Raw genomic sequence first — 109696 nt, 5'->3', positions numbered from 1 at the left:
CGCATCAGCCTGATTGATCTGGTGCCGGATGGCAGCACTTGGGACGAGGTTGCCCTTTTGGCGCGGGCGGTTGAGGCGGCGGGGGCGACCATCCTGAACACGGGGATCGGCTGGCACGAGGCAAGGGTGCCGACGATTGCGACTTCAGTGCCGCGCGCGGCCTTTGCCCATCTGACCGGGCGGCTGCGGGGGGAGGTGTCGATCCCAGTTATCACATCAAACCGGATCAATACGCCGGAGGTGGCGGAGAAACTCTTGGCCGATGGCATGGCCGATATGGTCAGCATGGCGCGGCCCTTTCTGGCGGATGCCGAATTCGTGGCCAAGGCTGCGACCGGGCGGGCCGATGAGATCGCGCCTTGCATCGCCTGCAATCAGGCCTGTCTGGACCATACGTTCAGCGGCAAGCTGACGAGTTGCCTTGTGAACCCGCGCGCCTGCCATGAGGTGGAACTGACCTATGACCATGCTGCGGTTCCCAAAGCAGTGGCCGTGGTCGGGGCGGGGCCTGCGGGCCTGATGGCGGCGGCGGTGGCGGCAGAGCGGGGGCATCGCGTCACGCTGTTTGATCGGGCGGACCGGATCGGGGGACAGTTGAACCTGGCCAAGCAGGTGCCGGGGAAGGAAGAGTTCCACGGCCTTGTCCGCTGGTTCGCGGCGCGGATCGCGCGGGCGGGGGTGGAGTTGCGGCTGGGCGCCGAGGTGGCGGTCGAAGACCTTCGCGTGTTCGACGAGGTGGTGGTGGCGACGGGCGTGACCCCGCGCGATCCGGGGATCGAAGGGCAGGACCGTGCGCTGGGCTATATCGATGTGCTGAACGGTGCGCCGGTGGGGCGGCGGGTGGCCGTGGTGGGCGCAGGCGGCATCGGGTTCGATGTGGCTGAATATCTGGTGCATCGGGGGGTATCGCCCACGCTGGACCCGGCGCTGTGGCGGCGGGAATGGGGGGTGGGCGATCCGGCCGAGGTGCGCGGCGGGCTGGTCGCGGCCCAGCCGGAACCCCCTGCGCGCGAGGTGTGGCTGTTGCAGCGCAAGGCCGAGAAGCCGGGGCGCGGATTGGGCAAGACGACGGGCTGGATTCACCGCGCGGCCTTGGCGGCGAAAGGGGTGAAGATGATCGGCGGGGTGAGCTATCGCCGGATCACGGATGCGGGGCTGGTGGTGCTGCGCGATGGGGCGGAAGAGGTGATCGAGGTCGATTCGGTGGTTCTTTGTGCCGGGCAGGAACCGGCGCGCGGGCTGGCCGATGCCTTGGCGGCGGCGGGGATTGCGGCGCATGTCATCGGGGGGGCGGATGTGGCCGCCGAATTGGATGCAAAGCGGGCGATTGACCAAGGCGCAAGGCTGGCGGCGCGGCTTTAAGGGGCGGGCGCGCGGGGGTTTTATGTTTCCTTGCCTTCAACGATCCCTATGAAAACCCCGGATCGGCCCCGTCCGCGCCCCGATCCTGCCTGAATTCGCGGTCAATCCTCTGTCACACGACCTCATAGCTTGCCAGAGGACAACAATGGACCGACTTACGGAGATGGAAGCCTTTGCCACTGTGGTGGATCAGGGCGGATTTACCGATGCGGCCAAGAAAATGGGGATTTCGAAATCCGCCGTGTCAAAACATGTGTCGGCTCTGGAGGCGCGCTTGGGGGCCCGCCTTTTGAACCGGACGACGCGCCGGGTGTCGCCCACTGAAATTGGCCTTGCCTATTACGATCGCGCGCGCCGTGTCCTGAACGATGCGGGCGAGGCGGATGCCCTTGTCACATCCATGCAATCGGCCCCGTCGGGCCTGCTGCGCATCAGCGTTGCCACGGATTTCGGGGTGAACCTGCTGTCGCCGATCCTTGGGGATTTCCTGCTGGAATATCCCGAGATCACGGTGAACATGGTTTTGAACAATCGCTATGTCGAGCTGATCAGCGAAGGCTTTGACATGGCGATCCGGGTGGGGGAGTTGGAGGATTCCTCGCTTCGCGCCCGCAAACTGACCGAGACGACGAAGCGGATGATCGCCTCGCCATCTTATTTCCAGCGCTATGGGCGGCCGTTGAAGATCGACGATCTGAACGACCACAAGCTGTTGCATTATTCGAATCAAGCCAATGGCAATGTGTGGAAGATCACCGCGCCATCGGGGGAAAAGCGTCAGGTGCGGTCGGTTGGCTGGCTGACGGTGAATGATGGGCAGTCGCTGTTGAATGCTGCGATTTCGGGGCTGGGCATCGCTTATCTGCCGTCCTTCCTTTATGCCGATGCGATGCGGCAGGGGCTGGTGGAAGAGGCCATTCCGGGCCTTCCGACCGAAACGCTGGGTATCTATGCGGTATATCCGCCGGGGCGGTTCACGCAGCCCAAGGTGCGGGCCTTCATCGATTTTCTGGCCAAGCAGTTGATCGACAAGGGACCCGACAACTGGTGATGCAATCGCCGGCCTCCCACTGGGCGGGGGGCCGATACTCCTGGGGGAGTTCAGCGGGTCGAGGTCAGGATGACTTCGACCCGTCTGTTTTGCGCGCGGCCTTCGGGCGTTGCGTTGGTGGCGCGGGGTTCGGCGGGGCCTGCCCCGCGCGTGGCAAGGCGTGCGGAATCGGTGCCAAGCGCGACCAGTGCGGTGCGGGTGGCATCGGCGCGCGCGAGCGACAGGGCGATATTGGCGTCAGCAGGACCGGAGGCATCGGTATGGCCGACGAGTTCCACCGATGCGGTGGGGTTGGCGGCCAGCCATTCGGCAAGCGCCTGAAGCGAGGGGTAATCGCCTGCGGTCAGCGTCGCTTTGCCAGAGGGGAAGATCAGGTCATCCAGTGCAAAGGGCTGGCCTGCGGTAAGCGCGGCAACCATGGGTGAGGGTGGTTCAGCTGCGATTTGGGTGGTGGGCGTCTGTGCCGCATCGGGCGCGATGGACGGGTCGAAGGGTGATTTCGTCGACACGGTCAGGTCTGGCGATCCCAGCGGGGCGGGGCCAATGGTCGTCAACTGCACAAAGCCCGTATCGGCAGAGCGGCTAACCATCAGGGTCAGCCAATCGTCCCCCTGCGGGCCATCGCGATGGGCGGCGAGAAAGCGGAAATCGCCAAGGTCCACATGCATCTGGGGTTCGGGAAGGATATCGGTGCCATAGCGGAAATCGAAGCCGCCACAGGCGGTGGTTTCGCATTCGAAGACTGTTTCGAACCCCGCAGTGGCGATCTGATCGCGCAAAGGCGCAAGGATTTGCAGCGTGGTCAGACCCGGTGCCGCGATCTTCCATGCGGTTTGGTCGAAAACGCCTTCGGTGGCGGTCGCGGGGATGGCCCCGCCTTGCCATGGTCCGACGGGCACGCTGTAGGAGGTGAGCGCCTCACGCCGTTCGCCAGAGGCGGTGGCGGGGGCCGGGAATTGCAGATCAAGGGCCTGCACCATGCCGGGAAGGGGCAGCAGCGCCAGCAGCAGGGCGGGCAAGGCGACACGGCGGCAAAGCCGTGACGAGTGGTGCGGGCGCGGTGGACTCAACTGCTCGGCCTTCTGCGGGGGCTTATCGCCTTCGATAGTGATACTGTCCCACAGCGGCGAAATTCAGGGAAGCATAGAGCGCGCGGGCGGCGGCGTTCCGCTCAGTCACCAGAAGGGCGAGGGTGGTGGCGCCATGATCCCGTGCCCAAAGGGCGGCGGCCCGCAAGATATTGTGTGCGCAACCTTTTCGGCGCTGATCAGGGGCAACCTCTAATGCGTGAAGCATTGCAATATTCCGATGGATTGCCGTGAAGGCAATGCCAGCGGCGCGGTCACCGGTGCGGCCAAGGATGGCGGTTTTCGGGCCTTGCACACGGTTCATGACCGCAAGGCGATCGGGACCGATTCCCCCTTCAGCCCAGAGCTGAGCCGCCACGGCGAGGGGGGGCCAATGCGGAAAGCTGGTCAGGAATTCGGGGGGCGGATCGGCGAGCGCGGCGGTGGGGGCGGCATAGGCGACGACGGGGTCGTGATAGGCATAGCCGCGGGCGGCGAGGGCCGCGTCAAGGGCCGCATCTTGCGGGTAAAGAACGAAGAGGGGGGATTGCCCAAGAGCGGCCATCGCGGTTTCGGCCTGCGGGATATCGTCCGGCGTCCAGTCGCCTGCCGCAGAGGCGGCAGAGACGCGCTGGCCCCCGCCTTGTCCTTCGCGGATCAGCCACGGGCCATGGCGATGAATGGCGGCGGGTGGCCATGTCGCCTCGGCCACCTCTGCGAGAAGGTCGGGCGTCATGGGAAAAGCGCGCAAAGGCGGGTCATGGCAGCGTCGATGCGGGCGGGATCGGTGCCACGGATGACAAGGTTGGTGCCGTAGACGCCGTTGGTGTTGAAGGGATAGCTGCCCATCGTCAGATCGGGGAATTCGGCGGCGAGTGCCGCGAAGTCGCCCGCAATTTCGCCTTCCCCACGATTGACGCGGTGGGATTGCGACAAAAGCGGCGCGCCGCCCGTCAGGGTAGGCAGGATGCCCGCGAGCATCGCCTCGAAGATCGAAGGCACGCCCGCCATGACATGGACATTGCCAAGCGTGAAGCCGGGGGCGGTGGAGATCGGATTGTCGATCAGGGTTGCGCCATCGGGAATGCGGGCCATGCGCTGGCGGGCCTCGTTGAAGGGCAGACCGGCACGGTCATAATGCGCCTGAAGGAGGGCCATGGCATCGGCGCGGTGGGTGATGGGCGTGGCGAAGGCGGCGGCGATGGCCTCGGCGGTGATGTCATCATGGGTGGGGCCGATGCCGCCGGAGGTGAAAAGATGGTCGTGCCGCGCGCGCAGATCGTTGACGGCGGCGATGATAGCCTCGTGATCGTCGGCCACCACGCGCGCCTCCATCAGGCGGATGCCATGTTCGGTCAGGCGTTGGGCGAGGTGATGCATGTTCGAATCACGGGTGCGGCCCGAGAGGATTTCATCGCCGATCACCAGCATGGCTGCGGTGGGATTGGGCATGTCGCTGCTCCGTTCATCATGGGTGGGTGGGGTATAGGGCGCAGGAGGGCCGTTTCAAAGGGGGCAGGTCTGGCCTTTGCGGACGGCATTGACTATCTAGGCGGTCATGCAAAAGGAAGTTCGGCAAGTGGACGAGACGCGCGGGCGCATCACGAAGGACGGTATCCGCATCTATGAGGATGCGGATTTCGCAGGCATGGCCGAGGCGGGCCGCGTGGCGGCCGAGATATTGGATATGGTCGGCCCTTTGGTCGTGCCGGGGGCGACGACCGGAGAGATCGATGCCTTCATCACCGAAGAGGTGACGCGGCGCGGCGTGGTTTCGGCGACGATCGGCTATAAGGGCTATCGTCATGCCTCCTGCATCAGCGTGAACCATGTGGTCTGCCATGGCATTCCGGGGGCGAAGATTCCGGGGCGCAGCAGCGATGTGTTGCAGGCGCAGGACATTTTAAACGTGGATGTCACCGTGGTGGTGGATGGCTGGTTCGGCGATTCGAGCCGGATGTATGTGGCGGGGACGGCAAAGCCCTTTGCCCAGCGCCTGATCAATGTCACGTATGAGGCGCTGATGCGCGGGATTGCGGCGGTCAAGCCGGGGAATACCTTTGGCGATATCGGCCATGCGATCCAGTCCTATGTCGAGGCGCAGCGGATGAGCGTGGTGCGTGATTTCTGTGGCCATGGGCTGGGCCGCGTGTTCCACGCGCCGCCCAATGTGCTGCATTACGGACGGGCGGGCAGCGGGCCTGTGCTGGAAGAAGGGATGTTCTTCACCATCGAACCGATGGTGAATCTGGGGCGGCCCGAGACGAAGGTTCTGGCCGATGATTGGACTGCGATCACGCGGGATAAATCGTTGTCGGCGCAGTTCGAGCATTCGGTTGGCGTGACGGCCACGGGCTGTCAGATCTTTACCGCCTCGCCTGCGGGGAAGTTCCATCCAACGCAGTAAGGCAGTTTGTGACGCACAAACTGCGCCGGAATTTGACGCAAATTCCGGGACCGGGCCGTGGGGCGGATTTCTGCGTGCAGAAATCGTTGCGAAGTCTGCGTCAGACTTCGCCCTCGACGGTTGCATCCGTCCCGGGGGCGTGAAAGCTTTGCCCTGACAATGCGAGGTGAGCGATGAAGACCGTATCGGAAAGCCGGGCCTTCGGGGGTGTGCAGGGGGTCTATACCCACCCGTCGGGCATCTGCGATTGCGACATGACCTTTGGGCTGTTCTTGCCCGAACAGGCCGAAGATGGGCCTGTGCCGTTGTTGTGGTTCCTGTCGGGGCTGACCTGCACGCATGAGAATGCGATGGTGAAGGCGGGGGCGCAGCGTTGGGCTGCCGAGGCGGGGATTGCGCTGGTTTTCCCCGATACTTCGCCGCGCGGGGACGGGGTGCCGAACGATCCGGCCTATGACCTTGGGCAGGGGGCGGGGTTCTATGTGAACGCGTCGGAAGAGCCATGGGCGCAGCATTTTCAGATGTGGGATTACATCACGGATGAATTGCCGAATGTGCTGTTTTCCGCCTTCCCCTTGGCCGAGGCGGCGCAGGCGATCACGGGCCATTCGATGGGCGGGCATGGCGCCCTGACCATCGCGATGAGCTTTCCGGGGCGGTTCCGGTCGGTTTCGGCTTTTGCGCCGATTGCCAATCCAGTGGCAAGCGATTGGGGGCGCAAGCAGTTCACCGCCTATCTGGGCGCGGATGAGACGGCATGGGCGGGCTATGACGCGACGCTGATGATGCGGCGCTATGGGTTTGATGGGCCGATGCTGATTGATCAGGGGACGGCGGATCAGTTTCTTGATCTGCTGAAGCCCGAGGCCCTTGCCGAGGCGATGGCGGCCCGGCGGCAGGGCGGCGCGTTCCGCATGCAGAAGGGGTATGACCACAGCTATTTCTTCGTGTCGACCTTCATGGAAGAGCATGTTGCCTTCCATGCGCAGGCCTTGCTGGGCTAGGGCGTGGCGCGGCTGTTTGTCGATGCCGATGCCTGCCCCGTGAAGGAGGAATGCGAGCGCGTGGCGGTGCGGCATCGGGTGCGGATGATCGTGGTTTCCAATGGCGGGATCAGGCCGAGTGCCAATCCCTTGGTGGAAAGCGTTTTCGTGGCATCGGGGCCGGATGAGGCGGATAAGTGGATCGCGGATCAGGCCGGGGCGGGCGATGTGGTGGTGACGGGGGATATTCCCTTGGCGGCGCGCGTGATCGCGGGCGGCGCGGTGGTGGTGAAGCATAACGGCGAAGTGCTGACTGATCGCAATATCGGCAATGTCCTGGCCACGCGCGATCTGATGGCCGATCTGCGCAGCGCGGACCCGTTCCGTCAGGGTGGCGGGCGGCCCTTTTCCAAAGCGGACAGATCGCGCTTCCTTGAGGCACTGGAACGGGTGATGCGGGCGGCTGTCGCGGGCGGGTGACATTCGTCATGCCCATGTCGCGGCGGGAACAGATTTCGCGGGGCGGCGGGCGTTTCCTGCCGCCATCATGACCGATATTTCAAGCCGGGCCACGTTGACCGGCATCCTTCTGGCGATTGGCGGCAGCGCGATGCTGTCGGTCAATGACGTGGCGATCAAGTTCCTGTCGGGCGATTATGCGCTGCATCAGGTGATCCTGATCCGGGCGGGGATCGGGATGATCTTTCTGCTGGGATTGATGCATTTTTCCGGCACGGGGTTTCGGCAGATTCTGACGCGGCGCGGCAAGGACCATCTGATCCGGGTCGGGTTCGTCATGGTGTCGAATGTGACCTATTTTCTTGGTCTGGCAGCGCTACCTTTGGCGGATGCGGTGGCCATCGCCTTTGTGTCGCCCCTGCTGGTGACCGTCCTTTCGGTGATCGTGCTGGGTGAGGCGGTGGGGCCAAGGCGATGGGCGGCGGTGGCCGTGGGGATGCTGGGTGTTCTGGTCATGTTGCGACCGGGGGCGGGGGTGATTCAGCCTGCGGCGATCCTCGTTCTGATATCGGCCTTCTGCTATGCCTCCAGCCATATGATGACGCGGCGGATGAAGGATACGGAAAGCGCGATGACGCTGTCCTTCTATGTGCAATGTGGGTTCATTGTAGTGTCCACCTCTATGGGGCTGGTGGTGGGGGATGGGCATCTGGCCGGGTCTTCGGATGCGTCGCTGGCGTTTTTGTTCCGCACTTGGGTCTGGCCGCCTATGCAGGATTGGCCTTGGTTTTTGGCCACGGGACTGTCGGTGGCGATTGGCGGGCTGATGGTGAGCCAAGCCTATCGGATGCTGGAGGCGGCGCTGGTGGCGCCCTTTGAATATGCCGCGATGCCATTGGCGATTTTCTGGGGGGTGGTGATCTTTGGCACCTATCCTGACCTTACGGCGGCCTTCGGCATTGCGCTGATCTGCGGGGCGGGCCTTTATACGCTTTGGCGCGAGACGGTGCGGCGCAAGAAGGATGTGACGGGTGATCCCAGAAGCGGTGGTCTTTGATATCGGCAATGTGCTCTTGGAGTGGCAGCCGGAGCGGTTTTACGACAGCGTGATCGGAGAGGCGCGGCGCAGGCGGCTGTTCGCCGAAGTCGATCTGGTGGGGATGAATGAGGGCGTCGATCTGGGTGCCCCTTTCGCCGCATCTGTCGAGGGGTTGGCCGAGGCACATCCCGATTGGGCCCCGGAAATCCGGATGTGGCGGGAGCGGTGGTTTGACATTGCGCATCCGCCGATTGATGGGTCGATCCATGTGATGCGGGCCTTGAAGGCGAAGGGCATCCCTGTGCTGGCGCTGACGAATTTCGGGCGTGAGACGTTCGATGCGGCGGTGGAACGTTTGCCCTTTTTGGCGGAATTTGACAGGGCATGGGTCAGCGGGCGGATGGGGGTGATGAAGCCCGATCCGGCGATCTATGCCGCCTTGGAGGCGGAAAGCGGGGTTGCGCCGGGGCGGCTGATCTTTACCGATGACCGGGCAGAGAATATTGCTGCTGCGGCGGCGCGGGGCTGGCAGACCCATCTTTTCGAGGGCTGGGAAGGTTGGGCGATGCGCTTGGTCGCGGTGGGGCTGCTGAACAAGGCGGAGGCGGGGCTGTGACACTGAATTTCGTGCCGTTTGAGGCGGAGCGGGTGCTGACATGGCAAGGGCTGCTTCAGGCCTTTGAAGCGGGGCATCGTTTGCCCAAGCCCGATATCAAGGACCTGTTCGTCTATCGCGGTGGGGACACGGTCCTTGATCGGGCGACATGGATCGATGGTTTGGGGGCATTGGTCAAGGTGGCGACGGTGGTGCCGGGGAATGCGGCGCGGGGCAAACCCACGGTGAATGGTGCGGTCACGTTGTTTGACGATGTGACGGGGGAATTGACGGGGCTGGTGGATTTCCACCTTGTCACCAAATGGAAGACGGCAGGCGATAGCCTGCTGGCGGCGAGCCGTCTGGCGCGGAAGGATGCGCGGCGGTTCCTGCTGGTGGGGGCGGGGAAGGTGGCGCAGTCGATGGTGGAAGCCTATTCGGCCCTTTTCCCGCAGGCGGAATTCACGGTCTGGAGCCGGACGCGCGCCAGTGCCGAGGCGATGGGCCTGCCTGTGGCGGATGATCTTGAGGCGGCGGTGAAAGCGGCGGATGTGATTTGCACAGCGACGATGGCGACCGCGCCCCTGATCAAGGGCGAATGGTTGCAGCCCGGCCAGCATCTGGATTTGATCGGGGCCTATAAGCCGGGAATGCGCGAAGTGGATGATGCGGCGATGGCGCGGGCGCGGGTTTTCGTCGATGCACGGGCCACGACGCTGCACCATATCGGCGAATTGATCGACCCTTTGAAATCCGGCGCGATCACCGAGGCCGATGTTTTGGCGGATTACTATGACCCCCCGGCCGCCTATGTCCGACAGTCTGCACAGGACATCACTATCGCCAAGAATGGGGGTGGCGCGCATCTTGACTTGATGACGGCTGTCTACATCCAGAAGGCTTGGGCCGCTGCTTAGGGTGGGGATGTGGAATAAAGCTTGCCCTAATGGTGCCGTCCTATCGAAATGACCGGACAACCCAGGGATGTGCCGATGACCGAACGTTTCCGCCGCGAGCTTGTGGCACTGGTGCCAAAGCTGCGCCGGTTTGCCTATGCTTTGACAGGCAATCGGCAGGACGGCGATGACCTTGTGCAGGCGGCCTGCGAAAGGGCGTTGCGCAATTTGGTGCATTATCGCGCGGGAACCCGGATGGACAGCTGGATGTATCGGATCATCCAGCGGCTTTGGGCCGAAGATCACCGTCGCGCGCGGCGGTTCGATGATGCGGACCCGGTGGGTCTGGGCGATGAAGAGCGGGATGCAAGCCTGCCGGAGGATCGGATGCGTCAGGCCCGCACGCGGGCGGCAATAGCCGATCTGCCCGACGTGCAGCGCGCGGTGGTGGCGCTGGTGGTGATCGAGGGCCTCAGCTATCGCGAGGCGGCAGATGTGCTTGATTTGCCGGTTGGCGCGGTGATGAGCCGTCTGTCGCATGCGCGCGAGGTGCTTTTGCCGCGTCTGTGCCTTTTGTCGGGCAGGCGTCCATGACGACGGTGATGGACAAGGAAGAACTGGCCGCCTTTGTGGATGGCGAGTTGTCGCCGGACGAGGCCGCGGCTGTTGTGCTCCATCTGGCGGAACATTCCGGTGATCAGGCCCATGTGGATGATCTTTTCGCGATGAATGCCGCGCTGGCCGATGCCTTTGGTGCCCCCGTGAGCGAGCGGGTGCCAGATGCCATTCTGGCGACGATCGACGGTGCGGTGGCGCGGGCGGCGATCCTGCCCTTTCAGTTGCGTCCAGTGGGGGTGGTGGCGGGGCTTGCCATGGCGGCGGCGCTTTCGGCGGCGGTTTTTCTGTTGCGGCATGATGACGGGCCAACGCTGGCCCTTGGCCCGGTGGTGGGTGGATCGGCTTTGGCCGAGGCGCTGGACCTGATGCCGTCGGGTGTGGCCACGGTTCTGCCGGATGGGCGCGAGATGAGGGTGCAGGCCAGTTTCGTGGTCAGGGGCGGCCATTGCCGCGAGGTAGAGGTCATCGATGATCGGCTAGGGCAGATCGAGCTTGCGCTGGTCTGTCTGGAAACGGCGGCGCGGGGCGATGCGGCCGGCTGGCAGGTGGAGGTGGTGCTTCAGGAAGTGCTTGATCCGGGGGTGGCGGCGGATGAGGTGATGACCGGAGGCGCGGCAGATGTGGGGCTTGGCCCCTTCCTGCGCGCGCGGGGCGCGGGGGGCGCGCTGACGCCCGAGGAAGAAGCGTCAGCCATTGCCACGATTTGGGGTCGGTGAGCGGGTATCCTAGGACACGCGGTTGCCCCGGACCCAGACGCCGCGCAGGGCGGCGGCGGGGCCGATGCGGGTGACGCGGATCACATCGGCCCGCGCGCCGATGGCAAGGCGGCCCCGGTCTGGCAGGCCGGCCGCATCGGCGGGGGCGGCGGTCACGGTGGCCACGCCGCGCGCCATATCACCCCAGAGATCGCCCAGTTGCAGCGCCCCTGTCAGCAGCGACGAGGGCACGTAATCCGACGATAGGATGTCGAGAAGCCCGTCTTCGGCCAAGGCCTGCGCCGCGACATTGCCGGAATGGCTGCCGCCGCGGATCAGGTTGGGTGCACCCATCATGATGGCGATGCCGTGGGTGCGGCAGGCTTGCGCTGCCTCAACCGTGGTAGGGAACTCGGCGAAATGTGCGCCATGGGTGGCCGAGCGGGCAACATGGCCAGGATCGGTATCGTCATGGCTGGCCAGCACGGCGCCATAGCGACGGGCGGCCTCTACTGCGGCGGCTTCGTGTTCGGCACCAAGGCGGGCGGAGAGGGATTTCTGGGTGGCGACGTGGATTTCGAATTCGGCTTCGGAAATGCCATGCTTGCCGCAGACATATTTGCGCAATTGCGTCAGGTCGCGGAATTGGCGCTGGCCGGGAGTATGGTCCATCAGGCTGACGATGCCGATCCGGTCATCGGGGCCGAACTTGGCCAATTCCTCGGTCAAGGTTTCGGAGCAGACTTCGGCCCGCAGATGCAAGAAATGGCTGATGCGCAAGGCGTGGCCTGCGCGAAGGTCGAGGATTTCATCGGCCAAGGCACGGGCATATTCGCCGTAATTGGCCTTGGCGTTCGATACCACGGAACCGACGCGCAGCGCATCGAAGACGGTGGTGATGCCGACGGAGGCAAGTTCGGCATCATGCGCAAGGATCGCGGCGGCATGGGGCCAATCGACCTTGGGGCGAGGTTCGATATGGCGTTCTAGGTTGTCGGTATGCAGTTCGATAAGGCCCGGCATCACCAGATCGCCGCCGCAGTCGATCGCGCCTTTCGGGATGCCTTGGCCTTCGCTGATATCGGTGATGATGCCATCCGACAGGCGGATCGTGCCGGAAATCACCCTATCGGGCAGGACAAGCGTGGCATTGGAAAGCAGCGTTTCGTCGGTCATGGTGCGGAAGGGTCCTGTGGTGCGGATTTGGGTCCGGTGGCGTGCCGTGACATGGCTGCGTCACACCTGTGTGACAAAGCGGGGCTAGGCAGGCGGGCATGGATCAAATGAAGCGATACGCCGTCTATTACGCGCCCCCTGAGGGCGATTTCGCCAGCCGTGCGGCGGGTTGGCTTGGCTGGGATGCGGTGCGGGGCGAGATGGTGTCTGGCCCCAAGCCGGAAGGTTTGCCAGATGGTCTTGGCGACATCACCGCCGATCCCCGGAAATACGGCTTTCACGGTACGATCCGCGCGCCATTCCGGCCTGCGGATGGGCTGGACCGACGGGCGGTAGAGGAGGCGGTGGCGGCGCTGGCGGCACGGCTGGCCCCCGTTACCTGCGATGGGTTGGTGCTGGAGAATCTGCAAGGTTTCCTTGCCCTGACGCCCGCAGGGTGCGAGGCGGCGCTGCTGGAACTGGGGGCGGCGGTGGTGGAGGGGACGGATCATCTGCGCGCGCCTCTGACCGAGGCCGAGATCGCGCGGCGCCGGCCTGAACGGCTTTCGCCCCGGCAGCGGGAATTGCTGGCGCGTTGGGGATATCCTTACGTGATGGAGGAGTTCCGGTTCCACCTGACGCTGACCGATCGGCTGGCGGCTGAGGTGGCGGGTCCGGTGGCGGCGGCCTTGGCCGCGTATTTCGCGCCTGTGCTGCCGCGTCCCTTCGAGATCGCAGAGCTGTGCCTGTTCGGCGAAGATGCGGCGGGACGGTTCCATCTGCTGTCGCGTCACGCCTTGACCGGTTGAAGCGCGGCAAGGAAGCGCGCCGCGCCCTGTTCCACGGGGCCATCGTTCAGCACGTCGATCACGTGCAGATTGGCGGGCAGGTCGAAGCTGGGTCTTTGCAGACGGGCGGCGATATCGTCGCGGCTTTCGCGGCCACGGGCGAGCAGGCGGTCCATCAGTACCGACGAGGGGGCCGTGACGCGGATCACGATCAGATCGGGGAAGAGATGCGCCGCAGGCTCTAGTGCGGCGCGGGAGCCGTTGAAGAGGACGTCGCAGCCCGTGTTGCGCTGGTTGATCTGGGCGGCAGGCAGGCCATAGCGCAGGCCATGCGCGCGCCAGTCTAGCGCGAAATCGCCGTTTGCCTTGCGGGTGGCGAAGTCAGCCTCGGTCACGCCATCGAAATCTTCGCCGCCCAATTCGGAGGGGCGTGTGATAACACGGCGAACGATCACGAGATCGGGCCGTGCAGCACGGGCGGCGGCAATCAGCGTGTCCTTGCCCGCGCCCGAGGGGCCGACGACGGCGAAGAGGCGACCTTTGGTCATGCGGCGGCCCCGTTGGCCTTGGGCGTGAAGCTGCCCACATCAACGAAGCGGTCGCAGACCTGCGCCCGTGCGCCTTCGTCGTGGAAGATACCAAGAATGGCGGCACCACGGGCCTTTGCCTCTTGGATCAGCGAAAGAACGACGGCGCGGTTGGCGGCATCAAGGCTGGCGGTGGGTTCGTCAAGGAGGAGGGCAGGGTAGGGATGGGCGAAGCCGCGGGCGATGTTGACGCGCTGCTGTTCACCGCCCGAAAAGGTGGTGGGTGAGAGGGACCAGAGCCGTTCGGGGATATTGAGGCGGGCCAGAAGGTCTGCGGCGCGGGCGCGGGCCTCGGCCAAGGGGGTCCCAAGGACGAGCAGGGGTTCGGCCACCACATCCAGCGTGGGCACGCGCGGGACGACGCGAAGGAACTGGCTGACATAGCCCAATGTGGCGCGGCGCAGCGCAATGATCTGGCGCGGTTCGGCCTGAACCACGTCCAGATCGCCCACCAGGATGCTGCCCGATGCGGCAAGGTAATTGCCCCAGATCATCCGCATCAGTGTGGATTTGCCTGCCCCTGATGCGCCGATGAGGCCGACGCATTCACCGGGGTTCACGGTAAGGTCGGCCCCGCGCATGACGGGCAGGACCGCACCGCCCTGATTGTGAAGGGTGAAGTTCTTGGACAGTTGCGAGACACGGATCATGGGGTGGGTCATGGGATCAGACCTGCAGAACAGAGGAAACGAGAAGCTGGGTATAGGCGTGTTGCGGGTCGTCAAGCACCTGATCGGTCAGGCCCTGTTCCACCACGCGCCCCGATTTCATGACCATCAACCGGTCCGCCAGAAGGCGCACCACGGCAAGGTCATGGGTCACGATGATGGCGGAAAGCCCCATTTCGCGCACCAGACCGCGCAGCAGGTCAAGCAGCCTTGCCTGCACGCTGACATCCAAGCCCCCGGTCGGTTCATCCATGAAGACGAGGCGCGGCCCGGTGACAAGATTGCGCGCAATTTGCAGTCGCTGCTGCATTCCGCCCGAAAAGGCTGTGGGGCGGTCGTCGATGCGTTCGGCGGCAATTTCGACCCGGCCCAGCCAATCGGTCGCACGGGCGCGGATGTCGCCGTAATTGCGGGCACCCACGGCCATCAGCCGTTCACCCACATTGCCGCCGGCAGTCACGCCCATGCGTAGACCGTCACGGGGGTTCTGGTGGACGAAGGCCCAGTCGCTGCGCGCAAGGCGGCGGCGGTCGGCCTCGGCCATTTGCAGGACGTCGCGGGGGCCTTGGTCTGTGGCGAAGATCACCTCGCCCTGATCGGGGCGCAGATGGCCTGCAAGGCAGGAGAGGAGGGTGGACTTGCCCGATCCGCTTTCGCCGACGATGCCCAGCACCTCACCCGGCCAGAGGGTGAAGGAAATGTCGGCGCAGCCGATGCGGGGGCCGTAGCGTTTGGTCAGATTGCGGACGGTGAGGAGGGGGCTGATGGTGTTGACGGGTTGCATCAGGGTCATTCGGCGGCCTCGGTCGCAAGGGGGGAGCCAAGTCGGCCCGCATGGCCCGCCGCGCGGCGGCTGCGGCAATGGTCGGTGTCTGAGCAGACATACATGCGGCTGCCCCGGTCATCTGTGATGACCTCGTCAAGATAGCTGTCTGAAGCACCGCAAAGATCGCAGTCATGCGGGGCTTTTGAGGCTTCGAAAGGGTGGTCTTCGAAATCGAGGCTGACGACATGGGTATAGGGGGGCAACGCATAGATGCGCTGTTCCCGTCCCGCGCCGAAAAGTTGCAGGGCGGGGCTATCGGAAAGTTTCGGGTTGTCGAATTTCGGGATGGGCGACGGGTCCATCACATAGCGCCCCTCGACCTTGACCGGATAGGCATAGGCCGTGGCGATATGGCCGTGGCGGGCGATGTCTTCGTAGAGTTTGACATGCATGAGGCCGTATTCTTCAAGCTCGTGCATTTTGCGCGTCTCCGTCTCACGCGGTTCAAGGAAACGGAGGGGTTCGGGGATCGGCACCTGATAGACGAGGATCTGGTCCTCGGTGAGCGGGTGTTCGGGAATGCGGTGACGGGTCTGGATGACGGTCGCCTCGACCGTGGACTCGGTCGTGGCGATGCCTGCGGTGCGCTGGAAGAATTTGCGGATGGAGACGGCATTGGTCGTGTCATCGGCGCCTTGGTCGATGACCTTTAGGCAGTCTTCGGGCGTCAGGCAGGCGGCGGTGACCTGAACGCCACCGGTGCCCCAGCCATAGGGCATGGGCATCTCGCGGCTGGCAAAGGGGACCTGATAGCCGGGCACGGCGACACCTTTCAGGATGGCGCGGCGGATCATGCGTTTGGTCTGTTCGTCGAGATAGGCGAAGTTATAGGCGCGGTCGGTCATTCGGTGACCCTTTGGGAGAGGTGGCGGAGGAAGAGGGGCAAGGCTGCGCCGGTGAGGTCGGAGGCAGCGGGTCGCAGGATGGTGTAGCCGAGACGTTTAAGGGCGCCGGGTGGCGGGTGGTCCTGCCCTATTCCGGCTGTTTCGGGCTGGATGCAGATGGCGATGCGATGGGCGGGGATGACGAAATCGGCGATCCAAGGCCCGATTGGGGCCTTGCGGCGGATGGACAGGCCATGGAAACGGTGGTTGCGCAAGGCGGCCCAAAGCGCGCGCTCGGGTGCCGTGAGGTCGGCGCGCTGCGCGCGGGCATGAAGGCGCTGAGAGTTCGAGCGATAGGCCGGTATTCTGAAAACCCCCTCCCTAACCCTCCCCCATCCTAGGGGAGGGAAAACAGAAAAAGAGCTTAGCGGTGGGCTTCCTAAGAAAACGTGAAGCGTCCCGCGATTGAGATCCGGCTGTTGCCGCTCCGCCGGAAACGAACGTCGTGACGAGGTGGACCCTGGCTTGAGGAAAAGCCGTGTCAGCGCAAGACGGTCATCCGACCCCGTCATTCCGCCGCCTCCCGCTGCGCCAAGACCTCGGCACGCAGCTTGCGGATAAGTTCCAACTCGCTCTGGAAATCCACGTAATGCGGCAGCTTGATATGTTCCAAAAAGCCCGTCGCCTGCACGTTATCGGCATGCATCAGAACGAATTCCTCATCCTGAGCGGGAGCACCGGTGAAGTCTTCGCCCAACTCCTTCCAGCGCAGGGCGCGATCAACAAGACTCATCGCGATGGATTTGCGTTCGTTCTGGCCGAAGGTCAGGCCATAGCCGCGGGTGAATTGCGGGGGTTCGGTCTTCGATCCCTTGAACTGGTTGACGGTTTCGCATTCCGTCACCTCCACCTCGCCGATGCAGATGGCGAAACCGAGTTCGGGTATATCCATCTCGACCGCGACCATACCGATCCGCAATTCGCCCACGAAGGCATGGGTGCGGCCATAGCCGCGCTGCGTAGAATAGGCGAGTGACAGGATGAACCCCTCATCTCCTCGCGTGATCGCCTGAAGGCGCGTTGCGCGCGAGGCGGGCAGTTCCATCGGTTCGCGTGTCAGGTCGGACGGCGCTGTGTCGTCGGGACGGGCCGCCTCGATCAGCCCATCCTGACCCAGGAAGGTCGTGATGTGAGGAACGGCGCCGGGCTTTGCCGGGACCAGCGGGGCAGTTGGAGCCTCGCCATTCGCCATCAGGGTGAAGTCGAGCAGGCGGTGGGTATAGTCGAAGGTGGGGCCAAGGATCTGGCCCCCCGGCGCGTCTTTGAAGGTGGCGCTGATGCGCCGGGTGACGGCCATCTGCGCGGTGTCCACTGGTTTCGCATAGCCAAGGCGGGGCAGGGTGGTGCGATAGGCGCGGATCAGGAAGACCGCCTCGATCAGATCACCGCGGGCCTGCTTGATCGCCAGCGCGGCGAGGTCGGGGTCATAGAGCGAGCCTTCGGCCATGACGCGGTTGACGGCAAGGCGAAGCTGCTCGCGGATCTGGTCGGTGCCAATCTCGGCCACCTCGGGGTCGCCGCGGCGTTCTTCGGCAAGGAAGGCATGGGCATTGTCGATGGCGCGTTCGCCACCCTTGACGGCGACATACATCAGGCATCCCCTACGATGGTGGATCGGGGCAAGCCGGCGATCAGGTCGCCAGCGGTGAGAAAAGTGTCAAATCCAAGGGGGAAGAGCGCACGATTGGCCCGGAAGGCTGCGGTTTCGGGCAGGGAGAGGCGCACGCTGCCTTTTATACCGGGGCCGGAGAGGCGCGGGCCATCATGGCTGAGCGCGTCGCATTCTACGATCAGGGTGCAGGCGCGGTCTGGATAGTCCGGCTGGCCGATGGCGAAGCGTGTGACGGGGTCAAGTGCGGCCCAGGTGCCGAGGGCGAAGGTCGCCTCCTCTGCCGCTGCGAAAGGCGCGCCGCAGTGGAAGGTGATCCAGTCACGCAAGGTTGGCGTGTCATGCGACGGGGCGAGGAAGACAGAGGTCGTTCGGTCAAGCAGCGTTAGGAGAAGCGTGCCCGCCGCGACAGAAAGCGGCGCGGGCGGTTGCGCACCAGTCAGCGGCACGATGGTGCCGGGGCGCGACAGCGCCGTGAGGCAGGCACGGAAGGCGCGGGCGGCATCTGTCGCCGGATCGGCAAGGCCACCGGACAGGGTATCGGGGGCAATCATGCATCTTCTCCGCGAACGAGAGTGAAGAATTCCACCTTGGTGGCGGCGGCCTTGGCGGCACGGGTCTGCCGAGCCTCTGCCTCTGCCTGAGTCAGAGGGGCGAGGATGGTGTTTTGCAGATCCTTCCCCGCATCCGTTTGCAGCAGCGCATCAAGCGCGGCGGCGCGCAGGGCATGCGCCCTATCGCGGCTCTGCACATAACCATGCCCCACCGTCCCGCAGCGCAGGCGGATTGAGCAGCGCGTCACCGTCATCTCGCCCAGATTGAAGGGGGAACCGGTTGCCCCTGCCCGGCCACGCAGCATCACGGCACCGATTTCGGGGGCGCGCAAAAGATGGTGGTCGGGCAGGGGGTCGGGCATCAGCGCGGCCAGATGTGCGGGTCTGGACCGGGCGAGCAGGCCAAGCCATTCGGGGCGGGCCATGTAAGAAGGGGCTGGGCTAGACATCTGGCGGGACTTGTCCATGATCCTATACAACTATACAAATTACATACATCAACCAAAGAGTCGGCACCACGACGCTTTGGTGAAACTTGTGTAACAGGAGGGGTGGATGGCCCGTTCGGCGCTTTGGCGCGAGATCGCGGTGGCCTTGGAGGCAGAGATCGGGCGGGGCCACTTTCCGCCCGGCGGGCGGCTGCCGACGGAGGCAGAGCTTTCGGCGCGGTTCGGGGTAAATCGGCATACGGTGCGCCATGCTCTGGCCGATATGGCGGCGCGCGGTTTGGTGCATGCGCGGCGTGGGGCAGGGGTCTTTGTCACCGGGCGGGCAGCGGATTATCCGCTGGGGCGGCGGGTGCGGTTCCATCAGGCGGTGACGGCGGCGGGGATGACGCCATCGCGCAAACTGACACGGATCGAAACACGCCGCTCGGATGCCGAAGAGGCCGCGCCCCTGCAGATTGCCCCCGGCGACGCGGTGCATGTGATCGAGGGTGTGTCGATGGCCGATGGCCAGCCCATTGCCTTGTTCCGGTCGGTGTTTCCAGCAGCACCCCTGCCCGATCTGCCCCGTGTCATCGAAGAGACGGGGTCGATCACGGCGGCGCTGGCGGCCTGTGGCGTAGCGGATTACACGCGCGACAGCACGCGCATCACGGCCAAGGCGGCCAAGCCTGTGCAGGCACTTGCCCTGCAGATCCGCGAAGGGGCGCCGGTGCTGCGCAGCGTGGCGGTGAATGTCGATGGCACGGGGCGGCCTGTGGAATACGGCATCACATGGTTTGCCGGGGATCGTGTGACATTGACCGTAGAAGGACGGTGACCTGTCACACCGCCGTTGCAGGCCGAGGTTATCCACAGCCAATTGCAACCCGAAGGTGTTCCCCATGCCGTCCTTCCTGCCTGCGCTTTCCTTGACCGGTGCCGATGTCCTGACGGATCGCGGATTTGCGGACCGTCCGGTGGGCGTGGCCTTGGGTCAGGTCGTCGACGGGGCGGGCCTGCCTGAGGTGGACCTGCGCGGCTACTGGCTTTTGCCGGGAATCGTGGACCTTCATGGCGACGGGTTTGAACGGCAGGTCTTTCCGCGCCCGACGGCATCCTTTCCCCTGACCGTCGCCTTGGCCGCGACCGAGCGGGAGGCGGCTGCGAATGGCGTAACGACGGCCTTCCTTGCCCAAAGCTGGAGCTGGGAAGGCGGCTTTCGTGGACCGGACCATGCTGAGGCCCTGATGGAGGCGGTGCTGCACCACCGCGAGACGGCGGTGGTTGATCTGCGGGTGCAAATCCGGGCCGAGACGCATCTGGTGGAACAGGCATCGCGCCTGATTGCGGCGGTGGAACGGTTTCGTGTGGGCTATGTGATCTTCAATGATCATCTGGAGGAAGGGTTCCAGATGCATCGGTCCAATCCCGATGGTTTTGCCCATTGGGCACGCAAGGCTGGGCTGACGGAAGTGCAGCTTCTGACCCGGATGGAGGCGGCGCGGGCGCGGGCGCGGGATGTGCCGCGCGCCTTGTGCATGCTGGCTGCGGCCTTTGATCGGCTTGGCGTGACCTATGGTAGCCATGATGATCCCGATGCCGAAACGCGCGAGGTTTACCGCATGATCGGGGCGAAGGTGGCAGAGTTCCCCACCGCGCGCAGGGCGGCGGCGGCGGCGCGGGCGGCGGGTGACCCTGTGGTGATGGGCGCGCCGAATGTGGTGCGCGGCGGATCGCAGGCGGGCAATATCGCAGCGGTGGACCTGATCCGCGAAGGGCTGTGCGATGCGCTGGTATCGGATTACCATATTCCGGCGCTGCCATTGGCGGTTTGGGCCCTTGTCGATCAGGGCATCCTGCCTTTGGCTTCCGCGTGGCGGCTGGTATCAAGCGGGCCTGCGCGCATCCTTGGCCTTGCCGATCGGGGCGAGGTGGTGGCTGGGTTGCGGGCCGATCTGGTGGCCGTGAACAAGGATACGCGGGCCATCGAGATGGTGCTGGCGGGTGGGCGCGTTGCGCATCTGTCGGGCGATGCGGCGGCGCGGTTTGCCAGCGCGGCGCAGGTGACGCGGATGGCGGCGGAATAGATCAGCCGCCGTAGCGTTCCAGAAACTCTTCGGCCCTCAGGCTTCGGAAATCTGCCAAGGCTCCACGCAGGCGGGCGTGATCCCAATCCCACCATGCCAGCGCAAGCAGGCGGTCGATGATCTGCGGGGTAAAGCGGCTGCGGATCGGGGCGGCCGGGACGCCTGCCACGATGGCGAAGGGGGCCACGTCACGGGTGACGACAGCGCCAGAGGCGATGATGGCCCCGATGCCAACCGCCACCTCGGGTTTGATAATGGCACCGTGGCCGATCCAGCAATCCGCGCCCAAAGTGGTGCGCCGTGCGGCGCGAGCGGCGAAGAAGGTGGGGTCATCTTCGACATCGTCCCAGTAATAGCTGGAACGGTAGAGGAAATGATGCTGCGCGGCATGGGTGAAGGGGTGATCCGTCGGCCCGATGCGCGTCAGCGCGGCGATGTTGGAAAAGCGGCCGACGGTGGTGTTGGCGATGTCGGCCAACCGGTCGCAATAGGCGTAATCCTCGAAGGTCGTGTTTTGCAGGCGCGACCCTTGTCCGATTTCAACATAGGCGCCGAAGGTGCAGTTCACGGCCTGCACATCGGGATGCAGGAATGGCGTATCGGGGGATAGTTTCGGCATCGCGGTCATTCGCCCTTGATGAGCTTGCGCCGCAGCCAGCCTGAGAAGCTGTCCATCGCCATGACCATCAGGACGATGAGGACCATGTAATAGGCGACCTCTTCCCAATCTTTCTGGGTGATGATGGCCTGCGTCAGCAGCAGACCGATGCCGCCACCAACGATGGCCCCGATGATGGTGGCGCTGCGGGTGTTGGATTCGAGGTAATAGAGAACCTGCGCAAGAATCACGGGCATCAGTTGCGGGATGACGCCAAAGCGCGCGCGCTGCGTTGCGTTCGCGCCGGTGGAGCGGATGCCTTCGACCTGTTTTTCATCGATATTTTCCAATGCCTCGGAGAAGGTCTTACCGAAGCTGCCCGCATCGGTGATGGCGATGGCGATGGCCCCGGTCATCGGCCCCGGCCCAAAGGCGCGCGAGAGGATGATCGTCCAGATCAGACCATCGACACCGCGGACGAAATCGAAGACGCGCCGGATGGTGCCGCGAAAAATGCCCAGTGGCATGAAGTTGCGGGCCGCGATGAAAGACAGGGGCAGGGCCACGATTGCGGCGGCAAAGGTGCCGAGAAAGGCCATCAGCATCGTCTCGAAGATCGCCCAGGCCACATCGCCATGCCGCCACATGCGGTTGGTCCAGAATTCGCCGATCATGTAGCCGATATTCGTGCGGTTCTCGTCGACCCGCTCACCCACCGTGGCAAGCGAGACGAGTTCGACAAAGGATTTGCCGTAGAAGGGGCTGTCGAGGGTGAAGAAGAATAGCTCCCATCCCGGTTCATATTTGAAGGTCTCCACCTTGGACCGGGAAAAGCTGAAGCGTCCGGCATCGGTGGTGACGCCGATGCGGTTCTGCGCCACGCTGATCCAATCGGGGATGGGTTCCGGCGCGGTCATCACCGGACGCCCCCCTTCGGAACGGATGTCGATCGTGCCATAGCCCGGCACGACATAGCGCGCGCCCGCATCGTCATAGGTGACGACATGGCCATTGCCGAGGTCGATGGTGGTGACGCCATCGGCCATGGTCACCCAATCAGGCATCATGCCTTGGGGATAGGTGCCTTTGCCTTCGCCTTCGATGGCGATGGTGACATCGCCTGAACGGTTGTCGCGCGTGACATGGGTCTTGTGCGACCAGAAGTCCGACAGAAGGATCGCCGCATTATCAAAACGCGCGCGCTGCGCGAGGCTGGCGATATCGAAGCTGATGGCCGCATAGATCAGATAGGCGATGATCGCGGCAGGGATGGCCAGCGCGATACGCCGCTTGCGGCGCATGTTCCGCAGGATGGACGGGGCAAGCGTCGGATCGGTCATGGTCATCGTCATGGGTCAGTGCCCCTTTACCAGCTTGTGGCGGAAGTGGTCGGAGATCTGGTCGATCACGACGATGGTGATGAACAGCAGCAGGAAGATTGCCACCACCTCGTCATAGCGGCCCTGCCCCCATTGCATCGCGATTTTCAGGTCGCTGCCGATGCCGCCTTCGCCCACGAAGCCAAGGATGGCGCTGGCGCGGATGTTGATTTCAAAGCGCAAAAGGGCATAGGAGAGCCAGTTCGGCGCGACCTGCGGGATGACGCCCAGCCACATGCGCTGCGACCATGTCGCGCCGACGGAGGCAAGGCCCTCGATGGGTTTTGTGTCCGCGTTTTCAGCGACTTCAGAGAAGAGCTTGCCCAATGCGCCGCCCGTATGCAGGGCGATGGCGATGACGGCGGGGACGGGGCCGCCGCCGAGGATGTAGATCAGGACAAGCGCGATGACGATTTCGGGGATGGCGCGCAGGCCATCCATCATGCGGCGGAAAACCGGGATCAGTCGAGGCCAACGGGCAAGGCCGCGCGTGGCCAGAAGCGACAGGAACATGGCCGCGAGCGCACCCATAAGCGTGGCAACGGCGGCGATGTTGATCGTCTCGATCAGCGACGGGAAATGTTCCCATGCGTAGCCCGCGATATTGGAGCGGTTCGCCCAGGCCTCGGAAAGGACCTCGGCGGGGAAGTCGATCACCTGCGGCAGGCCGGACCAGAAATCGCCCGCATTGCGTTCCTCGGCCAGCATCCAGCCTGAGGCCATGAGAGCGATGAAGAATACCAGAAGGATACCGCCATACATGCGTTTGCGGCGGACCATTTCTAGGTAACTGGTTGAAGATACGGAAAGATCGGGGCGTTTCCCCGGTTCCGGCCCGAATGCGATATCGACCATGAGACCCCCAAAAAAGGACCGGGCCGCCCGATGGGCAGCCCGGTTTTGCGGTGGGAAGGATTACATGCCTTCCTGAAGCTTGCGCGCGGCCAGCACGCCTTCATAGGCGGACAGATCGACCGGGACGAAGTCCTTGGCATCGCCCGCGGCGACGTTGTAGGCGCATTCCGGATCGGTTTCCCACAGGTCGGCGGTCAGGGTGGTGACCTTGTCCTTCACCTCTTGCGGCAGAGCGGAGCGGATGACCATCGGGCCTTCGGGGATCAGCTTCGAGCGCCAGATTTCGACAAGGTTGTTCATATCGACAAGGCCCGCATCGGCGGCGCGGCGGAAGGCGCCGGAATTGTAGCCGTCTTCCCAGTTGCCCAGACCATCAGCCCAGGACACGGCGGCATCGAAGTCGCCGTTATGGACGCCAACGATGGATTGTTCGTGGCCGCCCGACATCTTCACTTCGGAGAAATACTGCTCCAACGGGCCATAGGTTGCGATCAGTTCCGCGCCGGGCACCAGATAGCCGGAGGTGGAGTTCGGGTCGGCGAAGGCAAAGACCTTGCCCTTGGCGTCTTCGATCGAGGTGATGCCCGAGTCGGCACGGGCGAAACCGATGGAGTAGTAGCCAGTGGAGCCGTCGATGTTCTGCTTGGTCAGCTTCAGTTCCACGGCATTCGGGTCGGTCAGGTGGATCTTGGCAAAGGCCGAGGCGCCGAGCCAGGCGTAGTCGATCGTGCCGCCGAGCAGGCCCTGGATCACGCCGTCGTAATCGGCGGGAGCGAAGAGCTTGACCGGGACGCCTAGCGTCTCTTCGATTTTGGCGCGGAAGCATTCCTGATTGGTCAGGCGGTCCTGGGCGTTTTCGCCGCCAAGAATGCCGATGTTGAATTCGGTGATGTCCTGCGCCTGGGCGGCGCCGGCGAGGGTGGTGGTGGCTGCAAGGATGGCAAGCAGGTGCTTCATCGGAACACTCCGTTGAGGAAGCCCCGAAACCCGGGGCGGTTGGAAATCAGTTCAGCATTGCAAGGGCATAGGCGTCGTCGCCCTTGCGCCCGAGCCCGTCGATCGAGGTCGAGGTGGCGGATTCGTTGAAGCTTGCATCCGCGCCGTAGATGTCGCGCGCGACGCCGGTGGTGAGTTGGTCGGGGGTGCCGTCGAAAACCACGCGGCCGTCACGCATGCCGATCACCCGGTCGCAGTAGCGGCGGGCGGTGTCGAGGGTGTGGAGGTTGGCGATGATGAGACGACGGTCTTCGTCGTGGATGCGGCGGAGGGTGTCCATCACCAGCTGGGCATTCATCGGGTCGAGGCTGGCAATGGGTTCATCTGCAAGGATAATTTTCGGATCCTGCATCAGGGCGCGGGCGATGGCGACGCGCTGCTGCTGACCGCCGGACAGGGCCTCGGCCCGTTTGGCGGCCTGTTCGGCGATGCCGAGGCGGTCGAGGATGGCGAGCGCTTTCAGCGTGTCGTCATCGGGCCAGAAGCCGAACATGGTGGAAAGCGTGCCCCGCCGTGCCAGCGTGCCATGCAGGACGTTCGAAACGACATCGGCGCGCGGGACGAGGTTGAACTGTTGGAAGATCATCGCGCATTGGCCCTGCCAGTCGCGCATGGATTTTCCCTGCAAGGACAGGATGTTGCGGCCTTCGAAAAGAAGCTCTCCGGAGGTGGCGTCGGTCAGGCGGTTCATCATCCGGAGGAAGGTGGATTTCCCCGCGCCGGACCGCCCGATGATGCCGATGAAGGCGGGTTTCTCGACGCGGAAACTGACATGGTCGACGGCGGCCTTCTGGCCGAAGAGGCGGGTCACCTGGCGGGCTTCGAGCAGCATCTGTCAGTCCCCTTGTCGCTGGTTGGGGCGGGGATAGCGGGGTGAGGTGACGGAATGGCTGCAGTTTCATGAAAGTTTTCCAACAGAGCGGAAAAGCCATGCGGGCGCTGGGTTTACGGGGCGCGGGGGGCGAAATCCTTTGTGCCCTGTTTTGTGCCGGGTTCTGTGCAGCATTCTGTGGCCACGCGCGCCGGGGTTCCGGATCGTTAAGGTTAACGCGCGTTAAGGGTCGAATCGGGGGGCAGGGCTGTTCGGGATGGTGGCGCGGATGTGGTGCGCGGTGACCTTGGGTCTACTTGGGGCGGGAACGCGCAGCGGAAGCGGGATGGCTGTGGTCGAGACTGTCGGGGGATGGGCCGGATGGCCCATCCTACGGCTTTGCGACCGATCTGGACCGTGGCGCGAGGGAGGTGAGTATTTGGACCAAGGTGAATGGGGGGCAGGGTGAAAGCCCTTGGACCGCAGGATCGGTCTGATGCTGCGGCCCTATTGCGCGCGGGATCGGGTGGCGCCGGGGGCGGCCTACCAGCGGATATGGGCGGGCCAGTGGAAGACCTCATCCGGGTCGGGGAGCGCGGAGCCTGCGAGGGCCATGGTGCGCTGACGCAGCGTGGCGGCGATGGCGCTGCGGTCGAGGGGGGCGAGTTCCTCGGCTGTGATGGGGTTGCCCACACGAACATCGACGGGGCGGCCCATCCGGCGGCGGGTTTCAAAGAAGATCAGCGCGACGCGCAGCGCATAGCTGGAATGGCTGGCGATCTGGAAGAGGCGCGAATTCTGCCCGGGGAAATGCAAGGGCAGGGTGGTGACGCCGGGTTGGGTGGCGAGGCGGCCGACGAAGGGGTGCCATGAGCTGTCGACGGCATGTCCCTTTACGGGGCGGTTCGCCGTGGCGATGCCGCCTGCGGGGAAAATCGCCACGACCTTGCCCGCCGCGAGAAGCGCCGTGGCGCGGCGGCGGGTTTCGCTGGTGAGGCGGCGGGCTTCGGGCGTGCCTGCGAAATCGACGGGAAGAAGGTGGGGGTCCACCTCGGGCACGCGGCAGAGGAGGCTGTTGGTCAGGATATGGACATTGCCGCGCAACTCCATCCCCAGACGGCCCAAGGCGAGGCCGTCAACGATGCCGAAGGGATGGTTGGCGATGAGGAGCAGCCCGCCTTCGCGCGGGAGGGCGTCAAGGTTTTCGGCCCCTGCGATGCGGGGGCGGATGTCGAGGAGGCGGAGCGCGGCCTCGAACACCGATTCACCGGGGCGTTTGCCATGCGCGGCCCAATCGGCATAGAGCCGTTGCAGGCGGGCGCGGCCCGTGGCGCGTTCGAAGGCGCGGATCAGCGTGCGGCGCAGAAGCGGCTGGTCGGGATGGGAATAGGTAAAGGCGACGGTCTGCGGGGCGGGGGCGTCTTCGGGCAGGAAGTCGGTATACATGGCCGGGCCTTTCCTTGAGCGGGGGTCTAGACGGCGGGTTCGGGATGCGGTTGGCGGGCGGTTGGCAGGGCGGAATAGCCCGCGCGGCCCGCGACCCAAGTACGCAAGGGGGCGGGGGGGCCGCCTTCGGGCCAGTCGATCAGGAGAAGGTCGGCGCGCAGGCCCGGCGCGATGCGGCCCCTGTCGGTCAGGCCCATGGCAAGGGCGGGATTGGCGGCGACCAGTTGCCAGAGGGCGGGGAGGGGGGCGATGTTGTCGGCATGCAGCCGGACCATCGCGCCCAGCATGGCGGGATAGTAGTAATCGGAAGCGAGGATGTCGCAGAGACCACGGGCGATCATCTCGGCCGCGCTGGGGCTGCCCAAGTGGCTGCCGCCGCGCATGGCGTTTGGGGCGCCAAGGACGATGGCATCGCCTGCGGCGCGGGCGGCGTGGAAGACGCGGTCATGCATCGGGAATTCGGCCACGCGCGCACCCAAGGCGCGGTAATGGTCGCGGGTTTCGACCTGCGTGTCGTCATGCGAGAGCATGGGCACGCCCGCGCGGCGGGCCATGGCGGCGATGCGGTTGATATCGGCCGGGACGGCCGGGCGGCGGGACCAGATGCGAGTGATGAGGTCCACGAATTCGGCGGGTGACATATGGGCGCGTTTCGCGCGGTCGGAGAGTTTCGCGGCGAAGGCAGGGCTGGCGAGATCGGTCACCGGATAATCGGGGACATGGTCGAAGGGGCGGTCGTGGATGGGGATGGAAGGGTGGAGGAGGGCGCTTGTCGTATGATCGTTGAAGGCGAGCGCGGGGCGGTCTGCGCCTTGCAGGACATGGGCGATGAGGGGTTCCGCCTCGGGGCAGAAGGTTTCCCAGCGCAGTTGGATGCGGTTGTCGGCGGTGAGGCGGGAGCGCAGGTCTTCGAGTGCGCGGACGATGCGCCAGCCTGTATCGACGGAGCGCAGGCCCGGTTCCCATGAGAGGGTGAGGGCGTGGTAGGCGGTCGCGATGCCGTTGGCCGCAAGTTGGCGGTCGGTTTCCAGAAGCGCCGCAGGGATCGGGACGGCGACGCCGGGGCGGGGCATGACCTGCCGTTCGAAAGCATCGCCGTGGATATCGACAAAGGCAGGGGCGAGGAGGAGGCCGCGGGCCTTGATCACCGTCGCGCCATCGCGGGCGACGTCGATGCCGGTGATCCGGCCATCTTCGATGCGGACGGAGCCGGTGACGATGCGGTCATCGAGAAGGAGGCTTGCGCCTTCGATATATTCGGCGGTCATTTCAGGCGTTCCGCAAGAAGGTGCCAGTGCCACGAGCCGGGCTTTTCATGGGGCCGGTCGAAGAGGGTGACCACTTCGAAGCCCCAGAGGAGGGACAGGAGTTCGGGGGCGGTGCAGAAGTAATGGGGGTGGACCTTGTCGCCGGGGCCTTCGAAGACCCATGTGTTGCGGCTGATCTCGCGCCCCTTGGCCTTGGCTTGTTCGACGGGCAGGCGGCGGGCCGACAGCATGGTGGCCATGAAACTGCCGCCGGGGCGGGTGACGCGGGCGACTTCGGCCATGGTGCGGCGGACGATGGTTTCGTCGCCGTGGTAGATGACATTCCAGGCGAGGACGTGGTCGAAGGTGGCGTCTGGGAAGGGCAGGTCGGTCATCGGCCCGTGATGGGTGGCGATGGTCAGGCCTTCGGCGAAGGCGGCGGCGGCGATGGCGGCGGTGGCGGCCTCGGCCGCGTCAAGCGCGGTGACGTGGTGGCCGGCGCGGGCAAAGGCCAGCGCATGGCGGCCGATTCCGGCACCAAGGTCGAGGATGCGGGAGCCGGGGGGCAGGGAGGCGGCGTGTTCGGTGACCCAAGGTTCGGCCTGCGCCCAAGGCGAGGTGCCGTCGGCCTTTTGCCATTCGCGGTTCCAGTAGAGATGGGCGGTGTCGGTGGTCATGTCGTTCATATCAATTTCCTGCGAATCCAGCCGGAGCCCTGTTCGACTGCGATCACGAGGGCCAAAAGGAGGAGGATGATCGCGAGGGCTTCGTCGTAGTTGAAAAGGTCGAAGGCCACCTTGAGGTCGACCCCGATGCCGCCTGCGCCGACAAGGCCGAGTGCTGCCGATCCACGCACGGCCTTTTCCAGCGCGAAGAGCGAGGTGGCGGTGAAGGAGGGCAGGCAGGCGGGAAAGACGGAAGAGACGATGATCCCCATGCGCGAGGCGCCGATGGCGCGGAGCGCGTCTTGTGGGCCGGGGTCGGTTTCCTCCATCGCTTCGGCGAAGAAGCGGCCTGCGAAGCCGATCTTGTCGATCATGATCGCCATGACGCCTGCCGCAGGCCCCAGCCCCACGATGATGATGAAGACGATGGCCCAGACGAGATCGGGCACCGTGCGGAAAAGCGCGATGAGGGAGCGCGCGACGAAGCGCACCACGGGGTGGGGCGAGAGGCGATCGGTGGCGAGGATGGCGAAGGGGATGGCGAAGAGAAGGCCCAGCGCACAGCCCGCGACCGCCATTTGCAGCGTTTCGAGCAGTTTCCATCCGATCGGCACGATGCGCGTGAAATCGGGCGGGAACATCTGCATCAGAAGGCCCGAGGGTGCGAAAAGGCGGGCGATGCCATTGCCCAAGGCCTGCGCCGAGGGGGCGGTGGCGGCGAGGGAGGACAGCACCAGCGCCAGCACCAGAAGGAGGCCCAGATATTCGGCAAGGCTACGGTGTTGGAAACGGGGCGGGGCGGGAAGGGCGGTCATGCGTGATCCCCGTGATCGAAGAAGCGGCGCAGGCCTTCGGCATCGGCCCGGGCCGTGGGCAGATCGAGCGCGATGCGCCCCGCTTGCAGGCCAAGGATGCGGTCGGAGAAGGCCAAGGTGTGTTCAAGGCGGTGCGAGATCACCAGAAGCGACAGGCCGTCGGCGCGCACGAGGTTGAGGAGGAGGGACATCACCTCTTCCCCCGTCTGGGGGTCGAGGCTGGCATCAGGTTCATCGGCAAGGATGAAGGCGGGGCGCTGCATCAGCATGCGCGCGATGGCGATGCGTTGCTGCTGGCCACCGGAGAGGCTGTCGACGCGGGCAGAGGCGCGGTCGGCAAGGCCTACGCGGGCGAGGCAGGCCATCGCCTCGGCGCGCACATCGGCGGGGGCGAGGGATTGGAACCATGCGCGGGGGCCGGACAGGCGGGATTGCACGCCGTGGATCACGTTCGACAGCGCCGAAAGGCGCGGCACGAGGTTGTGCTTTTGCCAGACGATGCCCACTTGGGCGCGAAAGCGGCGCAAGGCGGCGGGGGACAGGGCGCGGATGTCCTGGCCCAGCATCTCGATCCGGCCTTGGCTGGGTTCGGTCAGGCGGATGAGGCATTTCAGAAGGGTGGATTTGCCCGATCCATTGGCCCCGATCAGGGCGGTGGATTGGCCGGGGGCCAGCGCGAAATCGAGGCCCTGAAGGATGGGGCGGCCATCGGCATAGGCCTTGGTCAGGCCGGAGACGCGAAGAACCGGCCCCACTTCTGTGGAGCCGGTGGCCGTGCGGGCCGGAAGGAGGGGTGCGTTCATCGGCCCGTGTGTCCTGTGCCGATCACTGGCCGACGAATTCGGCGAATTCGGTGACGCCGACGTTCTGATACATCAGGCGGACCACATCGTAATCGGCATCCGTGACCGTCGCGTTGAAGGAGCCGCCGATGTATTTGGCGTTCTCTTCCGTCGCGGTGACGGCGGCGAGCATGTCGGCACCCTTTTCGGCAAAGGTCTTGCGGACGGTTTCCACGACTTCAGGCGCGACATCGGGCGAGGCGAGCAGCACATCATCGGGAAGCTGTTCGCCCTTCACGAGGATGCGGAACTTCTGATCCGGGAACTTGGACGTGACCGAGTCGATATGGGTGCGGTTCATGCCGATGGCGGCGATTTCGCCTTTGATCATCGCCTCGACCGCGACATTGCGGTTCAGGAAGACGGGTTCATAGTCGGTGGCATAGGTCAGGCCCGCATCAGAGAGCAGGGTGACGGGGCCAAGATGCTGGGACGTGGAGCCGATCTCGCCGAAGGATATCTTGGCGCCCTTCAGATCATCGGGCGTCTGGATGGCCGAGCCATCGAGGACGACGACGGAGGACCAGTAATCCGGGCGGACCCAGGTCACGACGGGCTGGGCGTCGAGGCGGGCGTTGAAGACCACATATTCGGCGGGGCCGGTGAGGACGAAGTCGACCTGACCCGCAGCCATCGCCTCGACCGCGACAGTGCGGCCGGAGACGGGGAAGAACTCGACCGTGAGGCCGGAGGCTGCTTCGAACGCCTCTTTGAAGGGGCCCATTTCGCGCTGGACCGCTTCCATCCCGTCGATATCGGTGAAGGCGAAGCGGATGGTTTCGGCGGCGACGGTCGGGGTGGCGGCAAGAATGCTTGCGGCGATCAGGCCCGGCGCGATCAGGGTCTTGGCGAGGAAGGACGTCATGGCGGTATCCCGTTCATGGTGGATGACGGGGTTCCGCATAACAGGGCGGTGTGACGCCCCGGCAAAGGCCGGGTGACGCAGGCGCGACGGTTCGGTGACGATTGGGTGACGGTAGGGGGTGTTTTACGAATGACCGTGCGGGAATTTGTCAGGCGGGGGTGAAGGGCGCGCGATCCAGATGGACGGCTTCGCCCGTCATCGCGCTTTGCTGGGCGGCCATGCCGATGGCCGCAGCCCACCAGCCATCTTCGAACCCCACCTCGGCGGTCTGTTCGCCGGCGACCATGCGTTGAAAGCCGCGATGTTGGTAGAAGGTGGAACCGTTGTGATCCCCTGCGGCAAGGAGGGCTGGATCGACAGGGATATCCAGTTCCACCGGACCGGCGGGCTGGCGCGGGCTGAGGATGACTTTGGGCACCGGGGCCGCGCCCAGATGGGCGGGCCAGAAACGGCCGGGGCCGGGGACGAGGCATTCGATCTTGCCCATGGGGCCGGTGGCGGAAATCTCTTCCTGATAGCGGCTGCCTTCGGCGAACATGCAGAGTTCGAGCATCGCGCGCAGCCCGGAGGCGAAGTCGACGATGACATAGGCATGATCCCAGATGTCGGAGCGCTGGCCATCATAGACCTCGTCCAGATGGTTGACGGCCTGCCCGCCGCTGGCCATGACGCGGACCGGATTGCAGCCTGCGACAAGGCGCATCAGATCGAAGAAGTGGCAGCATTTTTCGACCAGCGTGCCGCCGGAATTGCGGTTGAAGCGGTTCCAGTCGCCCACCTTGCGCAGGAAGGGGAAGCGGTGTTCGCGGATCGTCAGCATGCGGACGCCCCCGGTGGCGGCGGCGGCCTGTTGCAGGAAGTGGGCGACGGGGGGCATGTAGCGGTATTCCATCGCCACCCAGATCGGCGCGGGATAGGCTGCGCGCAGGCGCGCAAGGCGCGGCGCATCGGCGGGATCGGTGAAAAGCGGCTTTTCGCAGAGGATTGGCAGGGGGCGGATGGCGGCAATCTGTTCCAGCTGGCCCAAATGCATATGGTTGGGGCTGGCGATCAGAAGGGCGTTCACCTCCGGGTTGGCCAGAACCTCGGCCACGCTGCCCACCATTTGCGCGTCTGGCACGAGCGTGGCGGCGGCGGCGCGCATGTCAGGGTCGGGTTCGAAGATGGCGGCGACGGAGGCCCCGTCCAAAAGGGCGATGTTGCGCAGGTGTTCCTGCCCCATCATTCCGCAACCGATGATCCCGTAACGCAGCATGGGTGTTTTCCTATCTGAGGCGCGCGACATAGCGCATGGTGTCGGGGTCGTACCAGGTGAGCGAGGCTTCGACCGAGCGGCCGTCCTGCGCCCAGCTGACCCGCGTGATGAGGGGAAGCGGAGTGCCGGGGGCATGGGGAAAGTCGGGCGGGGCCCAATCGGGGAGGGGGCCTTGGCCGATGCTGTCTTCGGCGCGGGCGATCCAGATGCCCAGACGCTGACGGTAGAAGAGGTAGAGGGATTCAAGCAGGTCGGCCGGGGCGATGCGGTCCACCTCGGCGGCGTCGAGCCAAATCTCCTCGACCGCGGCGACGGTGCCGGAGAGGAAGCGGAGGCGGCGGATGCGGTGACCTTCGGCGTGGCGGCCAAAGGGCGGCAGGGCAGGGGATTTCGGCACGCGGTCCACGGAAAGGACGCGGGCGGTGGGAAGGCCGCCGCCTTCGATCCGCTCTAGCCGGAAGAGCGCATAGACCGAGGCCGCATCGGCCCGCGCGCGGATATAGTTGCCCGATCCTTGCACGCGTTCCAGCAGCCCCTTTTCCGTCAGGGATTTAAGTGCTTGCCGGAGCGTGCCAACCGCGATGCCAAGAGACGCCGCCATATCGCGTTCGGGGGGAAGCCTTTCGCCGTCGATCAGGCGGCCCGAGGCGATATCGCGGATCAGGAGTTCGGCGATCTGCTGATAAAGCGGCAGCGATCCGGGGTGGGCCATCACGTCGCATCCAGAATTGATACATGATTGATCTACATCAAAGCGGATGCTACGCAAGAGGAAAGCACGAAAGCGGAGTCACAGAATCATGTCCGTCGTTCCGATCACCTCGCCCGATCTGGATGCGTGTGAGGTCAGCTGGTTCGGGGCCCTGTGTTCGGATGATTACCAGTTCCTTGGTGTGCCGGATGGCGATCTGCGGTCAAGCTGGGCGCATTGTTCGGACATCGTGAAACGGGCCGAGGGGCATGGGTTCCGCAATATCCTGTGCCCGTCCTCTTATCAGGTGGGGCAAGATACGCTGTCTTTCGTGGCGGGCTGTGCACCGATCACGGAGCGGATCAATTTCCTCGCGGCCATCCGTTGTGGCGAGATGCAGCCCGTGATGCTGGCGCGGACGGTGGCGACGCTGGATCACATGTTGCAGGGACGGCTGACGTTGAACGTCATCTCGTCGGATTTTCCGGGCGAGGTGGCCGACAGCGCCTATCGCTATCGTCGCAGCCATGAGGTGGTGGAGATTCTGCGTCAGGCATGGACGCAGGACCATATCGAATATCATGGTGATATTTATCATATCTCCAAGATCACGTCGGACCCGGCGCGGCCGTATCAGCAGAATGGCGGGCCGCTTTTGTATTTCGGGGGCTATTCGCCCGATGCGTTGGAACTGTGCGGGGCGCAATGCGACGTCTATCTGATGTGGCCGGAGACGAAAGAGATGCTGGCCAAGCGGATGCAGGATGTGCATGCGCATGCCGAGCGGCATGGCCGGACGCTGGATTACGGGCTGCGGGTGCATATGATCGTGCGGGATACCGAGGCCGAGGCACGGGATTATGCCGATTACATCGTGTCCAAGCTGGATGACGAATATGGCAAGCTGATCCGCGACCGGGCGCATGATTCCATCAGCCTTGGCGTGGCGCATCAGGCGCGGGCGCGCGAATTGGCCGATCAGTTCGGCTATGTGGAGCCACATCTGTGGACGGGGATCGGGCGCGCGCGGTCGGGCTGTGGCGCGGCGCTGGTGGGATCGGTCGATCAGGTTTGTTCGAAGATCGAGGAATATCGGGCCATGGGGATACGGGCCTTCATTTTTTCGGGCTATCCGCATCTGGATGAATGCGATCATTTTGGGACCAAGGTGATGCCGGAGTTGAAGACCTGTTCGCTGCCCCATGCCTATGGAAGGGTGCCTGCAACGACCCCGGCAACCCCCCTTGGAAATGGAGTGCGTCGGTGATGAGCATGGAGCGGGTTACGCTGGGACCGATCACGATGTCGCGGCTGGTCTATGGCATGTGGCGGCTGGGTGATGATGCCGACACAAGCGCCGCCCATGTGCAGGCGAAGGTGGAGGCCTGTCTGGCGCAGGGCATCACCACGATGGATCAGGCCGATATCTATGGCGGCTACGCTGCCGAGGCCTTGCTGGGGGCTGCGCTGCGGGCGGCCCCCGGATTGCGCGACCGGATCGAGATCGTGACGAAATGCGATATCGTGGCCCCGGTTGGGCGGCATGCGGCGGCGCGGGTGAAGTATTACGATACCTCGGCGGCGCATATCACCGCATCGGTGGAAACCAGCCTGCGCGAGATGGCGACGGATCGGATTGACCTGTTGCTGATCCATCGCCCCGATCCATTGATGGACCATCACGAGACGGGCCGCGCGCTGGATGCGTTGGTGGCAGGGGGCAAGGTGCGGGCGGTCGGGGTTTCAAACTTTCGCCCATGGGATACGCGGCTGCTGCAATCGGCCATGTCGACCCCTTTGGTGACGAACCAGATCGAGTTGTCGCTGACCTGCCGGGACGCCTTTACCAATGGCGATCTGGCCTTTCTGCAAGAGCGGGGGATCGCGCCGATGGCGTGGAGCCCGCTTGGCGGCGGGCGGCTGAGGGCCGAGGCGCGGGATGGGCTGGCCGCGCGGCTGGATGCGATTGGGGCCGAGGCGGGCACGGATTGGACGGCGGTGGCGGTGGCGTGGCTGCTGCATCATCCGGCGCGGATCATTCCGGTTCTGGGGACCAACACCCTGTCGCGGATTGCGGCGATTTCGGATGCGTTGCGGGTGCCGATGGACCGCCAGACGTGGTTCGAGCTGCTGACGCTGGCGCAAGGGCATGAGGTGGCCTGATGGCGGATGGCGGCATGCAGGGCGAGGCGATCGTGCCGGATGCGGGGCAAGCGCGGCAGTACCGCGATGCGCTGGGCCGTTTTGCCACGGGGGTGACGCTGGTCACCGTCGCGGGGCCGGCGGGGCCGATGGGGTTTGTCGCCAACAGCTTTGCGAGCCTGTCGCTGGACCCGCCCTTGGTGCTGTGGTCGCTGGCGCGGGCGTCGCGGCGGTTTGCGGCCTTTGCCGGGGCGCGGCATTATGCGATCCATGTGCTCGGGCAGGATCAGGCGGGCTTTCCGGCGCGGTTCGGGCGCGAGGGCGTGGGGTTCGACGGGCTGGACTGGCGGGCGAATGCCGAGGGCGTTCCGGTTCTGGACGGCACGCTGGCGCGGTTTGAATGCGCGCAGGACGCCACGCATGAAGGCGGGGATCATCTGATCATCGTGGGCAGGGTCCTGCGATTGACCCTTGAGGAGGGGGAGCCGCTGGTTTTCGCGAAAGGCAGGTTCGGACGGTTTGACGGTTGACCCTGCGCAAGCGGGGATGAGGGGAGGAGACGTGGCGGCATTATTGGCCATCTGCAACGGCCTAAGCAGGTTGAACGCTGCTGTGTTGACGCTTGGCCGCTGGCTGGGCGCTGCTTTCCTTGGCGTGATGGTCATTGCCATTCTGGTGCAGGTCTTCTTCCGCTATGTCCTTGATAATGCGCTGCCTTGGCCAGAAGAGTTGGCGCGGTTTCTGATGCTGTGGGCCACGGGGTTGATGATCGGGACGGCCTATCGCAGGGGGGGCTTTGTTTCCATCGACATGCTGTCACGGTTGCTGCCTCGGGGGATCGCCGCTTTGCTTGGGTTGATCCTGACGGGCGTTGCGATGGTGGTTCTTTTGAAGGCGGCGGCGATTGGCTGGGCCGAGGTGACGGGCTTTGGCGGGCGGGCGGAAATGGATACGCTGCGGGTGCCGGTCAGCCTTGGCTTCGATGTTTGGATGAAGCTGCCGAAGTCCACGATGATGGCGTCTTTGCTGGTCGGCATCTGGCTGCTGATCGCTGTCAATCTGGAGCTTTTGCTGCGGCAAATCCTTTCCTTGGCGGGCCGCGGTGACGCATTGCTGCCCATTGCCGACGCGGTCAGTCTGGGGGCGGAGTGATGCTGAGCCTGTTCCTGCCGCTTTTCCTTGTTCTGTTGCTGATTGGCCTGCCGGTCTTTTTCGGGCTGATCTTCGCGCCTGCGGTGCTGCTGTGGATGAACGGGCAGGAGCGCGACATCGTCCTTTTGTACCGCAATGTCTATAACGGGATGGACAGCTTTCCGTTGATGGCGATCCCGTTCTTCATGATCGCGGGCGAGGTGATGAACCGGTCCAACATCACCCTTCGGCTGGTCGAGTTCAGTCAGGCGATGATGGGCCATTTGCGCGGCGGGTTGGCGCATGTGAATGTGCTGTCCTCGATGCTGTTTGCGGGGCTGTCGGGGTCTGCGGTGGCGGATGTATCGGCGCTTGGGTCGATGCTGATCCCCGCGATGGAACGGCAGGGCTATACCCGACGCTTTGCCGCCGCGATCACCGCCGCATCGTCGATCATCGGGCCGATCATCCCGCCTTCGGGCATCATGATCATCTACGCCTATGTCATGGGCGAGAGTGTGGCCGCGCTGTTCTTGGCGGGGATTGTTCCGGGCATCCTCATCGGCGGCGGTCTGATGCTGTGCATCCATTTCTTGGCCGACAGATACGACCTGCCTGCACGGACGCAGAAGGCCAGTTGGGGAACGCGTGGCAAGGCCAGCCTGAACGCCATTTGGCCGTTACTGACGCCCGTCATCATTCTGGGGGGCATTCTGGGCGGGATTTTCACCCCGACCGAGGCCGCGGCTGTGGCGGTGGGCTATTCCGTTCTGATCGGTCTGTTCGTGCTGCGGACGCTAAAGCTTTCCGACCTGTCCGGCATTCTGATCCGGGCGGGCCTGACCTCGGCCGTTGTGCTGTTGTTGGTGGGGGCGGCGATGGCCTTCAAGACGGTTGCGGCGCTTGCCCATACACCGGAAATCCTTGCCGGTTTCATCCTGTCGCTGTCGGACAATCCGCTGATCCTGCTGTTCCTGATCAACATCCTGCTGTTCATCGTGGGGATGTTTCTGGACGCAGGTCCCGCCATCATCATCCTCGGGCCGATCCTGGGGCCGATCTTCACCGCACTGGGTGTTGATTCCGTGCATTTCGCCATCATCATGGCGGTCAACCTGACGGTTGGCCTGTTGACGCCGCCGATGGGGCTTGTGCTGTTCGTCACCTCTGTTGTGTCGGGGCTGAGGGTCGAGACCGTTGCCAAAGCGACCCTGCCATTTCTGGCGGTGGAGGTTCTGGTGATCTTCCTGATCACCTACTTCCCCGCAATCTGCCTGACGATCCCGCGCTTTTTCGGGTTCGTGAACTAACCTTGAGACGAGTTAAAAAGGGAGGAAACCATGCTCAAGAACACCCTTCGGTCCGTGGCGCTTGCCGCGCTTTTGGCCGGAACGGCCGGGGCCGCGCTGGCGCAGGACATCATGCTGCGCGCCACCGCCAATTCCAACGAACAGGACGAGGATTACGACGGTCTGGTCGTGTTCAAGAACTATGTCGAGAACGCCTCGAATGGCGCGATCGGGGTGGAGATCTTCATGGGCACCCAACTGTGCGCCAAGGGGGATGAATGCCTTGCCGGGGTCGCGGATGGCACGATCGACATCTACATCTCGACCAGTGGCGGGGCGGCGGGGCTGTTCCCCTATATTCAGGTGCTGGACCTGCCCTATCTGATGAGCGATGACCGCGTGGCCGAAGAGGTGCTGACGCGCACCGATTTCACGGCAAAGCTGCGGGCGATGGCCTTGGCGGATTCGGACGACAAGATCCGGCTGATGACCATCGGCAATACGGGCGGCTGGCGGAACTATGCCAACACCCAGCGTCGCGTGGCGGCACCGGGCGATCTGGCGGGTCTGAAGATGCGCACCGTTCCTGCGGACCTGCCGCAGACGTTGGCCACCACGCTTGGGGCATCGCCGACGCCGATTCCGTGGCCGGAACTGTTCACCTCGCTTCAGACCGGGGTGGTGGAAGGTACGGCGAACGGGATCACCGACATCATGTCGATGAAGTTCACCGATGCGGGGATCAAATACCTGACGCTGGACGGGCACAGCTATATGGGCGCCTTCTGGTGGATGGGGAATGATCGGTTCAAGTCGCTGACCCCGGAGCAGCAGCAGATCGTTGTGGATGGCTTTGCCGCGCTGCAACAGGCGACCTTTGCCAGCCCGAAGCGCAAGGAAATTCAGGCCTATGCCGATTTCCGCGCGGCAGGGGGTGAGATCTATGTGCCCACCGCCGAGGAAAAGGCGGCCTTCAAGGCAGCTGTGAACCCGGTTTTTGACTGGTTCAAAGCCAATGTGAAGGGCGGGCCGGAGGTTCTGGACGCCTTCACGGCGGCGGTGACGAGCGCGGAAGCCTCGGTCAGCGCGGCACGGGCGGGCGACCTGAACTAAGGCTGCTGGCGTAGATGATGGGGTGCAGGGGGGCGATGGCCTGCCTGCACCTTTTTTATTGGGATTTCGGGTGATCCAAGGGCAGGCCAAGCGTGACGGAGGAAGACCGCTCACGCGCCTGTGCGGATTGTAGGGTTTTCGGGAAATTGGTCGGAGCGAGAGGATTCGAACCTCCGACCCCCTGCTCCCGAAGCAGGTGCGCTACCAGACTGCGCTACGCTCCGACCGTGTGGGGGTGGGTTACAGCCCCCTTGCGGCATTTGCAAGGGGTGGGCGCGTCAATCCTGCCTTTCGGGAATGCCCATGCGGCGCATCATGACACTGACGCGCGGCATGGTGGCGGTTTCGGCGCGGCTGCGGGTGGAAAGGACGGGGCGGTTGCCAGAGACCGAGGGCGTGCCTTCGCGCAGGACGATGTAGATGCCGGAGGCGATGATGATGGCGGAGCCGATGGCGGTGAAGCGGTTGATCGATTCGTCGAAGAGAAGCGTGCCGTACAGGGCGGCCCAGAGGATTTGGGAATATTGCATGGGCGCGACGATGACGGCGGGCGCGGTGCGATAGGCCTTGATCACGAGAAGGCCCGCGAGGAAGGAAAAGAGCGCGATGATCCCCATGAGGCCGAGATCGGTGATCTGCATCGGTTCATAGACAAACGGGAGTGCCGCACCCATCGCCAGCACGTTGCCGAGCATCGGGTAAAGCATGAGGACGGCGGAGCGTTCCTCTTTGCCGATCTTGCGCACGATGACGGAGCCGAGCGAGGCCGAGACGGCGGCGGCCAGCGCCGCGAGATGGCCAAGTTCAAGGTCGGCCTGACCGGGGCGGAGCACGACGAGAACGCCGATCAGCCCGACGACCACCGCCGCGCCGCGATGGATGCCGACGCGTTCGCCCAGCATCGGAATGGCCAGAACGGTGATGAGCAGCGGCATGGAAAAGAAGATTGCGTAGCACTGGGCGAGCGGGAGGGTGGAGAAGGCGTAAAAGGCGAGCACCCCGCTGATGACGGCACAGACGGCGCGCAGCAGGCTCCACCATGGATGGCGGGGGACGAGGTTTTCGTCGCGCCGGTCGCCCATCAGCATGACGGAGAGAAGGGGGAAGGACAGAAGGCCGGAGAAGAAGATGATCTGAACGGCCGAGAAGCTGCTGCCGAGATATTTCACCACGACGTCATGGGTGGCGTAGATGCCAAAGGCCGCCAGCGACAGCGCGGCGCCCTTGAGGTTGGAGTGCGAGCTGGTCATCGGGGGCCTTTGGTCCGGCGCGGAGTGATCCTGTTCCGGTCATGGACCGGGACGCGCGCGGGCGCAAGGTGCGGTTGTGGCCTTGGGGTAAGGATGGGCGCATTGGCCCATCCTACAGGCCCGACGGTATGCGGTAGGATGGGCTGTTCTGCCCATCCTCCGGATCAGAGCGAGGCGTCCAGCGCGGCGAGGATCGCGTCGCCCATCTGGCTGGTCGAGACGGGGGTGCCGCCTTCGGGGCCCATCAGATCGGCGGTGCGGACGCCATCGGCGAGCACCTTTTCAACCGCGGCCTCCACGCGCTTTGCCTCATCCCCCAGATCAAAGCTGTAGCGCAGCGCCATGGCGAAGGAGAGGATGCAGGCGATGGGGTTGGCCTTGCCTTGGCCCGCGATATCGGGGGCCGACCCGTGGACGGGTTCGTAAAGCGCCTTGGGGCGGCCATTGGCCATCGGCGCGCCGAGGCTGGCCGAGGGCAGCATGCCGAGCGAGCCAGTCAGCATCGCGGCGGCATCCGACAGAAGGTCGCCAAAAAGGTTATCCGTGACGATCACGTCAAACTGCTTGGGCCAGCGGCACAGCTGCATGGCGCCGGCATCGGCATACATGTGCGACAGTTGCACGTCGGGATATTCGCGGTCATGCACCTCTTGCACCACCTGACGCCAGAGGATGCCGGATTCCATGACATTGGCCTTCTCCATCGAGCAGACCTTGTTGTTGCGGCGGCGGGCGAGTTCGAAGGCCGAGCGCGCGACGCGGGCGATTTCGGATTCCGTGTAGCGCTGGGTGTTGATGCCGACGCGTTCATTGCCTTCGGTGAAGATGCCGCGGGGTTCGCCGAAATAGACACCGGAGGTGAGTTCGCGGACGATGACGATGTCGAGGCCAGCCACCACCTCTTTCTTCAGCGAAGAGAAATCGGCCAGCGCGTCAAAGCATTGGGCGGGGCGGAGGTTGGAATAAAGGTCCATCTCCTTGCGCAGGCGCAGAAGGCCGCGTTCGGGTTTCACCGAGAAGTCGAGATTGTCATATTGCGGGCCGCCGACGGCACCGAGGAGGACGGCGTCCACTTCCTGCGCCTTGGCCATGGTGTCATCGTGCAGGGGGGTGCCGTGCTTGTCATAGGCGCAGCCGCCGACGAGGTCTTCAGACACGTCGAAGGTAATGCCGCGTTTCGTGCCGAACCAGCCGATGATCTTTTTCACCTCGGCCATGACTTCGGGGCCGATTCCATCGCCGGCGAGGATGAGAAGGGAGGGGTTGGCCACGGTGGCGCTCCTGCTTTTGGGGTGTTGGGCGTGGCCTAGCGGGTCGTCGGGGGCTGGTCAAGGCGGCAAAGGATTGGGGGCTGCGGGTGGCGTGATGTCGACCCAGACAGGGTAGTGGCGCGAGGCGGTGGCGAGGGTTCCGGCGAAGGGATCACCTGCGGGCGGCCAGAGGACGCCCGAAGCGGTGACCGCCAGATCGCGCGAGGGCAGGATGTAGTCGAGCCTGAGGCCGCCGAGACGGGGGTAGAAGACGGTATCAAGGTCGGGGTCGCCTTTCTGGGTGGGTTCCGTCCGGCCATGGCTGCCACGGGGGGCGGGGTCTTGCAGCATCGGATGGGCGAGCAGGGCGGCCAGCGCTGCGGGGCGGCCATCGCCATCGGCCGGGTCGAGATTGGCATCGCCGATCAGGAGGAAGGGTTGTGTCGGGGGCGGGGTGGGCAGGGTGCCATCAAGGAGGTGCAGCCAGAAGGCCGCCTCATCATGGTTGCGTCGGCCATTGCGGTCTTCGGGGCCGTCGAAGACGGGCGGGGTGGCGTGCCATATGAGCAGCGTGAGGGGCAGGCCATCGGGCAGGGCGACGGGCAGTTCAAGGTGGCTATGGGAGGACAGGCGCTGGATCGCGGCGAGGGCGGGGGTGATGGGCGGCATCAGGTGGCCCGGCAGATCGCGCCAGAGGTAGGTGGAATGATCGGTGGCGCGATCTGTCATCAGGGGCAGGCGCGACAGGATGGCGGTGCCGCCTGCGCCGGGAAAGCGGCCCCAGCCTTGCGCATCGGCGGGATCATGGGTGGTGCCGTTGCCGTCAACATCATGGCCTGTGGGTTGGCCGCTATTGGGGCGGGGGGCATGCAGATGGGGGTAGGGAAGCCCAGCTTCGGCCAGACGTTGCGCGAAGGCGGTGAGGGCCAGAAGATTGGGATCGTAATCCACTCCGGTCAGCACAAGGATATCGGCATCGAGCCGGATCAGCACCGCGACAGCGGCGGCGATGGCGGGGTCTTTCCCACGGGAGATATCCTGCAACAGAAGGCCGGGGCCGGGCCGTTCCAGCCCGATATTCCATGTTGCGATGCGGAGGGTTTCGGCCTGCGCCTGAACGGCGGCAAGGCAGGCGGCGAGGATCAGGCCAGCTGCGCGCCTGCTTCGGCCAGCGCCGAATTGGCGCGGCGTTTTTCGCGGATCATCTGGGCCAGCCGAAGCATGGCGATGCCGCGCATGAACAGGCTGGCGGGGAAGAAGGCCCATGCTGCCGTGATCCAGATCAAGGTATGTGGTGCCGTCACCACTGCCGGGTCGAGCCCGCCCATGGTGAGATGCGCCACGGCTGGCAACAGGAATGGCAGGAGAAACCCTAAGGAAATGTTAATGCGCGCGTCACGTTCGAGGCGGGCCACGATGTCGGAGACGCTGGTCGGGTCGAAGGTGGGCAGATTGACCCAGACGTTGAAGGTGCGACCTGGGCGCGGCCAAGTGCGGCGCATCAGGAAAGAAAAGACGAAAAGCGCAAGCAGCGTCGTCAGATAGGCGGTGCCTGCGGCGGTGCGAAGGGCGGCAATTTCGGTCGCCGATGCTGTGTCTGCCAAAGCCTCGGTCGCCAGACGAACGGGGCTGTAGGGGAAATCCATCGCCTGCCCGATCAGCATGCCCACCGCCGTGATAAGGTCGGTCAAAGTGGACGGCAGATCGCGCCCGCGTTCGATCAGGGTCAGCGCAAAGACCGTGACGGCAAGCAGGGCAAAACGGGTGCGATTGAACGGCGGCGCATCCCGGAATTCGACAAGACCGGGGGCATCGGCATTGTATTCAACATAGGTTAGGGCCGCCGCAAAAAGCGCGACAAGCGCCACCGTCTGCTGCGCATCGACCGAAAGGCCGGGGACAAGCATGGAAGGCGCAAGCACAAGTGCCGCAACGATGAACGCGCGAAAAATCGCCCCTGTGACCCGTGACGCCACTACCCTGTTTCCTTCCCGTCGTTGGACCACGGGTTTGCCCCGCATGACCGTTTCGACGATTTCCCGCACATTATGGCGGACTGCCTCAATCTTGCCCAATTTGTGCCAACTTTCGAAAACTCTGACAACACACCTTCAGAGGTATGGGTGGGATTTCGGGCCATTTCGCGGGCAAGGTGTCGCGCAATTGCATCAAGACGCGGGCAAGAAAAAGGCCGCCCCGTGGGGCGGCCCTAGATGTTGTGGGTAACAGAGTGTTGGCCGCTAATCAGGCCCAGGGGCGCAGGGTCGCTGCTTTTTGTTCAAAGCTGTCGATTGCGGCGGCTTTTTCCAGCGTCAGGCCGATGTCATCCAGCCCGTTCAAGAGGCAGTGCTTGCGGAAGGGGTCGACCTCGAAAGAAAAGGTCTGGCCATCCGAGGTGGTGACTGTCTGCGCCTCAAGGTCGATGGTGACACGGGCATTGGCGCCTTTTTTCGCATCGGCCATCAGCACATCCACCTGATCCTGCGGCAGGACGATGGGCAGGATGCCGTTCTTGAAGCAGTTGTTGAAGAAGATGTCGGCAAAGCTGGTGGAGATCACGCAGCGGATGCCGAAGTCGAGCAGCGCCCAAGGGGCGTGTTCGCGCGACGAGCCGCAGCCGAAGTTATCGCCCGCGACAAGGATTTCGGCCTTGCGATAGGCGGGCTGGTTCAGGACGAAATCGGGGATTTCTTGCCCGTCCTGCGTATAGCGCATCTCATCGAACAGGTTCTTGCCAAGGCCCGAACGTTGGATCGTCTTCAGGAACTGTTTCGGGATGATCATATCGGTGTCGATATTGACCAGCGGCATGGGCGCCGCGATGCCGGTGAGGGTGGTGAATTTGTCCATCGGTCTATTCCTTACACCTGTTCCGACATCATCTCGCGCACATCGGTCAGGTGACCGGTGATCGCGGCGGCAGCGGCCATGGCGGGCGACAGGAGATGCGTGCGTCCACCGCGGCCTTGGCGGCCTTCGAAGTTGCGGTTGGAGGTGGCGGCGCAGCGTTCGCCGGGGCTGAGCTGGTCGGGGTTCATGGCAAGGCACATGGAGCAGCCCGCCAGACGCCATTCAAAGCCCGCATCGATGAAGATTTGGGCCAGACCTTCCTCTTCGGCCTGCGCGCGCACAAGGCCCGATCCGGGGACGACCATGGCGCGTTTGACCTTGATCTTCTTGCCCTTCAGGATCGCAGCGGCGGCGCGGAGATCTTCGATCCGGCCATTGGTGCAAGAGCCGATGAAGACCGTGTCGATGGCGATATCGGTCAGCTTCATGCCCGGCGTCAGGCCCATATAATCGAGCGAGCGCTTCGCCGCATCGACCTTGCCGCCGGTGAAGTCTTCGGGGGACGGCACGGTGCCGGTGATGGGCAGCACGTCTTCGGGCGAGGTGCCCCAGGTGACGACGGGGGCGATATCTTCGCCCTTGATCGTCACGACCTTGTCGAAATGCGCGCCTTCATCGGTGAAGAGGGTCTTCCAATAGGCAAGCGCTGCCTCCCATTTCGCGCCTTTCGGGGCGTGGGGGCGGCCCATCACATAGGCGAAGGTTTTCTCATCCGGTGCGATGAGGCCGGCGCGAGCGCCGCCTTCGATGGCCATGTTGCAGACCGTCATGCGGCCTTCCATCGACAGTTCGCGGATGGCTTGGCCGCAATATTCGATGACGTAGCCGGTGCCGCCCGCCGTACCGGTTGCGCCGATGACGGACAGGGTGATGTCCTTGGCGGTGACGCCGGGACGCAGGCTGCCGGTGATTTCCACCTTCATGTTCTTGGATTTCTTCTGGATCAACGTTTGCGTCGCCAGAACATGTTCCACTTCGGAGGTGCCGATGCCGTGGGCGAGTGCACCAAAGGCGCCATGCGTTGCCGTATGCGAGTCACCGCAGACGACAGTCATGCCCGGCAGCGTCCAGCCCTGTTCGGGGCCGACGATGTGGACGATGCCTTGGCGGATGTCGGACACCGGATAGTAGTTGATGCCGAAATCCTTGGCGTTCTTATCCAACGCCTCAACCTGAATCCGGCTTTCTTCGTTGTCGATATGCGTGTCGCGGCCCGCGGTCGTGGGGACGTTGTGGTCCGGCACGGCGATGGTCTTTTCCGGGGCGCGGACTTTGCGGCCCGTCATGCGCAGGCCTTCGAAGGCCTGCGGCGAGGTCACCTCATGCACGAGGTGGCGGTCGATATACAGAAGGCAGGTGCCGTCTTCGGCCTGATGGACGACGTGATCATCCCAGATCTTGTCATAGAGGGTGCGCGGAGCGGTCATGGCTCATCTCTTTCGGATATGGCTGTGGGGGTGGCGCAGAGCGCCGATGACGCGGGAAGGCGTCAGATAAGTCGTGCGAGGACGGACCGGCTTTCGCGGGTGAAGCGCCAAGGCAGGCGGGCGTGATCGGCCATGTCGAAGAAGCGGGTCATGCGGGGCTAGATACGCTCGAATCCCTTGTGAGGCAAGCTAGGTTGAAGGGTTGTGATACAGGAGGTGCGCTATGCGGTGGCTGTGGCTGGTGGCGGTGGCGATGATGGCGGGGCAGGCGGGGGCGGAAGAGATGACGCGGAAGGGATATGAACGGCCTGCCTTTGTAGTGGAGGCGGCAGAGGGCGCGCGAGAGGTGCGGGCCTATGGACCCCGCGTTGTGGCCGAGGTGGCGGTGCGGGGAGACCGGAAGGCGGCGGTGAACACCGGGTTCGGGTTGTTGGCGGGGTATATCTTTGGCGGCAACGACGGGGGCGACAAGATCGCCATGACCGTCCCGGTCGAGCAGGCGGATCAGGGCGAAGGGGTGTGGCGGGTGCGGTTCACCATGCCTGCGGCGGCGGTTGCGGCGGGGTTGCCTGTGCCGAAGGATGCGCGGGTTGTGCTGCGCGAGATGCCCGCGGCGCGGATGGTGGTGGAGGGATTTTCGGGCATGCCGGACAGCGTCGATATGGCGGCGCGGGCCGATGCGCTGCGGGCATGGGCCGAGGCGCGGGGGCTGCGGGTGGAAGGCGGGCCGGTTTATTCTTTTTATGATGCGCCATGGACGCCTGCCGGGGCGCGTTTGAACGAGGTGGGTTTCGTTCTGCGCTAAGCCTGTGCGCGGGTGCAGAGTTTCGCGCGGGGCCTGTTGGGCCTATGTTGGGCGCGAAGGTTGAAGGAGGCCGCGATGCAGGTGGAACTGGGTCTGGACACGTTCGGGGATACGACGCTGGGGCCGGATGGGCGGTTGCAGCACCATGAGGTCGTGCTGCGCGAGGTGGTGGAGCAGGGGGTGCTGGCCGATCAGGTGGGCATCCATTTCCTTGGCGTCGGCGAACATCATCGGGCGGATTTTTCCGTCTCGGCCCCAGAGATCGTGCTGGCCGCTATTGCAGCGCGGACGGAACGGATACGCTTGGGATCGGCGGTCACGGTTTTGTCGTCGGATGATCCGGTGCGGGTGTTTCAGCGGTTTTCCACGCTGAACGCGATATCGGGCGGGCGGGCGGAAGTGATCCTTGGGCGCGGGTCGTTTACCGAAAGCTTCCCCTTGTTCGGCTATGCGCTGGAGGATTACGAGCAGCTTTTCGAGGAAAAGCTGGATCTTTTCGCGCGGCTGGTGCGCGAGGAAGAGGTGACGTGGTCGGGCGAGACGCGCGCGCCCTTGGACCGGGCGCGGGTCTATCCGTCGCTGGGCGATGGGATGCAGGTTTGGGTCGGCGTTGGGGGAAGCCCCGAGTCGGTCATCCGGGTGGTGCGGCAAGATTTGCAGATGATGCTGGCGATCATCGGGGGCGATCCGCGGCGGTTCAAACCCTATGTGGACCTCTATCACCGGGCGGTGGCGCAGGTGGGGGGCGTGGTGCGGCCCATCGGAGTGCATTCACCGGGGCATGTGGCCGAGACGGATGAGGCGGCGGCAGAGCAGCTTTGGCCACATTACAAGGCGATGTTTGACCGGATCGGGGCCGAGCGGGGCTGGCCCCCGGTGACGGCGGATCGATTCATGGGGGAGATCACGCAAGGGTCGCTGTATGTCGGCAGCCCGGAGACGGTGGCGCGGAAGATTGCGGCGACGGTGACGGCGCTGGGCGTGACGCGGTTCGACATGAAGTATTCGACCGGGCCGATGCCGCATGTCCATCTGATGGAGAGCATCCGCCTTTATGGCGAGAAGGTCATCCCGATGGTCAAGGACATGGTGGCAGAGGCGCGGGTCGCCGCGCAGTAAGGATCAGGGCGCGAGGTGGGGGTGGAAGGCGGCCACCACCTCTTCATAGACCTTGCGCTTGAAGGGGACGATGGAGGCCACCATTTCCGCAGCGCCGATCCAGCGCCAGCGGGAAAATTCGGGGTGGTCGCTGTCGATGCGGATCTGATCGTCGGTTCCGATGAAGCGGAAGAGGAACCATTTCTGACGCTGACCGCGATATTTGCCGCCCCAGACCTTGCCCAAGAGTTCGGGGGGCAGGTCATAAGTGACCCAATCGGGGGTCTTGGCCACGAAATCCACCAGATCAGCGGTGACACCGGTTTCTTCCCATAACTCGCGCAGCGCGGCGGCGCGGGGCTTTTCGCCATCGTCGATTCCCCCCTGCGGCATTTGCCATGCGGGGACGGTGGAATCGAGGCGCTGGCCCGCGAAAATCTCACCCTTGTCATTGATCAGGGTGACGCCGACGCAGGGGCGGTAGGGCAGGGTGCTGGGGTCGATGGCCATGGGACTGCGCGGCCCCTTCTGATCGGGGCCGCGCCTCTGGGTCAGGGTTGGGTGGAGGGGGCAACGGCCTTCAGGCCGCGCAGGATGTCGACGGCATAAGCCAGCTGGTAATCCTCGTCCCGGAGCGCGGCGGTTTCCTCGATCCGGGCGCGATCTTCTTCCAACTGCTTGCGTTCATCTTCGGTCATGGAGTCGTTCGAGATGATGCCGCGCAGATCGGCCTCGGATTGCGGGCGGCGGGCGATGGACTGTTCTTCCTCTTCGCCTTCGGTTGCCGGGGGGCGAACGGGTTGATTGACCACGATATCGGGCATCACGCCGAGCGCTTGGATCGAACGGCCCGAGGGCGTGTAGTAGCGCGCGGTGGTCAGGCGCATCGCGCCGTCGCCACGCAGGGGGACCACGCTTTGCACGGACCCTTTGCCAAAGCTTTTGGTCCCCACGACGATGGCGCGGCGGTGATCCTGCAAGGCGCCGGCGACAATTTCAGAGGCCGAGGCGGAGCCGCCGTTGATCAGGACAACGATGGGCTTGGCGGCGGCCAGATCGCCCGGTGTGGCGTTGAAGCGTTCGCCATCCGCGGGATCGCGGCCACGGGTCGAGACGATTTCGCCTTTCTCGAGGAAGGCGTCAGAGACGCTGATCGCCTCGGTCAGGAGGCCGCCGGGGTTGTTGCGCAGGTCGATGACGAAGCCATCGACGTTGTCCAGACCGCCCAGTTCATCAAGGGACTTTTGCAATTCGGCCTCAAGGCCGGGGGTTGTCTGGTCGTTGAAGGTGGTGATGCGCAGGACGGGTGTGTTGCCAACAATGCGCGAGCGGACCGCCGTCACCTTGATCGTATCGCGGATGATCGAGACGTCGAAGGGTTCTTCGACGCCTTCACGGACGACGGTGATGATGATTTCCGATCCGACCGGACCGCGCATCATTTCGACGGCATCGTCAAGGGTCAGGCCAAGGACGCTTTCGCCATTCACATGGGTGATGAAATCGCCTGCCTCGATCCCGGCGGCATCGGCGGGGGTTCCGTCCATGGGCGAGACGACTTTGACGAAGCCCTCTTCCTGCGTGACCTCGATCCCCAGACCGCCGAATTCGCCACGTGTCTGCACCCGCATATCGTCGAAATCATCGGGGGCGAGATAGCTGCTATGTGGGTCAAGCGAGGTGAGCATGCCGTTGATGGCCGCTTCGATCAGCTGCTGGCTGTCGACCTCTTCGACATATTGGGCGCGGATGCGTTCGAAGATGTCGCCGAACAGATCAAGCTGTTCATAGACGTTTTCGGTTCGTGCGGCCTCTTGCGCGATGAGGGGTCCTGCAACCTGTGTGGTGATCAGCACCCCGGCCACCGTGCCGCCCAGCGCGGCCATGACGAACTTCTTCATGTCGAACTCAATCCCTTCCTTCGGCGAACCAGGGTTCGGGGTCCACCGGCTCGGCTCCCTGCCGTAGTTCCAAGTAAAGCGTTTCCGATTCGCGCACGCCACCACCTTCTTCCGACGCGGCGAGGATGTCTGCAAGCGCGGGCTCGTTCCCGCCCATGAGACCGAGGGGCGCAGACTGTGCGACCACCTCTCCCACTTCGCCATAGACGGTATCCAGCCCGGCTAGGATCAGAAGATAGCCCCCGCCGGGTTCGAGGATCATCACATTTCCGTAGTCCAGCAGCGGGCCGCGATAGCGGATGGTGGCGGGCCATGGCGCGGTGACAAGGGCGCGGGGGCGAGTCGAAAGGGTCAGGCCGGGGCGGCGGATGCCTGCGGCATCTGCCTCATCGGGCCGCAGGAGGATGGAACCGAGGACAGGCCAAGGCAGGCGACCCTGTGCGGCGGCGAAATCTTCGGTATCGCTGTCATCGGGGGCGAGGCCTTCGGCGAAGGCCTGAAGCGTGTCAGCGCTTTCCAGAAGGCCGCGCAGGGCATCGGGGTCTTCGGTAAAGCGGCGGGGCAGATCGGTGCGGTCGGAGATGGCCTGCGACAGGGCCGTGCGCGCCTCTTGCGCGGCGGAAAGGCCTGCGGCGAGCGTCTGGCCTGACGCAAGTTGCAGATCGCGCAAATCGCGCAGTTCCTGCAATTCGGCGCGCAGGCGGGCGGCTTCGGCCTGAAGGGCCGGGGTGACATCGGCAAGGATCATGCCGGAACGCACCGTGCCAAGCGCCCCGGTGGGATGCAGGAGGAGGGAGGGGCCGGGTTCGGCCTCCATCTGCCCCAGAACGCCGACGAGTTGCGAGATGCGGTCACGCTGGGCGTTGAACTGGAGTGTGAGGGCGGTTTCGCGCAAGGAGGCCTGACGGAGCGCCTCACGCAGGGCGCCGAGGCCAGTTTCATAGGCGCGGATCGTTTCGGTCAGGGCGGCGACACGGTCGCGTGCGCCTTCGGCGGCTTGCAATGCGGCGACTGCGGCTTGCAGGTCAGCCGAGGCTTGCGCGGCCTGTTCGGCCACGGATTGCGCCACGGCGGGGGCCGTGGTGAGGGCAAGGGTAAGGGCCGCAGCGCGCAGGATCATGTGAGCAGGCTTTGCCCCGTCATTTCCACCGGTTGCGGCAGGCCCATCAGCGCAAGCAGGGTGGGGGCAAGGTCGGCCAGTCGTCCGTCGCGTAGGGTTGCGCCTTCGGGGCCGCCATAAAGGATCACGGGGACAGGGTTGGTGGTATGGGCGGTGTGGGGGCCACCCGTCAGCGGGTCGATCATCTGTTCGCAATTGCCATGGTCGGCGGTGACGATCATCGCGCCGCCCCTGTCGGCAAGCGCTGCGACCGCATCACCCAAGGCTTGATCTACCGCCTCGCAGGCTGCGATGGCGGCAGCAAGATCGCCGGTATGGCCGACCATGTCTGGGTTGGCGAAGTTCACCACGATCAGGTCGTATCCGGCGCGGATTGCCTCGACCAGACGGGTGCCGACTTCTGGCGCGCTCATTTCCGGTTGCAGGTCATAGGTGGCGACCTTGGGGGATTTCGGCATGGTGCGGTCTTCGCCCGCGAAGGGGGTTTCGCGCCCGCCATTCAGAAAGAAGGTGACATGGGGGTATTTTTCGGTTTCCGCGAGCCGGAATTGACGGCGGCCTTGCGCGGCCACCCATTCGCCAAGGGTATTGACCAGCACGCGTTTGGGGAAGGCCGTGGTCATATAGGCGTTATGGGCGTCGGAATATTCGACCATCCCGAGACGCGCCGCAAAGGCGGGGCGGGGGGCGGTGTCAAAGGCGGTGAAGGCCGGGTCGCCGATGGCCGAGAGGATTTCCCGCGCGCGGTCGGCGCGGAAGTTGAGGCAGAAGAACCCGTCGCCGTCGCGCGCGCCGGAGTAATTGGCGATAACGGTGGGGGCGATGAATTCGTCCGTTTCGCCCTTGGCATAGGATTGGGCGACGGCGGTTTCGGCATCGGGGGCAGGTTCGCCCTGCGCGTGGATCATGGCGGCATAGGCACGCGCGACGCGGTCCCAGCGGGTGTCGCGGTCCATCGCCCAGTAGCGGCCGATCACGGTGGCGATGCGCGCACCTACGGGCAGGCGGGCGGCAAGGTCGGCAATGAAGCCCGCTGCAGACGAGGGGGCCACGTCGCGGCCATCGGTGATGGCATGGAGCCAGACGGGCACGCCTGCGGCAGTGATCGCGCGGCAGGCGGCGAGGACGTGGGTGATATGGCCATGCACCCCGCCATCGGAGGCCACGCCCATCAGATGCGCCGCCCCGCCGGTAGATTTCAGCGTGGCGATGAAGGCCTGTAGCGCGGCATTGGTGGCAAAGGAGCCGTCTTCCACCGCGAGGTCGATGGCGCCAAGGTCCATGGCCACGACGCGGCCCGCGCCGATATTGGTATGGCCCACCTCGGAATTCCCCATCTGGCCCGATGGCAGGCCCACATCCGGGCCATGGGTGATGAGCGTGGCATGCGGGCAGGTGGACCAGAGGCGGTTGAAGGTCGGCACATTGGCCTGCGCGGGGGCATTGCCTTCGGTCCGGTCCGACAGGCCCCAGCCATCAAGGATGCAAAGGACGACGGGTTTCGGAACGGTCATGGCGGCATGCCCCTTTGCGGTGTCGTTGGCGTCTGAATACCCGCCGGGGCACCGGGGGGCAACGTGCGAGGGCGGGGCGGCAAAAGTTTTCGAAAACTTTTGCAAATTTCTTCGAAGAAATTTGGTCAGGCGCGGTGGTAGGGGCTGCCCGCAAGGATGGTGGCGGCGCGGTAAAGCTGTTCGGCCAGCATCGCGCGCACAAGCATGTGCGGCCAGACCATGCGCCCGAAGCTGATCGAGAAAGCCGCGCGGTCGCGCAGGCCCGGCGCAAGGCCATCGGCCCCGCCAATCACGAAGGCCACGTCCTGCCGCCCTTCGTCGCGCCAGCGGGCGATCTGGGTGGCGAATTCAGGGGAGGAGAGGACGCGCCCCCGTTCATCGAGGGTCACGAGAAGCGATCCGGCGGGGACGGCCTTGAGCAGAAGTTCGGCCTCTGCTTCCATCCCGCCGCCCTTCTTGTCCTCGACTTCGATTTCCGTCAGCGGACCGAGGGCAAGCGGTTTGCCGGTGCGGTTGAACCGCATCTGATAGTCTTCGAGGATGGCGCGTTCGGGCTGATCGGCCCGGATGCGGCCCATGGCGCAGATGTGCAGGCGCATGGGGATCAGGCCCCGCGATGCGCGCTTCCCGGCAGCCACATCTTTTCAAGCTGGTAGAATTCGCGCACTTCGGGGCGGAAGACATGGACGATCACATCGCCCGTGTCGATCAGCACCCAATCGCCGGTTTCCTTGCCTTCCATCTTGGTGTGGAGGCGGAAATCCTGTTTCAGGCGATCGACCAGCTTTTCCGAGATGGCGGCGACCTGGCGGGACGAACGGCCCGAGCAGATGACCATGTAATCGGCCACATCCGAACGGCCGCGCAGATCAATCTGCACGATATCTTCGGCCTTGTCGTCGTCGACGGATTTCAGGACGGCGGCGAGGATTTCTTCGGACGTATAGGCGGGGGCGGTTGCCGTGGCCGTCTCGCTCATGCGCGGGGCCCTCGGGCCGACCGGCAGGCCGGTCGCTGGGTCAGAATGAGACAGGACATCGTCCTCCTGGGTTGCGCGCCGTGCAGGCCCCGGCGCGGGGCGTTCAAGCAAAGGTAGCATCGCGGCGCGGGTTTCTCAATGATTGCGAGACCGAAGCCTGCGAGGCCGGCAGAAGGCGCGGGCGATACCCGCTTCACCGGGCCGGCGCAAGGGGGGCTAGTGCCGTGTCAGGCCACGTCGCGCATCTGAAGCTGCCCGCCGGGGCCGGGGCGCACCTCAAACCGGCTGATCTTGCGCACAAGGTCAGAGAGTTTCGCGCTGCCATAGGTGCGGGTGTCGAAGTCGGGATTGCCTTGGGTGATGAACTGGCCGATCTGGCCAAGCGAATACCATTCGCCATCCGGGTCGATGGCGCGCATGGCGGCGATGATGAAGGGGATGGCCTTGGCGGGGGCCTCTTTCGTGCCGGGTTTCGGCGCGTCGGGCGTTTCGGACTTGGGGGTGCCCTTGGCCGGGGCGGGTTCGGCATGGTCATCCGCACCGAGGTTTTCAACATAGATGAAGCGTTTGCAGGCCATGCGAAAGGCTTCGGGCGTTTTCTTCTCGCCGATACCGTAGACATCAAGGCCCTGTTCGCGGATGCGCGCAGCAAGGCGGGTGAAATCGCTGTCTGAGGAGACCAGAACGAAGCCATCGAACAGGCCGGAATGCAAAAAATCCATCGCCGCGATGACAAGGCCGATGTCAGAGGCGTTCTTGCCCTTGGTGTTGGAAAATTGCTGATCGGCGACAAGGCCCAAGGCCGCCACCTTTTTGGCCCAGCCTGCAAGGCGTTGTGCAGACCAGTCGCCATAGATGCGGCGGACGGAGGCCTCGCCCAGCGAAGCGATCTCTTCGAAGATGGCCTCGGCATAGCCGGAGGGGACGTTATCGGCGTCAATCAGGACGCAGAGTCGGGGGGCGCGGGGGTCGGGCATGGTTTCTCCTCTACGGACGAGTCTTGCGCCAAAAGCGCGATCTGTGAAAGCGCAAAGGCCCCCATCCGGGCATCGCTGCGCCTAATTTCCGTCACAGCGGCGTGGCAGGGAAGCCGCGACCAAATGGAGGTGGGCAATGCAATCCTTGGCAGGGCAGGCGGAATTTGCCGGAAAGGCGGGCGCTAAGGGCAGCAATTTCGGGCTGTTCCCGGCCGAAATCGGGTTGCTGGCCGTCATTCTCGCGGTTCTGGTGGTGACGATCCTGCGCGATATTCTGTTGCCGGGACGGGTGGATTGGATTGCTTTTGCCCCGCCGATTGCGGCGACGCTGACCTTGGTGGGTTTGGGGGCCTTCCTCAGGCTGCGCCGCCCGATGCCGCGAATGGCGTCCTTTGCCGTGTGCTTTGGCATCTTTTCGGCATTCACGGCGGTGGTGGCGATTTTCGTGTTGCAGCTTTTCCCCTTTGAGCATCCGACAATCGACCAGAAGCTCATCGCGGTGGATGCGGCACTGGGCTATGACTGGGCGGAATTCGTGACGCTTTTGATGGCTTGGCCAGCCTTTGGCTATGTGCTGGCTTGGGTCTATGCGGCGGCTATCCCGCAGCTTGTGGTGGTGATCGCGGTTCTTGCCGCACAAGAGCGAGAGCAGGCGCTGCATCGGTTCTTGTGGGTGGGCGTGGTGGGAATGGCGATTACGGTCGGCGTCTGGCATGTGTTGCCTTCGGTCGGACCGTCGCCTTATCACGCCATTCCGGCTGGAGCGGAGCGGATCGCGCTGATCGTAGATGCCGATTACGCGGCCCTGTTGATGCGCTATGCGGCGGAGGGCATGCCGGTGATCCGGCCCGATCTTGTGATTGGCGTGGTGGCTTTCCCGTCCTTCCACATGTTTATGGCCTGCATGGGGCTGTGGTATGCGCGGGGGACGGCGGTGTTTCCGGCCATGGTGATCATTAGCGGGCTGATGATTCCCGCCACGCTTGGCCATGGCGGGCATCACCTTTCGGACCTGATCGCTGCGGTCCTGCTGTTTGCCGTGCTGGCCGCGCTTGCGGCCCGGTTCCTGCCGGACCGCGACGCGCGGGGCTAAGGTCAGAACACCACGACCGCGCGGATCGACTTGCCTTCGTGCATCAGGTCGAAGCCTTCGTTGATGCGTTCCAGCGGCAGGACATGGGTGATCATGGGGTCGATCTCGATCTTGCCGTCCATGTACCAGTCGACGATCTTGGGGACATCGGTGCGCCCGCGTGCGCCACCGAAAGCGGTGCCTTTCCAGACGCGGCCCGTGACCAGTTGGAAGGGGCGGGTTTCGATCACCGCGCCTGCCGGGGCCACGCCGATGATGATCGATTGGCCCCAGCCGCGATGGGTGCATTCCAGCGCGTCGCGCATGACCTTTACGTTGCCGGTGCAATCAAAGGAGTAATCGGCCCCGCCGATCTTGTCGAAAGGGGTCTTGGTCAGATCGACGATGGCTTGGACGACCGACATGCCTTCGGGCAGATTCTTGGGATTGACGAAATGGGTCATGCCGAAGCGTTCGCCCCATTCTTCCTTGTCGTCATTGATGTCGACGCCGATGATCATGTCGGCACCGGCCAGTTTCAGGCCTTGAATGACGTTCAGACCGATGCCGCCCAGACCGAAGACCACCGCCTTGGCCCCGGCTTCGACATTGGCGGTGTTCAGCACGGCGCCCACGCCGGTGGTGACGCCGCAGCCGATGTAGCAGATCTTGTCGAAGGGGGCGTCGTCGCGCACCTTGGCCAGCGCGATTTCGGGCAGCACGGTGTGCTGGGCGAAGGTGGAGCAGCCCATGTAGTGATAGATGGGCGTGCCATCCAGCATGGAAAAGCGGGTGGTGCCGTCGGGCATGAGGCCCTGCCCTTGGGTCGCGCGGATGGCGGTGCAGAGGTTCGTCTTGCGCGACAGGCAGGACGGGCATTCGCGGCATTCGGGGGTATAAAGCGGGATCACGTGATCGCCGGGTTTAAGCGTTTTGACACCGGGGCCGCATTTGACCACCACGCCCGCGCCTTCATGGCCGAGGATGGAGGGGAAGATGCCTTCCGGATCGGCACCCGACAGGGTGAATTCGTCGGTGTGGCAGATGCCGGTGGCCTTGATCTCGATCAGAACCTCGCCTTCCTTGGGGTCATCAAGGTTGACCTCCATGATTTGCAACGGCTGGCCTGCGGCAACGGCGACGGCGGCGCGGGTACGCATCTTATCCTCCCATTCTGCTTTGGCGGGTCTTGGCCCTGCCCTTGCGGGGCAGGCTGGGCGAAACGGGCGGGGAATGCAATCGCCGAAACGGCTGATCCTTGCCGGTTTGCGGCAGGGCGGCTTGTCTGCGGCCATCGGGCGGGTGAGGCTGGGAGTGGAGCGGGGTGAAGGGGGCAGGGCGATGCTGAGGACGTCTGCGGCGGGAGTGGCGATGATGGTGGTTCTGGGGGTGTCGGGCTGCGTTCCAGCTGGGGCCGATGTGGCCGTGGAGCCGGTGAATCAATGCGGGGCGCTGGATGTGCAGGATCTGGTCGGGACGCCTGCGCGCGAGCTGAACACTGCGCAGTTCAACAAGCCGGTGCGGGTGATCTATCCCGACATGGCGGTGACGATGGATTACAACCCAGAGCGGTTGAATTTCGATGTGGACCGCGCCGGGCTGATTGCGCGCGTGACCTGCGGGTGAAAACGCGAAGGCCCCCGCCGGTGGCGGGGGCCCTGCGCCGTGTCTGATGCTGGATCAGGACGGGATGCGATAGGTGGTGTGGCAGTCCTTGCAGGCCCCGCCGACGCCGCCCATGCCCGCCTGCACGCCTTCCAGCGTGGTGGTGTCCATCGCCGCGGCGGCGGCATTCAGCGCGTCGCCCTTCTTCACGAAATCATCCCAGTTGGCCCAGATATCCTCTTTCGAGGTGGATTTGGGGTCGGAAGCCTGCGGTTCGAACTTGGCCGCGATTTCGGCCGAGGCGGCGACGATGGCGGCCTTGGCCCCTTCGGCGGCGGCGGCGTCGAAGGGATTCTCACCACCAGCCATCTTGCCGAGGATGCCCGTGTTCATGGCGATCGTGTCCATCAGTTCCTGACGGGCCTTCACGGTGGGGTCGGTGGCTTCGGCGGCGATGGCGACACCGGCCATCATCGTAAAGCCAAGGACGAGCACCTTGGTGGAAAGTTTCATTGTTCTGGCTCCCTGTTGGAAATGTTGGATCACTATAGACGTGAGATTGAGTCGCGAAAGTGACGTTGTCACTCGGAGACTGGGGGATTTCCCCCAGATCACGGAAAGTTGGGGCTTGCGGCTGGACTCCTGCCTTGGGGCTGCGATATTCGAACAAAGAGTGAACATTTGCAGGGACCTGAGACGGGATGGGACAGCGGCGCATTCTTTCGCTGTGGTTTCCACGATTGGGGGCAGAGCGCGCCCTGCGCCGCGCGCGGGCGGGGGTGGCGGGTCTTGCCGGGCCGCTTGCGGTGGTGGCGGATCGTAACGGGGCGCAGGTGATCGTATCGGTTTCGGCGGCGGCTGAGGCGGCGGGGGTAGGTCTTGGCCAGCCGCTGCGCGATGCCACGGCGATGTGCCCCGAGCTTGCGACGGTGCCCGCCGATCCTGCGGCAGAGGCGGCTTTCCTGATGCGACTGCGGCGCTGGGCGGGGAAGTTTTCGCCTTGGGTTGCAGAAGAGCCGCCCGGTGGGCTGGTCGTCGATCTGACGGGGTGCGCGCATCTTTTTGGCGGCGAGGCCGCGCTTTTGGCGCAGGTGGAGGAGGATTGCGCCGAGATGGGGCTGACGCTGCGGGCGGCGATTGCCGATACGGTGGGCGCGGCTTGGGCGCTGTCGCGCCATGCGGGGGCGGGGGTGGCCGTGCTGCGCAGCGGCGATGCGATAGAGCAAGAGGCGCATGCGACGCGCTCGAAAGCGGCCAAGCGGCGGGGATGGGAAAAGGGGGGTGCGCTGCCTGTGGCGGGGGCCGGGGCGGTGGGCCCGCGCGGGGTGATCGCGCCCGAGGGGAAGATGCGGCAGGCGATGGGCCCCTTGCCAGTGGCGGCGCTGCGGCTGGAGGCGGAGGCGGTGGAGGGGCTGGTGCGGCTGGGCCTGCGCCGGGTGGAGGATATCGCCGTGCTGCCGCGCGCGGCGCTGGCGCGGCGGTTCGGGGCGGCGGTGTTGCGGCGGCTGGATCAGGCGCTGGGGTTGGAGCCGGAACCGGTGACGCCGGCGGGGGCACCTTTGCATTTCGCGGCGCGTATCAGCCTGCCGGAACCCATCGGGTTGCTGGCGGATGTGGAGGCGGCGGTGGACCGGCTGCTGCCGGTCCTTTGCGCGCGGCTGAAGCGGCAGGGCCATGGCGCGCGGCGCGTGCGGCTGGAGGCGATGCGGACGGATGGCGCGGTGCAGGTGGCCGAGGTGGGGTTGGCCCGCGCCTCGGACCGGGAAGATCGCATAAGGCCCCTTCTGGCGATGAAGCTGCCCGATCTGGAGGCGGGGTTCGGTTTCGACGTGATCCGGCTGGAGGCGGTGGCGGTGGAGCGGTTGGCCCCGATGCAGCATCGCAGCCCGTCGGTTTCCGGGGGCGGAGGGGTGCCGCCACAGGATGGGGGGCTGGACGATCTGCTGGGCAAGCTGGGCGTGCGGCTGGGGGCCGAGGCGGTGACGCGGTTCCATCCGGGCGACAGCCATGTGCCGGAAAAGGGGGCGCAGGTTTTGGCGGCGGCATGGTCGGCGCCTTTCGCGGGGGAATGGCCGAAGCGGATGCGGCGGCCCTTGGTGCTGTTCCGGCCCGAACCTTTGGGGGCGCCGGAGGATGACCCGACGCCGCCCGCCCGGTTCCGCTGGCGGCGGCGCGAGATGGTGACACGCTTTGCCGTGGGGCCAGAGCGGATCGCGCCGGAATGGTGGCTGGACGATCCCGACTGGCGGTCTGGCCCGCGCGATTACTGGCGGGTGGAGACGGAAGGGGGCGAGCGGCTGTGGCTGTTCTTTGCCCATGGCGGCGATGTGACGGGGGGGTGGTTCTGTCACGGCGGGGAGTGAGGGGAGGCACGCCGCGTGTTGACGGGCGGGGATGGACCTGTCCTCGTGCAAGAGAGGCCTCGGATGGGAGATGGACGCCATGGACCTGCATCATGTGACGACTCGCTTGGAGGTGGACGACGCCGATCTGTCGGGATCGAGGTTCAACAATACCAATCTGTCAGAGACGATCTTTACGCAGGTCACCCTTGCAGGAGCACAGATCAGCGATGCGGACATGACGGGCTGCCGGGTGAGTGATGCCACCCTGTCCGGCGCGGTGTTTGCCAATATCGACCTGTCGGGTGTCGTGCTGAAGGACTGCCGTCTGACGGGCATGACGATCGACGGCGTGCCGTTCGAGGCGATGGTGGCGGCTTGGCGGCGGTCGGTCGGGGGGTGACCTTCAGCGCAGTGCTTGCAAAAGGGCCTGCGAGGGCTGGCCGGTGACGGGTAGGCCTTGGGCCGCCTGAAAGGCGCGGATGGCGGTTTCGGTGTTCCTGCCGATCACGCCATCGGTCCCTTGAGTGTCATAGCCGCGCGCGGTGAGGCGCTGTTGCAGCGCGATGCGGTCGGCCTTGGTCAGCCCGTTGGCATCGGGCGGGAAGCTGCCGCGCAGGGGGCCTGCGCCCGCGATCCGGTCTGACAGATGACCCACGCCGATGGCATAGGCATCGGAGTTGTTATAGCGCTTGATGACGCGGAAATTGGCGGTGGTGGCGAATTGCGGGCCACCGGGTTGCGGCTGGATGACGGTGCCGGAAGGGGCGTTGCTGCCCACCTCGTCACCCCAGCGGAGGCCGGGGGTCCAGCCGTTTCGTTGCAGATAGGCGGCGGCGGAGGCGAGCGCGTCGGCGGGATCGTCCGACCAGATGTCGCGGCGCCCGTCGCCTGTGTGATCGACGGCGAATTGTAGGTAGGAGGTGGGGATGAATTGGGTATGGCCCATGGCCCCGGCCCAACTGCCTGTCATCCGCGACGGCGGGATATCGCCATTTTGCAGGATACGCAGGGCTGCGGTGAGTTGCTGTTCGAAGAAGGCGCCGCGGCGGCCATCGAAGGCGAGGGTCGAGGTGGCGGAGATCACCGGCACATCGCCGCGCCTTTCGCCGTAAAAGCTTTCGAGTCCCCAGATGGCGGTGATGACCTCGGCCTCCACCCCATAGCGAGATTGCAGGTCAAGAAGCAGGCCGCGATTGCGGGCGAAGGCCGCGCGGCCTTTGGCGACACGTTCATCTGACACCGCGATGGAGAGGTAATCTTCGAGGCTGCGGGCGGTTTCGGTCTGGTTGCGGTCGCGGGTGATGACGCCGGGAAGGAAGCCTGTATCGCGGAAGGCCATCGACAGGGTGGGCTGCGTGATGCCCCGGCTTGCGGCGCGGTCGCGGAAGGCTGTGACCCAAGCGTCATAGGCTTCGTTGCGCACGGGGCGCAGGTCGGCGGGCAGGGATTGCGGGACGCTGCTGCCGCCTACGGGCAGGCTTTGCGTGCAGGCCGAAAGGCCAAGGCCAAGGAGGCCCAATCCGAAGGTGCGGCGGTCAAGGGGCACGGGTCACCTCACACTATGCAAGTCCGGGCGATTGTGCCTTTCGATTGCGGTGCGGACAATGGTCCGGAACGATGCGTTGGAGCGGGTGGCGGATGCACGCCTGCGGCAGGCGCGGCTGCCGGTTTGTGATGGGCCGGATGACCATCCTGCCAGGCTGCCCCCAATCCGACGCTTTGGGTATGGGTCAGGTGTGGTTGCGCGTATTTGGGCCAAGATGAAGGGGCGGGTTCGGTTCTGCCCTTAGGGCTGGGGTAGGGTGGGGTTGGACCCCACCCGTTCCGTCAGAGCGGCCCCTCAGAGCGGCCTGTCAGATTGCCCGCTTAGATCGCCTTGAGCAGCGACTCACCACCCGAAATTTCGCAGGTGCCGGGGCTTTCTTCGAGATGGAGCGCTTTGACCACGCCATCCTCGGCGTAGAGCGCATAACGCTTGGACCGGGCGAGAAGGCCGACCGGGGGGGCGTCAAAGGCGAGGCCCAGTGCCTTGGTGAAGCTGGAATCGGCGTCAGCCAGGAGCGAGAGGCCTGCCGCGCTGGCCCCGGTCGCTTCGCCCCATGCCTTCATCACGAAGGGATCGTTGACCGAAACGCAGATGATGTCTTCGACGCCCTTGGCCGCGAATCCATCTTTCGTGCGGATGAAGCTGGGCACATGGGCCGAATGGCAGGTGGGCGTGAAGGCGCCGGGGACCCCGAAGATCACAACCTTGCGGCCTTTGGTCAGCGCGGAGATGGAGACCTGTTCGGCACCATTAGCGCCCATACGGATCAGGGTGGCTTCGGGCAGCGTCTGGCCTGCGGAAATCGTCATGCGTCGTCCCTCGTGTCGTTGCGTTTCAGGTGAGGCGGGATATAGGGTCCGGCCCGGGCTTCGGCCAGATGTAAAGGGAGGTCAGGCGATGGCGCATGTGGTGATCGTGGGGGCAGGGCAGGCCGGGGCAGCCTGTGCGGCGAAGCTGCGGGCGCTGGGATTTGCGGGGGAGATCACGCTGATCGGCGAAGAACCCGCGCCGCCCTATCAGCGGCCGCCGTTGTCCAAGGCCTATCTCTTGGGGGAGATGGAAGAGGAGCGGCTGTGGCTGCGTTCGGCGGAATTCTATGCGGAACAAGGGATTGCACTGCGTCTGGGGGCGAAGGTCGCGGGGATTGATCCGGTGGCGCAGGTGGTGACGGTGGGGGGCGAAGCGGTTGGCTATGACGAGCTTGTGCTGACCACCGGATCGGTGCCGCGGCGGCTGCCGTCGGCGATTGGGGGCGATCTGGCAGGGGTGTTCACGGTGCGGACGCTGGCCGATGTGGATGCGATGCGGGCCGAGTTCGTGGCGGGGCGGCGGTTGGTGATCGTGGGAGGGGGCTATATCGGGTTGGAAGCCGCGGCGGTGGGCGCGAAGCTGGGGCTGGATGTGACGGTTCTGGAGATGGCGCCGCGCATCCTGCAACGGGTGGCTGCCCCGGAAACGTCGGACTATTTCCGCGCGCTGCATGCGGCGCATGGGGTGAACATCCTTGAATCCACAGGGCTTGAGCGGATTCTGGGCGAGGGGCGGGTGAGGGGTGTGCGCCTGTCCGATGGCCGGGAATTGCCTGCGGATTTCGTCATCGCGGGGGTGGGGATCGTGCCTGCCACGGGCCTTGCCGAGGCAGCGGGGATTGCGGTGGAGAACGGGATTGCCTGCGACGAGCAGGGGCGCACCTCGGCCCCGCATGTCTGGGCGGCGGGGGATTGCGCGTCCTTCCCTTGGAAGGGGGGGCAGCTTCGGTTGGAATCGGTGGGCAACGCCATCGACATGGCCGAGGCAGTGGCGGAAAATATCTGTGGTGCGGCAAAGCCTTATGCGGCGCGGCCATGGTTTTGGTCGGATCAATATGATTGCAAGTTGCAGATTGCAGGGCTGAACACGGGCTATGACCGGATTGTGACACGGCCCGGCGAGGGGGGCGCGGTGTCCTTCTGGTATTATCGCGGGGCGGAGCTGTTGGCAGTGGATGCGATGAATGACAGCCGCGCCTATATGGTGGGCAAGCGGCTAATCGAGATGGGGAAATCACCCTTGGCCGAAGTCATCGCCGACCCGGCGACCGAGTTGAAGGCGCTGCTGAAGGCATGAGGATCATCGGTGGCCAGTTCCGCGGGTTGCACCTTGCGCCTGTGGGGGATGGGGATGCCAAGGCGCATCTGCGCCCGACCTCGGACAGGGTGCGGGAGGCAATCTTCAACCTATTGATAAATGGGGGATATGGCGATCCTGTGACCGGGGCGCGGGTGCTTGATCTTTTCGCGGGGACCGGGGCTTTGGGGTTAGAGGCGATCTCGCGCGGGGCGGTGCGGGCGGCCTTTGTGGATGATGGGACGGCGGCAAGGGCGCTTCTCCGCCGGAACATCGAATTGACGCGGACGATGGGCGTGACGGATGTCTGGCGACGGGATGCAACGCGGATGGGGCCGAACCGAGGGGCAGGGTATTCACTGGTTTTTCTGGACCCGCCTTATGGGAAAGGGCTGGGGGAGAAGGCGCTTGCCAGTTGCGTCGAGGGGGGGTGGCTGGCCCCGGATGCGTTGATCGTCTGGGAGGAGGGCGTGCCGCCAGCCGTCCCGCAAGGGTTTGAAATGCTTGATCAAAGATCCTATGGCGACACGGTCGTGACGATGTTGAGGCCAGAGTCATGAGGCCTGCTGCGGTGATCTTTGACTGTGACGGGGTGGTGGTGGACAGCGAGCATCCCACGCTGGTGATGCTGCGCGATGATCTGGAGCGCTATGGCCTGCCCCTGACGTTGGAGGCGCTGGAGGCGGGCTATGTCGGCGGGACGGTGGAAACGGTGGCGACCAAGGCGCGGGCCAATGGAGCGCAGCTGCCGGAGGGGTGGGTCGCCGATTTCTATGACCGGATGTATGCCATGTTGCGGGCATCCGTGCCCTTGATTCCCGGGGTGGTGGCTGTGCTGGATGCCCTTGATATGGCAGGGATTCCCTACGCCATGGGGTCGAACGGGACGCCGGAAAAGATGCAGATCACGCTGGGCCAGCATGGGCTGGTGGAGCGGTTCCGGGGGCATCTGTATTCGGGGCAGGCCTTGGGGCGGCCGAAGCCTGCGCCGGACCTTTATCTGCATGCAGCGGGGCGGTTGGGGATTCCGCCGGACGGTTGCGTGGTGGTGGAGGACAGTCCGGCAGGGGCGCGGGCGGCCCGGGCGGCGGGGATGCGCTGCTATGGCTATGCGCCCAAGGGGGCGCATCCGGCGTTGGTTGCGGAGGGTGCGATCCTCTTTCACGATATGGCGGAATTGCCGGGGATTCTGGGGGTTTAGCCGTCAAAGACTGTGCCCTGTTTTGTGCCGGGATTTGTGCAGCAAACTGTACATACAAATTTCGGCAGGGTGGCGATTGGATTTATGGTTAAGCGTGCGTGGGCGCACATGGGCGGGGAGGCGAAATCTGGCGCAGATTTCGCGGCGATTTTTGACGCAAAAATCGGGATGGGCAGGATTGCCCATCCTATAGCGCGCAACCTTGGGCACCGGAATTTGCGTCAAATTCCGGCGCGGTTCCTGCGTCAGGAACCGCTTTCGGGGAAGACCGTCAGGATTTGGTCGAGCGGTTTCTTGCGTTTTGCCACGGCCGGCACGGTGGCATCCTCGGACGGCCAGCCGACGGGAAGAATCATCACCGGCTTTTCGTGATCGGGGCGGCCCAGCAGGGGGCCCAAGAATTTCATCGGATTGGGCGTGTGTTCTAGACAGACCAGCCCCGCATGATGCAGCGCGGCGATCAGGAAGCCCGTGGCCAGCCCCACGCTTTCGGGGACGTAGTAATTCTTGTAGCGGGTGCCGTCATGGGTCAGCCCGTAACGCTGGGCGAACACCACGATCAGCCAGGGCGCATCGGTCAGATGGGGTTTTTCCGCCCCGGTCCCGATGGGTTCGAGGGCGGCGAGCCATTCATCGCCCGCAGCCCCCGAATAGAAGGCGCGTTCCTCTTCTTCGGCCCCGTCGCGGATGCGGGCCTTGAGTGCCGGGTCCGAGACCGCCACGAAATGCCACGGCTGGTGGTTTGCACCCGAAGGCGCGGTGCCTGCGGTGGCGATGCAAGTTTCGATCACCGCCTGTGGCACCGGGCGGGTGGAGAAGTGGCGGACGGAATGGCGTTTGCGCATATAGGCGAGGAAGGCCTGCGCATCGGAAAGCGCCTCGTCATCGGGTTTTTGCACGCGGTCGGGCAGCGGGAGCGGTTGATAGGTCACCTCGCCCTTGCGATACATCTTAGCCTCCTCCGATCAATGCCCCTGCGGCAAAGACCAGAGCACCGCCGACGACAACCTGCAAGGCCGCGCGGAGGAAGGGCGTTTCCATGAAGCGGTTCTGAATCCACGCGATGGCCCAGAGTTCCACGAAAACCACGATCATGGCGATGATCGTCGCCGTCCAGAAATCGGGGATGAGATAGGGCAGCGCGTGGCCCATCCCGCCCAGTGTCGTCATCACGCCGGAGGCGACGCCGCGTTTCCATGGGCTGCCGCGCCCCGATAGCACGCCGTCATCATGCGCGGCTTCGGTAAAGCCCATCGAGATGCCTGCGCCGACGGAGGCGGCGGTGCCGACGAGGAAGGTTGTCCATGTGTCCTGCGTGGCGAAGGCGGTGGCAAAGATGGGGGCGAGGGTGGAGACGGAGCCATCCATCAGCCCGGCCAGCCCCGGCTGCACCCATGTGAGGATGAATTGGCGGCGGGCGGTGAAATCCTCTTCGGCCTTGGCATCTTCGGTCAGGTGTTTGTCCGTCAGATCGGCGGCCTTGCGTTCATGGCCTGCCTCGGCGGCGGCGAGATCGCCCAAGAGTTTGCGGGTCGCGGCGTCCTGTGTGGATTGCGCGGCGCGGGTGTAGAAACGGTGCGCCTCTTGTTCCATGGCCGCTGCCTCGCCCCGGATCGTGTCGAGCGGCAGGTTTGCCGTCAGCCAGATGGGTTTGCGCGCGTAATGGCCTGCCACATGTTCGCGGCGGATGAGGGGGATCACCTCGCCAAAGCGGCTGCGGTGCAGGTCGATCAGGCGCTGGCGATGCTGGTCTTCCTCGGCGGCCATGCCATCGAAGATGGCGGCGGAGGCGGGGAATTCGCCGCGCAGCCGTTCGGCATAAGAGCGGTAGATGCGGGCGTCATCTTCTTCGGAGGAGATGGCGAGGGCGAGGATTTCCTGTTCCGAAAGGTCGGAAAAGCGACGGCGGTTTGAAAGGCCGGGGATCATGGGGCACCGGATGATTTAGAATGATTCTAGGTTTAGGGCGTCGCTGGACAGATGCCAAGTCGAAAATGTGAACAGATTAGTTCAGTTTGGGCTTGAAGGGTGGATTGGGGGTGCCATATTGGAAAAGTGAACGAAACAGTTCACTTTTGGAGTGACCACAATGAGCCGCTTGCTGTCCCTTGCCCTGATCGCCGCGCTGGCCGGGGTGCCGATGATGACCAGCCCCGCGCTGGCCGGGGGGTTTTATTTCGATCTGCCCAATCTGACGTGGCCGGAAGGTCCGACCCTGCCGCCGTCGGAGGGCGGCGTGGTGGTTGCGACGAAATCGGGGGCGAAAGGCTGAGGCCCGTCAGTCGTCGATCGGGCGGATCAAGCGCTTTTCCAGCACCTTGAGGACGGCGGCCAGATCATGGCCGCGGCGCAGGATCTGCCCGTCCATGCCGATGACGGCATACATGCCCTGCCGGGCGCGGAGTTTCGGGCGCTTTTCGATCCGGTAAAGCGGATGTTCGGCAGTGCGACGGAAGACGGAAAACACCGCAAGGTCACGCAGCGAGGCGATGCCGTAATCGCGCCATTCGCCCAAGGCCACCATGCGCCCGTAAAGGGTGAGGATGGTCGACAGTTCATGCCGATCAAAGCTGACCTGTTCGGGCAGGCGGCTGGAGATCGGGAAAGGGGTCGGCGTGTTGACCGTCATGGCGAAAGCTTACCCCCTTGGCGCGGCAAATCAAGCGATTGACTGTGGATGGCCTTGGACCTGCCGCGAAGAGTCCGCGAAGATACCTTGATCCGATCCGAATTCCGCCCTGTTCTGGGGTGAAAACAAGGTCAGACGACGCGGCGGGGTCGGTTTCACAGCCCCCACCAAGCACCGGGTCCGCAACGTGTGTCGAAATCGGAGGCCCCCGTCGAAGCGCGGCGGGGGCCTTTCGGCTTTTTGCTGTCATGGAAAGCTTGGAGCGGCGCGGAGGATGCCCGTTTCGCGGCCGCGCCAGTTCTTTTGCACGGCGTCGAGGCGTTTCTTGGCGGCGGGGTGGTTCGGATCAAGGACACCAAGGCGGGCGAGAAGGGCGGTGATCGCCCCTTCGGCACCGCGGGTGCCGCCATCGGTGATTTTCAGCGCGATACCCATCTTGCGTTCGGGGATGATGGCGATGAACACCGCCTCGGCCCCGGTCTTGATGGCCACGCGGCCTTCCATCGCGCGCATGAGTTCGGTGCAGGCGCGACCTTCGCCGGCGACCATTTCGGGGTATTGGCCCATGGCGCGGGTCAGGCGGTGCATGGCGCGGTCGCGCGCGTCACCCGTGCCAGTGGCAGCGGCGAAGCGGGCCATGGCGCGGGCGAGGCCATGGACAGAGGTGGCGAAATTCGGTGCCGAGCAGCCGTCGATGCCAAAGCCGGGCGAGGTTTCGCCCGTTACCTCTTCGAAGGCCAGCTTTGCGGCCTGCTGTACGGGGTGATCGACTTCGACATATTCCGCGTCCCCTTTCAGGTGGCGGTTCAGGGTGAGGAAGCCTGCATGTTTGCCGGAACAGTTGTTGTGGCATTGGCAGGGCTTTTCATCTGCCTTGATCAGGCGGTTCCGTTCGGCGGTGTCATAGGGTTCATGCGCGCCGCAGCGCAGATCGGCGTCTGAAAGGCCCAGATCGGCAAGCCAGCGCGTCACGGCTTCGGTATGGATGGCGGCCCCTTGATGCGAGGCGCAGGACAGCGCGACCTGCCGGTCGGTCAGGCCGTGCGCCTCGGCCGCGCCGGAGTCCAGAAGCGGAAGTGCTTGGATCATCTTGCAGGAGGAACGGGGGAAGATGACCGCGCCGGGATCGCCCCAGCTTTCGACGATGGCGCCGGTTTCGTCGCAGATCACGGCATGGCCGGTATGTGTGCTTTCCAGAAGGCCGCCGCGCCAAAGCTCGATCATCGGATGGGGGCTGGGCATGACCGGGACTCCTTCGCTCACAGATGCGCGAATTGTTGCCCATGGGGCTTTCGCGCAATGGTCTTCATCGGTTATGAAGGGGATATCGAGTTGGCAAGGTCCGCGCCACAGGAAAAGGCCCGTCTATCCGAAGGGTAGCGAGGGCGGTGGGCGGATGAGAGGCAAATGCGGAGGCCCGACCCTATGACCACCCTGTTCGGCCGCGTCGCTGGCGCTGCCTTGATCGCGGCGACTTTGCCCTTTGTGACGATGGCGCAGGAATCCGACAACCGTGTGGCGGTGACGTCGGATTGGAACGTCTTTACCGAAAATGAGCCGAAGGAATGCTGGGGTGTGACCGTCCCGAAAGAGACGGTGAACACACGCGACGGCCAGCCCGTTTCGGTGCGGCGGGGCGATATCCTGCTGTTTGTGACCTTCCGGCCCGGTCGGCCGGGCGAGATTTCCTTCACCGGCGGCTATCCCTTTGCCAATGGATCGACGGTTCAGGTCGATGTGGATGGCAATTCCTATGACCTGTTCACCGATGGCGAATGGGCCTGGCCCGCAACGCCCGAGGCGGATGCACAGCTTTTGGCGGCGATGAAGGCCGGGGCGACGGCGGTGGTCAGCGCGCGGTCGGATCGCGGCACGCAGACCAAGGACACGTTCAGCCTGCGGGGGTTCACCGCCGCGATGACGGAAGCCGAGACACGCTGCAAATGACCCCATGCGCCCCGCCGGAACGGGGCCGCAATGCGGTGACAGGACGGGGGCCCCTGCTGGGGCCCTTTTGCATGGGGATGGGCGGGGGCGCAGCTCTCTTTCGTTTTTCGGGCGAATCCCCTATATGGACGCCTTCCCGGCCTTTCAGGACCTTTGACACATGACCGCGAATGCGCCCATCACGCAGGACGTTCTGACCATCCCGCGCAAATTGCCGGAGGGGGGGAAGACGAATATCGTCGGCCTGACCCGGGATCAGTTGCGGGATGCGCTGATCGCGGCGGGGACGCCAGAGCGGCAGGCCAAGATGCGGCTGGGGCAGATCTGGCAATGGGTCTATCACTTTGGCATCCGCGATTTCGCGGCGATGACGAACCTTGCCAAGGATTACCGCGCCCTTTTGGCCGAGCATTTCGTGATCGAGGTGCCGGAGGTGGTGTCGCGCCAGATCTCGGCCGATGGGACGCGGAAATATCTGGTGCGGATCGCGGGCGGGCATGAGGTGGAGACGGTCTATATCCCCGAAGAGAACCGGGGCACTTTGTGCATTTCCTCGCAGGTTGGGTGCACGCTGACCTGTTCCTTCTGTCATACGGGGACGCAAAAGCTGGTGCGGAACCTGACAGCGGGCGAGATCGTGGGGCAGGTGATGCTGGCGCGCGACGATCTGGGGGAATGGCCGAAACCCGGTGAGCCGAAGGATGAAACGCGGCTGGTGTCGAATGTCGTCCTGATGGGGATGGGTGAGCCGCTTTATAATTTCGAGAATGTCCGGGATGCCATGAAAGTGGTGATGGACAATGAGGGGCTGACCTTGTCGCGGCGGCGGATCACCCTGTCGACAAGCGGGATCGTGCCAGAGATCGCGCGGACGGCGGAGGAGATCGGCTGTCTGCTGGCGGTATCCTTCCATGCGACGACGGATGAGGTGCGGGACCGTCTGGTTCCGGTGAACAAGAAGTGGAACATCGCCACGCTGCTGGATGCGCTGCGGGAGTATCCGCGCCTGTCGAATTCCGAGCGGATCACCTTTGAATATGTGATGCTAAAGGGCGTGAATGACAGCGATGCGGATGCGCGGCGGTTGGTGAAGCTGATTGCCGGTATCCCGGCGAAGATCAACCTGATCCCCTTCAACGAATGGCCCGGTGCGCCCTATGAGCGGTCGGATTGGGAGCGGATCGAGGCCTTTGCCGACATCATCTACAAGGCGGGCTATGCAAGCCCGATCCGCACCCCGCGCGGCGAGGATATCATGGCAGCCTGTGGGCAGTTGAAATCGGCCACGGAACGGGCGCGGAAATCGGCGCGCGAGATCGCGGCGGAGGCCGGGCTTTCGGGTTGATCTGCGCCCTGCACACGGCGCAGGATGCGGGCCACCATCCGGCCTGAGGAGGCACCCATGGGCAAGCCGATCATTCACCACATCCCCGTCTGCCCGTTTTCGCAACGGGTGGAGATTTTGCTGGCGCTGAAGGGCCTGCGCGAGGCGGTGGAGTTTCGCGTGGTGGACATCACGCGCCCGCGCGACCCCGAATTGCTGGCCAAGACGCGCGGGACGACGGCGCTGCCGGTGCTGGAGTTGGAGGATGGGCGCATCCTGAAGGAAAGCCTTGTCCTGATGCGCTATTTCGAAGAGCGCTATCCCGAGGTGGCCGTGGCACGGGCGGACCCCTATGAGCGGGCGGTGGAGCGGCTGTTTGTCACCCGTGAGGGGCCGTTCGGGAATGCCGGATATCTTTATGTGATGAACCGCGACCGGGCGCAGGCGGGGGCAAAGCGGCAGGCGCTTTTGGACCAATATGCGTGGCTGGATGACATGCTGCGGCATCACAACCCGGACGGGGTGTTTCTGTTCGACCGGTTCGGATGGGCCGAGGCGGTTTATACGCCGCTTATGATGCGGTTTTGGTTTTTGGATTACTATGAGGGCTTCGCCCTGCCCGACGATCCGGCCTTTGCCCGCGTGGCGCGGTGGCGGGCGGCCTGTCTGGCCCATCCGGCGGCGCAGCAGGTGACGGCGGAAGAGATCGTGAAGCTTTATTACGATTATGCTGTGGGCAAGGGGAACGGGGCGCTGCCCGAGGGGCGGGCGCGATCCTCGTTCGTGTTCGACCCGGATTGGCGCGCACGGCCCATGCCGCCGAAGGATAAATACGACCGGGTGGCGAGCGATGCGGAACTGGGGTTGGTCTGACGATCTTCGTCAGAGAGGCCGTGGAATAATCTGGTTGAATTCGGAATAAGATGGAATAGAAGTTCCGCTAAATGGACTTCGGTTTCCGAGGGGGGATCATGCCGGATCATTCGGGGACGGTGGCCGTGATTACGGGGGGCGGGCAAGGCCTTGGGCTGGCCATTGCCGAGCGGTTGGTGGCCGAGGGGTGCCAGAAGCTGGTGATTTCGGGCCGCAATGTCACGAAGGGTGAGGCGGCGGCGGAAGGGCTGCGCGCGCGGGGCGCGGATGTGCGCTTTCTGCCTGCGGATATGGCGGATGCGCAGCAGGCGACGGAATTGGTGGATCGGGCGCTGATGCGGTTCGGTCCCGTGAATGCCTTGGTGAATGCGGCGGCCTCAACCGCGCGTGGGTCCATTCTGGATACCACGCCGGAGGGGTGGGACACGTTGATGGACACCAATGCCAAGGGGCCGTTCTTTGCCTTGCAACGTTTCGCGCAGGCGGCGGTGGCGGCGGGGCATCCGGCTTCGGCGGTGAATATCGTGACGATGAGCAGCCATTGCGGGCAGAGCTTTCTGGCCGGCTATGCGGCCAGCAAGGCGGCGCTGGCCAATATCACGAAGAACGCGGCGAATGCGCTGCGGTCGCATCGCATCCGGGTGAATGGGGTGAATGTGGGCTGGATGGACACGCCGGGAGAGGATGCGATCCAACGGGAGTTCCATGGCGCGGGGGATGGCTGGCTGGCCGAGGCGGAGGCGAAGCAGCCCTTTGGGATGCTGGTGAAGCCTGCGCATGTGGCGGGGTTGGTATCCTATCTGCTGTCGCCGGAGTCGGGCGTGATGACCGGGGCGCTGGTGGATTTCGATCAGAATGTGAATGGGGCCTATGGGGCCTGATGGAAACGCCCCCCAGATGGGGCAGAGGAGACGGGAAATGGCGATCAGGTTCGGGCTGCTGGGCGCGGGGCGTATCGGCAAGGTGCATGCGAAGGCGGTGACGGGGGATGCGCAGGCGCGTCTGGTGGCGGTGGCCGATGCCATGCCCGCCGCGGCGCAGGCGATTGCGGATCAATATGGCTGTGACGTGCGGACGATCGAGGCGATCGAGGCGGCGGCGGATATCGACGCGGTGGTGATCTGCACGCCGACCGATACCCATGCCGATCTGATCGAGCGGTTTGTGAAGGCCGGGAAGGCGGTGTTCTGCGAAAAGCCCATTGATCTGTCACTGGCCCGCGTGAAGGCCTGTCTTGAGGTGGTGCGGGCCCATAAGGGGACGCTGATGGTGGGGTTCAACCGCCGCTTTGACCCGCATTTCCGCGCGGTGCGGGCCGAGATCGACAAGGGCACCATCGGCGATGTCGAGATGGTGGTGATCACCAGCCGCGACCCCGGCGCGCCGCCTGTGGAGTATATCAAGCGGTCGGGCGGGATTTTCCGCGACATGACGATCCATGATTTCGACATGGCGCGGTTCCTTTTGGGCGAAGAGATCACCGAGGTGGTGGCAACGGCGGCGGTGCTGGTGGACCCCGCGATCGGGACGGCGGGGGATTTCGATTCCGTGCAGGTCTTGCTGAAGACGGCGTCGGGCAAGCAGGCGATGATTTCAAACAGCCGCCGCGCAACCTATGGTTATGACCAGCGGATCGAGGTGCATGGGTCGAAGGGCGCGGTCTCGGCGGAAAACCAGCGCCCGGTGTCGATCGAGGTGGCGACGGGGACGGGCTATACCCGCCCGCCGCTGCATGATTTCTTCATGACGCGCTATACCGAGGCTTATGCCGCCGAGATCGCGACCTTTATCGCGGCGATGGCCGGGACAGGGAAGGCCGAGCCCACGGGCGAGGATGGGCTGATCGCGCTGGCCTTGGCCGATGCGGCGGTGAAATCGGTGGCCGAAGGGCGGGTTGTGAAACTGTCTGAAGTGATGTGATCTTTGGGTCATGGCAGGGCTTGCGCCCTTTGGACGCCGCGCAATTTGCGCGGCGTTTTTCTTTGGGATGATGGGCCGATGGCCCATCCTGCGGGGGAGAGGCTTGTGGCGTGGCGCAGGATGCGCGGCGTGGCAGGTGCGTCTTTGGGCCAAGATGAAAGAGCGGATGCTGCGGGTTTTGCTGCGCAGCATAGCCGGAAAATGCTGCGGTCTTCGCTGCGCAGCAATTGTTTTTGATCAATAGGTTAGTTGGTAAGGAGGCTGTAGGTTGCTGCCGCTTCGCTGCGGTTCGTGACCGTGATGGTGAGGGTGGCGTTCTCGGTCAGCCGGAAGGCGCAGAGGGCGCGGTCGGTGGGGGCGGTGTCGAGGCAGAGGGGGGTGTCGTCGAGCCCTGTGACGGCAAGGTCGAGATTTGCCGTGCCGTCGCCCAAGAGGCCGAGTTCGGACTGGGCTTCGGCGAAGAAGGGGATTTGCCAGACATGGGTCTGGCCCGCGCCGATGCCACGGCTGGTGCGGATGACGGTGAGGGTGGGGATGCGCGCCACTTCGGCCTCGGTGCGGACGGCGAGGTCTTTGGCAAGGTCATCCTCTTGTGCGAGCGCCTTGGCGGCGGTGAACATCACCTCGGCGGTGGGATAGGTGGCGGGGACGGGGTCGCCGGGGGGCGAAGGGCTGCGGTCGCTGTCGGTGGCGGCGATGCCCGCGGCAAGGCGGGCCGCGGCGAGGGTGGCCAGCGGGTCCTTGCGGGCGAGGCCAAGGTCGAAGAGCGCATGGGCATGCAGGAGTTGCGCCACGGCGCCCGCATCGCGGGGGGTGGAGGGGCTGTCCTGTGCCGTGGCGGGGGCGGCGAGGAGGAGGGCGGCGGCGAGGGCGGGAATCGCGGATCGGGTCATGGCGCGACCTTGGCATTGCGGGGGGCGCGGGGGAAGGGGCGGGGGTTCCGCTTCACGCGGCTTTGCGGTTAGGTGGCGGGTGGAACGGAGGGCCCGGGAATGGATGCGCGCGCGATATTGGATCGGTTGATCGCCTTTGACACGGTGAGCCATCGGCCCAATCGGGATTTGATGGATTGGGTGGCGGGTCTTCTGGCCGAGGCGGGCGTGGAGGCGGTGCTGATCCCGGATGCGGGCGGGGGGAAGGCCAATCTTTACGCGACGGTGGGGCCTGTGGATCGGGGCGGCGTGATGCTGTCAGGGCATACGGATGTGGTGCCCGTGGAGGGGCAGGCCTGGAGCTATCCGCCCTTTGCGCTGACGGAGGCCGGGGGGCGGCTTTATGGGCGCGGGACAGCGGATATGAAGGGCTTTGTGGCCTGTGCGATTGCTGCGGTTCTGGGGGCTGCGCGACGAGAGTTGCGGGTGCCGCTGCATCTGGCGCTGTCTTATGACGAAGAGATCGGCTGCATGGGGGTGCGGTCGATGATCGAGATGCTGGAGGGTGCGCCGGTGCGGCCGCGGATGTGCATCGTGGGGGAGCCGACGGGCATGGCGGTGGCGACGGGCCATAAGGGGAAGGTGGCTTTGCGGGCGACCTGTGTAGGGCGCGAGGGGCATTCGGCGCTGGCGCCGCTTGCGCTGAATGCGTTGCATCTGGCGGCGGATTTCGTGGGAGTGTTGCGCGGGGTGCAGGCGCGGGTGGCGGCGGAGGGGCTGCGGGATGGCGATTATGACGTGCCCTATTCGACGCTGCATGTGGGCAAGATGGCGGGCGGGGTGCAGGTGAATATCGTGCCCAATCAGGCGGTGGCGGATTGGGAGATCAGGTCGCTGGCGGGGGAGGATGTGGAGGCCCTGATCGCAGAGGTCCGGGCGGGATGCGAGGCCGTGGTCGCGCCCTTGCGCGCCGAGTTCCCTGAGGCGGAGATCCGTATTGAGAGACTATGGGATTATCCGGGGCTGGGGACGCCATCGGATGCGGGGGTGGTGCAGTTCGTGAAGGGGCTGACCGGGGCCAATGGCACGATCAAGGTGGCCTTTGGCACAGAAGGCGGGCTTTTCGATGCGCGGCTGGGGGTGCCCACGGTGATCTGTGGACCGGGGTCGATGGCGCAGGGGCACAAGCCCGACGAATATGTGAGCGTGGAGCAGATGGCACGCTGCGAGGCGATGCTGGCGGCGCTGGTTCAGGCGTGTGAGGCGGGGTTCTGATGGCGGTTCAGTTGCGGTCGCTGGCGGATGTGCTGGCGCTGGATTTCGACACGATCATCGATGTGCGGTCGCCGTCGGAATGGGCAGAGGATCATGTACCGGGGGCGGTTTCGCTGCCGGTGCTGGACGATGCGGAACGGGCGCGGGTGGGGACGATCTACAAGCAGGCAAGCCCGTTTTCGGCGCGCAAGATTGGCGCGGCGCTGGTGGCAAAGAATGCGGCGGCGCATCTGGAGGGGCCTTTGGCCGAGAAGCCGGGCGGGTGGCGGCCCTTGGTCTATTGCTGGCGCGGGGGGCAGCGGTCGGGGTCCTTCGCCTCTATCTTGGCGCAGATCGGCTGGCGGGTGGAGGTGGTGCAGGGCGGCTATAAGGCGTGGCGGCGGCTGGTGGTGGATGCGCTTTATACCGACACCTTCCCCTTTCGGTTGGTGGTGCTGGACGGGAATACCGGGTCGGCCAAGACTGAAGTGTTGAACCTGTTGCCCGCGCGGGGCGTGCAGGTGGTTGATCTGGAAGGCTTGGCGAACCATCGCGGGTCTTTGTTCGGGTCCATGGGGGCGCAGCCGTCGCAGAAGGCCTTTGAGGGGCGGTTGGCGCTGGCCTTGGCGCGGCTTGATCCGGCGCGACCTGTGGTGGTGGAGGCAGAGAGCGCCAAGGTGGGGGAGTGCCGCCTGCCGCCGAAACTATGGCGGGCGATGGTGGAAGCGCCGCGGGTCGCCATAGAGGCGCCGCGGCGCGCGCGGGCGGAATATCTGCTGGGTGCCTATGCCGATCTGGTGGCGGATGCGGCGCGGCTGGATGGGGTGGTGGCGTCCTTGGCACTGGCCCATCCGCGCGAGGTGATCGCGGAATGGCGGGCGATGGTGGCAGCGGGGCAGTTCGTCGATCTGGCCGAGGGGCTGATGGCGCGGCATTACGACCCGCGCTATGGCAAGCATCGGGCGCGAATGGCTGTGCCTTTCACTGAAGTGGCGGTGGACGGGTTGGGCGATCCGGGCGCCATTGCCGACCGGGTCGCGGAGGCGGTGGCCGGGTTGTGATGCGGAGCGCCGCGCGAAGAGCGCGGCGCATTCCCTTTGCCTCGCCTGCGCGGCCTTCGCCGCTTGGCTGCGGGTTTTTTGAGTATTTTTGCCAAGATGAAGGGGGTTGGTCTTCATCTTGGCAAAAATACTCAATCTTTCGACGGTTGCCCTTAACGCGCGGTCAGATGTGGGGGGCCTTCGGTGACATGGCCGATGATCGTGGCAGGTTCGCCTATGGCGTGGAGGGCGGCGAGGGTGGCCTTGGCCTGATCGGGGGGAAGGGCCGCGAGGAGGGGCCCTGCGGTCTGGGGGTCGAAGAGCAGGGCCGTGCGGGCCGTGTCTGGGGCGGTGAGGCGGGCGGCGGTTGCGGCGTGATTGGCGGGGGCGATTGTGGAGGCGATGCCTTGTGCGGCCAGTGCCTCTGCCCCCGGCAGGAGGGGGAGGGCAGCGAGATCGATGGTGGCGGCGGTGGCGGAGGCCTCCATCATCTCGAGCAGGTGGCCGGCGAGGCCGAAGCCGGTGATGTCGGTCATGGCATGGGCATGGGGCGCGAGGAGGCGGGCGGCCTTGCCTTGCGGGCGGGACATGGCGGCCCAAGCGGCGGCGACATGGGGGCCAAGGAGATCTTTGGGCAGGCGCGCGAGGGCCATGTCGGCGGCCATGAGCGTGCCGGACCCCAAGGGTTTCGTCAGGAGCAGCGCGTCGCCGGGGCGGGCGCCGCCTTTGGTGATGGGTTGGTCGGTGAGGCCTGTGAGGGTGAAGCCGATGGTGAGTTCGGCGCCGATGCTGCTATGGCCGCCAATGATCGCGGCGCCTTCGGCGGTGAAGAGGCTGGCGGCTTCTTCCATGATTTCAGCCAGCATGTCGGATTGCAGGGCGGGGGAGAGGCGGGGGAGCGTGATCTGTACGAGCGCGGCCTGTGGGGCGGCCCCCATGGCCCAGATATCGCCCATGGCATGGATGGCGGTGATGCGGGCCATGAGGCGGGCATCGGCGCAAGAGGCGCGGAGGTGATCGGTGGTGATGACTTGCGCGCCCTGCCCGTGGCGCAGGATGGCAGCATCGTCGCCCGCGCCTGCGATGACATCGGAGCGGGAGGGTTTCGGCAGGGTGGCGAGGGTTGCGGCGAGTGCGCCGGGGCCGACCTTGGCCCCGCAGCCACCGCAAAGGGGTTTGGGGCCCATCGCCTCGATCAGCCCCAAGGGGGCGGGGTCGGGGAGGGGGCGGGGCATCTGGGGGTAGGTGTCGAATTTCGCCATGAAGGCGCGGTCGATCCGGTCTTTCAGCCACCACAGCGCCCGGCCGCCGGAGCGGAGGCCGAACTTATCGGCCACGGCCTCTTTCCCGCCGAGGGAGACGAGCTTGAGGTAATCGCGCTGGGGGTGGAAGGGGCGCAGCGGTTGGCCCGTGGCCAAGGCGCGCAGGTTGTGCAGAAGGATCGGTGCGGCGCGGACGGCATAGACCCCGGCCTTGGGGCGGGGGGCATGGCTGAGATGGGCGCAATCGCCCGCGGCGAAGATCGCAGGATCGGAGGTTTGCAGTGTGGGGCCGACGGCGAGGAAACCGTCATGGAGGGAAAGGCCTGTCTCTGTCAGCCAGCCCTGCGGTTGGGTGCCTGCGATGGAGAGGGTAAAGTCGGACGCAAGGCGTGTGCCGTCGGAGAGGATCACATGATCGGGGCCGATGGCGGTAGCGGTGGTGGCGGTGCGGAGCGCGATGCCTTCGGCGGCGAGGCGGTTGAGGAGGGTGGCGCGGGCGCGGGGGCCTATGTTGGGGAGCGCGCTGTCCGCCCGTTCTAGCAGCGTGATGCGGGGGGTGCGGCCTGTCATCCGCAGGCGGTGCGCGGAGGCGAGCGCCAGTTCCACCCCGCCGATCCCGGCGCCGATCAGGGTGAGGGCGGGGCTGGAGGGGGCGGTGGTGAGAAAGGCCTCCCACCTTTGGGCGTAATCGCCCAAGGGTTTGGCGGCGGCGGCATGGTCGGTGAACCCCGGCAGGCCAGGAAGGCCCGACCCGATGCCGATATCGACCGAGGCGATATCGAAGCGCAGCGGGGGGCGGTTTGCCAGATGGATGCGGCGGGTGGCGGTGTCGATGCCGGTGGCGCGGTCGAGGATCAGCCTTGCGCCGGCAAAGCGGGCGAGGCGGACAAGATCGATCATGATCTCATCCCGACGGTAATGGCCCGCGATGTGACCCGGCAACATGCCCGTATAGGGCGCGATGGGGTTGGGATCGATCAAGGTCAGGCGGAGGCCGGGGATCGGGTCCATCGCCCACATCCGGAGGACGAGCGCATGGGCGTGCCCGCCGCCGATGAGGACGATATCCTGAACGAGGGGAAGGGGTTCGGTCTGCATCATGGTGGCTGGTCCGGGGCTTGGCGGCGACCCTAGGCCGGATTGGCGGCAATGGCGAGGGGGGGAAGGCTGCGGCGGGTTGGCCCGGGGGGCGTTGAAGGGGGGAGTTGCGGGGGGCGGAGGGGCGGCCTAATTTGGCCCCATGTCGACAGGTCAGAGGATCGGGGTTTTAACGCGGCAGCGGCTTAGCCTGACGGCGGGGCTGCATGCGTCGATCCGTGTGCTGAAGGCGGATGCGGCGGGGTTGGCGCGCTATTTGGAAGAGGTGGCGGCAGAGAACCCGGCTTTGCTGCTGCGCCCGGCGGCGGCGGGGGAATGGCTGCCACGCTGGGACGGGGCGCTGCGCGGGGGCGGCTTTGCGGATACGCTGGATCAGGTGGAAGGCGCGGGGCCGAGCCTGATGGCGCATGTGGCGGGATGGATCGCACGGCAGCGGATGGGGGCGGAGGATCAGCGGATCGCGCTGGCCCTGGCCGAGGGGTTGGAGCCTTCGGGCTGGCTGGGCGTTGCGGTCGAGGCGGTTGCGGCGGAGCTTGGGGTGCCGAGTGGACGTGTTGCCTTGGTTCTGGCGCGGGTGCAGCGGATCGAACCGGCGGGGCTGTTTGCGCGGTCCTTGGCGGAGTGCCTGTTGTTGCAGGCGGAGGCAGAGGGGGATGCAGACCCGGTCCTGCGGGCGGTGATCGCGCGTCTGGATCTTGTGGCGGCGGGGGATGTTGGGCGGTTAGCGCGACAGCTTGGGGCGGGCGAGGCCGAGGTGATGGCAGCGATCCGGCGGCTGCGGGGGATGAACCCGAAGCCGGGGACGCAGTTCGACATGCAGGCCGCCCCGGTGCGGGAGCCGGATCTGATTGCGCGGAAGGGGATGGAGGGGTGGATGGTGTCGTTGAACCGGTCGTCACTCCCCGAAATCTCGGTCAAGCCGGGGCGCGGCGAGGGGCAGGGTGCCGCACGGGCCGTGCTGCGGCTGGTGGAGGCGCGGAACGACACGCTGCTGCGCGTGGGGCGCGAGATTTTGCGGCGGCAGGAGGCGGCGCTGGACCATGGGGCGAGCCGTCTGGTGCCGATGACGATGGCCGAGGTGGGGGCGGCGACGGACCTGCATGAAAGCACGGTGAGCCGGGTTGTGGCAGGGACGAGTGTGGATACGCCGAAGGGGCCTTTGTGGCTGCGGGCGCTGTTTTCCGGCGCAATGGGGGGCGAGGGGGCACCCGACATCTCGGCTGCGGCCTTGCGGGCGCGACTTGCCGAGATGGTGGCGGCGGAGGATAAGACGCGACCCCTGTCGGATGAGGCGCTGGTGGTGGCCTTGCAGGCAGAGGGCGCGGTGGTGGCGCGACGGACGGTTTCGAAATACCGCGAGATGATGGGGATCGCGCCGGCGCGGCTGCGCCGCGTGCCGGGGAAACGCCGCCGTTAGGGCGGGGGGCGACGTTGAAAGGTCGCGGCTGGGGCTGATCTTCGGGCGCTTTCGCATTAGGTGCCGGGGCAATGGAATTCCCCAAAGGCAGGGCGAGCGGCGGCGATGGCGTATTTTCTGGGCGTGGATACGGGCGGCACCTATACCGATGCGGTGATCGTGGATGAGGCCGCGACGCAGGTGATCGGGTCGGCCAAATCCTTGACGACGCGGGGCGATCTGGCGCTGGGCGTGGGGCGGGCGGTGGATGCCGCGCTGGCGCAGGCGGGGGTGGCCGCGGCGGATGTGGCGCTGGTGTCGCTGTCCACCACGCTGGCCACCAATGCGCTGGTCGAGGGGCAGGGGGGGCGGGTCGCGCTGGTCTTCATCGGGTTTTCCGAGGCGGACCTTGAGCGCGGCGGGTTGATCGAGGCCTTAAAGGGCGATCCGGTGATCCGGCTGGCCGGCGGGCATAGCCACGCGGGGACCGAGGCCGCGCCCTTGGACCTTGTGGCGCTGGAGGCAGAGGTGGGGCGGCTTGCCGATCAGGTGATGGGCTTTGCGGTGGCGGCGAGTTTTGCCACGCGAAACCCTGCGCATGAGGTGGCGGCGCGCGAGGTGATCCGGCGCGTGACGGGGCGGCCTGTGACGTGTTCGCATGAGCTTTCGGCCAATCTGAACGGGCCGAAGCGGGCCCTGACGGCGGTGTTGAACGCGCGGCTGATCGGGATGATTGATCGGCTTGTGGCGGCCTGCGAGCGGCATCTTGAGGCGATCGGGGTGAAGGCCCCGCTGATGGTGGTGCGGGGGGATGGCGCGCTGATCTCCGCGGCGATGGTGCGAGAGCGGCCCATCGAGACGATCCTTTCGGGGCCTGCCGCCAGCATCGTCGGGGCGCGCTGGTTGACCGGGGAAAAGGATGCGCTGGTCAGCGACATCGGCGGGACGACGACGGATGTGGCGCTGTTGCGCGACGGGCTGCCCGAAATCGACCCGCAGGGGGCGCGTGTGGGCGGGTTTCGCACCATGGTCGAGGCCGTGGCGATGCGCACCACGGGGCTGGGTGGTGACAGCGAGGTGCATCTGATCACCGAAGGGCTGGACGGGGGCCTGCGGTTGGGGCCGCGGCGGTTGTGCCCTGTGTCCTTGCTGGCGGTGGAGCATGGGGCGATGGTGCATGCGGCGCTGGACCGCTGGCTTTCTGCCGAGGCGGTGGGGGAGTTCGACGGGCGGTTCGCCATTCCCATGGGCGGGAATGCCGGGGGCCTTGGGCCGCGGGACGTGGCGGTGCTGGGGCGGTTGACCCAGCCGATGCCGGTGGCGCAGGCCCTGACCTCACGCCTTGAGGTGGCGGCGCTGGAGCGGCTGGTGGCGCGTGGCTTGGTGATGATTTCCGGCGTGACGCCTTCGGATGCGAGCCATGTTCTGGGCCGTCTGGCGGCATGGGACGGGGCGGCGGCGGAAAAGGCGGTGCGGTTGCTGGCGCGGCGGCGGAATGGGCGGGGCGAGCGGTTTGCCCCAGATGAAAAGGTATTCGCGCAGGCGATCATTGATCAGCTGACGGCGCAGACGGTGGATTGCCTGCTGGAGGCGGCCTTTGGCGAGGATGCAGCCTTTGCGGGCGAGGGGCCGGAGGCTTTGGCGCGGCATCCCCTGATGCGGGCGGGATTGGCGCAGCATCGGGGCGTGGTGGAGATCACGGCGCGGCTGGGGGTGCCCGTGATCGGGCTGGGGGCTTCCGCTCCCTCATACTACGGCGCGGTGGGGGACAGGCTTGGGTGCCGCATGGTGCTGCCGGAACATGCCGGGGTGGCCAATGCCATCGGTGCGGTGGTGGGGCAGGTGAGCCAGCGGGTGAGCGGGCTGGTCAGCAGCCCCGCCGAGGGGCGGTTCGTGGCGCATCTGGCGGAGGGGTTGCAGGCCTTCAACACGCGTGAGGCAGCGTTGGAGGCGATGGAGGCCGCACTGGTGGCCGAGGCGATGGCGCGGGCCAAGGCGGCAGGGGCCGAAGAGGTGCAACTGCGCGTGACGCGGGAGGTGAAGGAGGCAGAGGTGGAGGGTCGGTCGATGTTCATCGAAGCGACAGTGACCGCCACAGCATCCGGCCGTCCGCGCGTGGCGCATGGTTGAGGGATGGCTGACGGATGGTGGCTTGACGCCACCTGTGTGAGTCTGTAGGGACGCCGCAAGTGGCTAGGTAGCTCAGCTGGTTAGAGCACATGACTCATAATCATGGGGTCGGGGGTTCGAGTCCCCCCCTCGCCACCACTTCCTCCCAAGCGTGATGTGACAGGCCGATCGACGCGATTGATGCGGGGCGGTTTGGGCCTATTTGTGGTCGGGGCGGTGGGCCCTGATCCGGGGATGCCATTTCCTTATGACGCTTGATCTTGCCCTTGCGCTGCCCGGCGCGTTGGAGACCCTGACGGGAGGCTCTTTCTATGACCGTCGTCTGGTGGAATCGCTGCGGACGGCGGGGCATCGGGTGTCGGTGGTGACGCTGCCGGATGGCTTTCCCGATCCGGGGGCAGAGGCGATGGCGGCGGCGGTGGCGCAGGTCGCGGCGGAGCCTGCGGGACGGGTGGTGATTGTGGACGGGCTGGCCTTTGGCGCGATGCCGACGGCGGCGTTGGCGAGGGTCGCGGCGCCGATGGTGGCCTTGGTGCATCATCCGCTGGCGATGGAGCCGGGAATGGAAACCGTGAGGGCCGAAAGCTTGTGGCGGCGGGAGCGGGACAATCTGGCGCTGGCCCGGCATGTTCTGGTGCCAAGCGGGCATGTGGCGGGGTTGCTGGTGGATCGTTACGGGGTTCCGGCCGAGCGGATCACGGTGCTGGAGCCGGGGGTGGATCGGCCTGCTGTGGTGGAGGTGCCGAAGGCGGTGCCGCCCTTGATCTTGTCGGTGGGCTTGCTGGACCCGCGCAAGGGGCATGACGTGCTGATCGCGGCGTTAGATGCGCTTGGTGATCTGGATTGGCAGGCGGTGATCGCGGGGACGCCACGGGATGCGGCGCATGTGGCGGCGCTGGAGCGTCAGGTGGCGGCATCGGCGGTGGGTGATCGGATCAGGCTGGCAGGGCGGGTGTCGATGGAGGAACGCGACGCGCTTTATGCGCGGGCGTCGGTCTTTGCGCTGGCCACGCGCTATGAGGGATATGGGATCGTCTTCAATGAGGCGCTGTTGGCGGGGTTGCCGATCGTGAGTTGCCGTGCGGGCGCGGTGCCGGGGACGGTGCCAGCGGAGGCGGGACTGTTGGTGCCGCCAGACGATCCGGCGGCCTTTGCTGCGGCGCTGCGGATGGTGCTGGGCGATGATGCGCGGCGGATGGTGATGGCGGATGCGGCACGGCGGGCAGGGGCAGCGCTGTCGGGATGGGATGCCGTGGCGGCGCGTGCGGCGGCGGTTCTGGCGCAGGTGGCAGGGGGCGTGCGGGCATGACGGATTGGGAAGGCGATCTGGCGCTGGCCGTGGCGGCAGCGGAGGATGCGGGGGTGGCGCTGCTGCGGCATCACCGGGCGCGTGACAGGCTGCGGGTGAAAGAAAAGCGGGCGGGCGATTTCGTATCGGAGGCAGACCGCGAGGCAGAGGCCTTGTTGAAGCGGCGGCTCTTGGGCGCGCGGCCGGGGGATGGCTGGCTGGGCGAGGAGATGGGCGAGGTGGCCGGAAACGAGCGGCGCTGGGTGGTCGATCCCTTGGACGGGACGACGAATTTCCTGCGCGGCCTGCCTTATTGGTGCGTGTCGGTCGCCTTGGAGGTGGAGGGGCGGCCAAGGCTTGGGGTGATCCATGACCCATTGCATGGCGAGACTTTTTCTGCTGCACCCGGAACGGGGCTGCGGGTGAATGGGCGGCTTTTGCCGAGCGCATCGCGCGTGGGCATGTCGGGGGCGCTGTTTGGGACGGGCATCCCCTTTGGCGGCATGGCGCATATTGCGACCCATGCCGCCGATATCGCGCGGCTGATGCCACATTGCGCGGGGGTGCGGCGGACGGGGGCATCCGCGCTTGATCTGGCTTATGTGGCGGCGGGGCGGCTGGATGGGTTCTGGGAGCGGAGACTGCGGCCTTGGGACGTGGCGGCAGGGCTGGCGCTGATGGCCGAGGCGGGGGTGCAGGTGGAAGGCATGGCGGAGGATGAGGACCCTTGGGCGACAGGCAGCGTTCTTTGCGCGACGCCTTCGCTGTTTGACGCCTTCGCGGCGCTGGTGCGGGATCAGGTGAGCCGGGCGTAAAGATCGCCGGAGCGGGTGGTGGGCGGCAGGCTGCGCAGCCAATCCGCCGTTGTGGCGCCATCGCGCCAGTCGGGCCAAAGGAAGCGGCCGCTTTCGCCCGCGACGGGGTTGAAGCGGTAGGGGCCAAGCTGGGCCAGCCTGTCGATGACGCGCAGCGTGTTGTCGGGCAGGGGCGGCAGATATTCGACCGAGATCAGCGGGACGGGTTGGGACAGGCCCGAGAGGACGTCCAATTCGAACCCTTCGACATCGATCTTGATATAATCGGGCCGGCCATGGGTGGCGATCAGGCGGTCGAGCGTGGTGACCTGCACCTGTTGCCTGCGGTCCCATCTGACATGGCCAAAGCCGGGGGCGGTGCCTGCGGTTTCGGCAAAGTCGGCTTGCAGGGTGGAAACGGTGGGGTGCAGGGCGGAGACGGCCATTTCGGCCGTCATTTCACGGGGGCCGAGGGCGGCCTCGATCAGGGTGATGTCGCGGGGCAGGGTGCGGCGCAGGAAGGCCGCGAAGGCGGCTTGCGGTTCCACGGCCACCACCCGCGCCCCTGCCGCGCGCAGGACGCGGGCGCGGCTGCCCACATGCGCGCCCACGTCGAAGGCCAGCGCACCGTGGGGCAAGAGGCCCGCATAAAAGCGGCGCAGGGGGATCAGCCGCAGCGGGTTGTGATAGATCACCAGCGACCGGGCAAGGCCGAGTGTGGTAGCGATATCCATGGTGATCTTGGCCCTTCGCTTTCTGCGCCTTGGGCAGGATAGGGCGCGGTGGCGCGGGTCTAGGCAAGGGCGGTGGAAAAGCGGGCATCTGACGGAAACGTGATCAGCTGCGCGAAAATCCGTCATTGCGCTGTTACGGGCCTTGTTCGGGGCGGGGAAAGACTACCTAGAGCAGCGGGTTCAAAGGCTGCGAGACGCATGAAAAGCAACGTCAATTCCTTGGCCGACGGGCAGGCCATGCCGGGGCGAGAGGCGGGCGGGGTTGCGCCCGGGCCGGGCATGGTGTCAGCCTTAGGGGATGGGATGGCGCTGGAGGCCGGGCTGAAGCGGAACGCGGATCATCTCATGGCGCTGTGGTGCGAGGGCGCGGGGCGTGCGGGGCTGCGACCGGGGGCCGAAGGCACGGGTCTGGCCTGCCGTGCGCTGTTTTCCGGGATCAGCCGGGGGACGGAGCGGCTGGTGTTCGAGGGGCGGGTGCCGGAAACGGAATGGGCGCGGATGCGCGCGCCCTTTCAGGAAGGCGATTTCCCGCATCCGGTGAAATACGGCTATGCGATGGTGGCCGAGGTTCTGGAAGGTGCGCTGGCGGGGCGTGCGGTCTTTGCCTTGCATCCCCATCAGCGCGGGTTCCGCCTGCCGGAGGCGGCGCTGGTGCCTGTGCCCGAAGCTGTGACGCCTGCGCGGGCGGTCTTGGCCGCCAATATGGAGACGGCGCTGAACGTGATCTGGGACAGCGGCGCGGGGCCGGGGGACCGGGTCGCCGTTGTGGGCGCGGGCGTCGTGGGGGTGCTGGTGGGATATTTGGCCGCGCGGCTGCCGGGGGCGGAGGTCACGCTGGTGGACCTGTTGCCGGGGCGGGCGGCGTTGGCGGGGCGCGTGGGCTGTGGCTTTGCGCTGCCGGGTGAGGCTGGGGGTGATTGCGATGTGGTGATCCATACCAGCGCATCGGCGGAAGGTCTGGCCACGGCGATGGCGCTTGCGGGGCCGGAGGCGGCGGTGGTGGAGGCCAGCTGGTATGGCGTAGGGGCGGTGCCCGTGGCGCTGGGGGGCGCGTTTCACAGCCAGAGGCTGCGGTTGATCGGGTCGCAGGTGGGGCGGGTGCCGCCGGCGCGCGCGCCACGCTGGACCTATCGGCGGCGGCTGGAAAAGGCGCTGGACTTGCTGCGGGATGACGCGCTGGAGGCGCTGATTTCCGGCGAGACGCCCTTTGCCGAGATGGCGGCGGCCTATGGGTCGGTGCTGCACGATCCTGAAACCCTGTGCCATCGCATTCGTTACTGATCCAAACAGACAGACCAGAAGGACCGACTGATGTATGCCGTCGAAGTGAGAGACCATATCATGATCGCCCATAGCCTGCCCTCGCCCGTTTTCGGGCCGGCGCAAGGGATGCATGGGGCGACCTTTACGGTGGATGCGGCGTTTTTCGCCGAGGATATCGATGACCACGGGCTGGTGGTGGATATCGGGCTGGCGGTGGAGGCTTTGGCGGCGGTGCTGGAGCCGCTGCGCTATCGCAATCTGGACGAGGTGCCGGAGTTCAAAGGCAAGTTCACCACGACGGAATTCCTGTGCGGCGTGATCCATCGCGGGATGGCGGCGCGGGTGCGGGCTGGGGATTTGAAGGATGGGGGCCGGGTGAAACGGCTGCGCATCACGCTGCATGAAAGCCATATGGCGCGGGCCTGGTGCGAGGGGGATATCTGATCCATGGGCTTTTCCGCCGACTGGCTGGCCTTGCGCGAACCTGCGGACCATGCGGCGCGGGATGGCGGGCTGATGGCGCGGGCGGCGGCCCTTGCGGGGGCGCGGCCTGTGGTGGTGGACCTTGGGGCGGGGACGGGGTCCACGCGGCGGGCCTTTGGCGAGGTTTTGCCCAAGGGCGCGGTCTGGCGGATGGTGGAGGGGGATGCAGAATTGCTGGCCCGATGTGAGGGCGAGCGGCATCTGATGGACCTGCGCGATCTGGCGGCGCTGCCTTTGGAGGGGGCTTCGCTGGTGACGGCCTCGGCGCTTTTGGACCTTGTGTCGGAAGAGTGGGTGGCGGGGTTGGTGAATGCCTTGGCCGCGCGGCGGCTGCCGTTTCTGGCGGCGCTAAGCTATGATGGGCGAATGGCGTGGTCGCCCGAGGATGGTGGGGATGCGGGCGTGACGGCGGCCTTCAACCGGCATCAACGGGGGGACAAGGGGTTTGGTCCGGCACTGGGGCCGGATGCGGTGGCGCGGGCGGCGGCTTTGTTCAAGGCGGCGGGATATCGCGTGCGGCTGGCCAATAGCCCGTGGCAGATCGGGCCGGATCAGGCGGGCTTGGGCGGGGCGCTGCTGGACGGGATTGCGGTGGCGGCGGTTGAGGCGGGTGTGGCGGCGGATGAGGCGGCGCGCTGGCTGGCGGCGCGGCGAGCAATTCTGTCGCAGGGAGGGATGGTCATCGGCCATCTGGACCTGCTGGCCGTGCCGGAAGAGAGGGAGGCGCGCGATGCAGACGGTTGAGGTGACGGCACGGGTCTGGGACCGCATCCTTGCGTTGCGGCAGGGGCGGGGCTGCGCCTGTTGCGGGCGGTGGAGCGCAGGGGAGCGGGCGGCGTTGTCCCTTTATGCCCCCTTGGCGCGGCGTGATCTGGGGCCGGTGACGGTGGCGCAGATCGGGCAATCGCTGGATGGGCGGATTGCCACGGTTTCGGGCGATGCGAGAGATATTTCCGGGGCGGATGGCTTGGCGCATCTGCATCGGATGCGGGCCTTGGTGGATGGCGTGCTGATCGGGGCGCGGACGGCGTTGCATGATCGGCCACGGCTGACGGTGCGGATGTGCAAGGGGGCCAATCCGGCGCGCATCCTGTTGGACCCGCGCGGGCGGGTGCCGGATGATCTGGAGATTTTCCGCGAGGATGGCGCAAGGCGGATCGTCGTGCAGGCGGTGGATCGCCCGCGCCCATCCGGGGTGGAGGTGATCCATCTGCCGGAAGGCGACGGTTGGTTCGCGCCGGGTGATATTCTGGCGGCATTGCAGATGCGGGGGATCGGGTCGCTTTTGGTGGAAGGCGGGGGCATTACCATCGGACGGTTTCTGGAGGCCGGGCTTTTGACGCGGTTGCAGGTGGCGATTTCGCCGCTGTTGATTGGGGCAGGGCCTGCGAGCTTGACCCTGCGGTCGCCTGTCGCGCGGTTGGCCGATGCGATACGGCCCGAGACGCGCAGCTATGGGTTGGGGCCGGAGGTGGTGTTCGACTGCGCCTTGTCGCCCGAGGCGGTGGCGGCTTGGGCGCCCATTCACGCCGCGCCCGTGGTGGCGGCGGGGGGGATTTGACGTGCCCGCTTCTTTCGGGGCCGCGTCAGCCTTGCGGCGGCCAGATGCGAGCCCAGAGCCCATCGCGCCTCATCCCGTGATGGATCGCGGCGCCGATATGGGCCAAGAGAAGGGCCATCAGCGCGTAGCCGCCATATTCATGAACCGTCTTTGCCGCCGTGGCGAGGGTGTCGGAGCGTGGGACAAAGCTGGGCAGGCCGAGCTTGTCGAGCGCCTCGATCGGGAAGCCGCCGGCGCGGACGCGGATATAACCGGAGAGGGGCAAGAGCAGCATGAGCGCGTAAAGGGCGGCATGGCTGGCCTCGGCGATGCGGCGCTGGAGGGTGGGGATCGTATCTGGCAGGGCGGGCGCGCCCCGGCGCAGGCGCAGCACGAGGCGCAGGGTGACAAGGATCAGAAGCAGGGTGCCGATGTTCTTGTGCCCGATGAAAAGCGCGTTTTGCAGGCCGCGCGGCAGGCCGGATTGCACCATGACAAGGCCTGCCAGGATCATCGGCAGGATGAGGGCGGCGATGATCCAGTGCAGCCAGCGCTGCGCGGGGGTGTAGCCTTGGGACATGCTTTCCCTCCGTCGGGGGTGACATGGGGCAGGTAGAGGCAGGGACCCATGGTTCAAGGGCGCTGCCCGAGGGTGTGATCCCGGCGGGGGCGATGGCCTTTGCTGTGGCGGTTGTGGTGGGGGCCTTCGGCGGGGCCGCGCTTTTGGCGGGCGGTGCGATGGCCGGGGTGCTGGCCTTTGTCGCGCGGCAGGCGGCGAGGCACTATCCGCATGCGCGGTTTGGCGGATGCAATGCGGTGACGCTGGCGCGGGCCGGAGCGGTGGTGGGCTTGGCTGCGTTGCTGCCCTTCGTTTCAGGGGGCTGGGTGGTTTTGGCGGTCGCGGCGGTGGCGCTGGCGGCGGATGGGGTGGATGGGTGGCTGGCACGCAGGAGCGGGCTGTCATCGGCGTTTGGGGCGCGGTTCGACATGGAAGTGGATGCGGCGCTGGCGGCGGTGCTGGCGGGGCATCTGTGGCTGGCGGGGCAGACGGGGGCGGAAATCCTTGCGCTGGGCCTGATGCGTTATGTCTTTGTCGCGGGGTTTCTGCCCTTTCCTTGGCTTGCGGCACCTTTGCCCGAAAGGTTTGGGCGCAAGGCAGCCTGCGTGGTGCAGATCGCCGCGCTGATCCTGTTGCAGGCGCCGGGTTGGCCTGAGGGCGCGGCGCGGGGGATCGGGGTGCTGGCGGTGGCGGTGCTGGGCTGGTCTTTCGGTCGGGATGTGATCTGGCTGTGGCGGAACCGGGGATGAGGAAGGCTTTCGGGCTGCTGGTTTCGGCATTGCTGCTGCATCTGGTGCTGGTGCAGCCCAATCACCCTGATGCGGTGACGTGGCGGGCGCTGATCCTGTTTCCGCTGGAATTGCCTGCGCTGTTGCTGGGGCTGATGCTGCTGGGAGATGGGCAAGCGGGACGCTGGATCAGGCGGTTTCTGGCGGGGCTTCTGGTGCTGCTGATCGCGGTGAAGGTCGCGGATATGGCGATGTTCGTGGCCTTTGGCCGGGGGTTCAACCCGGTGGGCGACCGGATGCTGGTTGGTGCGGGGGTCAATCTGCTGACGGGGTCGGCGGGGGCTTTGGTGGCCGTGGCGGCGGTGGTTGGGTTGGTCGCGCTGGTCGGCGGGCTTTACTGGGCGCTGGAGCGGGCGATGGCCGTTTGGGCACGGGCGGGGCTGTTGCGCGGGACGGGGTTGCGTCGGATGGCGGGGGGCGTGGCGTTGGCGGTGGCCTTGGTCGCGACCTATGAGGTGACGGCGATCATGAACCGTTGGCCGATGCCGTGGAACCCGCCGGGGGCCGCCTTTACCGCGCGGGTGGCGGCGGAGGAGGTGCGTCTCGTCTGGCGCAGCGGGGCCGCAATGCGCGAGTTTCGCGCGGCGACAGAGGCCGATCCCTTGCGCGGGCGAACGGACCTTCTGGACCGGATTGACCGGGATGTGGTTGTGGTATTCATCGAAAGCTATGGCCGGGCGAGTGTGGAAGGGCCGCTTTACGCCGAGACGACGCAAGGTGTGCTGACCAAAGGGCAGGCGGCGCTGGCGGCGCGCGGTGTTTCGATGCGGTCGGGCTATCTGACCTCTTCAACCCGTGGCGGGCAAAGCTGGCTTGCGCATGGAACCTTTTCAAGCGGGCTGCGGACGAATGACCAGTTGCGCTATCAGGCGCTGTTGGCGAGTGGGCGCGAGGGGCTGTTCCATATTGCGCAGCGGGCGGGATTTGTGACCGGGGCTGTGATGCCTGCCATTACCATGGCTTGGCCAGAAGGAGAGAAGATGGGATTTGACCACATCTTCCCGGCGGCTGAACTCGGGTATCAGGGCCTGCCGTTCAACTGGGTGACGATGCCAGATCAATATACGCTGGCGGCTTTTGACAGGCTGATGGGAGGGGCGGCGGAGGGGCGGCGGTTCTCGCAGATGGTGCTGATTTCGTCCCATGCGCCTTGGGTGCCGGTGCCAAGGCTTGTGCCGTGGGATCAGGTGGGCGACGGGCGTGTCTTCAACGACATGGCGCAAGAGGGCGACCCGCCCGCCGTGGTGTGGCGCGACCCGGATCGGGTGCGGGACCAGTATCGGCAGGCGGTGGCCTATTCGCTGGAGGCGGTGCTGGACTGGCTGTCCCGAATGGACCCGGCGCAGATGCCTTTGGTGATGGTGCTGGGCGATCATCAGGCGGCGGGGTTCGTGGCGCAGGAGGATCGGCTGGATGTGCCAATACATGTGATCGGGCCTGCGGCATTGGTCGAGCGGGCGGCGGAGTGGGGCTTTGCGCCCGGACTTGTTCCACCGCGTGATCAGAAGGCCCTGCCGATGGAGGCGATGCGGGACAGGATCGTTGCGACCTATAGCTCGGCTGCGGTGCCATGAGGGTGCTGCGCTGGGGGGCGACGGTCCTGTTGTTGGGCCTTTTGCTGTGGGTCGTGGATTGGCGGGCTGTGCGGGGCGTTCTGGCGCGGGCCGAACCGGGATGGATGGTGCTGGCGGCTGTGCTGCTGGTGATGCAGACGGCGGTATCTGCGCTGCGCTGGCGGCTGGTGGCGGCACGGTTGGGGCAGCGGATCGCGATGGGCCATGCGCTGCGTGAGTATTTTCTGGCGCAGGCGGTGAATATGGCAGTGCCGGGGGGCGTTATGGGCGATGCGGCGCGGGCGGTGCGGGCGCGGGCCGAGGTGGGGCTGGAGCGGGCCGGGATGGCGGTGGTGCTGGAACGGGCAGCGGGTCAGGTGGCGCTGGTGGCGGTGACGGCGACGGCGGTTCTTGCGGTGACCTTGGTTCCCGGTGGGATGGCGGTGCCGGGTGCGGTGATCTGGGGGCTGCTTTTGGCCATGGGCGGGATGGGGCTGGCGCTGGTGCTGCTGTCGCGGATGGCGGGGCAGCGTGCGGCAGTCGCGCGGTGGCGGCAGGGGGTGCAGGTGGCGCTGCTCTCCCATGGGGTGTGGGGCGCGCAGGTGGGGTTGAGCCTTGTGACCGTCGGCCTGAACCTTGCGGCCTTCTGGGCTTGTGCGGTGGCGATGGGGGTGTGGCTGCCTCTGGGCGCGGCGCTGGTGGTGCTGCCCCTTGTCCTTTTTGCGATGTTGGTGCCGCTGACAGTGGGTGGCTGGGGCCTGCGGGAGGGGGCGGCGGTGGCCTTCTTTCCGCTGGCGGGGGCCAGCGGGGCAGAGGGATTTGCGGCCAGCGCCGCCTTTGGGGCTGTGTTCACCCTGACGGCGCTGGTCGGTTTGATCGTGACGTTCCGTCCCATGCGGGCGGCGTAACGGTCAGGCTTTGGCGTGCAGCGATCCGATGATCTGGTCAAGGTCCAGCCGTCGCACGGGTTTGGGCAGGTTCGCCTTGAACCCGGCGGCGAGATAGCTTTCCAGCTGATGCGGTTGGGCATTTGCGGTGATTGTCAGCGCGGGCGGGGCCGGGGCGCGGGCCGCCTTTGCCCGGACCTCGATCTGTTTCAGCGCGGCGATGCCATCAAGTTCGGGCATGGCGATGTCGAAACAGAGCAGATCAAACTGATTGGGCTGCCATTTTTCTACCGCTTCGCGCCCGGTTTCGGCGGTGGTCACATTATGGCCCAGTCGGCGCAGAAAGCTGGTGAGGATTTGCAGATTGATCGGATTGTCGTCGGCCAATAGAACCCGAAGGCCCGTCTTCATCGTTGCGGTGGTCATGTCTGTCCCCCTTGGCTGATTGTGTCATGAATGTGGCAACGGCAGAGGTTGTGGCAAAATTAGGGCAAGGTGGCTTTTGGCCATTTTCTGATATTGATTGGCCGGGAAAAATACGCCGAAGGAGGGGGTTTTATGACGAAAGAATGGCTGCCGCTGAATGATGGTCGGGCGATGCCGCAGTTGGGCTTTGGTCTGTGGCAGGTGCCTGCGCACGAGACGGCGCGTGTGGTGCGCGACGGGGTAGCGGCAGGCTATCGGCTGATCGACGGGGCGGCGATCTATGGCAATGAGGCAGGGCTTGGCGAAGGGCTGCGCAGCATGGGCGTGCCGCGCGATCAGGTTTTTGTCACGACCAAGGTCTGGAACGACCGCCAAGGCACGGATGACACGCGGCGCGCGGTCGAGGAAAGCCTTGCCCGGATCGGTGTGCCTCAGGTGGACCTGATGCTGATCCATTGGCCCTGCCCGGAACGGGGGCGGTTTCTGGACACGTGGAAAACGCTTGTCGCGCTGCGGGACGAGGGCAGGGTCGCCTCGATCGGGGTGTCGAATTTCCGGGTGGTCGATCTGGAGCGGATCATTGGCGAGACGGGGGTGGTACCCGTGTTGAACCAGATCGAATTGCATCCGCGCCTGCAACAGGTGGAGTTGCGGGATTTCCATGCCCGGCACGGGATCGTGACGCAAAGCTGGACGCCCTTGGGGCAGGGGAAATCCTTTGACGCGGCCCCGATCCGGGCGGCGGCGGCGCGGTCGGGGAAAAGCCCGGCGCAGGTGATCTTGCGCTGGCATGTGCAATTGGGTTGTTCGGTTATCCCAAGGTCGACACGGGCGGCGGGGCTGGCCGAGAATATCGACATCTTCGACTTTGCCCTGACCGAGGCCGAGATGGCGGCGATTGCCACGCTGGATGCAGGCGAAAGAACGGGGCCTGACCCCGCCACTTTCACCTGATCTTGGCGGGTTTGGGCCAGTATTGACGGGCGGCGGCCAGCGCGAATTGCAGGGCAAGGCCGCCCCAGATCAGCAGGCTGTCGGCCAGCAGGTTTTCGCCCGTCACATGCTTTATCCCCTGAAGCCCGATACAGAGCACCGATCCCAGCGCGAAGACGGGCAGCGCCTGACGGCCCAAGAGTTCGAAGGGTGCAGCGATCCAATGCGCGCAGGCGCGGCGGATGATGGGGAAGGAGGACAGGAAATAGGCCAGCGCAAGGATGTGCAGAAGGCGCGGCGCAGCGACATAGGTCTTGTCGAAGGCGGTTAGGTTCCACGGCAGGTGGAATGTCTCTTTTGCAAGCCAGAGGGTGTAGCCCGTCATCTTTGACACGGCGGGGATTTGGGCAGAGAGCGCGGCGTAAAGCAGGAAGAGCCCCGTCACCACCTGTAGCCAGCGGCGAACGGGAACGAGGCGGCGGCCATCCTTGAGCATCACGCCCGTGACAAGGCCGGTGACGAAGACCACCTGCCATGCCAGAGGGTTGAAGAACCAGACGCCCGAACTTGGCCAATTGGGGGGACCGAGACGCCAGATGCCTGCGACAAGCCAGAGCAGGACCGAAGCCGCAAGCAGGCGGCGCGGCCAGCGCCATGCCGCGAAAAGCATGAGGGGGGCCACCGCGAGCAGGGCCAGATAGAGCGGCAGGATGTTCACATAGCCGAACTGATGGGACAGAAGGACCAGACCGATCACCGTGCGCAGCGGATCAAGCCAGAGCCATTTCATCTGGTTTTCGAACAGGCTTTCGGCATTGCCCAGCCAGAGCGCCACAGAAGCGGCCGCTGCGAGCGCGGCCAGCGTGGTGAGGATGTGAACGAGGTAAAGCGTCCAGACCCGGTGCCAGACGCGGCCAAGGCCTGTCCAGAGGCGCATCGACGCCTCACGGAAGTCGGCGGAATAGGCAAGGCCTGCTGCGATGCCCGACATCATCACGAAGCCTTCGGCGGCGTCGGAAAAGCCGAAATTGCGGCTTGTCCAATCCTCATAGGCGTTGCCGGGGACGTGGTTGATGAAGATCATCACGAGGCAGAGTCCACGGAACACGTCAAGGCGCGGATCGCGGGTCGAGGGCGGGGCAAGAGCGGGCGAGGACATGGGTCACCAAGGGGCCCGAAAGGGCAGGTCGGACGGGCTATTGCCCGCTTCGCCCTGCGTCCACAAGGGGCGGTTTGGGCTTGTGGCAGAATGCTGCGCGCGGGGATAACGGGGATCGGCGCTCAAGCCGCGTCACGGGTTCCGGCATCGGCTGTCCAGCGGGACAAGGTGGCATCATGCAGGCGCATCACGGGGGCGGGGGCAATTTCGGTTTCCGTGGTGAAAAGGGCGGTGCGGCTGGGTCGTGAGGACCACGAGATGAGCAGGGGCGCCAGCACCATGGGCAGGGCCACGGGCATCAGCCATAGGACAAGTTCGGGCGACAACCATTGCGCCGTCACCAGCACGACGCCCCCGGTGGTGACGATCCAATGCGAGGCGGCCCATGCGTCGCGGAAGGACAGCGTGCCATCGCCGCGCGATTGGGCAGGCCAGCCGCCATCGGCCCCACGCAGCACCTGAAGCACGGAGCGGGTCTGGAACATGAGGAAGATCGGCGCGGTGAGGGAGGAGAACAGAAGTTCCGTCAGCGTCGATTGCAGCGCGCAGAGGCGGCCGCCGAAGCCCTGCGCACGGCCACGGAGCGCGGCGTCGAGCAGGATCAGCAGTTTAGGCAGGAACAAGAGGCCGCCGATGCCGATGGCCAGACCCAGCGCCTTGGACACCTGACTGACCGGCATGGAGGGGAAGGGCCAGTAATCGATCGGGAAGTAATCGATGGGTGGGGCAAAGAGGGGGGCGGCGATGGAGGCGGCAAGGAAGGCCAGCCAGAAGACGGGCGCGATATAGGCAAGGATGCCTTGGAGGAAGACAAACCTGCTCCAGGGTTTGAGGCCGGGGGCGAAGATCAGGCGAGAATGTTGCAGATTGCCTTGGCACCAGCGGCGGTCGCGCTTTGCATGATCGATGATGTTTTCAGGAGCCTCTTCATAGCTGCCTTGCAGGTCGTCATCCACGCGCACGGCCCAGCCCGCACGAGCCAGAAGGGCCGCTTCGACATAGTCATGGCTAAGGATATGGCCACCGAAGGGCGGCTTGCCCGCCAGTTCGGGCAGGCCGCAGCTGGCGGCGAAGGCGTTCATCCGGACGATGGCGTTATGGCCCCAGAAGGGGCCGGTGCGGCCCTGCATCATGGCAAGGCCACGCGCGAAGACGGGGGAATAAAAGCCGCCCGCGAATTGCATGATGCGGCCAAAGCGGGAACGGGCGTTGATGACCTTGGGCAATGTTTGCAGAAGGCCGAGGTCGGGTGCCGCCTCCATCCGGCGGACCATTTCCACCATGGTCGCGCCTTCCATCAGACTGTCGGCATCAAGGATGATGGCATAGCGGTAGGCGGCGCCGGAGCGTTTGATGAAATCTTCGATATTCCCGGCCTTGCGGCCTTTGTTCGAGGTGCGGCGGCGATAGAAGATGCGCCCTTCGCCATGGGTGTCGGCCAGCAGGCGCAGGAACCAAAGGCGTTCGCGGGCGGCCACCTCTTCGTTGCGGGTGTCGGAGAGGATGGCGAAGTGGAAACGGTCGGCAAAGCCTGTGGCGCGCAGCGATGCCTCCATCGCGGCAATGCGGGCGAAGGTGGCGACGGGGTCTTCGTTATAGACGGGCACGAGGACCGCGGTCATGGGCCGGATCGGCCCTGGATCGCGTGGGACGGCGGGTGGGCGGGTCGTCAGGCCTGCAAGCGCCGTGAAGGCCCCCCATGCCAGCCAGAAGGTCGAGGCGAAGATGAGCGCGGCACGCAGCGGATCAAGGGCGTCGAACCCGTCTGAGGCACCGAATTGCAGAAAGACGATGAAACCAAGCCCGGCGGCAAGGAGCGCGGCCGTCAGGGTCAGGGTGCGCGTGACATATACCCGGCGCGATGGGGCAGCGGCGGCCCCCATGCCCTAGGACCCGGCCTTGCCCATGCGCCACGGACGGGCGCGCAACAGCGTGCCGATCAGGCCCGCACGACCCGGAGCGGGTTCCAGTTGCTGCACCGGCATGGCAAGCGGCGCAGAGGGCAGCGCGCCGAGGTCTTCGGCGAGACGGTCGAGATCGAATTGGTCCGGCTTGGCAAGATCCATCATGTTGCGTTGATCCACTGATAGAGCCAGTTTTCCGTCAATTTGCGGTCGAAACCCGCCAGATGGGCGGCCAGTTCAACAACCGCGCCATCGGCGGCGGAAATGTCGATGACCAGACGCCATATATCGCTCTCGGCGATCTTTTCGACCACGGTTCCCGTAATCGTACCATTTGCAATCGTTACGACAGGTTGTAGTTCAGTATCGGGTTCCATCCCGCCGATCAGGCCACCCTTGTAGTCGACGACGAATTTGCGCGTGCCTTGCTGCGCTTCGACCCCGGCAAAGCCGCCATGGCCTGAGCGCGTTTCAAAGACATAGGCCAAGGGATCGCCTTGATCATGCGGCAGGTCGCCCCAGTGCAGCCGATAGGCGAATTCCCGTGCATCGCCTGCCTTGGCGGGCGCTTCGGGCACCCAATAGGCGACGATATTGTCGTTCGCCTCAAGATCCGAGGGGATTTCAACCAGACGGACATGGCCCTTGCCCCAGTCGCCCAGCGGCTCGACATCCAGCGAGGGGCGGCGTTCATAGCGCGCGCCGGTGTCCTGATAGCTGTCGAAATCACGGTCGCGCTGATGCAGGCCGAAACGGCGGGGCGCGGTTTCGGCGAAATAGCTGCCCGTCAATTGCGGCGGGTTGTTCAAAGGACGCCAGATCACATCGCCATCGGCGCGCAGGATGCGCAGCCCGTCGCTGTCATGGACGTTGGGGCGGTAATCGTCGAATTCCGCGCGGTTCTTTTCCGAAAAAAGGAACATGGAAGTGAGCGGCGCGATGCCCAGTTCAGCCACGTCCTGACGGAAGAAAAGGCGGCACGTGACATCCATCACCGTTTCGGTGCCCGGTGTGATGACAAAGCGGTAGGCCCCCGTCACGCTTGGCCCTTCCAGCGCGGCATAGACGGTCATGCGGTCGCCACCGCCCGTGTCGCGTTCGGTGTAAAAGCGCGAGAAGCGGGGGAATTCCTCTCCCACCGCAGTGGCGGTGTTCAGTGCAAGGCCGCGGGCCGAGATGCCATAGGCCGAATTGCGCCCCAGTGCCCGGAAATAGGAGGCACCCACGAAGGCCACCAGTTCGTCCCACTTGTCGGGGCGGTTGAGCGGGTGGTTCAGGCGGAAGCCCGCGACACCCGGCAATTCGGCATGCGCGGGGACACGTTCGGCAAGTTCGTTCAAATATTCGAAGTCGTCGGTGGAAAAGAGCATCTCGGACGCCATGCCGCCTTCGACTTCGAAAAGGCGGACGGGTTCGGGAAAGAGCCAGCCCATATGGAAGGCCCCAAGCCGGAAGCGGGTCTTTTCGTCCTGCCAGCGGGCGCGGCTGTCGGCAAAACGGATAAGGCGGTAATCGTCATAGTCGAGATCGCCCAGAAACCCTTCGGGCGCGGCTGCTGTGACATGCGGTTGGGTGGCAAGGACGCGCATCTCTTCGGTCAGCAGGTCGAAAGAGAATTGCTGCGCTGCCGCAGCCGTGGGGGTTGCAGTGGCGGTTTCTTGGGCAAAGCTGCGCAGGGGCATGGCCACCAGCGTCACAGGCAGTGTCGCCGCCGCAACGGAGAGCAGGGCCCGGCGGGAAAGCGGGGCGGTCAAAGGGGCAGTCATTGGCATAGAGGTCTATAACTCAACGGTTTTTCCCGCGCGTGGTGCCTGCGCGACTCAAGGCCGCGATATATGGCTGTGGACTTGCCGACTGCAAGGTGGGTTCAACGGGGCGTGATCTGCGCGGCGCGAAATTGCCGTGGTCTGGGCGTGGAGTCGCCCATTTATTGCGCAGCGCTCATGCTGCATCTGCAAAAAGAAGCCGATCTGGGCCCGTGGCGCAGAGATCGGTGGGTGGAAAACGGATGCAGCCCATCCGTTTGTCCACATTTGCCGTTTGCCCGTGCCGGGTTAGGAACTCTTGTTGTGCCGTGGCGACCATGGAGGCCCGAGGTGAGCCATGCTTGATGAGGCGGAGACCGGACGTTCCGGCCCGCAAGGGCTTTTTTCCGCCCTTGCGGAACCCCAGCTTGCGCGCTTTCCCCAGCGGCTTGCAGCGGACCCGTGGCGCGAGGGCGCGATCTTTGCTGCGGTTTTGATCGGGCTGTCGCTGGTTCTGACTTTGGCGCAGTCGCGGGCTTTGACCAACGGGGCCATCGTCGATCTTTTGCCGACCGAGGCGATCTTTGCCCTGCTGATCGGGGCAGCGCTGTTTCCGCTGCGCTATCTGTGGATCGCGGTGGCAACCTATGCGGTGGCCTTCCTTCTTGCGGTTTCGATGCGGATCGGGATGGACCCTGCCTATCTGCCGCCCGGTGTTTCTACAGGATGGGCGGTGACCTTCGGGCTGGTGTTGAATGCGCTGCCTGCGCTGGCGGCGGGGCTGTTCGGGCGCTGGTTGATGACGACGGTGCAGGCGCGCGGCCTGCCGGGCCGTGCGGGGCGCGAGGATATGCTGCTGCTGGTCGGCACGGTGCTGGCCTATATCGTTCTGGCCGGGGCGATGCTGCCCTTGGTCGTGGCCAGCCTTTATGATCCGGGTTGGACGACGCCTTTGGGGGCGGGCAGCGACCTGACGGAGGCGGGCCTGTTTCGCGCCGTGCGGATCGGGCTTTGTGCGATGGCCTTGATGCTGTTGCTGCTGGACCGCCCGGATCGGAAGAATCTGACGGTGGCCTTGGCGATACAGCCCGCCTTTGTGGCGCTGGGCCTGTTGCGGATCGAAGGATTTGCGGTTCACCCGACGCTGGATGTGGTGATGCTGGCGCTGGCCGTGGCCCTGATGGCACCGGCCTATGCGGCGGTCGTGGCCAATGTGATGGGCGTGGTGGTCTATGTCGTCATCACGGGCGAGTTTCTGGTGCAAATTCCCATCACATCGGTGGATGTGCTGCGGCTGGAACTGGCATCGGTCATCCTGATGATGCTGGTCTGTCTGCTTTTGCTGCTGCGGTACCGGACAATTCTGGAACGGCGGCAAAGCGGCGAGACCATCGGCCGTCTGCAACGGGTGCAGGAATTGGCGACGGTGGGGTATTTCGTTCTGGACCTGCGCAACAATCAAGTCCGGGTGGATGAGGTCGCGGCAGGTATCCTTGGCACAGGGCTGAAATTCGATCTGGCCCAGTTTATACGCCGGGTTCATCCCGAGGATGGGGCAGCGATCGTTGCGGCGATTTCCGACCTGACGCTGGGTCAGCGGACGCTGTCTTTCCAGCTATCTCCCGGCCCGGTCTGGGCCGGTGAAGCGGCGGCACGTTTCATCAGCGTGCATGGCTGGTTTGAAGAACGGGCCGGCGCGGTGGCCTATGCTTATGGTGTGCTGATCGACCTGACATCGGACCATCGGCGAGAGGTGGCCTTGGGCGATGCGCTGGCCGAGCTGTCGGATCACCAGAATCGCCAGACCGAGATTTTTTCCATCGTTTCCCATGAGTTGCGGACGCCTGCCTCGGTTATTTCGATGCTGGTGGAAGAGTTGGATGCAGGCGCAAGCTGGGATGAGATGGGGCCGCGGATGCGGGCAGTGAGCGAGCAGCTTTTGTCCGTGCTGGCCGATATGCGGCAGACGGTGCGGCCCGAGGAAAACCTGCCGGTGCGGATCGAAACGGTCCGGCCAAGCGAGATTGCCGAAACGGTGCGCAACACCTTCCTGCTGATGGCGGATACGAAGGGGGTGGAGATCGGGTTGGACCTGTCGCCCTTGGCGTGGATGCCGCGGATGACAGATCGGGTGCGTCTGGTGCAGGCCATTTCAAATCTTGTGAAGAACGCGATCCTGCATTCCGAATGCGGGCGGATCATCATCTCTTATGTCGAGGAGGAAGGCCCGGTCGGATTCTGGCGCGTGATGGATGATGGCCTTGGGGTGCCCGAGGCCGCGCGGGCGACCCTCTTTGAACCGTTCCGTCGGGGTGATGGCTTGCGGACGGCGCGGACGGATGGGTCTGGTCTTGGGCTGTATGTCACCAAATCCTCGATCGAGCTTTTGGGGGGGACGGTGGCCTATGTGCCTGATCCGTCAGGGGGTTCCATCTTTGAATTGCGGGTGCCGATGACCGTTCCTGCCGAGGCAGAGGCACCGGCTGCGCCGGCCGCGGCGGAGAAAAAGCCCGGTCAGCGGGGGCGTATCCTGATGGCCGAGGACAGCGAGCTGATCGGCGAATTGCTTGTGGCGCGGTTGAATCGGCTGTTTGAGGAAGTGGTCTGGGTGAAGAACGGGGCGGATGCCTTGGCGGCCTATACGGTGATCCAACCCGATGTGGTTTTGACCGACCTCTTCATGCCGGAAATGGGCGGGGATGACCTGACCTCGACCCTGCGGGAGCGGGGGGCGGATTGCCTGATCATCGGGATGACCGCCGCAGCGATCGGGGATGAGAGGACACGGTTCGAAGAGGCCGGGACGGACCTTGTTCTGACCAAACCTGTGTCGACCAAGCAGCTGCTGGAAGTGCTGGATCGGCTGGAAGCCCGCGCCCGCGCCCGCGCCGGTTAAGCGGCGGATCAGGGGCGGGGGCGTTCCGCCTCGGCCCGCAGTAAACCCATGAGTTCGTTGAGGGATTTGCGATAGCGTTCGTCGATCAGGCGGCCTTCGGCATCGAAAGCGCTGCGGGATTGGGCGACGAGAACCTCTGGCCCCGGCAGTAGGCGGGGGCGGAAGGGGGTTAGGCAGAGGCGGAGGGAGAATTGCGACCTTTCTCCCCCGGCGCGGCCATCTGCGGCAGAGAGGATCGCCACCGGTTTGTCGCGCCACGCCGCACCGGGCACGCGGGAGACCCAATCGAGCGCGTTCTTCAACACGCCGGGCAGTGCCTTGTTATATTCCGGCGTTGAAATGACGATGGCATCGGCGGCCTTGATCTGGGCATGAAGCCGGAGCACGGGTTCGGGAAAACCTTCTGCGATTTCAAGATCTTCGTCGAAAAGGGGCAGGCGAAGATCGGCCTCGGTCTGGTGCGCCTCACCGAAGGCGCGGCGGGCTTCGGCCAAGAGCAGGCGGTTGGTCGAGGCAGCGCGCAGGGCGCCGGGGATACCGAGAAGCGTGAGCATGTCTGGGGCCTTCGTGACAGAACCGACCGGGCAAAGGTATGCGGTTAACCCGCCGCTGCAAGGGCGGAAGGGTGGGCAATGGCTGTGCCCTGTTTTGTGCCGCGATTTGTGCAGCAAACTGTGGGCACGCGGCGGGCGGTTTGGTCGGGGGGCGTTAAGGTTAACGGGCCGGAGCGGGAGAGAAATGGGGCGTTAAGCTGTCAGTTGCGGGGGGCAGTCGATGGGTGCCGGGAGTGCCGGCTCTTGTGCCGCAATCTGTGCAGCAAGTTGTGGGCACGGAGCGGCCGGTTTCGTCACCCGGTGTTAAGGTTAACGGGCTGGGGCGGGGGAGGCGCGGGGGGCCGACTTGGCGGGAGTTGAGGGCGGGATGCATGGGTTGGGTAGCCCATCTGACGGCGGAGGATGGGGCTGGGAGCGACCGCGCTTCATCCCGTGGGATGGCCCTTTGCAGCCCAAGGGCGGAAGGGGATAGGGTGGAAGAGGCGGGGTGGCGTCTGTCGGGGGCGACGGATGTGCTGCGCGCGGCGTTCTGGATGCGAAACCCCGCCCGCCGTGCCGCGGTTACATCCCGTGCAAGGGTCTTTCGCGTCGCCGCCAGCCCACCGCCGCTTGTGAGGCCGCGCGCATCAGGTCGCGCCAGAGGGCCAGACCGGAGGCAAGATCACCATCCTCGGGCAGGGCCATCGAAAGGCGGGTTTCACCTTCGACGATGTCGAGACGGCCTGCGGGATGGGCACGCATCCATGCCTCGCGCGCCGCATCTTCGGCCCGGACGGGAAAGCGCAGGGCAAGGCGGTAGCCGGGGGTGATGGTGAATTCGGGGGCCTCGGCGCCGTCGCGGGCGAAGATCACCGCGCCGTCGCGTTCCACCCCGGCGAAACCTGCGGCGATCAGCGCCGCCTCTATGCGGTCCTGCGTCACGCGACCAGCGCCTCGGCCTTTTTGAGGTCGACGCTGACAAGCTGGCTGACGCCCTGTTCCTGCATCGTCACGCCGAAGAGACGGTCCATCCGCGCCATGGTCACGGCGTGGTGGGTGATGATGAGGAAGCGCGTGTCGGTGCGGCGCGTCATTTCATCCAAGAGATCGCAGAAGCGGGTGACGTTCGCGTCATCCAGCGGCGCGTCCACCTCATCCAGCACGCAGATCGGGGCGGGGTTGGCGAGGAAGACGCCAAAGATCAGGGCAAGCGCGGTCAGGGTCTGTTCGCCGCCCGACAGAAGCGAGAGCGTGGCGAGTTTCTTGCCCGGCGGTTGGCACATGATTTCAAGGCCTGCTTCCAGCGGATCGTCGGATTCGACCAGAACAAGCCGCGCCTCGCCGCCGCCGAAGAGGTGGGTGAAGAGGGTGGAGAAATTGGCGTTGACCTGTTCGAAGGCGGTCAGCAAGCGTTCGCGCCCTTCGCGGTTCAGGCCTGCGATCCCGGCGCGGAGTTTCTTGATCGCCTCTTCGAGATCAAGCTTTTCGGTGACCAGCGTGTCATATTCCGTGGCGACTGCCTTGGCGTCTTCTTCGGCGCGCAGGTTGACGGCCCCCAGCGCCTCGCGCTGGCGTTTCAGGCGGTTCACCTCGGTGTCCAGCGTTTCGGCATCGGGCATCCGGTCGGGATCAGCCTTGAGCGTGGTGAGAAGCTGTTCGGGGGTGCTTTCGGTTTCCTCAAGGATGCGTTCGGCGGCATAGGCCACGGTTTCGCGGGCGGCATCCATCCGGGCTTCGGCCCTTGCCCGTGCCTCGCGCGCCTCGCCCGCGGCGCGTTCGGCATCGCGTTCGGCCATCTGGGCATCGCGCAGGGCGGATTCGGCCTCGGCCAAGGCATCGGCGGCGATGCGGCGGCGGTCTTCGGCCGTGGCGATGGCTTCGGAAAGCTCTTCGCGCTTGATCGCGATTTCTTCGGGGGCGGCGCTGGCCTCGGTCAGTTCTTCTTCGGTTTCGGCCTTGCGTTCGGCCAGTTCGGCGATGCGCTTTTCGGCGGTGTCGAGGCGGTGTTTCCAGCCCGACAGTTCCTTGACCGCCTCTTGGCGCCGTTTCACCCGTGCCTCGCCTTCGCGGCGGAGTTCATCATGGGCGGAGCGGCGGGTGAGCATGGCAAGGCGCGCGGCTTCGACGGCGACCTTTGCGGCCTCGACCGCGTTGCGGGCGGCTTCGAGATCGCCGAGATCACCCACAGCCGTTTCGGCCTCGCGCAGGCGGGCGCGAGCGGCCATTGCATCATCCTCGTGCCGAGAGACGGCGAGGCGGGCGGCTTCGAGCTTGCCTGCGGCGATGGAACGGTCGGCCTCGGCGCGGGCAGCGGCGCGGTTGGCCTCGGTGACGCGCTGATCGGCGGCGCGGCGGGCGTCGCGGGCCATCTGATCGGCGCGGGCAAGATCGGCGAGGCGGGATTGCAGGGCCTCATGCGCCTGACGTGCGCCGTCGGCGCGGGCGGCGACCTCTTCGAGGTCACGCTTGAGCTGCACCAGACGGTTGAGTTGCTGGAGGCGGAGGGCGGCGGCGGAGGGGGCATCTTCGGCCCCGGCGCGGAACCCGTCCCAGCGCCAGAGATCGCCATCCTTGGACACCAGACGCTGCCCCGGCAAGAGGGCGGGTTGCAGGGCCGCGCCCTGTGTGCGGTCGACCAGGCCGATCTGGCCAAGGCGGCGGGTGAGGACGCCGGGGGCCTGCACATGGGCCGAGAGGCGAGTGACGCCTGCGGGAAGGTCTTGCGGGGTGGCGTAATCAGCCAGCATCGCCCAGCCGGAGCGGCCATCGCTGCCCACTTCGGGCGCGCGGAGGTCATCGGCAAGGGCGGCACCGAGGGCCTTTTCGTAGCCGGGTTCGACCTGCAGCCGATCGAGAAGCTGGGTTCCGGCGGAGGCTTCACGTTCTACCAGACGCGCAAGGGCCGCGACTTCGGCGCGCAGCGCGTTCGCCTCACCTTCCGCTGCGGAACGGGCGGCGCGGGCCTCGGCCTCGCGGCCTTGGGTTTCGGCGCGGGCGGTTTCGGCGCGTTCAAGAAGCGCCTCGGATTCTTCGGCCTGTGCGACGGCGAGTTCCTGCGCCTCTTCCGCGGCTTCGAAGGCATCGGAGGCAAGGGCCAGCGCCTCGACCGCGCCTTCGACGGCTTCGCGGGCGGCTTCGGCCTGTGCTTCGGCCTTTTCCAGCGTGCCGCGCGTGTCGGTCAGCATGCGCTGGGCGGATTGGTGGCGGGCCGCAAGGCGGGCGCTGTCTTCGGTGGCCTGAGCGAGCAGCGCTTCGCGGTCGCCAAGGATGGCGTTGGCTTCACGGGCGGCCTCGGCCGCTTCGGCCAGACGGTCGTCATGGCCATCATGGGCGCGGGCGAGTTGTTCGATTTCCCAATCCAGACGCGCGATGGTTTCGCCTGCGTCGCGGTTCAGGCCTGCCTCGCGGTCCATGTCGCGGACGAGTTGATCAATCCGGCCCCGGAGGGTTTCGATCATGGCGCGGGCGCGCGCCTCTTGTTCGGCAAGGCCGTCACGTTGGACGACAAGCCGTTGCAGGATGGCGGCGGCGATGGCCTCTTCCTCGCGCCGGGAGGGGAGGACGTCTTCGCGCCCTTCGCGGGCTTTCGACGCCGCGCGGGCGGCGGCTTCGGCTTGCGATGCGGCGACGAGTCGTTCGCGCAGGATGCCTTCGGCTTCGGCGCGGGCCATGTCGGCCTCGCGCCAGCGGCGGTAGAGGAGCATGCCTTCGGCGCGGCGGAGGTCTTCGCCGATTTCGCGGTAACGGGCGGCCTGTTTGGCCTGACGGTTCAGGGTGGAAAGCTGCTGCGCCAGTTGTTCCAGCACGTCATCGACGCGGGTGAGGTTCTGTTCGGCGCCTTGCAGTTTCAGCTCGGCCTCATGCCGCCGGGCGTAGAGGCCGGAAATGCCCGCCGCCTCTTCCAGCACGCGACGCCGCGACTTGGGCTTGGCGTTGATGAGTTCGGAAATCTGCCCCTGCCGAACGAGGGCGGGGCTGTGCGATCCGGTGGAGGCATCGGCAAAGAGCATCTGCACATCGCGGGCGCGGACGTCCTTGGTATTGGCCTTGTAGGCCGAGCCTGCATCGCGGGTGATGCGGCGGACAATCTCGATCTGGTCGGCATCGTTGAAGCCGGAGGGGGCGAGACGTTCCTGATTGTCGATCACGAGGGCCACTTCGGCGAAGTGGCGGGCGGGGCGGGTGGCGGCCCCGGCGAAGATCACGTCCTCCATCCCGCCGCCGCGCATGGCGGTGGGGCGGTTTTCGCCCATGACCCAACGAAGCGCCTCGAGCAGGTTGGATTTGCCGCAGCCATTGGGGCCGACCACGCCCGTCAACCCCTCATGGATCACGAGATCCGTGGGGTCGACAAAGCTTTTGAACCCGTTCAGCCGCAGCTTGGTGAAGCGCAAGGGCAATGATCCCCGGTTGATTCCGTCAAACCCGTATCGTCGGAGGGATGCGGGGGGGCGTCAACCACAAGCACACCGCATATCGCCGGGGTTGGGGCGTTATCCCCAAGATATTGCGGGAATGTGGGGGCGCGGCTTTACCGGAATGCGGCGGTAGGCTAGCATCTTGCCATGCAACCGCCGATCACTGGCCGCTGTTTGTGCGGCGCCGTCGCCTATCGTGCCGATGACCCGCCGCTGTGGCAGATGCATTGCCATTGCGACAGTTGCCGCCGTGCGACGGGGGCGGCTTTTGCATCGTTTTTCGGGGTGGCGGATGGACGGTGGCGCTGGGTGCGGGGTGTGCCGTCCATTCACGCGTCATCGCCGGATGTGGAGCGGCTGTTCTGCCCGACCTGCGGCACCCCCTTGGCCTATCGATCGACCCGCTTTCCCGACGAGACGCATCTTTATGCGGGCACGCTGGACCATCCTGAAACCTATTGCCCGACCGCGCATGTGCATTTTGCCGAGGCGCAGGGATGGGCGGATATCCATGACGGGTTGCCGCGCCATGACACCACATCGGGCGACTGATCCTTATGATTGGGGGGCGCTGCTGGCGTTGATCCGCAGGGCCTTTGCCGGGATGGAGGGGGTGATCGACCCGCCATCGTCGCTGCATCGATTGACGGTGGAGGGGGTGGCCGAGCAGGCGCTGCGGGGTGAGGTCTGGGTGATCGGGCGGCCTGCGTTGGCCTGTGTTTTCCTGACGGTGCGGGAGGATGCGCTGTATGTGGGAAAGCTGGCTGTCGAGCCCGGGGCGCAGGGGCGGGGGCATGGGCGGGCGCTGTTGGACCTTGCCGAAGAGCGGGCGCGGGCCTTGGGTCTGCGGGCGCTGGAATTGCAGACGCGGGTGGAGCTGGTGAGGAACCATGCGGTTTTTCGCCATCTGGGATTCGTGCAGACGGGGGCGAGCGCGCATCCCGGTTTTGACCGACCCACATCGCTGACCTTTCGGCGCGCGGTGGGATGATGTCGGAAACGGGATTGCGCAGGGCTTGGGGGCCGGGGCAGGGTGAGGGGGAAGAGCGGAGGTTGGCGATGCGGGATCGGATGGTGCAGCGGTTCATCGAGGCGTCGGAGGCGGCGGTGATGGCGTCCGCCGTGCCGGGATCGCCCGCCGAGGCAGTGGCGCGCGAGGTGTTCCGGCGCTGTCATGCGTCGGTGGGACGGGCGCAGGAAGTGCCGCCTGCGACGTTGCCCGTCTGCGGCTGGCTGGAGGCGGCGCTGGACAGCGCGGCGGAAGGGCCGCGCTGTGCCGTGGCCGATGCGTTTGAGCCTTTGGCAGATCGGCTGGAATGGGAGCGCCGCGATGCGGCCGATCCGGCCAATCGCAGCTTTTTTGATGGGCATGCCAATGCGCTGATCCTTGGGCCGGGGGGCTATGAGGAGCGGGACGATCTGTGGATCGGGGCCACGCTGATGGCGCCGGGGGTGACCTATGTGGATCATCACCACCCGCCCGCGGAAGTGTATCTGTCGCTGACACCCGGCGAGTGGTGGAATGCCGAGATGGATTGGACCGATCCGGGGATGGGGCGTTTGATCTATAACCCGCCCGGCATTCTGCATGCGATGCGGTCGGGGGATAAGCCCTTTCTCGCGCTGTGGTATTTGCCGAATTAAAGCCGGTCGAGCAGGTCGCGCGTGGGCCATGCATCGGCGGGTAGGCCGAGGCGGGCCTGTTCTTTTTGCACGGCGATGCGGGTGGCGGCGCCAAGGATGCCGTCGATAGCGCCCACGTCATGGCCAAGCGCGGCGAGTTTGCCTTGCAGTACCTTCATTTCCTCAGCCGAAAGGGCGGGATCGGGGTTGCCGGCGCGGTAGGGGTCGGCCCCCATCAGGCGGGTGGCGAAATAGGCCGCCGTGGTGACGTAGACGAAGCTTTTGTTCCATTCGAAAAGCGTGCGGAAGTTCGGATAGGCAAGGAAAGCGGGCCCGTTGCGGCCTTGGGGCAGAAGGATGGAGGCAGGCAGGCCGTTCGGCACCACACCCGCACGCAGTTGCACGCCCATGGCGGCCCATTGTTCGGCGGGAAGTTCGGTTTCGAGGCCCGTCAATTCCCAATCGAAGGTATCGGGGAGGATCACCTCTTGCAGCCAAGGCTGGCCCGGTTGCCAGCCGTGATAGTGCAGCATCTTCGCGCCCGACAAAAGCGCGTCAGGGACAGAGGTCTTGAGCGTGACGAGGCCGTCGCCATCCCCATCAACCCCACGGGCGAGGATATCGCCGGGGAGCATCTGGACCATCCCAATCTCGCCCGCCCAAGCGCCCATGGTGTTCAGGTCAAACTCGCCCAAGCGGTGCATTTCGAGCGCGGCGAAGACCTGTGGTTGGAAGAGGTCGGGGCGGCGGCAATCATGGGCGAGGGTGGCAAGCGCGCGGCGGGTTTCGAAATCGCCCTGCACCACGCCGTAATCCGTTTCGAAGGCCCAGAAGGCGAGGAGGATGCCGCGCGGGATGCCGTATTCGGACTCGGCCCTTTGAAAGACGCTGTCCCATTGATCGGACAGGGCGCGGCCACGGGTAAGGCGGTCTTTTGAGATCAGGCTTTGGGAGAAGTCGAGAAAGCTTTTGCGAAAGACGCCTTGAGAGCGGTCGGCCTTGAGCACACGGGGATCGGGGGTGAGGCCTGCGAAGAAGGCGTCAGCGGTTTCGGGAGGGATGCCTTGGGCGGCGGACTCGGCCTTCATTGCCTGCACCCAAGCGGGGAAATCGCCGCCGCAGGGCACATCGGCCAAGGCGGGGCTTGCGATCAGGGCGAGGACGGGGGCGAGACGCATGGTTTTCTCCGTTGACCCGCGCAGGGTAGGGGGGTGGGCCTGCCTGTGCAACCGCGCGGCGATCAGAAGACCGCGATAAGGGCGGTGAGGGCGAGCATGCCGCCCCATGCCCGCCAGAGGGCCGACACGGCGGCATCAATCTGATCGGGGCCGGGGTCGCGGCGGCCTTCGGGCCAGACCCATGGGTATTCGCGCAGCTCGCCATGATAGGCGCGAGGGCCGGAAAGGGCGGTGTTCAGGATCACGGCCATCGCCGCCTCGGGCCAGCCTGCATTGGGCGAGCGGTGCAGGGGCGCGTCGCGCAGGATGGGGCGCGGGTCCGTCCAGCCATGGGTGAGCGCGAGGAGGAGGGCGGTGAGGCGCGCGGGGATGAGGTTCAGCAGGTCGTCAAAGCGGGCGGCGGCCCAGCCGAATTCTTCGTGCCGGGGCGTGCGGTGGCCGATCATGCTGTCGGCGGTGTTGGTGACCTTGTAGAGCATGAGGCCCGGCAGGCCCGCGATCAGGAACCAGAAAGCGGGGGCGATGACGCCGTCGGACAGGTTTTCGGCGGCGCTTTCGATAGCAGCGCGGGAAATGGCGGGATCGTCGAGGGTGGCCGTGTCGCGACCCACGATCATGGACACCGCGCGGCGGCCCCCTTCGGTGGAAAGCCGCAGCGCATCGGCCACGGCCTGCACGTGTTGCACCAGCGATTTCTGGGCAAGCAGGATGGCGGCCACGACGACTTCGACGATGCCGAAATCGGGGATCACATGGATCAACTGGCCAAGGGCGAGGGCGGCGAGGCCCAAGGCGGCCATGGTGGCGGTGCCCTTCAGGCGTTTCTGAGCGCCTTTGTTGAAACGTTTGTCCATCCAACCGATGGTGCGGCCCATCAGGACGGCGGGGTGGGGATAGCGATCCCAGAGCCATTTGGGTTCGCCGAAGGCCGCATCCAAAAGGAGGGCGGGGATCAGAAGCGTCGCGCTCATGCCAAGGCCTGTGCGAGGCGGTCCCAGCCCGCGCCATCGGGCAGGCCGAGGCGCAGCCAGCGGGTGGAATAGGGGAAGATGCGGGACAGGATGCGGTGACGCGCGAGGCGGTCTTGCCAGGCGGCGGCATCTTCGGTGTCGTAAAGGCGGAAGAGGGTGGTGCCGCCAAGGGGGGTGGTTCCAGCGGCGGCCATGAGGTCGTCAAGCCGCCGGGCATCGGTGGCAAGGCGGGTGCGGGTGGCATCGGCCCATGCGGGATCGTTCAGCGCGGCGGTGGCGATGGCGAGCGTGGGGCCGGGGACGGCCCAAGGGCCGATCATCGGTTTCAGCCT

General features: G+C 65.4%; 113 protein-coding genes and 2 tRNA genes (2 of these 115 only partly in view). 53 read left to right on the top strand and 62 right to left on the bottom strand.

The window, feature by feature from the left end; genetic code table 11:
- Both QF092_RS11090 and QF092_RS11085 read left to right on the top strand, forming a co-directional pair.
- Positions 1–1362, top strand: partial view of an oxidoreductase gene (locus QF092_RS11090; RefSeq protein WP_281463962.1) — the 3' portion only. Its footprint begins 642 nt before the window's first position; 1362 of the gene's 2004 nt are visible here — the last part of the coding sequence; the start codon falls outside the window, past its left edge; the stop codon is at positions 1360–1362.
- 145 nt (positions 1363–1507) lie between these two features.
- Positions 1508–2413 carry a LysR family transcriptional regulator gene (locus tag QF092_RS11085; protein WP_281463961.1) on the top strand — a complete coding sequence of 302 codons (906 nt, stop codon included), beginning with the start codon at positions 1508–1510 and terminating at the stop codon, positions 2411–2413.
- 50 nt (positions 2414–2463) lie between these two features.
- On the opposite strand, the gene QF092_RS11080 is transcribed toward QF092_RS11085, so the two are convergent.
- From QF092_RS11080 to QF092_RS11070, 3 genes are read right to left on the bottom strand one after another with little or no spacing between them, the layout of a single operon-like run.
- A complete protein-coding gene (locus QF092_RS11080; RefSeq protein ID WP_281463960.1) occupies positions 2464–3483 on the bottom strand; it encodes an OmpA family protein in 1020 nt (339 codons plus the stop codon).
- A gap of 22 nt (positions 3484–3505) precedes the next feature.
- Positions 3506–4216 (bottom strand): GNAT family N-acetyltransferase, encoded by a 711-nt coding sequence (locus QF092_RS11075; RefSeq protein WP_281463959.1) that lies wholly within the window; start codon positions 4214–4216, stop codon positions 3506–3508.
- Complete coding sequence (locus QF092_RS11070; protein ID WP_281463958.1) at positions 4213–4932, bottom strand: competence/damage-inducible protein A; 720 nt, start codon at positions 4930–4932, stop codon at positions 4213–4215. Before QF092_RS11070 ends, QF092_RS11075 begins: the two co-directional genes overlap by 4 nt.
- Positions 4933–5038: 106 nt before the next feature.
- Between QF092_RS11070 and map the strand changes: the two genes are divergently transcribed.
- From map to QF092_RS11030, 8 genes are all read left to right on the top strand, one after another.
- Complete coding sequence (gene map, locus QF092_RS11065) at positions 5039–5887, top strand: type I methionyl aminopeptidase (RefSeq protein WP_281463957.1); 849 nt, start codon at positions 5039–5041, stop codon at positions 5885–5887.
- A 173-nt stretch (positions 5888–6060) separates the two neighbouring features.
- Positions 6061–6891, top strand: coding sequence for an S-formylglutathione hydrolase (gene fghA, locus QF092_RS11060; protein WP_281463956.1), 831 nt, complete (start codon positions 6061–6063; stop codon positions 6889–6891).
- Between the two features lie 3 nt (positions 6892–6894).
- Positions 6895–7350 (top strand): YaiI/YqxD family protein, encoded by a 456-nt coding sequence (locus QF092_RS11055; protein WP_281463955.1) that lies wholly within the window; start codon positions 6895–6897, stop codon positions 7348–7350.
- 67 nt (positions 7351–7417) lie between these two features.
- Complete coding sequence (locus tag QF092_RS11050; RefSeq protein WP_281463954.1) at positions 7418–8386, top strand: DMT family transporter; 969 nt, start codon at positions 7418–7420, stop codon at positions 8384–8386.
- Positions 8361–8984 carry an HAD-IA family hydrolase gene (locus QF092_RS11045; protein ID WP_281463953.1) on the top strand — a complete coding sequence of 208 codons (624 nt, stop codon included), beginning with the start codon at positions 8361–8363 and terminating at the stop codon, positions 8982–8984. Before QF092_RS11050 ends, QF092_RS11045 begins: the two co-directional genes overlap by 26 nt.
- Complete coding sequence (locus tag QF092_RS11040) at positions 8981–9880, top strand: ornithine cyclodeaminase family protein (protein WP_281463952.1); 900 nt, start codon at positions 8981–8983, stop codon at positions 9878–9880. The genes QF092_RS11045 and QF092_RS11040 overlap by 4 nt, the downstream gene beginning before the upstream one ends.
- Positions 9881–9955: 75 nt before the next feature.
- The gene (locus tag QF092_RS11035; protein ID WP_281463951.1) at positions 9956–10453 is read left to right on the top strand and encodes an RNA polymerase sigma factor; all 498 of its coding nucleotides are present in this window, start codon (positions 9956–9958) and stop codon (positions 10451–10453) included.
- On the top strand, positions 10450–11193 hold the full coding sequence (locus QF092_RS11030) for an anti-sigma factor family protein (protein ID WP_281463950.1): 744 nt from the start codon (positions 10450–10452) through the stop codon (positions 11191–11193). The genes QF092_RS11035 and QF092_RS11030 overlap by 4 nt, the downstream gene beginning before the upstream one ends.
- A 9-nt stretch (positions 11194–11202) precedes the next feature.
- Here QF092_RS11030 and QF092_RS11025 read toward each other — a convergent pair whose 3' ends face one another.
- A complete protein-coding gene (locus QF092_RS11025) occupies positions 11203–12348 on the bottom strand; it encodes an alpha-D-ribose 1-methylphosphonate 5-triphosphate diphosphatase (protein ID WP_281463949.1) in 1146 nt (381 codons plus the stop codon).
- Positions 12349–12455: 107 nt separating this feature from the next.
- On the opposite strand from QF092_RS11025, the gene QF092_RS11020 reads away from it, so the two are divergent.
- Positions 12456–13136 (top strand): DUF1045 domain-containing protein, encoded by a 681-nt coding sequence (locus tag QF092_RS11020; protein WP_337250640.1) that lies wholly within the window; start codon positions 12456–12458, stop codon positions 13134–13136.
- Here the strand turns inward: QF092_RS11020 and phnN are convergent.
- Genes phnN through phnG form a run of 8 tightly spaced genes read right to left on the bottom strand, consistent with a single transcriptional unit; the run spans position 13118 to position 18668 of the window.
- Positions 13118–13663: a phosphonate metabolism protein/1,5-bisphosphokinase (PRPP-forming) PhnN gene (gene phnN, locus QF092_RS11015; protein WP_281463947.1), complete on the bottom strand. Its 546-nt coding sequence runs from the start codon at positions 13661–13663 to the stop codon at positions 13118–13120. The genes QF092_RS11020 and phnN overlap by 19 nt on opposite strands.
- On the bottom strand, positions 13660–14352 hold the full coding sequence (gene phnL, locus QF092_RS11010; RefSeq protein ID WP_281469937.1) for a phosphonate C-P lyase system protein PhnL: 693 nt from the start codon (positions 14350–14352) through the stop codon (positions 13660–13662). Before phnL ends, phnN begins: the two co-directional genes overlap by 4 nt.
- Positions 14353–14368: 16 nt before the next feature.
- Positions 14369–15136, bottom strand: coding sequence for a phosphonate C-P lyase system protein PhnK (gene phnK, locus QF092_RS11005; RefSeq protein ID WP_281469935.1), 768 nt, complete (start codon positions 15134–15136; stop codon positions 14369–14371).
- A 23-nt stretch (positions 15137–15159) separates the two neighbouring features.
- Positions 15160–16041 carry an alpha-D-ribose 1-methylphosphonate 5-phosphate C-P-lyase PhnJ gene (locus QF092_RS11000; RefSeq protein WP_281463946.1) on the bottom strand — a complete coding sequence of 294 codons (882 nt, stop codon included), beginning with the start codon at positions 16039–16041 and terminating at the stop codon, positions 15160–15162.
- A complete protein-coding gene (locus QF092_RS10995; protein ID WP_281463945.1) occupies positions 16038–16592 on the bottom strand; it encodes a DUF559 domain-containing protein in 555 nt (184 codons plus the stop codon). The genes QF092_RS11000 and QF092_RS10995 overlap by 4 nt, the downstream gene beginning before the upstream one ends.
- Complete coding sequence (locus tag QF092_RS10990; RefSeq protein ID WP_281463944.1) at positions 16589–17671, bottom strand: carbon-phosphorus lyase complex subunit; 1083 nt, start codon at positions 17669–17671, stop codon at positions 16589–16591. The genes QF092_RS10995 and QF092_RS10990 overlap by 4 nt, the downstream gene beginning before the upstream one ends.
- Positions 17671–18243, bottom strand: coding sequence for a phosphonate C-P lyase system protein PhnH (gene phnH / locus QF092_RS10985; protein WP_337250639.1), 573 nt, complete (start codon positions 18241–18243; stop codon positions 17671–17673). The genes QF092_RS10990 and phnH overlap by 1 nt, the downstream gene beginning before the upstream one ends.
- Positions 18240–18668, bottom strand: coding sequence for a phosphonate C-P lyase system protein PhnG (gene phnG / locus QF092_RS10980; RefSeq protein WP_281463943.1), 429 nt, complete (start codon positions 18666–18668; stop codon positions 18240–18242). The genes phnH and phnG overlap by 4 nt, the downstream gene beginning before the upstream one ends.
- A 130-nt stretch (positions 18669–18798) precedes the next feature.
- Here phnG and phnF point away from each other — a divergent pair, with 130 nt between their 5' ends.
- Together phnF and QF092_RS10970 are read left to right on the top strand one after the other, a co-directional pair.
- A complete protein-coding gene (phnF, locus tag QF092_RS10975) occupies positions 18799–19509 on the top strand; it encodes a phosphonate metabolism transcriptional regulator PhnF (protein WP_281463942.1) in 711 nt (236 codons plus the stop codon).
- Between the two features lie 64 nt (positions 19510–19573).
- On the top strand, positions 19574–20758 hold the full coding sequence (locus tag QF092_RS10970; protein ID WP_281463941.1) for an alpha-D-ribose 1-methylphosphonate 5-triphosphate diphosphatase: 1185 nt from the start codon (positions 19574–19576) through the stop codon (positions 20756–20758).
- Position 20759: 1 nt separating this feature from the next.
- Here QF092_RS10970 and QF092_RS10965 read toward each other — a convergent pair whose 3' ends face one another.
- The 13 genes from QF092_RS10965 to QF092_RS10905 all read right to left on the bottom strand — a co-directional run bounded on the left by QF092_RS10965 (position 20760) and on the right by QF092_RS10905 (position 33244).
- A complete protein-coding gene (locus tag QF092_RS10965) occupies positions 20760–21377 on the bottom strand; it encodes an LbetaH domain-containing protein (RefSeq protein ID WP_281463940.1) in 618 nt (205 codons plus the stop codon).
- A gap of 5 nt (positions 21378–21382) precedes the next feature.
- Positions 21383–22708, bottom strand: coding sequence for a phosphonate ABC transporter, permease protein PhnE (gene phnE / locus QF092_RS10960; RefSeq protein WP_281463939.1), 1326 nt, complete (start codon positions 22706–22708; stop codon positions 21383–21385).
- 3 nt (positions 22709–22711) lie between these two features.
- Entirely contained in the window at positions 22712–23590 is an 879-nt protein-coding gene (gene phnE, locus QF092_RS10955; RefSeq protein ID WP_420026455.1) for a phosphonate ABC transporter, permease protein PhnE, read from the bottom strand.
- Positions 23591–23650: 60 nt separating this feature from the next.
- Entirely contained in the window at positions 23651–24547 is an 897-nt protein-coding gene (gene phnD / locus QF092_RS10950; RefSeq protein WP_281463938.1) for a phosphonate ABC transporter substrate-binding protein, read from the bottom strand.
- Between the two features lie 46 nt (positions 24548–24593).
- Positions 24594–25418 carry a phosphonate ABC transporter ATP-binding protein gene (gene phnC / locus QF092_RS10945; RefSeq protein ID WP_420026454.1) on the bottom strand — a complete coding sequence of 275 codons (825 nt, stop codon included), beginning with the start codon at positions 25416–25418 and terminating at the stop codon, positions 24594–24596.
- A 522-nt stretch (positions 25419–25940) separates the two neighbouring features.
- Positions 25941–26843 (bottom strand): lysophospholipid acyltransferase family protein, encoded by a 903-nt coding sequence (locus tag QF092_RS10940; RefSeq protein ID WP_281463937.1) that lies wholly within the window; start codon positions 26841–26843, stop codon positions 25941–25943.
- Between the two features lie 26 nt (positions 26844–26869).
- Positions 26870–28111 (bottom strand): alpha-D-ribose 1-methylphosphonate 5-triphosphate diphosphatase, encoded by a 1242-nt coding sequence (locus QF092_RS10935; protein WP_281463936.1) that lies wholly within the window; start codon positions 28109–28111, stop codon positions 26870–26872.
- Positions 28108–28776 (bottom strand): class I SAM-dependent methyltransferase, encoded by a 669-nt coding sequence (locus QF092_RS10930; protein WP_281463935.1) that lies wholly within the window; start codon positions 28774–28776, stop codon positions 28108–28110. Before QF092_RS10930 ends, QF092_RS10935 begins: the two co-directional genes overlap by 4 nt.
- Positions 28773–29570 carry a phosphonate ABC transporter, permease protein PhnE gene (gene phnE / locus QF092_RS10925; RefSeq protein WP_281463934.1) on the bottom strand — a complete coding sequence of 266 codons (798 nt, stop codon included), beginning with the start codon at positions 29568–29570 and terminating at the stop codon, positions 28773–28775. Before phnE (QF092_RS10925) ends, QF092_RS10930 begins: the two co-directional genes overlap by 4 nt.
- Positions 29567–30373 carry a phosphonate ABC transporter ATP-binding protein gene (locus tag QF092_RS10920; RefSeq protein ID WP_281463933.1) on the bottom strand — a complete coding sequence of 269 codons (807 nt, stop codon included), beginning with the start codon at positions 30371–30373 and terminating at the stop codon, positions 29567–29569. Before QF092_RS10920 ends, phnE (QF092_RS10925) begins: the two co-directional genes overlap by 4 nt.
- A 22-nt stretch (positions 30374–30395) precedes the next feature.
- Entirely contained in the window at positions 30396–31277 is an 882-nt protein-coding gene (locus tag QF092_RS10915) for a PhnD/SsuA/transferrin family substrate-binding protein (RefSeq protein WP_281463932.1), read from the bottom strand.
- 148 nt (positions 31278–31425) lie between these two features.
- On the bottom strand, positions 31426–32532 hold the full coding sequence (locus tag QF092_RS10910) for a Gfo/Idh/MocA family protein (RefSeq protein WP_281463931.1): 1107 nt from the start codon (positions 32530–32532) through the stop codon (positions 31426–31428).
- 10 nt (positions 32533–32542) lie between these two features.
- Positions 32543–33244 (bottom strand): GntR family transcriptional regulator, encoded by a 702-nt coding sequence (locus QF092_RS10905; protein WP_281463930.1) that lies wholly within the window; start codon positions 33242–33244, stop codon positions 32543–32545.
- Positions 33245–33332: 88 nt separating this feature from the next.
- Here QF092_RS10905 and QF092_RS10900 point away from each other — a divergent pair, with 88 nt between their 5' ends.
- Genes QF092_RS10900 through dctP form a run of 6 tightly spaced genes read left to right on the top strand, consistent with a single transcriptional unit; the run spans position 33333 to position 38898 of the window.
- Positions 33333–34490, top strand: a complete 1158-nt coding sequence (locus QF092_RS10900) for an LLM class flavin-dependent oxidoreductase (RefSeq protein WP_281463929.1) — start codon at positions 33333–33335, stop codon at positions 34488–34490.
- A 5-nt stretch (positions 34491–34495) separates the two neighbouring features.
- Positions 34496–35386 (top strand): aldo/keto reductase, encoded by an 891-nt coding sequence (locus QF092_RS10895; protein ID WP_281469927.1) that lies wholly within the window; start codon positions 34496–34498, stop codon positions 35384–35386.
- Positions 35386–35895 (top strand): flavin reductase family protein, encoded by a 510-nt coding sequence (locus QF092_RS10890; RefSeq protein WP_281463928.1) that lies wholly within the window; start codon positions 35386–35388, stop codon positions 35893–35895. Before QF092_RS10895 ends, QF092_RS10890 begins: the two co-directional genes overlap by 1 nt.
- A 31-nt stretch (positions 35896–35926) precedes the next feature.
- Positions 35927–36517 (top strand): TRAP transporter small permease, encoded by a 591-nt coding sequence (locus QF092_RS10885; RefSeq protein ID WP_281463927.1) that lies wholly within the window; start codon positions 35927–35929, stop codon positions 36515–36517.
- A complete protein-coding gene (locus QF092_RS10880; RefSeq protein ID WP_281463926.1) occupies positions 36517–37806 on the top strand; it encodes a TRAP transporter large permease in 1290 nt (429 codons plus the stop codon). Before QF092_RS10885 ends, QF092_RS10880 begins: the two co-directional genes overlap by 1 nt.
- Before the next feature lie 30 nt (positions 37807–37836).
- Positions 37837–38898, top strand: coding sequence for a TRAP transporter substrate-binding protein DctP (gene dctP / locus QF092_RS10875; protein WP_281463925.1), 1062 nt, complete (start codon positions 37837–37839; stop codon positions 38896–38898).
- Positions 38899–39045: 147 nt separating this feature from the next.
- Here dctP and QF092_RS10870 read toward each other — a convergent pair.
- From QF092_RS10870 to leuC, 7 genes are all read right to left on the bottom strand, one after another.
- Positions 39046–39122 (bottom strand) — tRNA-Pro (locus tag QF092_RS10870).
- 54 nt (positions 39123–39176) lie between these two features.
- Complete coding sequence (locus tag QF092_RS10865) at positions 39177–40148, bottom strand: DMT family transporter (protein WP_281463924.1); 972 nt, start codon at positions 40146–40148, stop codon at positions 39177–39179.
- Between the two features lie 164 nt (positions 40149–40312).
- Positions 40313–41419: a 3-isopropylmalate dehydrogenase gene (gene leuB, locus QF092_RS10860; RefSeq protein ID WP_281463923.1), complete on the bottom strand. Its 1107-nt coding sequence runs from the start codon at positions 41417–41419 to the stop codon at positions 40313–40315.
- 57 nt (positions 41420–41476) lie between these two features.
- Positions 41477–42475 (bottom strand): endonuclease/exonuclease/phosphatase family protein, encoded by a 999-nt coding sequence (locus QF092_RS10855; RefSeq protein WP_281469925.1) that lies wholly within the window; start codon positions 42473–42475, stop codon positions 41477–41479.
- A 65-nt stretch (positions 42476–42540) separates the two neighbouring features.
- A complete protein-coding gene (locus QF092_RS10850; RefSeq protein ID WP_281463922.1) occupies positions 42541–43374 on the bottom strand; it encodes a hypothetical protein in 834 nt (277 codons plus the stop codon).
- A gap of 268 nt (positions 43375–43642) precedes the next feature.
- Positions 43643–44248: a 3-isopropylmalate dehydratase small subunit gene (gene leuD / locus QF092_RS10845; protein ID WP_281463921.1), complete on the bottom strand. Its 606-nt coding sequence runs from the start codon at positions 44246–44248 to the stop codon at positions 43643–43645.
- 11 nt (positions 44249–44259) lie between these two features.
- Entirely contained in the window at positions 44260–45675 is a 1416-nt protein-coding gene (leuC, locus tag QF092_RS10840; RefSeq protein ID WP_281463920.1) for a 3-isopropylmalate dehydratase large subunit, read from the bottom strand.
- Positions 45676–45898: 223 nt separating this feature from the next.
- On the opposite strand from leuC, the gene QF092_RS10835 reads away from it, so the two are divergent.
- Together QF092_RS10835 and QF092_RS10830 are read left to right on the top strand one after the other, a co-directional pair.
- The gene (locus QF092_RS10835; protein WP_281463919.1) at positions 45899–46480 is read left to right on the top strand and encodes an SOUL family heme-binding protein; all 582 of its coding nucleotides are present in this window, start codon (positions 45899–45901) and stop codon (positions 46478–46480) included.
- 75 nt (positions 46481–46555) lie between these two features.
- The gene (locus QF092_RS10830) at positions 46556–47599 is read left to right on the top strand and encodes an LLM class flavin-dependent oxidoreductase (RefSeq protein WP_281463918.1); all 1044 of its coding nucleotides are present in this window, start codon (positions 46556–46558) and stop codon (positions 47597–47599) included.
- Between the two features lie 3 nt (positions 47600–47602).
- On the opposite strand, the gene QF092_RS10825 is transcribed toward QF092_RS10830, so the two are convergent.
- From QF092_RS10825 to QF092_RS10795, 7 genes are all read right to left on the bottom strand, one after another.
- The gene (locus QF092_RS10825; RefSeq protein WP_281463917.1) at positions 47603–48088 is read right to left on the bottom strand and encodes an RNA pyrophosphohydrolase; all 486 of its coding nucleotides are present in this window, start codon (positions 48086–48088) and stop codon (positions 47603–47605) included.
- Between the two features lie 41 nt (positions 48089–48129).
- Positions 48130–49479, bottom strand: coding sequence for a S41 family peptidase (locus QF092_RS10820; protein WP_281463916.1), 1350 nt, complete (start codon positions 49477–49479; stop codon positions 48130–48132).
- A gap of 7 nt (positions 49480–49486) precedes the next feature.
- Entirely contained in the window at positions 49487–50596 is a 1110-nt protein-coding gene (locus tag QF092_RS10815) for a murein hydrolase activator EnvC family protein (RefSeq protein ID WP_281469923.1), read from the bottom strand.
- Positions 50596–52113 carry a 2,3-bisphosphoglycerate-independent phosphoglycerate mutase gene (gpmI, locus tag QF092_RS10810; RefSeq protein WP_281463915.1) on the bottom strand — a complete coding sequence of 506 codons (1518 nt, stop codon included), beginning with the start codon at positions 52111–52113 and terminating at the stop codon, positions 50596–50598. The genes QF092_RS10815 and gpmI overlap by 1 nt, the downstream gene beginning before the upstream one ends.
- 125 nt (positions 52114–52238) lie before the next feature.
- Positions 52239–52712, bottom strand: coding sequence for a 23S rRNA (pseudouridine(1915)-N(3))-methyltransferase RlmH (gene rlmH / locus QF092_RS10805; RefSeq protein ID WP_281463914.1), 474 nt, complete (start codon positions 52710–52712; stop codon positions 52239–52241).
- A 5-nt stretch (positions 52713–52717) separates the two neighbouring features.
- Positions 52718–53212: a ribosome silencing factor gene (rsfS, locus tag QF092_RS10800; protein WP_281463913.1), complete on the bottom strand. Its 495-nt coding sequence runs from the start codon at positions 53210–53212 to the stop codon at positions 52718–52720.
- Between the two features lie 107 nt (positions 53213–53319).
- Complete coding sequence (locus QF092_RS10795) at positions 53320–54069, bottom strand: NYN domain-containing protein (protein WP_281463912.1); 750 nt, start codon at positions 54067–54069, stop codon at positions 53320–53322.
- A 136-nt stretch (positions 54070–54205) separates the two neighbouring features.
- On the opposite strand from QF092_RS10795, the gene QF092_RS10790 reads away from it, so the two are divergent.
- Positions 54206–55162, top strand: a complete 957-nt coding sequence (locus QF092_RS10790; protein ID WP_281463911.1) for a phosphatase PAP2 family protein — start codon at positions 54206–54208, stop codon at positions 55160–55162.
- A 2-nt stretch (positions 55163–55164) separates the two neighbouring features.
- On the opposite strand, the gene QF092_RS10785 is transcribed toward QF092_RS10790, so the two are convergent.
- Positions 55165–56301: an S-(hydroxymethyl)glutathione dehydrogenase/class III alcohol dehydrogenase gene (locus tag QF092_RS10785; protein WP_281463910.1), complete on the bottom strand. Its 1137-nt coding sequence runs from the start codon at positions 56299–56301 to the stop codon at positions 55165–55167.
- Between the two features lie 73 nt (positions 56302–56374).
- Between QF092_RS10785 and QF092_RS10780 the strand changes: the two genes are divergently transcribed.
- Entirely contained in the window at positions 56375–56767 is a 393-nt protein-coding gene (locus tag QF092_RS10780) for an I78 family peptidase inhibitor (protein WP_281463909.1), read from the top strand.
- 54 nt (positions 56768–56821) lie between these two features.
- On the opposite strand, the gene QF092_RS10775 is transcribed toward QF092_RS10780, so the two are convergent.
- Positions 56822–57259 carry a c-type cytochrome gene (locus QF092_RS10775; protein WP_281463908.1) on the bottom strand — a complete coding sequence of 146 codons (438 nt, stop codon included), beginning with the start codon at positions 57257–57259 and terminating at the stop codon, positions 56822–56824.
- 188 nt (positions 57260–57447) lie between these two features.
- On the opposite strand from QF092_RS10775, the gene QF092_RS10770 reads away from it, so the two are divergent.
- On the top strand, positions 57448–59109 hold the full coding sequence (locus QF092_RS10770; RefSeq protein ID WP_281463907.1) for a Y-family DNA polymerase: 1662 nt from the start codon (positions 57448–57450) through the stop codon (positions 59107–59109).
- 79 nt (positions 59110–59188) lie between these two features.
- Positions 59189–59491, top strand: coding sequence for a pentapeptide repeat-containing protein (locus QF092_RS10765; RefSeq protein WP_281463906.1), 303 nt, complete (start codon positions 59189–59191; stop codon positions 59489–59491).
- Between the two features lie 3 nt (positions 59492–59494).
- On the opposite strand, the gene QF092_RS10760 is transcribed toward QF092_RS10765, so the two are convergent.
- Together QF092_RS10760 and QF092_RS10755 are read right to left on the bottom strand one after the other, a co-directional pair.
- Entirely contained in the window at positions 59495–60637 is a 1143-nt protein-coding gene (locus tag QF092_RS10760) for a lytic murein transglycosylase (RefSeq protein WP_281463905.1), read from the bottom strand.
- A 320-nt stretch (positions 60638–60957) separates the two neighbouring features.
- A complete protein-coding gene (locus tag QF092_RS10755) occupies positions 60958–61446 on the bottom strand; it encodes a peroxiredoxin (protein WP_281463903.1) in 489 nt (162 codons plus the stop codon).
- A gap of 88 nt (positions 61447–61534) precedes the next feature.
- Here QF092_RS10755 and QF092_RS10750 point away from each other — a divergent pair, with 88 nt between their 5' ends.
- Genes QF092_RS10750 through QF092_RS10740 form a run of 3 tightly spaced genes read left to right on the top strand, consistent with a single transcriptional unit; the run spans position 61535 to position 63944 of the window.
- Complete coding sequence (locus tag QF092_RS10750) at positions 61535–62743, top strand: NAD(P)/FAD-dependent oxidoreductase (protein ID WP_281463902.1); 1209 nt, start codon at positions 61535–61537, stop codon at positions 62741–62743.
- Entirely contained in the window at positions 62740–63303 is a 564-nt protein-coding gene (gene rsmD / locus QF092_RS10745) for a 16S rRNA (guanine(966)-N(2))-methyltransferase RsmD (protein ID WP_281463901.1), read from the top strand. The genes QF092_RS10750 and rsmD overlap by 4 nt, the downstream gene beginning before the upstream one ends.
- Complete coding sequence (locus tag QF092_RS10740) at positions 63300–63944, top strand: HAD family hydrolase (protein WP_281463900.1); 645 nt, start codon at positions 63300–63302, stop codon at positions 63942–63944. The genes rsmD and QF092_RS10740 overlap by 4 nt, the downstream gene beginning before the upstream one ends.
- 245 nt (positions 63945–64189) lie before the next feature.
- Here QF092_RS10740 and QF092_RS10735 read toward each other — a convergent pair whose 3' ends face one another.
- Both QF092_RS10735 and mbfA read right to left on the bottom strand, forming a co-directional pair.
- Complete coding sequence (locus QF092_RS10735) at positions 64190–64894, bottom strand: nitroreductase family protein (RefSeq protein WP_281463899.1); 705 nt, start codon at positions 64892–64894, stop codon at positions 64190–64192.
- Between the two features lies 1 nt (position 64895).
- Positions 64896–65873 carry an iron exporter MbfA gene (mbfA, locus tag QF092_RS10730; RefSeq protein WP_281463898.1) on the bottom strand — a complete coding sequence of 326 codons (978 nt, stop codon included), beginning with the start codon at positions 65871–65873 and terminating at the stop codon, positions 64896–64898.
- Positions 65874–66033: 160 nt separating this feature from the next.
- Here mbfA and QF092_RS10725 point away from each other — a divergent pair, with 160 nt between their 5' ends.
- Positions 66034–66216, top strand: a complete 183-nt coding sequence (locus tag QF092_RS10725) for a hypothetical protein (RefSeq protein WP_281463897.1) — start codon at positions 66034–66036, stop codon at positions 66214–66216.
- A 6-nt stretch (positions 66217–66222) separates the two neighbouring features.
- Here QF092_RS10725 and QF092_RS10720 read toward each other — a convergent pair whose 3' ends face one another.
- Together QF092_RS10720 and QF092_RS10715 are read right to left on the bottom strand one after the other, a co-directional pair.
- A complete protein-coding gene (locus tag QF092_RS10720; protein ID WP_281463896.1) occupies positions 66223–66573 on the bottom strand; it encodes a DUF2794 domain-containing protein in 351 nt (116 codons plus the stop codon).
- A 246-nt stretch (positions 66574–66819) separates the two neighbouring features.
- Positions 66820–67815: an asparaginase gene (locus tag QF092_RS10715; RefSeq protein ID WP_281463895.1), complete on the bottom strand. Its 996-nt coding sequence runs from the start codon at positions 67813–67815 to the stop codon at positions 66820–66822.
- A 183-nt stretch (positions 67816–67998) separates the two neighbouring features.
- Here QF092_RS10715 and QF092_RS10710 point away from each other — a divergent pair, with 183 nt between their 5' ends.
- The 5 genes from QF092_RS10710 (at position 67999) to iolG (ending at position 72637) form a co-directional block, all read left to right on the top strand.
- On the top strand, positions 67999–68520 hold the full coding sequence (locus QF092_RS10710) for an invasion associated locus B family protein (protein WP_281463894.1): 522 nt from the start codon (positions 67999–68001) through the stop codon (positions 68518–68520).
- A 160-nt stretch (positions 68521–68680) separates the two neighbouring features.
- Positions 68681–69865, top strand: a complete 1185-nt coding sequence (gene rlmN / locus QF092_RS10705) for a dual-specificity RNA methyltransferase RlmN (RefSeq protein WP_281463893.1) — start codon at positions 68681–68683, stop codon at positions 69863–69865.
- 57 nt (positions 69866–69922) lie between these two features.
- Entirely contained in the window at positions 69923–70717 is a 795-nt protein-coding gene (locus QF092_RS10700; protein ID WP_281463892.1) for a glutathione S-transferase family protein, read from the top strand.
- A 98-nt stretch (positions 70718–70815) separates the two neighbouring features.
- Positions 70816–71598 (top strand): SDR family oxidoreductase, encoded by a 783-nt coding sequence (locus QF092_RS10695; protein WP_281463891.1) that lies wholly within the window; start codon positions 70816–70818, stop codon positions 71596–71598.
- Positions 71599–71635: 37 nt separating this feature from the next.
- Positions 71636–72637: an inositol 2-dehydrogenase gene (iolG, locus tag QF092_RS10690; protein WP_281463889.1), complete on the top strand. Its 1002-nt coding sequence runs from the start codon at positions 71636–71638 to the stop codon at positions 72635–72637.
- Between the two features lie 245 nt (positions 72638–72882).
- On the opposite strand, the gene QF092_RS10685 is transcribed toward iolG, so the two are convergent.
- A complete protein-coding gene (locus tag QF092_RS10685; RefSeq protein ID WP_281463888.1) occupies positions 72883–73530 on the bottom strand; it encodes a hypothetical protein in 648 nt (215 codons plus the stop codon).
- A 99-nt stretch (positions 73531–73629) separates the two neighbouring features.
- On the opposite strand from QF092_RS10685, the gene argE reads away from it, so the two are divergent.
- On the top strand, positions 73630–74784 hold the full coding sequence (argE, locus tag QF092_RS10680) for an acetylornithine deacetylase (protein ID WP_281463887.1): 1155 nt from the start codon (positions 73630–73632) through the stop codon (positions 74782–74784).
- Positions 74784–75824 carry a tRNA 2-selenouridine(34) synthase MnmH gene (gene mnmH / locus QF092_RS10675; protein ID WP_281463886.1) on the top strand — a complete coding sequence of 347 codons (1041 nt, stop codon included), beginning with the start codon at positions 74784–74786 and terminating at the stop codon, positions 75822–75824. The genes argE and mnmH overlap by 1 nt, the downstream gene beginning before the upstream one ends.
- 152 nt (positions 75825–75976) lie before the next feature.
- On the opposite strand, the gene selD is transcribed toward mnmH, so the two are convergent.
- Positions 75977–78166 carry a selenide, water dikinase SelD gene (selD, locus tag QF092_RS10670; RefSeq protein ID WP_337250638.1) on the bottom strand — a complete coding sequence of 730 codons (2190 nt, stop codon included), beginning with the start codon at positions 78164–78166 and terminating at the stop codon, positions 75977–75979.
- A gap of 139 nt (positions 78167–78305) precedes the next feature.
- On the opposite strand from selD, the gene rpoN reads away from it, so the two are divergent.
- The 5 genes from rpoN (at position 78306) to QF092_RS10645 (ending at position 83792) form a co-directional block, all read left to right on the top strand.
- On the top strand, positions 78306–79580 hold the full coding sequence (gene rpoN, locus QF092_RS10665; RefSeq protein WP_281463885.1) for an RNA polymerase factor sigma-54: 1275 nt from the start codon (positions 78306–78308) through the stop codon (positions 79578–79580).
- Positions 79581–79685: 105 nt separating this feature from the next.
- The gene (locus QF092_RS10660) at positions 79686–81689 is read left to right on the top strand and encodes a hydantoinase/oxoprolinase N-terminal domain-containing protein (RefSeq protein WP_281463884.1); all 2004 of its coding nucleotides are present in this window, start codon (positions 79686–79688) and stop codon (positions 81687–81689) included.
- A 61-nt stretch (positions 81690–81750) separates the two neighbouring features.
- Positions 81751–81827: transfer RNA gene (locus QF092_RS10655), tRNA-Met, on the top strand.
- A gap of 109 nt (positions 81828–81936) precedes the next feature.
- Positions 81937–82998, top strand: a complete 1062-nt coding sequence (locus tag QF092_RS10650) for a glycosyltransferase family 4 protein (protein ID WP_281463883.1) — start codon at positions 81937–81939, stop codon at positions 82996–82998.
- Positions 82995–83792 (top strand): inositol monophosphatase family protein, encoded by a 798-nt coding sequence (locus tag QF092_RS10645; RefSeq protein WP_281463882.1) that lies wholly within the window; start codon positions 82995–82997, stop codon positions 83790–83792. Before QF092_RS10650 ends, QF092_RS10645 begins: the two co-directional genes overlap by 4 nt.
- On the opposite strand, the gene QF092_RS10640 is transcribed toward QF092_RS10645, so the two are convergent.
- Positions 83774–84505 (bottom strand): FkbM family methyltransferase, encoded by a 732-nt coding sequence (locus QF092_RS10640; RefSeq protein WP_281463881.1) that lies wholly within the window; start codon positions 84503–84505, stop codon positions 83774–83776. The two genes, QF092_RS10645 and QF092_RS10640, sit on opposite strands and share 19 nt — an antisense overlap.
- Positions 84506–84703: 198 nt before the next feature.
- Between QF092_RS10640 and QF092_RS10635 the strand changes: the two genes are divergently transcribed.
- From QF092_RS10635 to QF092_RS10620, 4 genes are read left to right on the top strand one after another with little or no spacing between them, the layout of a single operon-like run.
- On the top strand, positions 84704–85786 hold the full coding sequence (locus QF092_RS10635) for a zinc-dependent alcohol dehydrogenase (RefSeq protein ID WP_281463879.1): 1083 nt from the start codon (positions 84704–84706) through the stop codon (positions 85784–85786).
- Between the two features lie 30 nt (positions 85787–85816).
- Positions 85817–86212, top strand: coding sequence for a 6-pyruvoyl trahydropterin synthase family protein (locus QF092_RS10630; protein WP_281463878.1), 396 nt, complete (start codon positions 85817–85819; stop codon positions 86210–86212).
- Between the two features lie 3 nt (positions 86213–86215).
- A complete protein-coding gene (locus tag QF092_RS10625; protein WP_281463877.1) occupies positions 86216–86995 on the top strand; it encodes a class I SAM-dependent methyltransferase in 780 nt (259 codons plus the stop codon).
- Entirely contained in the window at positions 86982–87812 is an 831-nt protein-coding gene (locus QF092_RS10620; protein ID WP_281463876.1) for a RibD family protein, read from the top strand. Before QF092_RS10625 ends, QF092_RS10620 begins: the two co-directional genes overlap by 14 nt.
- A 25-nt stretch (positions 87813–87837) precedes the next feature.
- Here the strand turns inward: QF092_RS10620 and QF092_RS10615 are convergent, their stop codons facing one another.
- Positions 87838–88371, bottom strand: a complete 534-nt coding sequence (locus tag QF092_RS10615) for a cytochrome b (protein ID WP_281463875.1) — start codon at positions 88369–88371, stop codon at positions 87838–87840.
- 23 nt (positions 88372–88394) lie between these two features.
- Between QF092_RS10615 and QF092_RS10610 the strand changes: the two genes are divergently transcribed.
- From QF092_RS10610 to QF092_RS10600, 3 genes are read left to right on the top strand one after another with little or no spacing between them, the layout of a single operon-like run.
- The gene (locus tag QF092_RS10610; protein ID WP_281463874.1) at positions 88395–89099 is read left to right on the top strand and encodes a CDP-alcohol phosphatidyltransferase family protein; all 705 of its coding nucleotides are present in this window, start codon (positions 88395–88397) and stop codon (positions 89097–89099) included.
- Positions 89096–90712: a sulfatase-like hydrolase/transferase gene (locus QF092_RS10605; protein ID WP_281463873.1), complete on the top strand. Its 1617-nt coding sequence runs from the start codon at positions 89096–89098 to the stop codon at positions 90710–90712. Before QF092_RS10610 ends, QF092_RS10605 begins: the two co-directional genes overlap by 4 nt.
- A complete protein-coding gene (locus QF092_RS10600) occupies positions 90709–91599 on the top strand; it encodes a lysylphosphatidylglycerol synthase transmembrane domain-containing protein (protein ID WP_281463872.1) in 891 nt (296 codons plus the stop codon). Before QF092_RS10605 ends, QF092_RS10600 begins: the two co-directional genes overlap by 4 nt.
- Before the next feature lie 3 nt (positions 91600–91602).
- Here the strand turns inward: QF092_RS10600 and QF092_RS10595 are convergent, their stop codons facing one another.
- Positions 91603–92004: a response regulator gene (locus tag QF092_RS10595; RefSeq protein WP_281463871.1), complete on the bottom strand. Its 402-nt coding sequence runs from the start codon at positions 92002–92004 to the stop codon at positions 91603–91605.
- A gap of 132 nt (positions 92005–92136) precedes the next feature.
- On the opposite strand from QF092_RS10595, the gene QF092_RS10590 reads away from it, so the two are divergent.
- Complete coding sequence (locus QF092_RS10590; RefSeq protein WP_281463869.1) at positions 92137–92958, top strand: aldo/keto reductase; 822 nt, start codon at positions 92137–92139, stop codon at positions 92956–92958.
- Here QF092_RS10590 and QF092_RS10585 read toward each other — a convergent pair.
- The 4 genes from QF092_RS10585 to QF092_RS10570 form a co-directional block, all read right to left on the bottom strand.
- Positions 92951–94096: an OpgC family protein gene (locus QF092_RS10585; RefSeq protein WP_281463868.1), complete on the bottom strand. Its 1146-nt coding sequence runs from the start codon at positions 94094–94096 to the stop codon at positions 92951–92953. The genes QF092_RS10590 and QF092_RS10585 overlap by 8 nt on opposite strands.
- A gap of 122 nt (positions 94097–94218) precedes the next feature.
- Positions 94219–95979 carry a glucans biosynthesis glucosyltransferase MdoH gene (mdoH, locus tag QF092_RS10580; protein WP_281463867.1) on the bottom strand — a complete coding sequence of 587 codons (1761 nt, stop codon included), beginning with the start codon at positions 95977–95979 and terminating at the stop codon, positions 94219–94221.
- A 3-nt stretch (positions 95980–95982) separates the two neighbouring features.
- Complete coding sequence (locus QF092_RS10575; protein WP_281463866.1) at positions 95983–96165, bottom strand: hypothetical protein; 183 nt, start codon at positions 96163–96165, stop codon at positions 95983–95985.
- Entirely contained in the window at positions 96162–97772 is a 1611-nt protein-coding gene (locus tag QF092_RS10570) for an OpgD/OpgG family glucan biosynthesis protein (protein ID WP_281463865.1), read from the bottom strand. Before QF092_RS10570 ends, QF092_RS10575 begins: the two co-directional genes overlap by 4 nt.
- A gap of 331 nt (positions 97773–98103) precedes the next feature.
- Here QF092_RS10570 and QF092_RS10565 point away from each other — a divergent pair, with 331 nt between their 5' ends.
- The gene (locus tag QF092_RS10565; RefSeq protein WP_281463864.1) at positions 98104–100641 is read left to right on the top strand and encodes an ATP-binding protein; all 2538 of its coding nucleotides are present in this window, start codon (positions 98104–98106) and stop codon (positions 100639–100641) included.
- Between the two features lie 8 nt (positions 100642–100649).
- Here the strand turns inward: QF092_RS10565 and QF092_RS10560 are convergent, their stop codons facing one another.
- From QF092_RS10560 to smc, 3 genes are all read right to left on the bottom strand, one after another.
- Positions 100650–101195, bottom strand: a complete 546-nt coding sequence (locus tag QF092_RS10560; protein ID WP_281463863.1) for an NADPH-dependent FMN reductase — start codon at positions 101193–101195, stop codon at positions 100650–100652.
- Between the two features lie 561 nt (positions 101196–101756).
- On the bottom strand, positions 101757–102116 hold the full coding sequence (locus QF092_RS10555; protein WP_281463862.1) for a hypothetical protein: 360 nt from the start codon (positions 102114–102116) through the stop codon (positions 101757–101759).
- Positions 102113–105568 (bottom strand): chromosome segregation protein SMC, encoded by a 3456-nt coding sequence (gene smc / locus QF092_RS10550; protein WP_281463861.1) that lies wholly within the window; start codon positions 105566–105568, stop codon positions 102113–102115. The genes QF092_RS10555 and smc overlap by 4 nt, the downstream gene beginning before the upstream one ends.
- Positions 105569–105739: 171 nt before the next feature.
- Here smc and QF092_RS10545 point away from each other — a divergent pair, with 171 nt between their 5' ends.
- The 3 genes from QF092_RS10545 to QF092_RS10535 are packed head-to-tail and all read left to right on the top strand — an operon-like array spanning position 105740 to position 107236.
- The gene (locus QF092_RS10545) at positions 105740–106144 is read left to right on the top strand and encodes a GFA family protein (protein ID WP_281463860.1); all 405 of its coding nucleotides are present in this window, start codon (positions 105740–105742) and stop codon (positions 106142–106144) included.
- The gene (locus tag QF092_RS10540; protein WP_281463859.1) at positions 106122–106583 is read left to right on the top strand and encodes a GNAT family N-acetyltransferase; all 462 of its coding nucleotides are present in this window, start codon (positions 106122–106124) and stop codon (positions 106581–106583) included. The genes QF092_RS10545 and QF092_RS10540 overlap by 23 nt, the downstream gene beginning before the upstream one ends.
- Positions 106580–107236 (top strand): dimethylsulfonioproprionate lyase family protein, encoded by a 657-nt coding sequence (locus QF092_RS10535; RefSeq protein ID WP_281463858.1) that lies wholly within the window; start codon positions 106580–106582, stop codon positions 107234–107236. The genes QF092_RS10540 and QF092_RS10535 overlap by 4 nt, the downstream gene beginning before the upstream one ends.
- Here QF092_RS10535 and QF092_RS10530 read toward each other — a convergent pair.
- The 3 genes from QF092_RS10530 to QF092_RS10520 all read right to left on the bottom strand — a co-directional run.
- Entirely contained in the window at positions 107233–108393 is a 1161-nt protein-coding gene (locus tag QF092_RS10530) for a lytic murein transglycosylase (RefSeq protein WP_281463857.1), read from the bottom strand. The genes QF092_RS10535 and QF092_RS10530 overlap by 4 nt on opposite strands.
- A 62-nt stretch (positions 108394–108455) precedes the next feature.
- The gene (gene cbiB / locus QF092_RS10525) at positions 108456–109364 is read right to left on the bottom strand and encodes an adenosylcobinamide-phosphate synthase CbiB (protein WP_281463856.1); all 909 of its coding nucleotides are present in this window, start codon (positions 109362–109364) and stop codon (positions 108456–108458) included.
- Positions 109361–109696: the 3' end of a threonine-phosphate decarboxylase gene (locus QF092_RS10520; protein ID WP_281463855.1), read on the bottom strand. 615 nt of this gene lie beyond the right edge of the window; only the last 336 of its 951 coding nucleotides appear in the window; its start codon lies beyond the right edge, outside the window — the gene reads right to left on this strand; the stop codon is at positions 109361–109363. Before QF092_RS10520 ends, cbiB begins: the two co-directional genes overlap by 4 nt.

The organism is Fuscovulum ytuae, from assembly GCF_029953595.1.
GTDB lineage: Bacteria > Pseudomonadota > Alphaproteobacteria > Rhodobacterales > Rhodobacteraceae > Paragemmobacter > Paragemmobacter ytuae.
The sequence above is the reverse complement of the archived record's forward strand: the minus strand, read 5'-3'. Positions and strand labels throughout refer to the sequence as shown.

Excerpts from the sequence above, each read along its gene's own strand:
- QF092_RS10935 (WP_281463936.1), bottom strand. The coding sequence starts at position 28,111 with ATGACCGCCGAATATATCGAAGGCGCAAGCCTCCTTCTCGATGACCGC.
- QF092_RS10685 (WP_281463888.1), bottom strand. The coding sequence starts at position 73,530 with ATGACCCGATCCGCGATTCCCGCCCTCGCCGCCGCCCTCCTCCTCGCC.
- QF092_RS10965 (WP_281463940.1), bottom strand. The coding sequence starts at position 21,377 with ATGCCGAAACTATCCCCCGATACGCCATTCCTGCATCCCGATGTGCAG.
- QF092_RS10835 (WP_281463919.1), top strand. The coding sequence starts at position 45,899 with ATGCGGTGGCTGTGGCTGGTGGCGGTGGCGATGATGGCGGGGCAGGCG.
- QF092_RS10910 (WP_281463931.1), bottom strand. The coding sequence starts at position 32,532 with ATGCTGCGTTACGGGATCATCGGTTGCGGAATGATGGGGCAGGAACAC.
- phnF (WP_281463942.1), top strand. The coding sequence starts at position 18,799 with ATGGCCCGTTCGGCGCTTTGGCGCGAGATCGCGGTGGCCTTGGAGGCA.
- phnD (WP_281463938.1), bottom strand. The coding sequence starts at position 24,547 with ATGAAGCACCTGCTTGCCATCCTTGCAGCCACCACCACCCTCGCCGGC.
- QF092_RS10565 (WP_281463864.1), top strand. The coding sequence starts at position 98,104 with ATGCTTGATGAGGCGGAGACCGGACGTTCCGGCCCGCAAGGGCTTTTT.
- phnL (WP_281469937.1), bottom strand. The coding sequence starts at position 14,352 with ATGATCCGTGTCTCGCAACTGTCCAAGAACTTCACCCTTCACAATCAG.
- QF092_RS10785 (WP_281463910.1), bottom strand. The coding sequence starts at position 56,301 with ATGCGTACCCGCGCCGCCGTCGCCGTTGCCGCAGGCCAGCCGTTGCAA.
- QF092_RS10970 (WP_281463941.1), top strand. The coding sequence starts at position 19,574 with ATGCCGTCCTTCCTGCCTGCGCTTTCCTTGACCGGTGCCGATGTCCTG.
- cbiB (WP_281463856.1), bottom strand. The coding sequence starts at position 109,364 with ATGAGCGCGACGCTTCTGATCCCCGCCCTCCTTTTGGATGCGGCCTTC.
- rpoN (WP_281463885.1), top strand. The coding sequence starts at position 78,306 with ATGTCGACAGGTCAGAGGATCGGGGTTTTAACGCGGCAGCGGCTTAGC.
- QF092_RS10770 (WP_281463907.1), top strand. The coding sequence starts at position 57,448 with ATGGGACAGCGGCGCATTCTTTCGCTGTGGTTTCCACGATTGGGGGCA.
- QF092_RS10940 (WP_281463937.1), bottom strand. The coding sequence starts at position 26,843 with ATGTATACCGACTTCCTGCCCGAAGACGCCCCCGCCCCGCAGACCGTC.
- QF092_RS10700 (WP_281463892.1), top strand. The coding sequence starts at position 69,923 with ATGGGCAAGCCGATCATTCACCACATCCCCGTCTGCCCGTTTTCGCAA.
- QF092_RS10900 (WP_281463929.1), top strand. The coding sequence starts at position 33,333 with ATGTCCGTCGTTCCGATCACCTCGCCCGATCTGGATGCGTGTGAGGTC.
- QF092_RS11000 (WP_281463946.1), bottom strand. The coding sequence starts at position 16,041 with ATGACCGACCGCGCCTATAACTTCGCCTATCTCGACGAACAGACCAAA.
- QF092_RS10570 (WP_281463865.1), bottom strand. The coding sequence starts at position 97,772 with ATGCCAATGACTGCCCCTTTGACCGCCCCGCTTTCCCGCCGGGCCCTG.
- QF092_RS10660 (WP_281463884.1), top strand. The coding sequence starts at position 79,686 with ATGGCGTATTTTCTGGGCGTGGATACGGGCGGCACCTATACCGATGCG.
- QF092_RS10630 (WP_281463878.1), top strand. The coding sequence starts at position 85,817 with ATGTATGCCGTCGAAGTGAGAGACCATATCATGATCGCCCATAGCCTG.
- gpmI (WP_281463915.1), bottom strand. The coding sequence starts at position 52,113 with ATGACCGTTCCGAAACCCGTCGTCCTTTGCATCCTTGATGGCTGGGGC.
- phnC (WP_420026454.1), bottom strand. The coding sequence starts at position 25,418 with ATGCTGCTCGAAGCCCGCCAGGTGACCCGCCTCTTCGGCCAGAAGGCC.
- QF092_RS10560 (WP_281463863.1), bottom strand. The coding sequence starts at position 101,195 with ATGCTCACGCTTCTCGGTATCCCCGGCGCCCTGCGCGCTGCCTCGACC.
- QF092_RS10715 (WP_281463895.1), bottom strand. The coding sequence starts at position 67,815 with ATGCCCAGCCCCCATCCGATGATCGAGCTTTGGCGCGGCGGCCTTCTG.
- QF092_RS10865 (WP_281463924.1), bottom strand. The coding sequence starts at position 40,148 with ATGACCAGCTCGCACTCCAACCTCAAGGGCGCCGCGCTGTCGCTGGCG.
- phnE (WP_281463939.1), bottom strand. The coding sequence starts at position 22,708 with ATGACGATGACCATGACCGATCCGACGCTTGCCCCGTCCATCCTGCGG.
- QF092_RS11035 (WP_281463951.1), top strand. The coding sequence starts at position 9,956 with ATGACCGAACGTTTCCGCCGCGAGCTTGTGGCACTGGTGCCAAAGCTG.
- QF092_RS10790 (WP_281463911.1), top strand. The coding sequence starts at position 54,206 with ATGCAATCCTTGGCAGGGCAGGCGGAATTTGCCGGAAAGGCGGGCGCT.
- QF092_RS10635 (WP_281463879.1), top strand. The coding sequence starts at position 84,704 with ATGAAAAGCAACGTCAATTCCTTGGCCGACGGGCAGGCCATGCCGGGG.
- QF092_RS10615 (WP_281463875.1), bottom strand. The coding sequence starts at position 88,371 with ATGTCCCAAGGCTACACCCCCGCGCAGCGCTGGCTGCACTGGATCATC.
- QF092_RS10795 (WP_281463912.1), bottom strand. The coding sequence starts at position 54,069 with ATGCCCGACCCCCGCGCCCCCCGACTCTGCGTCCTGATTGACGCCGAT.
- QF092_RS10650 (WP_281463883.1), top strand. The coding sequence starts at position 81,937 with ATGACGCTTGATCTTGCCCTTGCGCTGCCCGGCGCGTTGGAGACCCTG.
- phnH (WP_337250639.1), bottom strand. The coding sequence starts at position 18,243 with ATGATTGCCCCCGATACCCTGTCCGGTGGCCTTGCCGATCCGGCGACA.
- phnG (WP_281463943.1), bottom strand. The coding sequence starts at position 18,668 with ATGGCCCGCCCCGAATGGCTTGGCCTGCTCGCCCGGTCCAGACCCGCA.
- QF092_RS10535 (WP_281463858.1), top strand. The coding sequence starts at position 106,580 with ATGATGTCGGAAACGGGATTGCGCAGGGCTTGGGGGCCGGGGCAGGGT.
- QF092_RS11030 (WP_281463950.1), top strand. The coding sequence starts at position 10,450 with ATGACGACGGTGATGGACAAGGAAGAACTGGCCGCCTTTGTGGATGGC.
- QF092_RS10880 (WP_281463926.1), top strand. The coding sequence starts at position 36,517 with ATGCTGAGCCTGTTCCTGCCGCTTTTCCTTGTTCTGTTGCTGATTGGC.
- QF092_RS10585 (WP_281463868.1), bottom strand. The coding sequence starts at position 94,096 with ATGTCCTCGCCCGCTCTTGCCCCGCCCTCGACCCGCGATCCGCGCCTT.
- rlmH (WP_281463914.1), bottom strand. The coding sequence starts at position 52,712 with ATGCGCCTGCACATCTGCGCCATGGGCCGCATCCGGGCCGATCAGCCC.
- argE (WP_281463887.1), top strand. The coding sequence starts at position 73,630 with ATGGATGCGCGCGCGATATTGGATCGGTTGATCGCCTTTGACACGGTG.
- QF092_RS10645 (WP_281463882.1), top strand. The coding sequence starts at position 82,995 with ATGACGGATTGGGAAGGCGATCTGGCGCTGGCCGTGGCGGCAGCGGAG.
- QF092_RS10600 (WP_281463872.1), top strand. The coding sequence starts at position 90,709 with ATGAGGGTGCTGCGCTGGGGGGCGACGGTCCTGTTGTTGGGCCTTTTG.
- QF092_RS10890 (WP_281463928.1), top strand. The coding sequence starts at position 35,386 with ATGGCGGATGGCGGCATGCAGGGCGAGGCGATCGTGCCGGATGCGGGG.
- QF092_RS10575 (WP_281463866.1), bottom strand. The coding sequence starts at position 96,165 with ATGATGGATCTTGCCAAGCCGGACCAATTCGATCTCGACCGTCTCGCC.
- QF092_RS10920 (WP_281463933.1), bottom strand. The coding sequence starts at position 30,373 with ATGAACGCACCCCTCCTTCCGGCCCGCACGGCCACCGGCTCCACAGAA.
- phnE (WP_420026455.1), bottom strand. The coding sequence starts at position 23,590 with ATGGTCGATATCGCATTCGGGCCGGAACCGGGGAAACGCCCCGATCTT.
- rsfS (WP_281463913.1), bottom strand. The coding sequence starts at position 53,212 with ATGCTACCTTTGCTTGAACGCCCCGCGCCGGGGCCTGCACGGCGCGCA.
- QF092_RS10620 (WP_281463876.1), top strand. The coding sequence starts at position 86,982 with ATGCAGACGGTTGAGGTGACGGCACGGGTCTGGGACCGCATCCTTGCG.
- QF092_RS10825 (WP_281463917.1), bottom strand. The coding sequence starts at position 48,088 with ATGGCCATCGACCCCAGCACCCTGCCCTACCGCCCCTGCGTCGGCGTC.
- fghA (WP_281463956.1), top strand. The coding sequence starts at position 6,061 with ATGAAGACCGTATCGGAAAGCCGGGCCTTCGGGGGTGTGCAGGGGGTC.
- QF092_RS10740 (WP_281463900.1), top strand. The coding sequence starts at position 63,300 with ATGAGGCCTGCTGCGGTGATCTTTGACTGTGACGGGGTGGTGGTGGAC.
- QF092_RS11070 (WP_281463958.1), bottom strand. The coding sequence starts at position 4,932 with ATGCCCAATCCCACCGCAGCCATGCTGGTGATCGGCGATGAAATCCTC.
- QF092_RS10765 (WP_281463906.1), top strand. The coding sequence starts at position 59,189 with ATGGACCTGCATCATGTGACGACTCGCTTGGAGGTGGACGACGCCGAT.
- QF092_RS10750 (WP_281463902.1), top strand. The coding sequence starts at position 61,535 with ATGGCGCATGTGGTGATCGTGGGGGCAGGGCAGGCCGGGGCAGCCTGT.
- QF092_RS10915 (WP_281463932.1), bottom strand. The coding sequence starts at position 31,277 with ATGACGTCCTTCCTCGCCAAGACCCTGATCGCGCCGGGCCTGATCGCC.
- QF092_RS10710 (WP_281463894.1), top strand. The coding sequence starts at position 67,999 with ATGACCACCCTGTTCGGCCGCGTCGCTGGCGCTGCCTTGATCGCGGCG.
- QF092_RS10590 (WP_281463869.1), top strand. The coding sequence starts at position 92,137 with ATGACGAAAGAATGGCTGCCGCTGAATGATGGTCGGGCGATGCCGCAG.
- dctP (WP_281463925.1), top strand. The coding sequence starts at position 37,837 with ATGCTCAAGAACACCCTTCGGTCCGTGGCGCTTGCCGCGCTTTTGGCC.
- QF092_RS11025 (WP_281463949.1), bottom strand. The coding sequence starts at position 12,348 with ATGACCGACGAAACGCTGCTTTCCAATGCCACGCTTGTCCTGCCCGAT.
- mnmH (WP_281463886.1), top strand. The coding sequence starts at position 74,784 with ATGGCGGTTCAGTTGCGGTCGCTGGCGGATGTGCTGGCGCTGGATTTC.
- phnN (WP_281463947.1), bottom strand. The coding sequence starts at position 13,663 with ATGACCAAAGGTCGCCTCTTCGCCGTCGTCGGCCCCTCGGGCGCGGGC.
- QF092_RS10780 (WP_281463909.1), top strand. The coding sequence starts at position 56,375 with ATGCAATCGCCGAAACGGCTGATCCTTGCCGGTTTGCGGCAGGGCGGC.
- QF092_RS10540 (WP_281463859.1), top strand. The coding sequence starts at position 106,122 with ATGACACCACATCGGGCGACTGATCCTTATGATTGGGGGGCGCTGCTG.
- QF092_RS10725 (WP_281463897.1), top strand. The coding sequence starts at position 66,034 with ATGAGCCGCTTGCTGTCCCTTGCCCTGATCGCCGCGCTGGCCGGGGTG.
- QF092_RS10720 (WP_281463896.1), bottom strand. The coding sequence starts at position 66,573 with ATGACGGTCAACACGCCGACCCCTTTCCCGATCTCCAGCCGCCTGCCC.
- QF092_RS10735 (WP_281463899.1), bottom strand. The coding sequence starts at position 64,894 with ATGTATCGCAAGGGCGAGGTGACCTATCAACCGCTCCCGCTGCCCGAC.
- map (WP_281463957.1), top strand. The coding sequence starts at position 5,039 with ATGCAAAAGGAAGTTCGGCAAGTGGACGAGACGCGCGGGCGCATCACG.
- QF092_RS10640 (WP_281463881.1), bottom strand. The coding sequence starts at position 84,505 with ATGGATATCGCTACCACACTCGGCCTTGCCCGGTCGCTGGTGATCTAT.
- rsmD (WP_281463901.1), top strand. The coding sequence starts at position 62,740 with ATGAGGATCATCGGTGGCCAGTTCCGCGGGTTGCACCTTGCGCCTGTG.
- QF092_RS10990 (WP_281463944.1), bottom strand. The coding sequence starts at position 17,671 with ATGTATGTCGCCGTCAAGGGTGGCGAACGCGCCATCGACAATGCCCAT.
- mbfA (WP_281463898.1), bottom strand. The coding sequence starts at position 65,873 with ATGATCCCCGGCCTTTCAAACCGCCGTCGCTTTTCCGACCTTTCGGAA.
- QF092_RS10905 (WP_281463930.1), bottom strand. The coding sequence starts at position 33,244 with ATGGCCCACCCCGGATCGCTGCCGCTTTATCAGCAGATCGCCGAACTC.
- selD (WP_337250638.1), bottom strand. The coding sequence starts at position 78,166 with ATGATGCAGACCGAACCCCTTCCCCTCGTTCAGGATATCGTCCTCATC.
- QF092_RS10775 (WP_281463908.1), bottom strand. The coding sequence starts at position 57,259 with ATGAAACTTTCCACCAAGGTGCTCGTCCTTGGCTTTACGATGATGGCC.
- QF092_RS10995 (WP_281463945.1), bottom strand. The coding sequence starts at position 16,592 with ATGACGGGGTCGGATGACCGTCTTGCGCTGACACGGCTTTTCCTCAAG.
- QF092_RS10695 (WP_281463891.1), top strand. The coding sequence starts at position 70,816 with ATGCCGGATCATTCGGGGACGGTGGCCGTGATTACGGGGGGCGGGCAA.
- iolG (WP_281463889.1), top strand. The coding sequence starts at position 71,636 with ATGGCGATCAGGTTCGGGCTGCTGGGCGCGGGGCGTATCGGCAAGGTG.
- leuD (WP_281463921.1), bottom strand. The coding sequence starts at position 44,248 with ATGGACAAATTCACCACCCTCACCGGCATCGCGGCGCCCATGCCGCTG.
- QF092_RS11020 (WP_337250640.1), top strand. The coding sequence starts at position 12,456 with ATGAAGCGATACGCCGTCTATTACGCGCCCCCTGAGGGCGATTTCGCC.
- rlmN (WP_281463893.1), top strand. The coding sequence starts at position 68,681 with ATGACCGCGAATGCGCCCATCACGCAGGACGTTCTGACCATCCCGCGC.
- QF092_RS10610 (WP_281463874.1), top strand. The coding sequence starts at position 88,395 with ATGGGGCAGGTAGAGGCAGGGACCCATGGTTCAAGGGCGCTGCCCGAG.
- leuC (WP_281463920.1), bottom strand. The coding sequence starts at position 45,675 with ATGACCGCTCCGCGCACCCTCTATGACAAGATCTGGGATGATCACGTC.
- QF092_RS11075 (WP_281463959.1), bottom strand. The coding sequence starts at position 4,216 with ATGACGCCCGACCTTCTCGCAGAGGTGGCCGAGGCGACATGGCCACCC.
- QF092_RS10545 (WP_281463860.1), top strand. The coding sequence starts at position 105,740 with ATGCAACCGCCGATCACTGGCCGCTGTTTGTGCGGCGCCGTCGCCTAT.
- QF092_RS10930 (WP_281463935.1), bottom strand. The coding sequence starts at position 28,776 with ATGAACGACATGACCACCGACACCGCCCATCTCTACTGGAACCGCGAA.
- QF092_RS10820 (WP_281463916.1), bottom strand. The coding sequence starts at position 49,479 with ATGAAGAAGTTCGTCATGGCCGCGCTGGGCGGCACGGTGGCCGGGGTG.
- QF092_RS11085 (WP_281463961.1), top strand. The coding sequence starts at position 1,508 with ATGGACCGACTTACGGAGATGGAAGCCTTTGCCACTGTGGTGGATCAG.
- mdoH (WP_281463867.1), bottom strand. The coding sequence starts at position 95,979 with ATGGGGGCCGCCGCTGCCCCATCGCGCCGGGTATATGTCACGCGCACC.
- QF092_RS10895 (WP_281469927.1), top strand. The coding sequence starts at position 34,496 with ATGGAGCGGGTTACGCTGGGACCGATCACGATGTCGCGGCTGGTCTAT.
- phnE (WP_281463934.1), bottom strand. The coding sequence starts at position 29,570 with ATGACCGCCCTTCCCGCCCCGCCCCGTTTCCAACACCGTAGCCTTGCC.
- QF092_RS10595 (WP_281463871.1), bottom strand. The coding sequence starts at position 92,004 with ATGACCACCGCAACGATGAAGACGGGCCTTCGGGTTCTATTGGCCGAC.
- QF092_RS10755 (WP_281463903.1), bottom strand. The coding sequence starts at position 61,446 with ATGACGATTTCCGCAGGCCAGACGCTGCCCGAAGCCACCCTGATCCGT.
- QF092_RS10605 (WP_281463873.1), top strand. The coding sequence starts at position 89,096 with ATGAGGAAGGCTTTCGGGCTGCTGGTTTCGGCATTGCTGCTGCATCTG.
- QF092_RS10625 (WP_281463877.1), top strand. The coding sequence starts at position 86,216 with ATGGGCTTTTCCGCCGACTGGCTGGCCTTGCGCGAACCTGCGGACCAT.
- QF092_RS11050 (WP_281463954.1), top strand. The coding sequence starts at position 7,418 with ATGACCGATATTTCAAGCCGGGCCACGTTGACCGGCATCCTTCTGGCG.
- QF092_RS10830 (WP_281463918.1), top strand. The coding sequence starts at position 46,556 with ATGCAGGTGGAACTGGGTCTGGACACGTTCGGGGATACGACGCTGGGG.
- QF092_RS10530 (WP_281463857.1), bottom strand. The coding sequence starts at position 108,393 with ATGCGTCTCGCCCCCGTCCTCGCCCTGATCGCAAGCCCCGCCTTGGCC.